This window comes from Kitasatospora sp. NPDC002551 (assembly GCF_040296005.1).
Classification (GTDB): Bacteria; Actinomycetota; Actinomycetes; order Streptomycetales; family Streptomycetaceae; genus Kitasatospora.
This window is the reverse complement of sequence record NZ_JBEOWI010000011.1, coordinates 55,814-140,284: the sequence shown is the minus strand read 5'-3', so window position 1 is coordinate 140,284 and position 84,471 is coordinate 55,814. Positions and strand designations below refer to the sequence as shown.

Below are 84,471 nucleotides of genomic sequence, written 5' to 3'. Positions count from 1 at the left end.
TCGTGTGCCGGTGGCGGCTCTTGACTTTCCGGCCGGGGGCGCTCTGCTGGCGCTGCGCGGGGGGCTTGTTCCGGGGCCCCCCCGCCCCCCCCCCCCACGGCAGGGGAAAGGCCTCAGGAAGGGGCTTGGTAGGAGGGGGCGCGTTGTCCGGGCCGGACAACGCGCTCTGTCTGGCCGTCCGCGCCCGCACCGAGGCCGGCCCGCCGACACCTGGTTCGGCTACTCCCTCCAGAAACACCACGTCCACCTCTCCCAGGCGTTCACCCTCCCTGGGACAGACCCGCGAGGCGTGCGCCGAGCAGGAAGCCGCCCTCGCCCTCACCCACTCGGCCTCCGTGATGACCCGCGCCCTGCTGGCCATGGACACCGCGATCTGCCTCAACACCGATGGCGACCCGACCGCCGCGGCCACCATGGCCGTCGACGTCTGGGAACACCTGCCGAAGGCGTACCGCGACGGGCTGGTGCGCACCCGGGCCGAAGGCCTCCGCCACGCTCTGTCCGGCCCGGCCCACGCCCGGCTCGGCGAAGCCCTGGCCGGCTGACGGCCAGCTGATCCCAAAACCGCCGAGCGGGCAGTGGCGCTGGACTTCCCGGCGGAGCTGGACGTGCACAACGGGGGCGCCTACGGTGTCGGCCATGACCGAACCCGGCCCCGGCGCCTGGCCCCCGGCCCCGATCAGGACCGAGCGGCTGGTGCTTCGTGCGTCCGAGGCCCGGGACCGTGCGGCGTTCATCGAGCTGTTCGCCTCGCCGGAGGTGGGTGCGTACACCGGTGGCGCCCGACCGCGTGACGAGCTTGAGTGCATGGTGCCCGCGGTGCCGGGGCGGCGTCCCGGCTTCTTCGTGATCGAGCTCGACGGGGCGATGATCGGCACCGTCGAGCTCAACCGGCGGGCGGTGGAGCACCGGAGCCAGGTCCGTCCGGACACCGGGGAGGCCGAACTCGGCTATCTGTTCCTACCGGAGGCGTGGGGGTTCGGGTACGCCGCCGAGGCGTGCGAGGCGGTGCTCGACTGGTACGCCGACGCGCTTCCCGGCGAGCCGGTGGTGCTCACCACCCAGACCGCCAACGACCGCTCGATGCGCCTCGCCGCGAAGCTGGGGTTCGCCGAGGTCGCGCGGTTCGAGGAGTGGGGCGCCGACCAATGGTGCGGCGTGCGGCCCCCCAAGGGGCTGCACGACTATCTCGCCCGTCGCTGCGAGGAGGTCGCCAAGGTGGGCTTCACCTGCCGCGACGGGCGGGAGTTCCTCGGCTGGATCGCGGAGGTCGCCGGGGACCGCGTCCTGCTGACCTGGGCCCCCGGCCCCCTCGACGACCGCGACCCCGACGACGAGTGGCTCCCCCTCACCGCCCTCCGCCCGGAAACCGCCGCCCACTACGACACCGTTTCTTCCGGCTGGATCCCTTACCCGGGCCGACTTCCTGCGCCGAGGTGGGGGTAGCGCCGGGGTCGTGGTGCGCAAGGGAGCCGGGCTCTCGGGAGCCCGGCTCGCTGGGGCGGGGGTCCGGCCGCCTTCGTCATGTGTGACGAAGGCGGCCGAGGGAGGTGTTCAGCGCAGGTGGTCGACGGCGCCGGACTTGGCGCCGTCGAGGAGGGAGGCGATCTCGGTGCGGGTGTAGACGAGTGGGGTCTGTGTGGGGTTCTTGGAGTCGCGGATGGCGACGTACTGGCCGATCACGCCGAACTCCACGCAGTTGCCGCCGCCGCTGAACGGGGACTTCGCCCAGGAGACGCCGGAGAAGTCGAGTTCGGCGGGATCGGGCTTGTTGATCACTTTCGCGTCTCCTTGAGCAGCTCGTGCAGGTGGGCATGGGTCTCAGGCGGCCCGCGGGCTCGGGGAAGCTCATGATGACGAAGGGGCCGTCCAGGCCGGGGTGAAGACCAGCGCTGAATGGGAGGACTTGCATGGTGATGTTGGTCCGCGCGCCCATGTCCAGCAGGTGTTGCAGTTGGCCGCGCAGAAGCTCGGGTGTTTCTGCGAGCCGACGAATGGCTGCTTCGTCGATGACGGCCCAGAGCTTGACGGCCTGCTCCCCCGCGAGCAGGTCGCGGCGCATCATTCTCACCTTGACCAGCTCTTCGATCTGAGGCAGCTCCAGATCGAAACGCATGACGGTCAGGACGTGGCGGGCGTACTCCTCGGGTGGGCAGGTCGTTGGCATCGGGGTTCGGGTGGCCAAGGCGGGGGCGGTGGTGATTCGGGTCAGTGATTCGCACCCGGGGTTCTTCGGTGGGCGAGTGTCGCGGGAGCCCGGGGAGCATGGGCGGGGGCTCGTCATGGTGCGGCGGTTGGCGCGGTGCTGGTGGTGGGAGCCGTTGCCGGAGGGGAAGGTGGTCTGTGCCCTGGTGGAGCTGGGCGGGGGAGGATGTGGGGGTGACGAGGATGAGTGATGGGCGGTATGCGCCGGCGGGGTCGTTGATCGGGATGGTGCAGCGGGGGCGGGGGTTGGGGGCCCGGATGGCTGTGGAGGATCCGGTGGGGGTGGCGGAGGTCGTCCATGGGTGTGTGCGGTGGGACTGGCGGTGGGACGGGCTGGATGAGCGGGGGGTGTATCTCGCGCGGCTGGTGAGGGATCTGGGGTTGCCGCTCGGGCCGGTGGTGGAGGGGTTGGCCGGGAGCCAGGAGCGGTGCGAGCGGGCGGCGCGGGTGTTGGGGTTGCTGGCGCTGAGCGGGTCGGGGGAGGCGCGGGAGGCGCTGCGGAGGTACGTGGGCGAGGGGGAGCACTGGCGGGATGTGCTGGAGGAGATGGCGCGTGGATGGCCGGTGGAGTGGTGGGAGGACCTGGGGGAGACCGCGCGGGCGCGGTTGAAGGGGGACGAGACGGATCTCTGGGGGGAGCCGTGGGTTCGGTGGGGAATGGGGACGAGGCCCCCGGAGGACGGGCCCGGGCCGGCGGATCCGCTGGTGGCGGAGACGAACGCGCGGTTGTTGGAGTTGCTGGCGGATCCGGGGGAGAGGCGGCAGTGGGGGGACGCGGTGCGGTTGTTGGCCGGGCGGGAGCCGGAGCCCGGGTTGCTGCCGTTGGTGCCGTCGTTGGGGTCGGCGGACGGGGAGCGTCCGATGCCGTTGCTGCCGCGTGCGGTGCGGCGGCTGGGGCCGGTGGCGGTTCCGGCCGCGCGGGAGTGGGCCGGGTCCGGGACGGGCTGGTTGGCGGAGCTGGGGTGCCGGGTGTTGACCGAGCACGGGGAGGTGGCGGACATCCCCGTCCTGGTGGCCGATCTGGAGCGGGACTGGGTGGAGAAGCGGTGGTGCGGGCCGGTGCACACGGCGCGGGGGTTGGCGCGGTTCGGCGTGGAGGCGCGGCAGGCGGTGTCGTTGCTGCGGCGGTTCTGGTTGTGGACTCCGCACTCGTACGAGCGGGCGGGGTATCTGGAGGCGTTGGCGGCGATCGAGCCGGCGGGGTTGGACGGGATCCATGTGGAGTGTCTGTGGGACTGTGAGGAGGCGGCCCGGTTGCTGGGGGTGAGGAAGGCGAAGGACGGGGTGGAGGTCAGGGAGAGGTTGGCGTACCTCAGGGACGACGAGATGGAGACGGCGGAGGTCAGGGCCGCCGCCGGGGAGCGGCTGGCGGCCCTGACCGGGCAGGGCTAGAGGCCCGGGATGCGGTTGTTGCGGTAGAGGTCGACGAAGAGCTGGTGGTCGGCGCGGGCCCGGGCGCCGTAGGTGTGGGCGAAGTCGACCAGCATCTCGGTGAAGCCCTTCGAGTCGCGGGCGATGGCCTCGTGGATGGCGTGCTCGGTGGAGAACGGGACCAGGGTGTGGCCGCTGGAGGACTCGTCGGCGGCCGCGTGCATGGTCGCCGTGGCGCGGCCCAGGTACTCGGTGACCGTGAGCAGGTCGGGCAGCTCGTTGAGGTCGCGCCAGTCGAGGTCGGTCGCGTACGGGGACACCTCCGCCACCAGCTGGCCGCGGCCGCGCAGGGTGGTGTGGCCGAGCCACGGGTCGCTGTGGGCCTGGAGGGCGCGCTGGGAGATCACCGTGCGGTGGCCCTCGTGCTCGAAGTAGCCGGCGATCGCCGGGTCGGTGACGTGACGCGAGACGGCCGGGGTCTGGCCCTGCTTCATATAGATGATCACATCGTTCTCGAGGGCGTCGGTGTGGCCTTCGAGGAGCAGGTTGTAGGAGGGGAGACCGGCGGAGCCGATGCCGATGCCCCGGCGGCCGACCACGTCCTTGACCCGCAGGGCGGCCGGGCGCACGAGGGAGGACGGCGGCAGGGTGGCGAGGTAGGCCTCGAAGGCGGCGAGGACCTCCGCCTTGGTGGGCTCGTCCAGCTCGATCGCGCCGCCCCCGAGGCGGAAGCGGCGGTCGTAGCCCTCGATCACGGTGTCGCCGTCGAGCAGGGAGACCCGGGTCTGCAGCCGGGCCTGCCGGAGGGTGGCCAGGATCGGGCCGCCGGTGGTGTCCAGGGTGTACGGGTCGGCGTCGCCGGTGGTGACGTGGGCCGAGATCCGGTGGCGGTAGGCGTCGGCGAAGGAGGTGACCAGCTCGGTGATGGTCGCGTCGGAGAGCGCCTTGGCGTAGCCGATCAGCGCGAGCGAGGCGGCCAGGCGCTGGACGTCCCAGGTGAAGGCGCCGACGTAGGCCTCGTCGAAGTCGTTGACGTTGAAGACGAGCCGGCCCTCGGCGTTGAGGTAGGTGCCGAAGTTCTCCGCGTGCAGGTCGCCGTGGATCCAGACCCGGCTGGTGCGCTCGTCGAGGAAGGGCTCGCCGAAGGAGGAGAAGGGCGCGGTGGTGAGGTCCGCGTAGTAGAGGGCGGCGGTGCCCCGGTAGAACGCGAAGGCCGAGGCGGCCATCTTGCGGAACTTCACCCGGAAGGCCGCCGGGTCCTGGGCGAGCAGGTCGCCGAAGGCCGTGTCGAAGACTCCGAGTATGGCCTCGGCGCGGTCCGTGGCGGGGAGCGTCTGGTGGGACATCGTGGCGGTTCCCTTGCGGTGGGTGAGTGCGGGCGGTCGAGGGGCCGGGGGCTAGAGTAGGGAGCGTGAACGCGTGAGTGACGGTCCGGGTCGGGTTGGCGACTCGGACCTCATTCATTTTCCGGCGCATCCGCCGTGACCTGCGCGTTCACCGGCCCACCTGCCAGCACGAGCCTACGGAGGCCCCGCCTTGAGCGATCAGCCGTTCGCGCATCTGCACGTTCACACCGAGTACTCGATGCTGGACGGTGCCGCCCGGCTGAAGCAGATGTTCAAGGAGGTCGAGCGGCTGGGCCAGACCCACGTCGCGATGACCGACCACGGCAACATGTACGGCGCGGCCGAGTTCCACAAGCAGGCCACGGCCGCCGGCATCACCCCCGTGATCGGCATCGAGGCGTACGTCGCCCCGGAGTCCCGTTCGAACACCAAGCGCATCCTGTGGGGCCAGCCGCACCAGAAGAAGGACGACGTCTCGGCGTCCGGTGCCTACACCCACAAGACCATCTGGGCCCGGAACAAGGAGGGCCTGCACAACCTCTTCAAGCTGACCTCGCGCTCGTACTCCGAGGGCTGGCTGGTCAAGTGGCCCCGGATGGACAAGGAGCTGATCTCCGAGCTGTCCGGCGGCCTGATGGCCACCACCGGCTGCCCCTCCGGTGAGCTGCAGACCCGGCTGCGCCTCGGCCAGTTCGACGAGGCGCTGCGGTCGGCCGCCGAGTACCAGGAGATCTTCGGCAAGGAGAACTACTTCCTGGAGCTGATGGACCACGGCCTCGACATCGAGAAGCGGGTCCGCGACGGGCTGATCGAGATCGGCAGGAAGCTCGGCATCCCGCCGGTCGTCACCAACGACTCGCACTACACCACCGAGGCCGACGCCGGCGCCCACGACCTGCTGCTCTGCGTGCAGACCGGCAAGAACCTCTCCGACCCGGACCGCTTCCGGTTCGACGGCACCGGTTACTACATCAAGTCGGCCGCCGAGATGTACGCGCTCGACCAGTCGGACGCCTGGCAGGAGGGCTGCCGCAACAGCCAGCTGCTGGTGGCCTCCCGGGTCGACACCGAGGGCATGTTCCAGTTCCGCAACCTCATGCCGCGCTTCCCGATCCCGGAGGGCTTCGAGTCCGAGGCGGACTTCTTCAAGTCCAAGGTCTGGGAGGGCATGGACTGGCGCTTCCCGCACGGGTACGACGAGGAGCACAAGAAGCTCGCCGAGTACGAGATGGACACCATCATCCAGATGGGGTTCCCGGCGTACTTCCTCGTGGTCGCCGACTTCATCATGTGGGCGAAGAGCCAGGGCATCGCGGTGGGCCCGGGCCGCGGTTCGGCGGCCGGCTCGCTGGTCGCGTACGCCATGGGCATCACCGACCTCGACCCGATCCCGCACGGCCTGATCTTCGAGCGCTTCCTCAACCCCGAGCGCGTCTCCATGCCCGATGTCGACATCGACTTCGACGAGCGCCGGCGCGGTGACGTGATCCGGTACGTGACGGAGAAGTGGGGATCCGACAAGGTCGCCATGATCGTCACCTACGGCACCATCAAGGCGAAGGCCGCCATCAAGGACTCCTCGCGCGTCCTCGGCTATCCCTACGCGATGGGCGACCGGATCACCAAGGCGATGCCGCCGGACGTCATGGGCAAGGGCATCCCGCTGTCCGGCATCACCGACAGCAGCCACCCGCGCTACAGCGAGGCCGGCGAGATCCGCGGGCTGTACGAGACCGACCCCGACGTGCGCAAGGTGATCGACACCGCGCGCGGCATCGAGGGCCTGATCCGCCAGCCCGGCGTGCACGCGGCCGGCGTCATCATGTCCGCCGAGCCGCTGACCGACCACATCCCGGTCTGGACCCGGCACACCGACGGCGTCACCATCACGCAGTTCGACTACCCCACCTGTGAGGGCCTCGGCCTTCTCAAGATGGACTTCCTCGGCCTGCGCAACCTGACGATCATGGACGACGCCGTCAAGGCGATCGAGAAGAACAAGGGCATCAAGATCAACCTTCTTGAGCTGCCCCTGGACGACAAGCCGACCTACGAACTGCTGGCGCGCGGCGACACGCTCGGCGTCTTCCAGCTCGACGGCGGCCCGATGCGCTCGCTGCTGCGGCTTATGAAGCCCGACAACTTCGAGGACATCTCCGCCGTACTGGCGCTCTACCGGCCCGGCCCGATGGGCGTCAACTCGCACACCAACTACGCGCTGCGCAAGAACGGGCAGCAGGAGATCACCCCGATCCACCCGGAGCTGGAGAAGCCCCTGGAGGAGGTGCTCCGGCCCACCTACGGCCTGATCGTCTACCAGGAGCAGGTGCAGAAGGCCGCGCAGATCCTGGCCGGCTACTCGCTCGGCCAGGCCGACCTGCTGCGCCGCGCCATGGGCAAGAAGAAGAAGGAGATCCTGGAGGCCGAGTTCGTCCCGTTCCAGAAGGGCTGCCGGGAGCGCGGCTACTCGGACGCGGCGATCCAGGCGGTGTGGGACGTCCTCGTCCCCTTCTCCGGCTACGCGTTCAACAAGGCGCACACGGCGGGCTACGGGCTCGTCTCGTACTGGACGGCGTACCTCAAGGCCAACTACCCGGCCGAGTACATGTCCGGCCTGCTGACCTCGGTGAAGGACGACAAGGACAAGTCGGCCGTCTACCTCAACGAGTGCCGCAAGATGGGCATCAACGTCCTGCCGCCGGACGTCAACGAGTCGGACGCGGACTTCACCCCGCACGGTGACACCACCGTCCGGTTCGGCCTGACCGCCATCCGCAACGTCGGCGGACCGGTCGTCGAGTCGATGATCCGGACCAGGAAGACCAAGGGGAAGTTCTCCTCCTTCCCGGACTTCCTGGAGAAGGTGGAGTCGGTGGTCTGCAACAAGCGGACCGTCGAATCGCTGATCAAGGCCGGTTCCTTCGACTCGCTCGGGCACACCCGCAAGGGCCTGACCGCGCAGTTCGAGCCGATGATCGACAACGTCGTCGGGATCAAGCGCAAGGAGGCCGAGGGCCAGTTCGACCTGTTCGGCGGCGACCCGGCGAGCGACGAGCCGAGCTTCGGGCTGGACGTGGTCTTCTCCGAGGAGGAGTGGGAGAAGTCCTTCCTGCTCACCCAGGAGCGGGAGATGCTCGGCCTGTACGTCTCCTCGCACCCGCTGCACGGCATCGAGCACGTGCTCGCCGACAAGGCGGACTGCGCGGTGGCGGACCTCGCCGAGCGGCCGGACGGGACGATCGTCACCATCGGCGGCATCATCTCGGGCCTCCAGCGGAAGATGACCAAGCAGGGCAACGCCTGGGCGATCGCGACCGTCGAGGACCTCGCCGGCTCGATCGACTGCATGTTCTTCCCGGCCAGCTACCAGCTGGTCTCCTCGCAGCTGGTCGAGGACGCGGTGGTGTTCGTCCGCGGCAAGCTGGACAAGCGCGAGGACGTGCCGCGGCTGATGGGCATGGAGCTGTCCGCCCCGGACCTGTCGAACGCCCACGCCGAGGCGCCGATCATCATCAGCATCCCGAGCGGCAAGGTGACGCCCCCGCTGGTGGCGCGGCTCGGCGAGGTGCTGAGCAGCCACCGGGGGACGACCGAGGTGCGGGTGCGGCTGGAGGAGCGGAACAAGACGACCGTGCTGCGGCTGGACCGGCACCGGGTGAAGTCGGATCCGGCGTTGTTCGGCGACCTGAAGCAGCTGCTCGGCCCGAGCTGCCTGGCGGGCAACGGGGCGGCGTAGCGCGATCGGCCGCCCGTACCCGGTCACCGGTACGGGCGGCCGTCGGCTACGCGGAGTTGCGCAGCGGGGCCGGGACGGCGGTGTGCAGGGCGGAGACGAAGGCGGAGATCGCGGGGTGGGCGCCGGCGCCCGCGCGGAACGCGGTGCGGGTGCGGCGGTACATCGGCAGCCGGGTGAGCACCACCCCGGGCGGGAGCGGGTCGATGCCGAGGTGCGGGACCAGCGCGACCCCCTGACCGGCCGCGACCAGCGCGAGCACGGTGACGAAGTCGTCGATCTGGTGGCGGATCCGGGGCGCGAAGCCCGCGCTCTCGCAGGCCCGGACGGCCATGCTGTGGCACAGGGTGCCCGGCGGGGCGAGGATCCACGGCTCGGCGCGCTGGTCGGCGACGGTGCCGGTGGCGCGGGCCGCCAGGTACATCGGCTCGGTGAAGATCGGCCGGGTCAGCGCCAGGCCGGGCTCCGGGTCGGCGGGCACCAGGTCGTACTCGTGCACCAGCGCCACGTCCAGCTCGCCCGCGCGCAGCGCCGCCGCCACCGCGGCCGGGTCGACCTCGGTGACCATCGGCTCCAGCCCCGGGTGCCAGCCGGCCAGCTCGGCGAGGACGGCGGGGATGATCGCGCGGGCCGCCGACGGGTAGGTGCCGATCCGCAGCGGGCCGGCCAGCCCCTCGCGGGCGTGGGCGAGTTCGGCGTCGGCCTGTTCCAGCCGCTCCAGCACGGCCTCGGCGTGCCGGACCAGGTTGCGCCCGGCCGGGGTGAGGGTGACCCGGCGGCCGGTGCGCTCCAGCAGCGGGACGCCGGCCTCCTTCTCCAGGACGGACAGCTGCTGGGAGACCGCCGAAGGGCTGAAGCTGAGGGCCTCGGCGACGGCGGCGATGGTGCCGAGGTGGGCGAGTTCGCGCAGCAGGCGCAGGCGTCGGACGTCGAGCATCGGCTCAGCTTACGAGAAGCTTCGGAAACGTGAACTGGACCTGGGGGATCGGCGGGCCCGAGGATCGTGGGCATGGAACTCAAGGGCATTCTCGTCCCGCTGGTCACCCCGTTCGCGGCCGACGGCTCGGTGGCGCTGGACGCGCTGGAGAAGCTGGCCGGCTCGGTGCTGGACGACGGTGCGGCGGGGCTGGTCGCGCTCGGCACCACCGGGGAGCCGGCCGCGCTGAGCGCGGACGAGCGGCGCGCGGTCACCGAGGTCTGCGCGGCGGTCTGCGCGGCGCGGGGCGTGCCGCTGCTGGTCGGCGCGGGCGGGCCGGGCACGGCCGCGGCCGCCGAGGAGCTGGCCGCGCTGGCCGGGCGGGTGCCGGGGGCGGCGGGCGCGCTGGTCACCGTGCCGTCCTTCGTGCGGCCGGGCGAGGCCGGGACGGTCGCGCACTTCCGGGCGCTGGCCGAGGCCAGTTCGGTGCCGCTGGTGATCTACCACATCCCGTACCGGACCGGGCAGCCGCTGTCGGGCGCCGCGCTGCTGGAGCTGGCCGCGCTGCCGAACGTGGTGGGCGTCAAGTACGCGACCGGCGGGGTGGACCAGGCGGCGGCGGAGCTGCTGGCGGCCGCGCCGGCCGGGTTCTCGGTGCTGGGCGGGGACGACGCCGTCCTGGCGCCGCTGCTGGCGCTGGGCGCGGACGGCGGCATCCTGGCCTCCGCGCACCTGGCCACCGCGCGCTTCGTGGAGCTGGCCGCGGCCTGGCGGGACGGGGACGTGGAGCGCGCCCGGTCGCTGGGGCACCGGCTGACCGCGCTGGCGGTGGCGGCCTTCGCCGCGCCGAACCCGGCGGTGGTCAAGGGTGTGCTGCACGCGCGGGGGCGGATCCCGACGCCGGACGTCCGGCTGCCGCTGCTGCCGGCCGGACCGGCCGAGGTCGGGCGGGCGCTGGAACTGGCAAATGGTCTGGACCACTGAGGACCACAGGATGGAATGCCGGGCCGTCCGGTGCCGGTGACAAGGCATGATGGGCGGAGTGCGGCTGTGAGCGGCAAGATCAAGAGGAGTAGTCGGATGAAGATCGGCATTGTCGGGGCCACCGGCCAGGTGGGCGGCGTGGTCCGCGAGATCCTGGCCCAGCGCAACCTTCCGGTGGAGCAGCTGCGGCTGTTCGCCTCGGCCCGTTCGGCCGGGCGCACGCTGCCCTGGCAGGGCACCGAGATCACCGTCGAGGACGCGGCCACGGCCGACTACGCCGGCCTGGACATCGTGATCTTCTCGGCCGGCGGCGCCACCTCCAAGGCGCTCGCCCCCAAGGCCGCCGCCGCCGGCGCCGTCGTCATCGACAACTCCTCCGCCTGGCGCCGCGACCCCGAGGTCCCGCTGGTCGTCTCCGAGGTCAACCCCGGGGCGATCGCCGACCGCCCCAAGGGCATCATCGCCAACCCGAACTGCACCACGATGGCCGCCATGCCGGTGCTGCGCCCGCTGCACGAGGAGGCCGGTCTGGCCGCCCTCGTCGTCTCCACCTACCAGGCCGTCTCCGGCAGCGGCGTGGCCGGCGTGGCCGAGCTGCGGGACCAGGCGGCCAAGGTCGTCGACGGCGCCGCCGCGCTCGCCCACGACGGCTCGGCGGTCGACTTCCCCGAGCCCAAGGTCTACCAGCGCCCGATCGCCTTCAACGTCGTCCCGCTGGCCGGCTCGATCGTCGAGGACGGCTCCAACGAGACCGACGAGGAGCAGAAGCTCCGCCACGAGAGCCGCAAGATCCTCGGCATCCCCGGGCTCAAGGTGGCCGGCACCTGCGTGCGCGTCCCGGTCTTCTCCGGCCACTCGCTGCAGATCAACGCCCGCTTCGAGCGCCCGATCAGCCCCGAGCGCGCGGTCGAGCTGCTCACCGGCGCCCCCGGCGTCGAGCTGAGCGACATCCCCACCCCGCTCCAGGCCGCCGGCCAGGACCCGAGCTACGTCGGCCGCATCCGCGTCGACGAGACGGTGGAGAACGGCCTGTCGCTGTTCGTCTCCAACGACAACCTGCGCAAGGGCGCCGCGCTCAACGCGGTGCAGCTCGCCGAGCTGGTCGCCGCCGAGCTCAAGGGCTGAACCGCCGCACGCCCCGCGAGGGCCCCCGTCCCCGATCCCCGGTACCCGGAATCGGACGGGGGCCCTCGTCGTGCTGGGGGAACAGTGGCGACGGCCGGGGTTCGGCGGGCGGATCCGGGGGAAAAAGCTGACCCAACGATCGGGCGGCTGCGGGCACCCCCTCACCCCACCCGCCCGGGCGCCGGGCGTACGCGCCCACCCCGGCACCGTCGGTCCCGGCGGAGCCCCACCCCGAGGGCGAGCGGAAAGAGGTGCGCGATGGACCGCTGTGTCGTCCTGGTGGACGCCGGATACCTGCTGGGCGCCGCCGCCAGCCTGCTCGCCGGTGACCCGTCCCGCTCCAAGGTCACCGTCGACCACACCGCGCTGATCGCCGCCCTGCGCGAGCGCGCCGAGGCCGAGACCGGCCTGCCGCTGCTGCGGATCTACTGGTTCGACGCCGCGCCCGAACGCCGCCCGATGCCCGAGCACCGGCGGCTGCGCGTCCTGCCCCGGGTCACCGTGCGGCTCGGCGCGCTCACCCGGGCCGAGGGCCGCTGGGTGCAGAAGGGCGTCGACGCCGCGATGCACGCCGAGCTCTCCGAACTCGCCCGCAACCGGGCCTGCGCCGACGTGGTGCTGATCACCGGCGACGGCGACCTGCTGCCCGGCATGATGTCCGCCAAGGAGCACGGCGTCGTCGTCCACCTCTGGGCGCTGCAGGCCGCCGACGGCGACTTCAACCAGTCCGAGGACCTCGTCGGCGAGGCCGATGAGCGGCGGGTGCTGGACCGCGAGTGGATCGAGGGGTCCTTCAGCCTGCGCGACACCTCCAGCGTCTTCCCCGGCCCCGGTGCCCGGCACGACATCGCCAAGATCCTCGCCGCGCCGCCCGCCGCGCCCCCCGGCGCCCTGCCGGGCCCGCTGCCCGCGGCCCAGGTGCCCGGCCGCCCGGCCGCCGAGGAACCCGCCGTGGCCGTCGCCGCCGTGGCGGCCCCCGCCGTCAACGGGCGCCCCCAGCCGGCCGCCGCCGGGCTCAAGGTGGTGCCCACCCCCAAGGACCTCGCCGGGCGCAGCGCCGACCGGCAGGCCGCCGTCGCCTCCCAGCCGCAGACCGGCCCGGTGCTGCGCTGGTCCTCCGACCGGGGCTGGATCGACCGGCCGGTCGCCGAACCCGCCGTCACGGCCGGGGACGGCCTGCCCACCCTCGCCCAGCTCACCACCGCCGAACAGCGCTGGGCCGACCGCGAGGAGGACATCACCTCCATCGGCGGCGACGCCCACGAGGTGGGGCAGGTCTTCGCCCGCCGCTGGACCAGCCGGATCGGCGACGCCGAACGGCTCGCCGTCCTGTGGCCCGGCTACCCGCGCATCCCGCACCGGGTGGACGGCGAGCTGCTGCGCTACGCCGCGCGCTTCGGGCTGCTCGCGCACAAGGACGACCAGATCGACGAGCACGACCGGTACGCGATCCGGGCGGGCTTCTGGAAGGAGCTCGCCGCCCGCGTCCCCGGCGGTGACCTGCTGGTCGACGACTAGAAGCCCTCTCCCGGGGGCGGGGCGGGGCCCCGTTGTCCGGTTCGCCCGTCGCACCGCGTAGAGTCGTCGGTCGTGAGTGAGACGGCCGGGCGGGCACCCCAGGAGACCTCGCCGTGCTGTGCCGTACGCGACCTTGTACGGACGTACCGCGCCGGGCGCGGAGCCTCCGCCACCGAGATCCGGGCCAACGACGGCATCAGCCTGACCGTCCGGCAGGGCGAGATCTTCGGCCTGCTCGGGCCCAACGGCGCGGGCAAGTCCACCCTGGTCCGCCAGCTCACCGGCCTGCTGCGGCCCGACTCCGGCAGCATCGAGATCCTCGGCCACGACGTGGTCCGCCACCCCGAACGGGCCGCCCGGCTGCTGGGCTACCTCGGCCAGGAGTCCACCGCGCTGGACGAGCTGACCGTCGCGCTGGCCGCCGAGACCACCGGACGGCTGCGCGGCCTGGGCCGGGCCCAGGCCCGCGCCGCCGCCGACGAGGTGATCACCGAACTCGCCCTGGAGCCGCTCGCCCACCGGCCGCTCGCCAAGCTCTCCGGCGGCCAGCGCCGGCTCGCCTGCTTCGCCGCCGCCCTGGTCGGCGACCGGCCGCTGCTGGTCCTCGACGAGCCCACCACCGGCATGGACCCGGTCGCCCGGCGCGCCGTCTGGTCGGCGGTCGAACGCCGCCGGGCCGAGCGCTCCGCCACCGTCCTGCTGGTCACCCACAACGTGATCGAGGCGGAGACCGTGCTGGACCGGGTCGCCGTGGTCGACGAGGGCCGGGTGATCGCCTGCGACACCCCCGGCGGCCTCAAGGCGCTGGTCGACGGCGACGTCCGGCTGGACCTGGTCTGGCGGGACGAGGCGCCGCTGGCGGTGCCCGCGGTGGCGGCGCTCGCCGAACGGGCCGAGCGCACCGGCCGCCGCTGGACCGTGCGCACCACCCCCGAGCAGGCCCGCGAACTGGTCGCCGCCGTCACCACCGGCCCGGCCTTCGCGGCCCTGGACGACTTCACCCTGGCCACCCCGAGCCTTGAGGACGCGTACCTCAAGCTGGGCGGCCGCCACGGAGGACTGGCCAAGTGACGCTGCTCTCGGCACCGCCGCGGACCACCCCGGACGCGGCCGGCGGGCCCGCCCCGCTGGCCCCGGCCGCCCGGCTGCTGCCCGCCCTCGCGGCGGTCTACCGGGCGCAGCTGGCCCGGGCCCGGGTGGCGCGGATCCCGCTGCTGTTCGTGGCGACCTTCCAGTCGCTCGGCATCCTGGTGATGATGCGGGGCGTCGTCGAGCCCGGGCAGACCTCGGCCGCCCGGTACGTGGTGTCCGGCTCCAGCGTGCTGGTGGTCGCCTTCGTGGCGCTCAACCTGCTCGCCCAGTACTTCGGCCGGCTGCGGGCCAGCGGCGGGCTGGACCACTACGCGACCCTGCCGGTGCCGGCCGCCTCGGTGGTGCTCGGCGCGGCGGCCGCGTTCGCCTCGTTCACCCTGCCGGGGACGCTGGTCACGGCGGCGGTCGGCGCGGTGATGTTCGGGCTGCCGCTCGGGCAGCTGTGGGTGCTGCTCGCGGTGGTGCCGCTGGCCGGCGCGGCGCTCTCCGGGCTCGGCGCGGCCTGCGGGCTGCTGGCGCCCAAGCAGGAGATCGCCACCATGCTCGGGCAGCTGGGCATGTCGGCGGCGCTGCTGCTCGGCGTGCTGCCGGTGGACCACCTGCCGCAGCCGGTGCTGTGGCTGCGCGACCTGCTGCCCTCCACCTACGCGGTGGAGGCCTTCGCCCGGACCTTCCACCCCTCGCCGGACTGGGCGGCGGTGGTCGGGGACCTCGCGGTGTGCGCCGGGGTGGGCGTGGTGTCGCTGGCCGTCGCCACCTGGGCGTACCGGCGGGCGACCCGACGGTAGGGCCCGACTCCTGGATTCCGCGGCCCGGCATGGCGCGGCCCCGGAGAGGAGCCGCGGGACAGGCCCTGACGGCGGGGGGACGGTCATCCGGTCGGTGGGCGGCCGGGCCGCGGGGGCGGTGACCGTGAAACGATGGGGGGTGTGACCGTACCGAACACACCTCCGGACCCCGCGCGCGCCGACGGCACCGATGCCGTGGCGGACGCCGTGCCCGCGGACGCCGTGCCCGCCCCGTACGCCGCGCCCGGTCCGCACGCCGCGCGTGATCCGTACGCACCGCCGGCCGGGCCGGACCTGGTGACCGGGAAGGCGGGGCCGGCCCAGTCGCCGGCGCAGCGGCTGATGCCCGAGCTGAGGGTCGGGGCGGCCACCCTGCTGGCCTGCCTGGTGCTGGGCGTCGTGATGGGCGGGCTGTGGGCCTGGCTGGCGCCCAAGGTGCCGCTGGTGGTGGACGGCAACAAGATCCTCTACGGCGACCCGGAGGGGGAGCAGCGGGCCGGGGCCGACAGCGTCTTCGTGCTGATCGGCCTGGGCATGGGCATCCTGACGGCGCTCGGGGCGTTCCTGGTCACCCGCAAGCGGGGCGGCGGGATCGCGGTGGCGGTCGGACTGGCCGTCGGCGGACTGCTGGCGTCGGCCGGGGCGTGGGGGCTCGGGCGGTGGCTCGGGCCGAGCCGCGATTTGATCGGCGAGGCGCGGCGGGTCGGCAACGGCGGACACTTCCAGGCGGACATCGACCTCGGGGCGTACGGCGCGGTGCTGGCCTGGCCGATGGCGGCGATGGTGGTGCTGCTGGCGCTGTCGGCGGCGTTCGGGAAGCGGGAGGAGGACCCGCCGCCGTACTGGGTGCCGGGGCCGCCGGCCGTGGACGCGGGTGCGGGCGCCGTCCCGGGCACGGGAGCGGGTACGGCCACGGGCGTCCCGGCGGAGGACCGGCGGGACGCCTGAGGATCCGGGGCCGGTGCGCTGCGCACCGGCCCCGCGGCGTGTCCGGGCCCGGTCAGCGGGCGATCGGGGCGGTGCTGGCGCTGGTGAGGCCGACCAGGTGGGCGGGGGAGAGCTCGACCTCCAGACCCCGGCGGCCGGCCGAGACGTAGACCGTGGGGTGGTCGAGGGCGCTGGCGTCCACGACGGTGCGCAGCGGGCGCCGCTGACCGAGCGGGGAGATGCCGCCGCGGACGTAGCCGCTGCTGCGCTCGGCGGCCGCCGGGTCGGCCATCGCGGCGCGCTTGCCGCCGACCGCCGCCGCCAGGGCCTTGAGGTCGAGCTGGCCGACGACCGGGACCACGCCGACGGTGAGGACGCCGTCGACGTCGGCGACCAGGGTCTTGAAGACCCGCTCGGCCGGGACGCCGAGCGCCTCGGCGGCCTCGGCGCCGTAGGAGGCGGCGGCCGGGTCGTGCTCGTAGGAGTGGACGGTGAACGGCACGGCGGCGGTCTCCAGGGCGACCGTCGCGGGCGTGCCCTGGCCGCCCTTCTTCGGCTTCTTGGCCACGGGGGCTCCCGCAATCGGTGGGCTCGGTGGGTGGGCTCGGTGGGTGGGCTCGGTCAGTTGGGGCTGAAGGACTGGCGGGTGAGGTGGACGGCGGGCAGCGAGGGCAGCCAGCCGAGCACCGCCGTCTCGCGGCGCAGCAGGTCGAGCTCGGTGCGCAGCCGCTGGGCGTTGTCGGGGCAGGCGAGCAGCTGCTGCTTGAGCGGCACCTCCAGGACGGCGGCCGCGGCGACCAGGTAGGACAGCACCTGCGGGTCCTCGGGCAGCTCCTGGCGGCCGACGGTGCTGGCCTCGCGGGCGCCGGCGAGGCGGCGCTGGTAGGTGCGGAAGACCCGCTCGACCTCGGCGGCCAGCGCGCCGGAGCCCTCGCCGGTGCGCTCCTCGATGGGTTCGAGCTCGCCGGTGAGGTACGGCCCGCCGACGTCGACGGAGCGGAGCCAGAACCGGGTGGTGCCGGTGACCAGCAGCTCGTACCGGCCGTCCGGCTGCGGCTGGACGGAGGTGACGTCGGCGACGCAGCCGACGTGGTGCAGCGCCTCCAGCGGGTCGCCGGTCGCGGTGCCCAGGCCGTCCAGCGGCCCGGCCGGGCCGTCCTCGGGACGGACCGGGGCGGTCTCGCGGCCGTCCTTGATGGCGAGCACGCCGAAGCGGCGCGGCTGGTCCTCGGGTTGTTCCAGCAGGTCGGCGACGAGACGGCGGTAGCGCTCCTCGAAGACGTTCAGGGGCATCACCAGTCCCGGGTAGAGGACCGTGTTCAGCGGGAAGAGCGGAAGCCGTTCTGTCACGGCGGACAGCGTAGTTCCCTTGACCCGCCGGGCGTCCACGGCCCTGGACCCGGCTGCCCGCGGCCCGGTCGTCCGAGGCCCGGTCACCGGCGCCCGGGTCGTCCCGCGCCCGGGTCGTCGCGCGCCCCGGTCGTCGCGCGCCCCGGCTATCCGCGCTGGAGCATCCGGCTGGCGCCGGCGGCGACCGTGGTGGCCAGCACCCAGCCGACGACGACCAGGCCGGAGGAGATCCACTGGGCGGTGCCGCCCGGGTTCCAGCCCTTCTGGCCGAGGTCGACGACGGGCAGCAGCTGGCCCAGCGCGTACAGCACCGGGTTCCAGTGCGGGCGTTCGTCGGCCTTCAGCGGCTGCGGCGCGTGGGTGGCGAAGTAGAGGCTGCCCAGGGCCCAGGCGAGCAGCATCCAGAGCGCGGCCCGGCCGGGCCGGAAGCCGTAGCCGACGGTGACGTCCTGGACCCGGCCCCAGATCCGGGCCGGCAGCGGCAGGGTCTGCCGGCGGCGGCGCTGCTTGGCGTAGAGCACCTCGCGGGCGTCGTCGTCGGCGCCGTCGCGGCGCAGGGCGGCGGCCAGTTGCTCGTAGGACTCGGGCTGGAACTCCACGGAGGAACGTTCCAGCCAGCCGATCCGATCGTGGACGGGGAACGGCACGGCCGGGCGCAGGCACTCGTAGGTGAACCCGGTCAGGCCGACCGCGCCCTCCCGGGGCCAGGAGCCGGGCGCGTCGACGAGGTTGCCGACCCGGGCCCGGGACAGCGAGACGGCGCCGCCGCCCGGGAAGCGGCAGGTGAAGCGCAGCTCCGGGGTCTGGATCCGGCGCAGGGTCACCTCGTCGCCGTCGGTCAGGTGGAACTCGGCGTCGGAGAGCAGACAGGCGTTCTCGAAGCGGCCGTCGGAGAGCCGGACCTGGCCGAAGGCGCGGAACGGCGTGCTCGGCGCGTCCGGCGGCGGGACCTCGCCGTACCCGGAGCCGTAGTAGGTCTGCGACCCGTACCAGCCGCCGTCGGCCGAGCCGCTCAGGTACAGGGTGTGGCCGACGGTGACCCGTACGGCGTTCAGGGCGTTGCGGTTGCCGGGCACGGCGCGCAGCTGGGCGCCGCGCAGCGAGAGCCGCCCGCCGATCCGGGCGGTGCGCAGGCTGACCTCGCCCTCGGCCTCCAGCCGGTCGGCCTCGCAGTCCTGGCTGACCGCGATGCCGTCGGCGGACAGCGCCCGGCCGAACCGGTCGCCGCCCAGCACGGCCTGGTTGATCAGCAGGTCGGTGCCGATCCGGGCGTCGGTGAGCCGCACGCCCTGGCGTATCCGGCAGCGGGCCAGGTGGAGGTCCCCCGAGGTGGCCAGCCGGGAGGCCTCCAGGCGGGGGATCAGGCAGTTGATGAAGCGCAGCGTGCCGGCCTCGGCCTCGGAGATCAGGATCTTCTGGTCGAAGCGGCAGTCGTGCAGCTCGACGTAGTGGCCGATGGTGCCGCCGGCGAGGTCCAGCGGGCCGGTGACCAGGGCGCCGGTCAGCTTGAGCGAGGCGACCCGGCCGGGGACGGGGGCGGGCCCGTCCAGCAGCAGCCGGGCGAGCACCCGGGCGCGGACCGTGCGCCCGGGGCCCCAGACGGCCTCGCCGAACGGGTCGTCCTCGGCGGCCTCGCCGCTGCGCAGGTCGTGGATCCGGCCGAGCCGGAACGCCTGCCAGAGTGCCTGCTCGGCCGCCGTCCAGTCCTCCGGTGCCCGATCCGTCATGCTTCCCCCCGAATCCCACGGCCTCCCCCGGGCCGTCTCGCCCTTCGTATCACGGACTGAAATGCGGGACCGTCGGTTCCGGCCACTCCTTACACTGGGTGGCGTGATCTCTCGAATCGATCTGCGCGGCTCGCTCGACGACCCGCGCGACCTGCTGCCCCGTGCCGACTTCGACGTCGCGGCCGCCCTGGAGACGGTGCGCCCGATCGCCGAGGACGTGCATCATCGCGGCGTCGCGGCGCTGATCGAGATCACCGAACGCTTCGACGGCGTGCGGCTGGAGTCCACCCGCGTCCCGGCCGAGCAGCTCGCCGAGGCCCTGGAGGAGCTGGACCCTAAGGTGCGCGCCGCACTGGAGGAGTCGATCCGCCGCGCCCGCCTGGTGCACGGCGACCAGCGCCGAGAGGGGCACACCACCCAGGTGGTGCCGGGCGGCACGGTGACCCAGCGCTGGGTGCCGGTGGACCGGGTCGGGCTGTACGTGCCGGGCGGACTGGCCGTCTACCCGTCCTCCGTTGTGATGAACGTGGTGCCGGCCCAGGAGGCGGGCGTGCGCGGCATCGCGGTGACCTCCCCGCCGCAGAAGGCCTTCGGCGGCCGGGTGCACCCGACCATCCTGGCGGCCTGCGCGCTGCTCGGCGTCACCGAGGTGTACGCGGTCGGCGGCGCCCAGGCGGTCGCCATGTTCGCGCTCGGCACCGAGGAGTGCGAGCCGGTCAACATGGTCACCGGCCCCGGCAACATCTACGTGGCCGCCGCCAAGCGCTACTTCGCCGGGCGGATCGGCATCGACTCCGAGGCCGGCCCGACCGAGATCGCCGTCCTCGCCGACGACAGCGCCGACCCGGTGGACGTCGCCGCCGACCTGATCAGCCAGGCCGAGCACGGCCCGACCTCGGGCTCGGTGCTGGTCACCGACTCGGTGGCGCTCGCCGACGCGGTCGAGGCCGAGCTGAAGGCCCAGGTCGCCCGCACCCGGCACGGCGAGCGGGTGGCCGAGGCGCTCGGCGGCCGGCAGTCCGGCGTCATCCTGGTCGACGACCTGGAGCAGGGCCTGGCCGTGGTCAACGCCTACGCGGCCGAGCACCTGGAGATCCAGACCCGGGACCCGCGCGCCGTGGCCGCCCGGGTGCGCAACGCCGGCGCGATCTTCCTCGGCCGGTTCACCCCGGTCTCGCTCGGCGACTACGCCGCCGGCTCCAACCACGTGCTGCCCACCGGCGGCTGCGCCTGCCACTCCTCGGGCCTGTCCGTGCAGACCTTCCTGCGCGGCGTGCAGGTCGTCGAGTACGACCGCGAGGCGCTGGCCGGCATCGCCGCGCACGTCGTCAACCTGGCGAACGCCGAGGACCTGCCCGGTCACGGCGACGCGATCAAGGCCCGATTCGGATGGAGTGTGCCGGGCGCGTGACGAAGATCGACGACCTTCCCGTCCGGGACGAGCTGCGCGGCCAGTCGCCCTACGGCGCCCCGCAGCTCGACGTCCCGGTCCAGCTGAACACCAACGAGAACCCCTACCCGCTCCCCGAGGAGCTGGTGGCCCGGATCGCCGAGCGGGTCGCCGAGGCCGCCCGCAACCTCAACCGCTACCCCGACCGGGACGCGGTCGAGCTGCGCGAGGGCCTGGCGGCGTACCTCACCCGCACCACCGGCCACGCCGTCGCCCGGGAGAACGTCTGGGCCGCCAACGGCTCCAACGAGGTGCTCCAGCAGCTGCTGCAGACCTTCGGCGGCCCCGGGCGCACCGCGCTCGGCTTCGAGCCCTCGTACTCGATGCACGCGCTGATCTCCCGCGGCACCGGCACCGGCTGGATCTCCGGCCCGCGCAACGCCGACTTCACCGTCGACCTGGACGCCGCCCTCGCGGCGATCGCCGAGCACCGCCCGCACGTGGTGTTCGTCTGCTCGCCGAACAACCCGACCGGCACGGCCGTCGAGGCCGACACCGTGCTGCGGCTCTACGAGGCCGCGCAGGCCGCCCGGCCCAGCCTGGTGGTGGTCGACGAGGCGTACGTCGAGTTCTCGCACCGCGCCTCGCTGCTGTCGCTGATCGAGGGCCGCCCCAACCTGGTGGTCTCGCGCACCATGTCGAAGGCCTTCGGCGCGGCCGGGCTGCGCCTGGGCTACCTGGCCGCCGACCCGGCGGTGGTGGACGCGGTGCAGCTGGTCCGCCTGCCGTACCACCTGTCGGCCGTCACCCAGGCCACCGCGCTGGCCTGCCTGGAGCACACCGACACCCTGCTCGGCTACGTCGGCCGGCTCAAGGCCGAGCGCGACCGGCTGGTCGACGCGCTGCGCGGACTCGGTCTCGAGGTGACCGACTCGGACGCCAACTTCGTCCAGTTCGGCCGCTTCGCCGACACCCACGCCGTCTGGCGGGCCATCCTCGACCACGGCGTCCTGGTCCGTGACAACGGCGTTCCGGGATGGCTGCGCGTCACCGCCGGCACCCCCGCCGAGAACGACGCCTTCCTGGAGGCCGTCGCCACCGCCCTCCCGTCGCCCACCCCCGCCCTTGAACGTGCGCGCTCCGCGCGCGCGGCCAGTCAGGAGCTGTAACCGCTGATGACCCGCATCGGACGCGTCGAGCGCACCACCAAGGAGACCTCCGTCCTGGTCGAGATAGACCTGGACGGCACCGGCAGGACCGACATCTCCACGGGCGTCGGCTTCTACGACCACATGCTCGACCAGCTCGGGCGCCACGGCCTCTTCGACCTCACCGTGAAGACCGACGGCGACCTGCACATCGACACCCACCACACCATCGAGGACACCGCCCTCGCGCTCGGCGCCGCCTTCAAGCAGGCACTGGGCGACAAGGTCGGCATCTACCGGTTCGGCAACTGCACCGTGCCGCTGGACGAGTCGCTCGCCCAGGTGACCGTCGACCTCTCCGGCCGCCCCTACCTGGTGCACAGCGAGCCGGACGGCATGGCGCCGATGATCGGCAGCTACGACACCACCATGACCCGGCACATCCTGGAGTCCTTCGTGGCCCAGGCCCAGATCGCCCTGCACGTCCACGTGCCGTACGGTCGCAACGCGCACCACATCGTGGAGTGCCAGTTCAAGGCGCTGGCCCGGGCCCTGCGCTATGCCGCCGAGCGCGACCCGCGCGCGGCCGGCATCCTCCCGTCGACCAAGGGTGCGCTGTGAGCAACTCCACGATGATCCTCCTCTTTGTCGGGCTGTTCCTGGCCGGCGGTGTCATCTCGTTCTGGAAGCAGAAGCAGTCCAAGGGCGTCATCCTCGTGCTCGCGCTGGGCTCGGTGATGTGCCTCGCCTCGGGCCTCATGCGCCTGTAACCGTCGAGCCAACGAGAGACTGGACACCTGAACATGGGCAAGAACGTCGTGGTGCTCGACTACGGCTCGGGCAACCTCCGCTCGGCGCAGCGCGCCCTGGAGCGGACCGGGGCGAACGTCACCGTCACCTCCGACTACCAGACCGCGATGGACGCCGACGGCCTGCTTGTGCCCGGCGTCGGCGCCTTCGAGGCCTGCATGCGCGGCCTGAGGTCGGTCCGCGGGGACTGGATCATCGGGCGCCGGCTGGCCGGCGGCCGGCCGGTCATGGGCATCTGCGTCGGCATGCAGATCCTCTTCGAGAGGGGCGTCGAGCACGGCGTGGAGACCGCCGGCTGCGACGAGTGGCCGGGCACGGTGGAGCCCCTGGAGGCGCCGGTCGTGCCGCACATGGGCTGGAACACCGTGGACGCCCCCGAGGACAGCCGGATGTTCGCCGGCCTGGACGCGGACACCCGCTTCTACTTCGTCCACTCCTACGGGGTGCGCAGCTGGGAGCTGGAGGCGCACAGCGCGCGGATCAACCCGCCGCTGGTCACCTGGGCCACTCACGGGCAGCCGTTCGTCGCGGCCGTCGAGAACGGCCCGCTGTGGGCCACCCAGTTCCACCCCGAGAAGTCCGGCGACGCCGGCGCCGCCCTGCTGACCAACTGGGTCAGCACTCTCTGACGACCCCTGACGACGGAAGTTGTGACACCATGAGCCGCCTCGAACTGCTGCCCGCCGTCGACGTCCGGGACGGCCAGGCCGTGCGCCTGGTCAAGGGCGCCTCCGGCACCGAGACCTCCTTCGGCGAGCCGCTCGCCGCCGCCCTCGCCTGGCAGAAGGCCGGCGCCGAGTGGCTGCACCTGGTCGACCTCGACGCCGCCTTCGGCACCGGCTCCAACCGGGACCTGGTGCGCGAGGTCACCGGCACCCTGGACATCAAGGTCGAGCTGTCCGGCGGCATCCGCGACGACGCCTCGCTGGCCGCCGCCCTGGCCACCGGCTGCACCCGGGTCAACCTCGGCACCGCCGCCCTGGAGAGCCCCGAGTGGGTCGCCAAGGTCATCGCCGAGCACGGGGACAGGATCGCCGTCGGTCTGGACGTGGTCGGCACCACCCTGCGCGGCCGCGGCTGGACCAGCGACGGCGGCCAGCTCTTCGACGTGCTGGCCCGCCTGGACGCCGAGGGCTGCGCCCGCTACGTGGTCACCGACGTCAACCGGGACGGCACCCTGACCGGCCCCAACCTGCAGCTGCTGCGCGACGTGTGCGCCGCCACCGACAAGCCGGTGGTCGCCTCCGGCGGCGTCTCCTCGCTGGACGACCTGCGGGCGATCGCCGGTCTGGTCGGCGAGGGAGTCGAGGGCGCGATCGTCGGCAAGGCACTCTACGAGCAGAAGTTCACCCTCGGAGAGGCGCTGGAGGCGGTTTCGGGATGACGGAACGTCGGATCGTACGCGGCCGGGTCGGCGGGTTCTCCGTCTGGGAGGACGTCCTCGGCGCGTCGCAGGCGGTCGCCGCCGGGGACCACGTCCACGTCGCCGGGGCCAGGCCCCTGGTGGAGGGCGTGCTGCACGGCGAGGGCGACCCCTACGAGCAGGCGGGGGCCGCCTTCCGCAACGGGCTGGAGGCCCTGGCCGCGTACGGTCTGACGGCGGACGACGTGGTCCGCACCCGGATGTACCTCACCCACTCCCGTGACATCGACGCGGCGGGCCGTGCCCACCAGGAGGCCTTCGGCGCGGTGCGCCCGGCGGCCGCCGTCGTGGTGGTGCAGAGCCTGGTCGACTCGCGGATGCTCGTCGAGGTCGAACTCGACGCCCACCGCGCCGGACTCGCCGCGACCCTCGAAGCTCTGGAAGGCAATCAGCCGTGACCCTCGCCGTACGTGTCATTCCCTGCCTGGACGTCGACGCCGGCCGTGTGGTCAAGGGCGTCAACTTCCAGAACCTGCGCGATGCCGGGGACCCGGTCGAGATGGCCAAGCTCTACGACGCCGAGGGCGCCGACGAGCTGACCTTCCTCGACATCACCGCCTCCTCCGGCGACCGCGAGACCACCTACGACGTGGTCCGCCGCACCGCCGAGCAGGTGTTCATCCCGCTCACCGTCGGCGGCGGCATCCGCGCCGTCGAGGACGTCGACAAGCTGCTGCGGGCCGGCGCCGACAAGGTCGGCGTCAACACCGCCGCCATCGCCCGCCCCGAGCTGGTCCGGGAGATCGCCCGGCGGTTCGGCCGCCAGGTGCTGGTGCTCTCGGTGGACGCCCGCCGCTGCCCGGAGGGCACCGAGACCGCCTCCGGCTTCGAGGTCACCACGCACGGCGGCCGCCAGGGCACCGGGCTGGACGCCGTCGAGTGGGCCGGGCGCGCCGCCGAGCTGGGCGCGGGCGAGATCCTGCTCAACTCGATGGACGCCGACGGCACCAAGGACGGCTACGACCTGGAGCTGATCCGGGCCGTCCGCAAGACCGTGTCGGTGCCGGTGATCGCCTCCGGCGGCGCCGGGAAGCTCGCCGACTTCGCCCCGGCGGTGGAGGCGGGCGCGGACGCGGTGCTGGCCGCCAGCGTCTTCCACTTCGGTGACCTGCGGATCGGCGAGGTCAAGGACGCGCTGCGGCAGGCCGGGCACCCGGTCCGCTGAGGTCGTCCGGCCCGTCGGCCAGTGCCAGCAGGCCGGGCAGCGAGAGCACGGTGGTGCTGCGCCGGCCGAGCCGGATCAGGCCCAGGCTGGCCAGTTCGTGCAGGGCGTGGTGGACCCGGCGCTCGCCGGCGCCGGTCAGCGCGGCCAGCTCCGCCTGGGTGAGCCGCGGGCGGACGGTGATGCCGGCGCCGCGCGGGCCGGGGACGCCGTAGCGCCGGGCCAGCTCGGCGAGCTGGCGGGCGAGCCGGCGCTGCACCGGCTCGGAGGCGAGGCCGACCAGCCGTCGGGTGGTGGTCCGGCCGCGGTGCACCAGGCAGCGGCTCAGCGCGATGCCGGCCGGTGCGTGGGCGCCCAGCCAGTGCAGCCAGTCGGGCTGGGAGATCCGGCGCAGGGCGACCGGTCCGGCCGCGGTCACCGTCGCCGAGCGGGGGCGGCCGTCCAGGGCGGCGGCCTCGCCGACCACGTCCCCGTAGGCGCGCACGTCCAGCAGGGCGGTCGCGCCCGCGCCGTCCTCCACGGTGGCCTTGGCGAAGCCGGCCAGCAGGAGCAGGACGAAGCCGCCGAGGTCCCGGTCGAGGATCAGCGTCTCGCCGTGGCCGTGCGCGCGCCGGGTGCCCAGCCGCAGCACGGCCCGCTCGGCGGCGAGCGCGGCGGGCGAGCCGTCGCGGTGCAGCTCGGCCAGCAGGGTGCCCTCGGGCCAGCCCCCGCTCGCTCCGTGCACGGCGTCCACCCCCTGCGCTGCGCTCGTTCGGGAGGCTAACGCAGGGGGTGCGGGCGCGGAAGGGGTCAGGACTCCTTCGGCGGCTCGCCCTTGATCAGGGCGAACGGGGCGCCGAACGGGTCGGCCAGCCAGGCGATCCGGCCGACGTCCGGGACGTTCTCCGGGCCCATCAGCACGGTGGCGCCGGCGCCGGTGGCCCGGGCGAGCACGCCGTCCACGTCGGAGGCGCCGAAGTACGGGGTCCAGCTGGGCGGCTGGGCGTCGCCCATCACCGGGGCGATGCCGCCGAAGGAGGTCTCCCGCAGGTCGCCCTCGGCCGGGGAGATCACCTTGTACGTCATGCCGGGCGCCGGGAAGTCCTCGGAGCGCCAGCCGAAGACCCTCTGGTAGAAGGCGAAGCCCGCGTCCACCGCGCCGGTGTGCAGCTCGACCCAGATCAGCGCGCCGTCCTCGGAGACGACGTCCAGCCCGGCCACCGTGCCGGGCTGCCAGACGGCGAACTGCGCGCCCTGCGGGTCGGTCAGCTGGGCCATCCGCCCGGCGTCCATCACGTCGAAGGCGGGGACCCGGACGGTGCCGCCGGACTGCTCGACGGCCTTGGCGGTGGCCCCGGCGTCGGGCGCGTGGAAGTACGTCGTCCAGGCGGACTGCGCGCCCTCCTCGGTGAGCGGGCCGACGGCCGCGGCCGTCCTGCCGTTCAGCTGGAGGAAGCCGTAGCCGCCGGCCTCCGGGCCGGCGGACCGGAAGGTCCAGCCGAAGACCGTGCCGTAGAAGCCGGCGGTGGCGGCCGGGTCCGGGCTGCCGAGGTCGATCCAGCAGGGGGAGCCGGCGGGGAAGGCGGTGGTGAGCATGGTGGAGCGTCCCTTCGGGGGAGAGGGAGCCGGTGTACGACGGGGACGGGCCCGGGCGGTGGCCCGCCCGGACCGCGCCCCCTGCGAGTCTGCACCCCACCACGGACATCCGCAGCCGGGGCGTTCTACGGAACCGGCAGGACGTGGCGCAGGGCCTCGACGGCTTCCCGGGGACCGTCCACCGTCAGCTCGGCGCGGGCGCCGCGGCCGAAGGCGAAGAGCAGCAGCTCGCCCGGCTCGCCGGTGATCCGCACGGTCGGCAGGCCGGCCGGGCCGACGGTCAGGCTCCGGCCGTCCGGGCGGCTCAGCTCCAGGCGCACCGGGGAGCGGCGCCCCGCCTCCAGCCGGGCGATCAGCGGCAGCCGGCGCCAGAGCGCCTCGGTCCGGCCGGGCGGCACCGGCCGCGGTGCGGGGCCGTCACCGGCCCGGGCGACGTCCTCGGCGTGCACGTAGTACTCGACGGTGTTGGCCGCCTCGTCCGCGCCGGGCAGCGAGAACAGCGAGAGCACCGGCGGGCCGGAGCGGAACAGCCGGACCAGCTCCTCGTAGGGCCGGTCGGCGTACGACTCCTGCACCCGGTGGGTCCAGCCGGCCAACGGGCCGATCCGGATGCCCGCGGCGGCGTCCGGCCGCCGCTCGCGGATCACCAGGTGGGCGGCGAGGTCCCGGGTGGACCACCCGGCGCAGAGGGTGGGCGCGTCCGGCCCGGCGGCGGCCAGCAGTTCGGCCAGGCGGTGGCGTTCGGCGAGCGCGTGGTTCGACATGCGCCCAGCCTAGGCGCCCCGCACTGACGGCGGCTCAGCGCAGCCGGCCGGTGAGCTTGGTGGAGCCGGGCCGGTTGCTCGCCGTCAGGATGCAGGTGTAGTCGCGCCAGCCCTGCTGGTAGAAGGTGAAGTTCGGGCCCACCGGGTAGCCGTAGTACGGCCCGCCGCCGTCCTGCCGGGCCTCGGCGGCGGCCTGCGCCTCCTTGCAGCCCTCCCGCATCGTGTTGGCGATCTGGTAGTCGCCGGTCAGCCCCTCCGGCAGCAGCTGGTCGGCGATCGCCTCGCCGTCGTGCTTGTCCTCGCAGGGACGGGCCTCCGGTTTGGTGACCGTCTTGTTCAGCTGCGGGTGGTCCAGGCAGGTGCCGACGGTGAAGAAGCTGTACGGGACCACCTTGGTCGGCGTGGGGGTCGGCGTCGGCGTGGGCGTCGGCGTCGGAGTCGGGGTGGGGGTCGGCGTGGCCGTGGTGGTGGAGGGCGGCGGCGGCTTGGGCGCCGGGTCGTCCTCGGGCCAGAGCAGCACCGTCGCCACCACCGCGAGCAGGAGCGCCAGCACCGCCGCGACGGCGATCAGCAGGCCCCGGGACGGCCGGGCGTCGGAGGTGCCCCCCGGGCGGGGGAGGTCGTCGTCGCCCGGCGGCTCGGCGGGGCCGGCGGCGCGCTGCTCGGAGGTCATGGGCACGAGAATGGCGCAGAGCGGGGCCCTCCGGCAGGCGGTTTGCACAACTCGTTCGATCGGATGGTCTGCCCGGCCCCCGCCGCACCCGCCCCCGCGTCCGCCCGCCGCGTCCGCCCGCCGCCGCCCACGGGGACGGCCGCGATCCGGACGGCGGCCCGTCCGGGCGGACCGGGCTGACACAATGGGCCCCATGCCCACCTCACCCGCCGCCCCCGGTTCCACCGCACTGGCCCCCGAGATCGCCGCCCGGCTCAAGCGCACCGCGGACGGCCTGCTGCCGGCCGTCGCGCAGCAGTACGACACCGGCGAGGTGCTGATGCTGGGCTGGATGGACGACGAGGCGCTGCACCGCACCCTCACCACCGGCCGCTGCACCTACTGGAGCCGCAGCCGCCGCGAGTACTGGGTGAAGGGCGGCACCTCGGGCCACGTCCAGGCGGTCAAGTCGGTCGCGCTGGACTGCGACGGCGACACCCTGCTGGTGAAGGTCGACCAGACCGGCGCGGCCTGCCACACCGGCGACCGCACCTGCTTCGACGCCGACGTGCTCCCGCTCGGCTGACCGCTCCCTGCTAGCCCCTTCCGCCCCCTTCCGCCCCTCCGTCGTAAGGTGCCGCTCGTCATGGACCTGGAAGCCTTCCGCAAGCTCGCCGTCGACACCCGGGTCATCCCGGTCACCCGCAGGCTCCTCGCGGACGGCCTCACCCCGATCGGCCTCTACCGCAGCCTCGCCGACGAGCGCCCCGGCACCTTCCTGCTGGAGTCCGCCGAGCAGGGCCGCAGCTGGTCGCGCTACTCCTTCGTCGGCGTCCGCAGCGCCGCCACCCTGACCGCCGGACCGGACGGCGGCGCCCGCTGGCTCGGTACCCCGCCGGTCGGCATCCCGACCACCGGCGACCCGCTGGAGGTGCTGCGCGCCGCGCTGCGGGCCCTGCACACCCCGCGCCACGCCGACGACGGCCTGCCCCCGCTCACCGGTGGCCTGGTCGGCTACCTCGGCTACGACGTGGTGCGCCGGCTGGAGAAGCTGCCCGACCTCAACCCGGACGACCTGAAGCTGCCCGAGCTGACCCTGCTGCTCGCCACCGACCTCGCGGTGCTCGACCACGCCGACGGCACCGTGCTGCTGATCGCCAACGCGGTCAACCACAACGACCTGGCCAGTGGCGTGGACGAGGCCTACGCGGACGCCGTCGCCCGGCTCGACGCGATGGAGGCCGACCTGCTCAAGCCGGTCGACCCGGGCCTGGCCACCTTCACCCCGAGCGGCCCCGGCGAGGTCCGCTCGCCGTTCGGCGGGGAGCCGTACCGGGCCGCGGTGGAGGAGATCAAGGAGCGGATCCGGGCCGGCGAGGCCTTCCAGGTGGTGCCCTCGCAGCGCTTCGAGGCGCCCTGCCCGGCCTCCGCGCTGGACGTCTACCGCGTCCTGCGCACCACCAACCCCAGCCCGTACATGTACCTGTTCCGCTTCCCCGGCCCGGACGGCGGCGCCGAGGGCGGCTTCGACGTGGTCGGCTCCAGCCCGGAGGCGCTGGTCAAGGTCACCGACGGCGCGGCGATGCTGCACCCGATCGCCGGCACCCGGCACCGCGGCGCGACCCCGCACGAGGACGCCGAGCTGGCCGCCGAGCTGCTCGCCGACCCCAAGGAGCGGGCCGAGCACCTGATGCTGGTCGACCTCGGGCGCAACGACCTCGGGCGGGTCTGCGAGCCGGGCAGCGTCGAGGTCGTCGACTTCATGCAGATCGAGCGCTACAGCCACGTCATGCACATCGTCTCCACGGTGACCGGCCGGGTCGCCGAGGGGCGGACCGCCTTCGACGTGCTGACCGCGTGCTTCCCGGCCGGCACCCTGTCCGGCGCGCCCAAGCCGCGGGCGATGCGGATCATCGAGGAGCTGGAGCCCACCCGCCGCGGCCTGTACGGCGGCTGCGTCGGCTACCTGGACTTCGCCGGCGACTCCGACACCGCGATCGCCATCCGCACGGCGGTGCTGCGCGACGGCACCGCCTACGTCCAGGCCGGCGCCGGTGTGGTGGCCGACTCCGACCCGCACGGCGAGGACACCGAATGCCGCAACAAGGCCGCCGCCGTCCTGCGCGCGGTCGCCACCGCGAATACGCTGCGTAGGCCGTAGAACGCCGGCCCCCGCGCGGGTCGCGGGGGCCGCCGCAGCGGAAGGGACAGCAGGATGCCGGAGGTGCAGCGGCGGATCGTGACCGCCGCCAGGGAGCAGCTCGTGCGGCAGCCGGGCGGCCACGGCGGCGTCCTCGCCGACGTGCGGCTGGAGGGGCAGCCGGCCGCGCTGGTGCTGCTCGCCCCGGGCGCGGTGCCCGACCCCGCCGGGCACTACCGGGCCGGGGACGCGCTGGTGGTGCTGGACGTGCTTCCGGCGCCCGAACCGGTCGACCGCCACCGCTTCCACGCGGCCGCGGGCGTCCCGCTGTACGTCGTGGTGGATCCGGGGGAGGGCGTCTGCACGGTGCACAGCCGTCCGCTGCGCGGCGCCGGGTACCGGGAGGCGGAGCGGGTGCCCTTCGGGAACGATCTCTTCCTGCCGCTGGGGGAGCGGACGCTGGTGCTGGAGACGGGCGATTTCCCCACCGAGCCGCCCACCCCGGGTGCGGCGGCGGGGTGAGGGCGGGGGACACTGGTGGGGTGAGCGCTGAAGCCCCTACCGACGCCGTGTCCGCCGACCCCGCCGCCGCACCCGCGCCCGCCGCGCGGGCCGGGCGGCGCACGTTCGCGGTGATGCTGCTGCTCACCGTGCTGGGCGCGGTGCTGGTGCTGACCGCCGCCGGCCGGGTCTGGGCGGAGGGGATGGCGGGCACCCTGGAGGTCTCCGTCACCGGCGGGAAGATCTCCGAACTGCCCGCCGGACTGGCGCTGGTGGCGATGGCGGCGGCGGTCGCGGTGTTCGCGGTGCGCGGCGCCGGCCGGCTCGCCGTCGGGGTGCTGACCGTGCTGGCCGGGCTGGGCGCGGCCGCCGCCGCCGCGACGGGCGCCGGGGACACCGCGGCGCTGGACGCCGAGGCGGCCCGCAAGCTCGCGCTGACCGGGTCGGCCGCGACCGGCGTCGGGCACACCGCCTGGCCGTGGGTGGCGCTCGCGGGCGGGCTGCTGCTGGCCCTGGCCGGGCTGCTGACCGTCCTCCACGGGCGCGGCTGGCCGGCGATGGGCAGCCGCTACGAGGCACCGACCGGCAAGGCGCCGGCGAAGCGGCGGGCCGCCGCGCAGAGCCCGGCCGACCTGTGGAAGGCGCTGGACCGGGGCGAGGACCCGACGGCGGGCTGACCGGCCGGGCGGGCGCGTGCCGCACTGTGACGCGATAGACCCGCCACCCCCTTTGGGGGCCCGGTGTGTGGCCCGGCACAATGGGACACGTCAATGGGACACGTCAAGCGTAGGAGCACCATCCGATGGCAGCAGCAGCACACGGCCACACCCCCGCCGCCTGGACCGGCGTGACCATCTCGTTCATCGGCTTCGGCGTCGCGGGTGTCGCGATGATCCTGCCGTCGGTGCTCCTCACCTGGGTGGGCCTGGCGGTCGTCCTGCTCGGCGGCGTGGTCGGCAAGGCCATGTCGATGGCGGGCATGGGCAAGCAGCCCAGCACCATGGTGTACACCCCCGAGGAGCAGGCCGCGCTGGCCGCCGCCGCTGCCTGACCGACCGGTACTTCGCGTGAACGGCGGCCCACGGGCCGCCGTTTCGCTTCTCCCGCGCGGCCGCCGGGACGGGCACAATCATGGGCGTGAACGCCGCCCCCGCCTCCACCGCCTCCGCCCGGCCCTCCGCGCCGCGCCGGCTGGTGCCGCCGCTGTCCGCGGCGGCCGCCGTGGCCCTCCCCGCCGGGTACGTCGCCGCGGTGGACCCGAACGTCCCCGGCCACTACCCCGACTGCCCCTTCCTGGCGGCCACCGGCTGGTGGTGCCCCGGCTGCGGCGGGCTGCGCTGCGTGCACGCGCTGACCCACGGGGACCTCAGCGGGGCGCTGCACGACAACGCGGTGGCGGTGCTGCTGTTCGCCGTGCTGGGGGTGCTCTGGGCCCGCTGGCTCTGGGCGGCGCTGCGCGGCCGGCCCGGCCCCCGGCTGGCGCTCGGGGCGCGCCGCTGGGTGCTGGTGGGGCTGCTCGTCCTCGTCTTCACGGTGGTCCGCAACCTGCCGGTCGGCGCCGGTCTGGCCCCGCCACCGGTCTGATCGTCGGCGTGGCGGGGGTGTGAAGCCGCAGCTCGCGGCGGGTCCGGGGGGTCCGTACGGTGAGACGCGCGCCGGGCGGATGCGCTGTGCGCTCCCCCTTGCCGATACCATCGAAGGGCCGGAGGCCTGGTGGCCGCCGGCTCCTCGCTAGCAGAATCAGGACTAGCAGACATGATGGGGGCGCCCGAGTGAGTGTGCTCGACTCGATCGTCGAAGGGGTCCGCGAGGACCTCGCCGAGCGGCAGGCCCGGGTCTCGCTGGACGAGCTCAAGGAGCTCGCCGCCAAGGCCCCGGACGCCAAGGACGGCGTGGCGGCCCTGCGCGGCGACGGTGTCCGGGTGATCTGCGAGGTCAAGCGCTCCAGCCCGTCCAAGGGCGCGCTGGCCACGATCGCGGACCCGGCGTCGCTGGCGGTCGACTACGCGGCCGGCGGTGCCGCCGCGATCAGTGTGCTGACCGAACAGCGCCGCTTCGGCGGGTCGCTGGCGGACCTGGACGCCGTCCGGGCCGCGGTGGACACCCCGCTGCTCCGCAAGGACTTCATCGTCACCGCCTACCAGCTGTGGGAGGCCCGCGCGCACGGCGCCGACCTCGCGCTGCTGATCGTCGCGGCCCTCGACCAGCCGGCCCTGGTGTCGCTGATCGAGCGGGCCGAGTCGATCGGCCTCACCCCGCTGGTCGAGGTGCACGACGAGGAGGAGATCAAGCGCGCGGTGGACGCCGGCGCGCGGATCATCGGCGTCAACGCCCGCAACCTCAAGACCCTTGAGGTGGACCGCAACACCTTCGGCAACGTCGTCCACGCCATTCCGGACGGCATCGTCAAGGTCGCGGAGTCCGGGGTGCGCGGCCCGCTGGACGTGATCTCCTACGCCAACCTGGGCGCGGACGCGGTGCTGGTCGGCGAAGCGCTGGTCACCGGCAAGGACCCGCGGGCCGCGGTGGCCGACCTGGTCGCCGCCGGTGCCCACCCGGCGATCCGGCACAAGGACTGATCCCGCCGCCATGAAGATCGCCACCCGTCTCGCCCCCGGCTGCCGCCCGCGCGGCTGCCGCGCGCCCGCACGCCGGGTGCTGGGGCGGCGGGTGCGGTACGTCATCGGCTGCGAGCCCGGGCAGGTGCCGGGGCGGCGATGGCGCGCGACGTCCGGCTGACCGCAGCCGACAGACGTCACCGTCAACCGTCGTCATCTTCCCGAGGGACTTCACCATGTCCGAACGGTCCGACAAGGACTACCTGCCCGGCGCCGAGGTGCCGGACGCGCGCGGCTACTTCGGCGCGTACGGCGGCCGCTTCATCCCGGAGGCGCTGGTCGCCGCCGTGGAGCAGGTCGCCGAGGAGTACGAGAAGGCCAAGGCCGACCCGGCCTTCGCCGCCGAGCTCGACGCGCTGCTCAAGGACTACACCGGCCGGCCCAGCCCGCTGACCGACGTGCGGCGGTTCTCCGCCGAGGCGGGCGGCGCCCGCATCCTGCTCAAGCGCGAGGACCTCAACCACACCGGCTCGCACAAGATCAACAACGTGCTCGGCCAGGCGCTGCTCACCAGGCGGATGGGCAAGACCCGGATCATCGCCGAGACCGGCGCCGGGCAGCACGGCGTGGCCACCGCCACCGCCTGCGCCCTGTTCGGCTTCGACTGCACCATCTACATGGGCGAGGTCGACACCCGGCGCCAGGCGCTGAACGTCGCCCGGATGCGGATGCTCGGCGCCGAGGTGGTGGCCGTGAAGTCCGGCAGCCGCACGCTCAAGGACGCCATCAACGAGGCGTTCCGCGACTGGGTCGCCAACGTCGACTCCACCCACTACCTGTTCGGCACCGTGGCCGGCCCGCACCCCTTCCCGATGATGGTCCGCGACTTCCACCGGGTCATCGGCGTCGAGGCGCGCGAGCAGGTGCTGGAGCGCACCGGGCGGCTGCCCGACGCCGTCGTCGCCTGCGTCGGCGGCGGCTCCAACGCGATGGGCATCTTCCACGAGTTCATCCCGGACGCCGGGGTGCGCCTGATCGGCTGCGAGGCGGCCGGCGAGGGCGCCGAGACCCCGCGGCACGCGGCCACCCTCACCAAGGGCGACCCGGGCGTGCTGCACGGCTCGCGCACCTACGTCCTGCAGGACGAGGACGGCCAGACCATCGAGTCGCACTCCATCTCGGCCGGCCTGGACTACCCGGGCGTCGGCCCGGAGCACGCCTGGCTGAAGGACACCGGCCGGGCCGAGTACCGCCCGGTCACCGACGACGCCGCCATGCAGGCGCTGCGGCTGCTGTCCCGCACCGAGGGCATCATCCCGGCCATCGAGAGCGCCCACGCGCTGGCCGGCGCCCTGGAGCTGGGCCGCGAGCTCGGGCCCGAGGCCACCATCCTGGTCTCGCTCTCCGGGCGCGGCGACAAGGACATGCACACCGCCGCCGAGTACTTCGGCCTCTACGACGAGCCGGGCGCCGGCTCCGCCCACGGGGGTAAGTGACCATGGCTTCGAAGCTCAGTGGCATCCTGGCCGCCGCCAAGGCGGAGGGCCGCGCCGCGCTGATCGGCTACCTGCCGGCCGGCTTCCCGTCGGTGGACGGCGGCGTGCGGGCGGTCGACGCGCTGATCGAGGGCGGCTGCGACATCGTCGAGATCGGCCTGCCGCACTCCGACCCGGTGCTGGACGGTCCGACCATCCAGACCGCGGACGACATCGCGCTGCGGGCCGGCGTGCGGATCAAGGACGTGCTGCGCACCGTCCAGGAGGCCGCCGCCGCCCACCCCGCCGCGGCGGTGCTGGTGATGACCTACTGGAACCCGGTGGACCGCTACGGCGTCGCGCGGTTCGCCGCCGACCTGGCCGCGGCCGGCGGGGCGGGCTGCATCCTGCCGGACCTGCCGGTGGAGGAGTCCGAGGAGTGGCGCAAGGCGGCCGGGGAGCACGGTCTGGACACCGTGTTCGTGGTCGCGCCGAGCAGCAAGGACAAGCGGCTGGCCGAGGTCACGGCGGCCGGCAGCGGCTTCGTGTACGCGGCCGCGGTGATGGGCGTGACCGGCAGCCGGGCGCAGGTCGGCGAGCTGGCCGAGGACCTGGTCGCCCGGACCAGGGCCACCACCGAGCTGCCGGTCTGCGTCGGCCTCGGGGTGTCGACCCGTGAGCAGGCCGCCCAGGTGGCCGCCTTCGCGGACGGTGTGATCGTCGGCTCGGCCTTCGTGCAGCGGATCCTGGACGCCGACGGGGACGAGCAGGCCGCGCTGGCGGCGGTGCGCTCGCTGGCCGGCGAGCTGGCGCAGGGCGTCCGCGGGCGGTAGCCCCGCCGCGGCGCGGGAGGTCCGACGGCCCGCCACCCCCTCCCGGGGTGGCGGGCCGTCGTCGTCACCGGGTCCGTCCGGTCAGCCCGTCGACCCGAACGGGTGAACAGTGCGGGGCAGGCGTACCAGCGGTGGTTGACCGGCGTTGACTGGAGGGACGAGTGCACCCAGCACGTGCCCGAGGGCCCAGCGAGCGGAAGGGGTCGGCCGATGCCCGGTCTTCAGCGAGCCGTCCTGCTGCGGGCGGCCGCGGCCGCGCTGGCGCTCGGCGCGGCGCTCGGGGCGCAGGGCGCGGTCGTCCCGGCGCTGGCCAAGCGGGGGGTGGAGCGGGCGGAGCGGGACGCGTACGTGTGCGCGGAGGCGGTCCGGATGGAGGCGGTGGCGCGGGCCACCCGCTCGGGCGCGGCGGGCCGGGCGGAGCTCGCGGGGCCCGCTGGGGGCGACGCCGACCGCCGTGACCTCGACCGTCACGACCTGGGATGGCCGCCCGGCTGCGATCCGGCCACTCGTTAGGGTGAAAACGCCTCGGGTCGGATTAACTTTCACTCTTTCGGAGTGACTCCGGAAACCGGAGAAACCCGGCGCTCCCGGGAGCGGTTCATAGGGGCGTGACGGTGTTTCCCGAGGGGGTTGTCCGGACGGCCGGGCCGGCGACCGAGTGGATCGGCACGGCCGCCCGGCTGGCTCTGGCCGTGGTCTGGGCCTGGGCCGGGCTGGCGAAGATCGCCGACCCGGCGGAGGCCGCCCAGGCGGTGCGCGCCTACGAGATCCTGCCCGAGTCCCTGGTCAAACCGGTGGGCCACGGCCTGCCCTTCCTGGAACTGGCGCTCGCCCTGCTGCTGGTGACCGGCCTGGGCGTGCGCCTGGTCGCGGGCGTCTCGGCGGTGCTGCTGCTCGCCTTCGTCGGCGGGATCGCCTCCGCCTGGGCGCGCGGCATCTCGATCGACTGCGGGTGCTTCGGCGGCGGCGGGGCGGTCGACGCCTCGCAGACCGAGTACCTGCAGGAGATCCTGCGCGACACCGGGTTCCTGCTGCTGGCCGGCTGGCTGCTCTGGCGGCCCCGCACGAAGTTCTCGGTGGACGGCCTGCTGGCGAGCTGAGCGCACCCCGCCGCCTCGTCCCGACCCACCGCACCCCCACCCCCGAACCTGGAATTCCAAGGCTGATGAGCGAGAAGAACCGAGAAGGCAAGCGCACCGCCCGTGAGCGGATGCTGGCGGAACGGGCTGACGAGGAGGCCCGCGGCCGGCGGAACAAGAAGCTGATCGTCGGCGGCGTGGCGCTCGCGGTGATCGCCGCCGCCGTGGTCACCGGCGTGGTGGTGCAGGACCAGCGGTCCACGCCGGAGACCCCCTCCGCCGCCCCGGCCGGCACGATCGGGGACAAGAACCTGATCGTCCCGGTGGGTTCGGACAACGCGCCGTCCGTCCTCACCGTCTACGAGGACCCGCGCTGCCCCGCCTGCGGCATCTTCGAGCGGGAGTTCTCGCCCACCATCAGCCAGCTGGAGGACGCGGGCAAGATCTCCACCAACTACCACATCGTCTCGTTCATCGACCGGGCGGTGCCGGGCAAGGGCTCCAAGTACGCCGCCAACGCGCTGGGCTGCGCCCAGGACGCCGGGCGCTTCCGCGACTACCACGACGTGCTCTACCGCAACCAGCCGGACGAGACCAACGACGCCTTCGGGAACAAGGCGGTGCTGATCAACCTCGCCAGGCAGGTCGACGGGCTGGTCACCCCGGCCTTCGAGGACTGCGTCAACGACCTGAAGTTCGCCGACTGGGTGTCGGCGGTGCAGCAGGACTTCGACAAGTCCGGCTTCAAGTCCACGCCGACGGTGCTGCTCAACGGGCAGCCGATCTACCCGAAGTACAACAACGAGGAGATCACCCCGGCCAACCTGGTGAAGTGGGTGGACGCCGCCAACCAGGGCAAGCCGCTGGGCACTCCGGGCAGCCACGGGCAGTCGCCGGCGCCCACCAGCACCGCCTCGGAGAGCAACAACCCCTCGCCCAGCGCCGGCTGAGCGGGCGCGTACGCTGCGGGGTGGCCGCCGCCCCTCCCCGTCCGGAGGGAGCGGCGCCGTGTCGTGCCCCGGCCCGCGCGCCGATCTGTGCCCGACTGTGACCCGCCGGGGTGTCCTGGACGGGCCGCCGACCCTGTAGCGTCGGAGCTGCCATGGATATCGCCTACATTCCCAGCCCGTCGCGGGGGGTCCTGAACCTCGGACCGATCCCGCTGCGCGCCTACGCCTTCTGCATCATCCTCGGTGTCGTCGTGGCCGTCTGGCTCGGCAGCAAGCGCTGGGTCGCCCGGGGCGGTGGCCGACACACCGTCGGTGACATCGCCGTCTGGGCCGTGCCGTTCGGCCTGGTCGGCGGCCGGCTGTACCACGTGATCACCGACCACCAGCTGTACTTCGGCGAGGGGAAGAACCCCTGGAACGCCTTCAAGATCTGGGAGGGCGGCCTCGGCATCTGGGGCGCGATCGCGCTGGGCGCGGTCGGCGCCTGGATCGGCGCCCGCCGGCGCGGTGTCCCGCTGCCCGCCTACGCGGACGCGATCGCCCCCGGCATCGTGCTCGCCCAGGCGATCGGCCGCTGGGGCAACTGGTTCAACCAGGAGCTGTACGGGCGGGAGACCACCCTGCCGTGGGGCCTGGAGATCACCAGGACGCTGCCCGGCGGTGAGGTGGTCACCACGATCCACCACCCGACCTTCCTCTACGAGTCGCTCTGGTGCGTGGGCGTCGCGGCGCTGGTGATCTGGGCGGACAAGCGGTTCACCCTGGGCCACGGCCGGGCCTTCGCGCTGTACGTGGCCGGGTACACCGCCGGCCGGTTCTGGACCGAGTGGCTGCGGGTGGACGAGGCGCACCACATCCTGGGCCTGCGGCTGAACGACTGGGTGGCGATCTTCGTCTTCCTCGCCGCCGTGGCGTACCTCGTGATCGTCGGCAGGACGCGGCCCGGCCGGGAGGACCCGGCGACCATCGATCCGGCGGCGAACGCGGAGGCCGAGCGGGCCGCCGGGGCGCCGGCCGACAGGACGGGCGACGGGCCGGCCGACAAGACGGCCGACAAGGCGGGCGGCAAGGCGGCCGACGAGCCCGGCGACCTGCCGACGGCGGGGCCGGAGGGGAAGTCCGGCGGCAAGCCCGCGGACGGCCTCGCCGAGAAGCTCGACAAGCTGGAGAAGGGCGCCAGGCACCCGGCCTGACCTGCGCCGACCCCGGTCCCCGGCCGCCCCCCGCACCCCGTGCGGAGGGCGGCCGCCGCCATGTTCGGACAGCCTTACTTTGCTGGAAATGCCCAGCTCAAGGGGGCTACGGTCGATCAGTAAGACGATCGGACCAACGGGATGGAGGGGGATCGGCCGTGACTGCGACCGCCCTGGAACACGAGAGCGGGCACCAGCCCCGGATACCCGCGGCCGGGCACCACCGGGACGTCAACGGCGGCTGGCTGCGGCCGGCGGTGTTCGGGGCGATGGACGGCCTGGTCTCCAACTTCGCGCTGATGACCGGTGTCGTCGGCGGCGCGGTCTCCACCAGCACCGTGGTGCTCACCGGCCTGGCCGGCCTGGCGGCCGGCGCCTGTTCCATGGCGGCGGGCGAGTACACCTCGGTGGCCTCCCAGCGGGAGCTGGTGCAGGCCGAGATCGAGGCGGAGCGGCTGGAGCTGCGCCGCAACCCGCACGGCGAGCTGGCCGAGCTGGCCCAGCTGTACGTCGAGCGGGGGGTGGACCCCGCACTGGCCCACGAGGTGGCCCGGCAGCTGTCCGCCGACCCCGAGCAGACCCTGGAGATCCACGCCCGGGAGGAGCTGGGCGTCGACCCCAACGACCTGCCCTCACCGTGGGTGGCGGCCGGATCCTCGTTCGTCTGCTTCGCGGTGGGCGCGCTGCTGCCGCTGCTGCCGTACCTGCTGGGCGCGACCTCGCTGCTGCCGGCGCTGCTGCTCTCGGCGGCCGGACTGTTCGCCTGCGGCGCGGTGGTGGCCCGGGTGACGGCGCGCAGCTGGTGGTTCAGCGGTCTGCGGCAGCTGGCGCTGGGCGGGGTGGCGGCCGGGGTGACCTACCTGCTGGGCGCGCTGATCGGCGGGCAGGTCGGCTGACGGGTCGGCTGACGGGACGGCGGGCGGGTCGGTGGCCGGGCCCGGCGGGCGGGCCGATCGGGCACTGTGCAGTTGCATGGATATGCGGCCGAGCGGGTGAGCTTGCACACATGCCGGCCCGGCCGCGCCTGGCCTTGTCTCGCGATGTGGGCTCAATGGCCGAGGAATCGCATCCGCGGATCGATTTCCGAGATGGAATCACAGGCGGCTTTGATCGACTTCTGTGATCGCGGGATTTCGCCCCTGTTTCGGCCCGCGCGCCGCCGGGCACAATCGTCGGGACGTGCGCTGTGGCGCGTCCCCTCACCACCCGCGTGACCTGCGGATCCGTCCGCGATGTGGACGCAATTTTCCGCTTCCCGGGATCCCCGGCATCATGTAACGTGCGTGCCTCAATCGCATCAGGGCCAACGTCGTCCCTACTGCACCAGTTTCGAAAGACGACGACGGGAGAGCCGATGCTGTCTGCATCCATGCACTCCGCCAACGAGCCCCAGGCCGGCGCCGCCCGCCCGCCGTACGCGCTCGTTCCGGATGCGCGACCTGCTGCTCAGGGCCTGTACGACCCGCGAAACGAGCACGACGCCTGTGGCGTCGGATTCGTCGCCACGCTGACCGGCATCGCCGACCACACCGTCGTCGAGCAGGCGCTGACCGTCCTGCGCAACCTGGAGCACCGCGGCGCCACCGGCGCCGAGCCGGACTCCGGTGACGGCGCGGGCATCCTCACCCAGATCCCGGACGCCTTCCTGCGCGCCAAGGCCGGCTTCGACCTCCCGGCGGCCGGCGACTACGCCGTCGGCATCGCCTTCCTGCCGGACGCCGACGACGAGGACGCCGCCGCCGTCGCCCGGATCGAGGCGATCGCGGACGAGGAGGGCCTGACCGTCCTCGGCTGGCGCGACGTCCCGGTCACCCCCGACCTGCTGGGCGCCACCGCCCGCGGCGTCATGCCGCGCTTCCGCCAGCTCTTCCTGGCCGGCGAGGGCAAGGCCGGCATCGAGCTGGACCGGATCGCCTTCGTGGTCCGCAAGCGCTCCGAGCGCGAGGCCGGGGTCTACTTCCCCTCGCTGTCCGCGCGCACCATCGTCTACAAGGGCATGCTGACCACCGGCCAGCTGGAGCCCTTCTTCCCCGACCTGTCGGACCGGCTCTACGCCTCCGCGCTCGGCCTGGTGCACTCGCGGTTCTCCACCAACACCTTCCCGAGCTGGCCGCTCGCCCACCCGTACCGGTTCGTCGCGCACAACGGCGAGATCAACACGGTCAAGGGCAACCGGAACTGGATGACCGCCCGGGAGTCCCAGCTCGCCACCGACCTCATCCCCGCCAACAGGAACGGGCAGGGTCTGAGCCGGATCTTCCCGGTCTGCACCCCGGACCACTCCGACTCGGCCTCCTTCGACGAGGTCCTGGAGCTGCTCCACCTCGGCGGCCGCTCGCTGCCGCACGCCGTGCTGATGATGATCCCGGAGGCGTGGGAGAACCACGCGACCATGGACCCGGCCCGCCGCGCGTTCTACCGGTACCACTCCAACCTGATGGAGCCCTGGGACGGCCCGGCCTGCGTCACCTTCACCGACGGCAACCAGATCGGCGCCGTGCTGGACCGCAACGGCCTGCGCCCCGCCCGCTACTGGGTCACCGAGGACGGCCTGGTCGTCCTCTCCTCCGAGGTCGGCGTGCTCGACATCGAGCAGACCCGGGTGGTCAAGAAGGGCCGGCTGCGGCCCGGCCGGATGTTCCTGGTCGACACCTCCGAGCACCGCATCGTCGAGGACGAGGAGATCAAGTCGGCGCTGGCCGCCGAGCACCCCTACGAGGAGTGGGTCGAGGCCGGGCAGATCCAGCTCGCCAAGCTCCCCGAGCGCGAGCACATCGCGCACACCCACGCCTCGGTCACCCGCCGCCAGCAGACCTTCGGCTACACCGAGGAGGAGCTGCGGGTCATCCTGGCGCCGATGGCCAGGACCGGCGCCGAGGCGCTCGGCTCGATGGGCACCGACTCGCCGATCGCCGCGCTGAGCGAGAAGCCGCGCCTGCTGTTCGACTACTTCGTGCAGCTCTTCGCGCAGGTCACCAACCCGCCGCTGGACGCCATCCGCGAGGAGCTGGTCACCTCGCTGCTGTCCAACCTCGGCCCCGAGGGCAACCTGCTGGCCGCCGAGGCCGCGGCCTGCCGCTCCGTCGGCATCACCTTCCCGGTGATCGACAACGACGAGCTGGCCAAGCTGGTGCACATCAACGCGGACGGCGACCAGCCCGGCCTCAAGGCCGTCACGCTGTCCGGCCTGTACCGGGTCGCCGGCGGCGGTGAGGCACTGGCCGCCCGGCTCGCCGCGATCGCCGCCGAGGCCGACGCGGCGATCGCCGACGGCGCCCGGATCATCGTGCTCTCCGACCGGCACTCGGACGCCGAGCACGCCCCGATCCCCTCGCTGCTGCTCACCTCGGCGGTCCACCACCACCTCATCCGCACCAAGCAGCGCACCCGGGTGTCGCTCCTGGTCGAGGCGGGCGACGTCCGCGAGGTGCACCACGTCGCGCTGCTGATCGGCTACGGCGCCGGCGCGGTCAACCCGTACCTGGCCATGGAGTCGGTCGAGGACCTGGTCGGGCAGGGCACCTTCCTGACCGGGATCGAGCCCGAGAAGGCGATCAAGAACCTGATCAAGGCGCTCGGCAAGGGCGTGCTCAAGGTGATGTCCAAGATGGGCATCTCCACCGTCGCCTCCTACCGCGGCGCGCAGGTCTTCGAGGCGATCGGCCTCTCCCACGAGCTGGTGGAGGCCTACTTCGCCGGCACCACCACCAAGCTCGGCGGCATCGGCCTGGACGAGATCGCCCGCGAGACGGCGGCCCGGCACGCCAAGGCGTACCCGGCCTCCGGCATCCCGGCCGCGCACCGCGCGCTGGAGATCGGCGGCGAGTACCAGTGGCGCCGCGAGGGCGAGCCGCACCTGTTCGACCCGGACACCGTCTTCCGGCTGCAGCACTCCACCCGCAACCGCCGGTACGACATCTTCAAGCAGTACACGGACCGGGTGAACGAGCAGTCCGAGCGGCTGATGACGCTGCGCGGCCTGTTCAAGCTCGACGCGCTCGGCCGCACCCCGGTGCCGGTCGAGGAGGTCGAGCCGGTCTCCGAGATCGTCAGGCGCTTCTCCACCGGCGCCATGTCCTACGGCTCGATCTCCCGCGAGGCGCACGAGACCCTGGCCGTCGCGATGAACCGCCTCGGCGGCAAGTCCAACACCGGCGAGGGCGGCGAGGACCCGGACCGCCTCTACGACCCGGAGCGCCGCTCGGCGATCAAGCAGGTCGCCTCCGGCCGGTTCGGCGTCACCTCCGAGTACCTGGTCAACGCCGACGACATCCAGATCAAGATGGCCCAGGGCGCCAAGCCCGGCGAGGGCGGCCAGCTGCCCGGCCACAAGGTGTACCCGTGGGTCGCCAAGACCCGGCACTCCACCCCGGGTGTCGGCCTGATCTCGCCGCCGCCGCACCACGACATCTACTCGATCGAGGACCTGGCGCAGCTGATCCACGACCTCAAGAACGCCAACCCCGAGGCCCGCATCCACGTGAAGCTGGTCTCCGAGGTCGGCGTCGGCACGGTCGCGGCCGGCGTCTCCAAGGCGCACGCGGACGTGGTGCTGGTCTCCGGCCACGACGGCGGCACCGGCGCCTCGCCGCTCACCTCGCTCAAGCACGCGGGCGGCCCCTGGGAGCTCGGGCTCGCCGAGACCCAGCAGACCCTGCTGCTCAACGGCCTGCGCGACCGGATCGTGGTGCAGACCGACGGCCAGCTGAAGACCGGCCGCGACGTCGTGATCGCCGCCCTGCTGGGCGCCGAGGAGTTCGGCTTCGCCACCGCCCCGCTGGTGGTCTCCGGCTGCATCATGATGCGGGTCTGCCACCTGGACACCTGCCCGGTCGGCGTCGCCACCCAGAACCCGGTGCTGCGCGAGCGCTTCTCCGGCAAGCCGGAGTTCGTGGTCAACTTCTTCGAGTTCATCGCCGAGGAGGTCCGCGAGATCCTGGCCTCGCTGGGCTTCCGCTCGATCGAGGAGGCCGTCGGCCACGCCGAGCACATCGACGCCGAGGCCGCCGTCGACCACTGGAAGGCCGCCGGGCTCGACCTGGCCCCGCTGTTCCACGTGCCCGAGCTGCCCGAGGGCGCGGCCCTGCACCGCACCACCACGCAGGACCACGCGCTGGACAAGGCCCTGGACAACCAGCTGATCGACCTGGCCCAGGACGCCCTGGAGAACGGCGACGCCGTCCGCATCCAGCTGCCGATCCGCAACGTCAACCGGACCGTCGGCACCATGCTCGGCCACCACGTGACCAAGCGGTACCGCGGCGAGGGCCTGCCGGAGGGGACCATCGACGTCACCTTCACCGGCTCGGCCGGCCAGTCCTTCGGCGCCTTCGTGCCGCGCGGCATCACGCTGCGCCTGGAGGGCGACGCCAACGACTACGTCGGCAAGGGCCTGTCCGGCGGCGTCATCGTCGTCCGCCCGGCCCGCGACGCGGCGGCGATCGGCGCCGACGCGCAGAACCACGTCATCGCCGGCAACACCATCGGCTACGGTGCCACCGGCGGCCGGATCCACCTGCGCGGCAAGGCCGGCGAGCGGTTCGCGGTCCGCAACTCGGGCGCCACCCTGGTCGTCGAGGGCGTGGGCGACCACGGTCTGGAGTACATGACCGGCGGGCGGGTCGTCGTCCTCGGCGAGACCGGGCGCAACCTGGCGGCCGGCATGTCCGGCGGCATCGCCTACGTGCTGGACCTGCGCCCGGCGAACGTCAACAGCGGCATGGTGGGCATCGAGGCCCCCGGCGCCGAGGACCGCGACTGGCTGCGCGAGACCGTGCAGCAGCACTACGAGGAGACCGGCTCCACCGTCGCGGCCGAGCTCCTGGCGGACTGGGGCAGCGGGGTCTCCCGCTTCTCGAAGATCATGCCGACCGACTACAAGGCCGTGCTCGCCGCCAAGGACGCCGCCGAGCGCGATGGCCTCTCCGAGGCCGAGACCACTCGCAAGATGATGGAGGCGGCACATGGCTGACCCCAAGGGCTTCCTGACCACGCCCAAGCAGCTGGCCGAGCGGCGTCCGGTGGACGTGCGCCTGCGCGACTGGAACGAGGTCTACGCCGAGCGCAGCCTGCTGCCGATCATCACCAAGCAGGCCGGCCGCTGCATGGACTGCGGCATCCCGTTCTGCCACAACGGCTGCCCGCTCGGGAACCTCATCCCGGAGTGGAACGACCTCGCCTACCGGGACGACTGGAACGGCGCGATCGAGCGGCTGCACGCGACCAACAACTTCCCGGAGTTCACCGGGCGGCTGTGCCCGGCGCCCTGCGAGTCGGCCTGTGTGCTCGGCATCAACCAGGACGCGGTGACCATCAAGAACGTCGAGGTCACCATCATCGACAAGGCCTGGGACCGCGGCGGGGTCATCCCGCAGGTGCCGGAGCGGCTGTCCGGCAAGACGGTCGCCGTGATCGGCTCCGGGCCGGCCGGCCTGGCCGCCGCCCAGCAGCTCACCCGGGCCGGGCACACCGTGGTGGTGTACGAGCGGGCCGACCGGATCGGCGGCCTGCTGCGGTACGGCATCCCCGAGTTCAAGATGGAGAAGCGCCACATCAACCGCCGCATCGAGCAGATGCGGGCGGAGGGCACCCGGTTCCGCACCGGCGTGCACGTCGGCGAGGACATCACCGGGCAGCAGCTGCGCGAGCGCTTCGACGCGGTGGTCGTCGCGGCCGGTGCCACCACCGCCCGCGACCTGCCGGTGCCCGGGCGCGAGCTCAAGGGCGTCCACCAGGCCATGGAGTACCTGCCGCTGGCCAACAAGGTGCAGGAGGGCGACTTCGTGGAGTCGCCGATCAGCGCCAAGGGCAAGCACGTCGTGGTGATCGGCGGCGGCGACACCGGCGCGGACTGCGTCGGCACCGCGCACCGGCAGGGGGCGGCCTCCGTCACCCAGCTGGAGATCATGCCGCGGCCCGGCGAGGACCGGCCGGCCCACCAGCCGTGGCCGACCATGCCGATGACCTACAAGGTCACCTCGGCCCACGAGGAGGGCGGCGAGCGGATCTACTCCGTCTCCACCACCCACTTCAGCGGCGACGAGGACGGCAACGTCCAGCAGCTGCACCTGGTCGAAGTGGAATTCAGGGACGGGAAGTTCGAGCAGGTGCCGGGCAGCGAGCGGGCCATCCCGGCGCAGCTGGTCACCCTGGCGATGGGCTTCACCGGGACGGACGTGAAGAACGGCCTGGTGGAGCAGCTGGGCGCGGACCTCGACGCACGCGGTAATGTGGCCCGCGACGGCCGCTTCGCCACCAACGTCGATGGCGTCTACGTCTGCGGTGACGCCGGACGGGGCCAGTCCCTGATCGTCTGGGCCATCGCGGAGGGCCGCTCGGCCGCCGCGGCGGTCGACAAGTACCTGGGCGGCAAGACCCCGCTGCCCGCTCCGATCCGGCCGACGGACCGCCCCCTGGTGGTCTGATCCGGTCCAGGTGGCCCGGCGCCGCATCGCCGGGCCGACCGAGCCGCACCCCGTCAGCGTCGCCGGGCCACCGCGGTCCATGGCGCCTGCCCACATCCCCGACCAGTTTGGGGGCAGGCGCCTTTCGCGTTTCCCGGGGGCGGCCGGGTCCGTCAGTCGGCGGGGAAGAGGACGGGGTGGCCGGCGAGGTTGAGGACCACCCGGTTCCCCGGGGGGCCGGTGAGCCGGAACCGGGCCTCCCGCCCGGCGCCGTTCGGTTCGCAGTCGGTCGGCCGGCCGTCGGTGCGGCCGATCAGCACCAGGACGTCGGCGGTCCCGTACACCGCGCCCGGCAGCGGACCGGCGCAGTTCCCGGGGTACAGCAGGGCCCACAGCTCCTGTTCGTCGGTACCGCGACCGGCGTACCAGAGGTCCGTGACGCCTTCGGGGAGGTCCTTGTCCTCGACGGTGCGGGGGCCGGGGGGCTCCTGCGACTCCACGGCCGCGACCGCGTAGGGCTCGTCGAGCCCGGCGAACACGAACTCCCAGACCGGGACCGTCGCCGTCCCGCGGCTGGTGCTCTGGGGCCGGGTCGCGGGCCGGACGGCGGTGACGGTGAGCACGGTGTCGCAGGGCTCCCTGGTGCAGGGGCTGTCGCGGTAGCGGACGAGTTGCTCGTAGGCGGCGCGCGGGTCGGTCAGCGGCAGGGCCTGGGAGGTCCCGTCCGGGAAGGAGACCGTCCCCGGGCCGGAGAACGGGGGGAAGTCGGCCTCCAGGTCGATCCGGTCGCCGAGGAAGGCCGCGAACGCGCCGTCGTTCCCGGTGAAGTCCCGCGGCAGCCAGCTCTGTCCGTTCAGCCGGGCGTAGTAGCCGGTGTGCCAGATCCGGTCGGACTCGGAGCCGGGCCAGGCCCGTGCCACCTGGCGGGCCCGCTCCAGGGCCCCGGCGGGGACCGGGGGGCCGCCGCGCCCCGCACGGGCGGGGACCGGGGCGGCGGGCCCGGGGGAGGAGTCACCGGGGACGGTGAGGACGGCGAGCGCGGCGAGCAGGACCACGGCGGCGGGAAGTCGTCTCAGCACACGGTGGGGGACGCCCGGGGGCCCGCGCGAGTTGCGACAACTGCGCCGGATTCTGGCTGAGTTGCATCGCCCCCGGGCGGCTTCGGGGCGCCCGGCGGGGGGTTGGGGATGTCCATGGCGACGGCGGGGGACTAGAGTGCGTTCGGGGAGCTACGAGTCGGCTACCGCGCGTATCCGGACGGTGGTCGTCCGGGCGGTCACGGCGGGAGCCGGCGGCTCCACCGAGGGTGTTCCGAGGACTGTTGTTTGTCGGTCCCTGATGGAAGACTGCGGCCGGAGGCCGGGGGGCTGCGCGAGGTGCGGAGGGTGAGGCGATGGGTGCGACGCAGGCGGGTGGCGGTGCCACGGTGCGGCGTCTGCTGCTGGGGTCGCAGCTGCGAAGGCTCCGGGAGGCCAGGGGTGTCAGCCGGGAGGAGGCCGGCTACTCGATCCGGGCCTCCGAGTCGAAGATCAGCCGGATGGAGCTCGGCCGGGTCGGCTTCAAGGAGCGCGACGTCGCCGACCTGCTGACGCTGTACGGGGTCGACGCCGAGCAGGAGCGGGCCTCGGTGCTGGGGCTGGTGCGGGCGGCCAACGCGACGTCCTGGTGGCACGGGTACGGGGACGTCCTGCCGGGCTGGTTCCAGAACTACCTGGGACTGGAGGAGGCCGCCACCGAGATCCGCAGCTACGAGGTGCAGTTCGTCCACGGGCTGCTGCAGACCGCCGACTACGCCCGGGCCGTGATCACCCACGGCGGGCACGTCACCGAGCCGGCCGAGATCGAGCGCCGGGTGGAGGTGCGGCTCAAGCGCCAGGAGGTGCTGACCGCCGCGCGGGCGCCGCGGCTGGTCGCGGTGCTGGACGAGGCCGTGCTGCGCCGGCCCTGGGGCGGGCCGGAGCTGATGCGGGCGCAGGTCGACCGGCTGCTGGAGCTGACCGAGCTGCCGAACGTGGAGCTGCAGGTGATGCCGCTGGGCTTCGGCGGGCTGCGCGCCGAGGGCGGGGCCTTCTCGGTGCTGGCCTTCGACGAGCAGGAGCTGCCGGACATCGTGTACCTGGAGCAGTTCACCACCGCCCTGTACCTGGACAAGCCGGCGGAGGTCGCCGAATACGCCGGCGCGATGGACGGTCTGGTGGCGGACAGCCTCTCCCCCGAGCGGACACGAGAACTTCTTCGCTCCGTACGCCAAGAACTCTGACGGATAAGTACGATGAGGCCCGATCAGATCTGATCGCGAACGACCGCGAACGGTGTTCGTGCGTTCCCGTAGGCATGAGAGGGATCAGATGTCGTACCTTTCCGAGTTGGCGCTGCAGTACATCGACGGTGAGTGGCGCGAGGGCAGCGGCTCCTGGGACATCGTCGATGTCGACCCCTTCACCGGTGACAAGCTCGCCGCCATCACCGTCGCCACCGTCGAGGAGGTCGACCAGGCCTACCGGGCGGCGGCGCAGGCGCAGCAGGAGTGGGCGGCCACCAACCCCTACACCCGCCGGCTGGTCTTCGAGCGCGCGCTGCGGATCCTGGAGGACCGCGAGCAGGAGATCACCCGCGACATCATGGCCGAGCTCGGCGGCACCGCCGTCAAGGCCTGGTTCGAGCTCTCGCTCACCAAGGACATGCTGCGCGAGGCGATGCAGCTGTCGCTGCGCGCCGAGGGCCGGCTGCTGCCCTCCCCGGTGGACGGCAAGGAGAACCGGCTCTACCGGCTGCCGGTGGGCGTCGTCGGCGTGATCAGCCCGTTCAACTTCCCGCTGTTCCTGTCGATGAAGGCGGTCGCCCCGGCGCTGGCGCTCGGCAACGGCGTGGTGCTCAAGCCGCACCAGGAGACCCCGGTGGTCGGCGGCACCCTGATCGCCAAGATCTTCGAGGAGGCGGGCCTGCCGGCCGGTCTGCTGAACGTCGTGGTCACCGACATCGCCGAGATCGGCGACGCGTTCATCGAGCACCCGATCCCCAAGGTGATCTCCTTCACCGGCTCCGACAAGGTCGGCCGGCACGTCGCCACCGTGGCCGCCTCGCACTTCAAGCGGACCGTGCTGGAGCTGGGCGGCAACAGCGCGCTGATCGTGCTGGACGACGCCGACGTCGACTACGCGGTGGACGCGGCCGTCTTCAGCCGCTTCGTGCACCAGGGCCAGGTCTGCATGGCCGCCAACCGGGTCCTGGTCGACCGCGCGGTGGCCGAGGAGTTCACCCGCAAGTTCGTCGCCAAGGTCGCGGGCCTGAAGGTCGGCGACCCCCGGGACCCGGCCACCCACATCGGCCCGCTGATCAACCCCGTCCAGGCCGACGGCCTCACCGCGCAGGTCGACCAGGCGATCGCCGCCGGCGCCACGGCGCTGCTGCGCGGCACCACCACCGGCAGCCTGATGGAGCCCGTGGTGCTCGGCGACCTGCCGGCCGACGCGCCGATCCTGCGGCGCGAGCTGTTCGGGCCGGTCGTGCTCCTGGTGCCGTTCGACGGCGAGGACGAGGCGGTGCGGATCGCCAACGACACCCCGTTCGGGCTCAGCGGCGCCGTGCACACCGCCGACGTGGAGCGCGGCGTGCGGGTCGCCCGGCGGATCGAGACCGGCATGATCCACGTCAACGACGGGACCATCGCGGACGAGCCGGTGGTGCCGTTCGGCGGCGAGAAGAGCTCGGGCGTGGGCCGGCTGAACGGCGAGTCCACGGTCGACGCGTTCACCACGGTGAAGTGGATCTCGATCCAGCACGGGCGCAGCCGCTTCCCGTTCTGACCGCTCCGCGGACCGCTCGGGCACCCGGCCGTTCCCCTTCGTGCCGGAGGGGACGGCCGGGTTCCGGTTGCCGGCGGGGGCTGCCCTATGCTGCGCCTGTCGGATCGTAGGGGGACTGTGTTCGACCGTGTTTGACCGGAACGGATCGAAGGGGTGGCAGGGGTGACCGGGTTTCAGGACATCGGCCGGGAGTGGCTCGTCGGCGACGGGGGCGACGAGGTACGGCCGCCCGCCGACCTGCGCCCCGAGATGCCGCACCCCGCCCGGATGTACGACTACTACATCGGCGGCAAGGACAACTTCCCGGCCGACCGCGAGGCCGCGGAGCGGGTGCTCGCGATCAGCCCGATGGTGCGGCTCAGCGCGCTGGCCAACCGGGCCTTCCTCGGCCGCGCGGTGCGCCACCTCGCGGGCGAGGGCATCCGGCGGTTCGTCGACATCGGCACCGGCATCCCCAGCGCCGGGAACACCCACGAGGTCGCCCAGCGGGTGCGGCCGGACGCGCGGGTGGTCTACCTCGACAACGACCCGATCGTGCTGGTGCACGGCCGCGCCCTGCTGAGCGGCACCACCCCGGAGAGCACCTCGGTGGTCCAGGCCGACCTGCGCGACCCGGCCGCGATCCTGGCCACCCCCGAGGTCCGGCGGGCGCTGGACTCCGGCGAGCCGGTGGCGCTGCTGCTCGTCGCCGTCCTGCACTTCATCGACGAGCAGGACGATCCGTACGGCATCGTGCGCACCCTGGTGGACGCCCTGCCGTCCGGCAGCCGCCTCGTCCTGTCGCACGGCACCCTCGACTTCACCCCGACCGCCGACGCCGGCCGCGGCCCCGCCGTCTACCGCAACGCCTCCGCCCAGCTGACCATGCGCAGCCGCGAGCAGGTGCTGCGCTTCTTCGACGGCCTCCACCTCATGGCCCCCGGCCTGGTCACCGCCCCTCTCTGGCGCCCCGACACCCCCGAGCAGCCGACCGACTCCCAGATCGGCATCTGGGCCGCCGTCGCCGAGAAGTCCTAGCCGGCGGCGGGGTGGCGGAGCAGGCCGGCGGTCGCGAGCTCGAAGGAGAACGGGGCCGGAACGGGCACGCCGTCCCCGGACTTCCCGGTCCAGTGCCGGTGGTAGGTGCCGCCGTCCGGTCGTCACCGGAGACCTCGATCTTCCAGCCCGACGGCGGGGTCGGGCTCTGCGCGTAGGCCAGAAGTCGGGTGTTCCGTCCGGGAGCGTGGGAGCCGGTCATGAGGCCATCCTCTCGCCGGCGGGCCCGTGTTCCAGGTAGTTCGTGGTCCGAATTGTCCTGTTAGGCTGGGTGGGTGGACAAGAGCGAGGGTGACGGGATCGGAGTGGTGGGGGCGCTCGTGCGGGCGGCGTTCCTGGTGGACGCGGTGTATGCCGAGGCGGCGCGGGAGCAGGGGCTGACTCCGCAGCAGGGGCAGCTGCTGTGCGTGCTGATGGGGCGGCCGTACGTGATGGGGGAGCTCGGCGGGGTGCTGCGGCTGGCCAAGTCGAGCCTGACCGGGCTGGTGGACCGCAGTGAGCGCAACGGGCTGGTGCGGCGGGAGAGTTGCGAGGCGGACGCGCGGGCGGTGCGGGTCGTGCTGACGGAGGAGGGGGCCGTGCTGGCGGAGCGCTTCCACACCGAGACCTGCCGGCGGATCGACGGGCTGCCGTCCGGGCTCTCGGTGACGGAGCGGGAGGTGCTGGCCGGGCTGCTCGGGCGGGTGGTGCTGGACAACGAGACGCCGCCGGTCTTCGGCGAGCCGGGCTGATTCCCGCGGGCAGGGGTTGCAGTTCGCAGCGCGAACTAATATGTTCGTAGCGCGAACTGCAGCTCTTTTCTGCTTTGGGGGCAAGAGAACATGAGTCGTACCGTTGTCGTGGTCGGTGGGGGCTACGGAGGATCCGCGGTCGCCAAGGCGCTGGACGCCGAGGCCGACGTCGTCCTCGTCGACCCGCGCGACGCCTTCGTCAACGCCGCCGGATCGCTGCGGGCCCTGGCCCGGCCCGACTGGGCGGACAACATCTTCTTCCCGTACGAGACCCTGCTCGCCCGCGGCGCGGTGGTCCGCGACCGGGTGGTCTCGGCCGACCCGGGCGGCGTCACCCTCGCCTCCGGGCGGCGCGTGGACGCCGACTACCTGGTCCTCGCCACCGGTTCCGGCTACGCCTACCCCGCCAAGCCGGTCGCCGACTCCCGGGCCGAGGCGCTGGACCACCTGCGCGCCACCCACAAGGAACTCGCCGGCGCCGACCGGGTGCTGATCACCGGCGCCGGGCCGGTCGGGCTGGAACTGGCCGGGGAGATCAAGGACGTCTGGCCGCGGAAGCAGGTGACCGTGGTGGACCCGGTCGACCGGCTGCTGCCCGCCCTGCTGCCCGAGCTGCGCGAGGAACTGCACCGCCAGCTGGACGCCCTGGGCGTCACCCTGCGGCTCGGTGCCCGCCTGGCCGCCGACCCCGCCGTCGAGCCGGGCCGGGCCGCCACTTTCACCGTCGCGCTGGACAGCGGCGAGGAGCTCACCGCCGACCTCTGGTTCCGCGCCCACGGCGTGCGGATCAACAGCGACTACCTCGCCGACGGCCGGCTCGTCGAGCGCACCGCCCGGGGGCAGGTCCGGGTCACCGACACGCTCGCCCTGGACGCCCACCCGCACGTCTACGCGGTCGGCGACCTCACCGCCATCGAGGAGCCCAAGATGGCCGGCATCGCGCTCCAGCACGCCGAGGTGGTCGCCAAGAACATCGCCGCCCAGCTGCGCGGCGAGCCGGCCGGGGAGCGCTACGCGCCCCCGGCCGCCCCCTTCATGCTGGTGCCGCTCGGTCCGCGCGGTGGCGTCGGCCAACTGCCAGGCCCCGACGGCCCGGTGATGGCGTCGACGGAGGCCGTCGTGGAGTACAAGGGGACCGACCTGTTCACCGGCCGGTTCGCCGAACTCTTCGGCACGGCCTGAGCATCCGGAACGGAGGAGGGGCAACGATGGGCACCGAGCACCAGGGCGTCGTCTTCGGATTCGGCGCGCCGGGCGACCTCGCCGACACCGGACGGCTGCTGAGCGTCGTCCGGCAGGCCGACCGCGACGGGCTGGACCACTTCTCGCTGTCGGACCACCCCTACCTCGGCGGGCGGGTGGACGCCTACGCCGCGCTCGGCTTCCTGCTCGGGCGCACCGAGCGGATCAGCGGCTTCGCCAACGTCACCAACCTGCCCAGCCGGCCCGCGCCGCTGCTGGCCCGGGCGGTCACCTCGCTGTCCGCGCTCTCCGGCGGGCGGGTGGTGCTGGGCATGGGCGCCGGCGGACTCTGGGACCGGATCGCCGACCTGGGCGTCGAACGGCTCACCCCCGGCGAGGCGGTGGAGGCCTTCGAGGAGGCGATCGTCCTGGTCAAGCGGCTCTCCGGCGGCGGCGAGCCGGTCACCCACGAGGGCCGGCACTACCGGGTCCGGGGCATCGAGCCCGCGCCGGTGGCCGCGCCGCCGGTGTGGACGGGCTCCAACGGCCGCAGGTCCCTGGCCGTCACCGGCCGGGTCGCCGACGGCTGGATCCCCGGCCACGCGGCGGACTGGCTCAGCGAGCGCTACCGCACCTCGCGGCCGGTCGTCGACGAGGCGGCCGCCGCCGCCGGGCGCGACCCGCGCGAGATCCGCACCGTCTACAACCTCCCGGGCCGGATCACCGACCGCCCGCTCGCCGCGACCCGCGACGAGCGGCGGACCTGGCTCGGCGGCTCGGTGGACCAGTGGGTCGCCGAACTGACCGGCGCGGTGCTGGAGCACGGCGCGTCCGGCTTCACCCTGTTCGCCGCCGACCACGGCTCGCCGGACCCGCTCGCCCTCGGCCGCTGGGCGAACGAGATCGCCCCGGCCGTCCGCGAGGCGGTCGCGAAGGGGTAGCGGCGGGGATCGGCCGGGAGCGGCGGGGGAGCACGGCCGCCGGGGGCGGGGCCTCAGGCGGCCCGGGTCTCCCGGCGGTAGCCGCCCGGCGCCAGGCCGAATTCCCGCTTGAACGCCTTCGCGAAGGCGTACTCCGAGCCGTAGCCGGTCTTCGCCGCGACGGCGGTCAGCGGGGCCTGCGACTCGCGCAGCAGCCGGGCCGCCGTCGTCATCCGCCAGCGGGTCAGATAGGCCATCGGCGGCTCGCCGACCAGGGCGGTGAAGCGGCGGGCGAACGCCGCCCGGGAGAGTCCGGCCCGGGCGGCGAGCGACTCCACCGTCCACGCCGTGGACGGCGACTCGTGGATCGCGGTCAGCGCCGGGGCCACCGCCGAGTCGCCGAGCGCCGCCGCCCAGCCCGCCGCGGTGGCGGGCGGCTGCTCCTCGAACCACGCCCGCAGGATGTATAGCAGCAGCGAGTCGATCAGCGCCGGGACGATGCCCGCCGAACCGATCCGGGGGTTCTCCAGCTCGGCGCCCAGCAGCTGGACGGCCGCGCTCAGCTCCGGGTGCCGGCCGTGCCGGGTCTGCAGGTGGACGATCTCCGGCAGCTGCCGCACCAGCGGGTGCGGGCGGGCCTGGTCGAGGTGGTAGTTGCCGCACAGCAGGCTGGTGCGCGGCCCGTCCCCGCCGACGGAGACGGTGCCGATCGGCAGGCCCGGCCGGAACTGCGAGGGCTGCTCGGGGACGGCCGGGGTGTGCGGGTGGTCGGCGAGGATGTGGCCGCGGCCGTCGCGCAGGAACACCACGTCGCCCGGGCTGAGCGCGACCGGCGCGGCCCCCTCCTCCAGCGGCACCAGCCAGCACGTCCCGTACAGCACCACGTGGAACCCGGCGCCGGCGACCCGGGGCAGCCGCAGCCCCCACGGTGCCCGCCCCTCGGTGCGCACCGAGGCCGGCTGCCCCGTGCGCATCGAACCCAGTGCCTCGGTCAGGATGTCCACGTGCGCTCCCCGTCCGCCGTCCGCCGCCTGCCGTCCCCGTGAACCCTACGGCTCAGGCGACGGTCAGGACGATCTTGCCCTGGGTGCGGCCGGTGGCGATCAGCTCGTGCGCCTTGCCGGCCTCCTCCAGCGGGAAGGTCTCGGCGATGTGCGGACGGATCCGGCCCTCGTCGACCAGCCGGGCGATCGCCTCCAGCGAGGCGTAGTCCGGCTCCACCGAGATGCCCGCGAACCGGCGCCCGGCGCCCTCGACCTCGGCGGCCAGCGCGGTGTTCCAGTGCTCCATGATCGAGACCAGCACGCCGCCCTCGGGCAGCACCTCCAGCGAGGCGGTGCCCTGCGAGGACGAGTCGAACACCACGTCCACCCGGCCGGCCCGCGCCAGGAAGCCCTCCTCGCGGTGGTCGAGCACCTCGTCGGCGCCCAGCGAGCGCACGAAGTCGTGCTTCGGACCGCTCGCCAGCGCGACCACGTGCGCGCCGCGGGCCTTGGCGATCTGCACGGCGAGGTGGCCGACGCCGCCCGCCGCCCGGTGGATCAGCACCCGCTGCCCCTCGGCCAGTTGCGCCGCGTCCACCAGGCCCTGCCAGGCGGTCAGCGCGGCCAGCGGCAGCGCGGCGGCCTGCACGTGGTCCAGCGCGGCGGGCTTGCGGGCCACCTGGCGGGAGGGCACCGCGACGTACTCGGCGTAGCCGGTGGCGGCGCGCGGGAAGAACGGCATGCCGAACACCTCGTCGCCGACCCGGAACCGGGCGCCCGGCCCGGCCTCCTCGACCACGCCGGAGATGTCCCAGCCGACCCCGAACGGCGGCTCGCCGAGCAGCGGGTAGACACCCGAACGGACCGCCGCGTCCACCGGGTTGACGCCGCTGGCGTGGACGCGGACCAGGACCTCGCCGCCGCGCGGGGCGGGCCGCTCGGCCTCGACGACCTCCAGGACCTCGGGGCCGCCGAAGGTCTGCTGGACGACTGCGCGCATGGAACTGCTCCTTCTCGGAACGGGGGATTCTCGGTGACGTGATCAACGGTAGGCAGGCCCGGCGCGCGGCTGAATATCCCGCTGTCTCGGGAAGATGTCCCAGCGTCTCGCCGGCCGGTCGCCCCGGCGGGGGAGCGGTCCGGGTGGACCCTCCCACGGGGGGAGGGTCCACCATGGGCCCGTGCGAGACCAGGACGACTTCCTCACCATCGGGCGCTTCGCCCGCCTCTGCCGGCTGAGCGTCAAACAGCTCCGCCACTACGACGACAGCGGACTGCTGCCCCCGGCCCGGGTCGACCCCGCCACCGGCTACCGCTACTACGCCCCCGCCCAGGCCCGCGACGCGCTCACCGTCGCCCTGCTGCGCGAACTCGACGTACCGCTCGCGGTGATCGCCGCGACCCTGGCGGCCGGCGAGCCGGAGCGGGCCCGGCTGCTGCGCGCCGAACGCGACCGGGTGGCCGAGCGGATCAGCCGCGACCGGGCCCGCCTGGAGCTGCTGGAACGCCTCGCGGACGGCGGCGGGCTGCCCGGGTACGAGATCACCCTCGGCCGGGAGCCGCGGCGGCGGCTCGCCGTGGTGCGGGCGGTGGCCGGGCCGGGCGAGCTGGCGGAGCGGACCGGCGCGTGCGTCGGCCGGCTGCTGGCGGGGCTGGACGGCACGCCGTGGCGGCCGCCGCTGTGGGGGCTGTTCCCGCTGGACCTCGGGGAGGGCATGCGGATCGCGGTCGGCGCGGAGACGGCCGGGGCGGCCGGCGCCGGCGAGGTGGCCGCGGTGGCCGGCCTGGAGTGGGAGGTGCTGCCCGGCGGGCCGGTGGTGGAGACGGTCCACCACGGCCCGTACGCCCAACTGCCGCTCGCCTACAACGCCTTGATGGCCGCCGTGCACGAGCGCGGGCTGCGGCCGCTGGCGCCGGTGCGCGAGGCGTACCTGGTCGGACCGGGGGAGGCCCCGGCGGAGGAGTGGACGACCCGGCTGGTCGTCCGGGTCGAGGAGACGGCGGAGGTCGGGGCGTGAACACGCAGCCACTGGGCGGCATGCACTGCGAGACGACGGCGCTCGGCGTGCTGCTGCGCCACGAGGGCGTCGAGCTGTCCGAGCCGATGCTGTTCGGGCTCGGTGCCGGACTCTCGTTCGTCTACTGGGACGGCAAGGGCCTGGACTTCCCGTTCCTCGGCGGCCGGGTCAAGCCCTTCGAGCTGACCCGCACCCTGGCCGCCCGGCTCGGGCTGGAGCTGGACGTCCGGGAGACCGGCTCCGCCCGCCGGGCCTGGCGGAACGTGGCCGCCGAACTGGACGCCGGGCGCCCGGTCGGGCTCCAACTGGACAGCTACCACCTGGAGTACTTCACCTCCCGGGTGCACTTCGGCGGGCACATGGTCGCGATCTGCGGCTACGACGCCCTCCGGGCGCACCTGGTGGACACCGCGCAGCAGGGCGGGGCGGTCACCACCAGCCTCGCCTCGCTCGCCGCGGCGCGCGCCGAACGCGGCCCGATGACCGCCCGCAACCGCTCCTTCACGCTCACCCGGCGCGCCGAACTCCCGGACGTGCGGGGGCTGGTGGCGCCGGCCATGGCCGAGTGCGCGAAGGCCTTCCTGCACCCGCCGATCGCCAACCTCGGCCACCGGGGGATCGGGAAGGCCGCCGCCCTGGTGCCGGGCTGGCTGACCCGCGCCGAACATCCCGAGCGCCAACTCCCGCAGGCCGCCCGGATGATGGAACTCGCCGGCACCGGCGGCGCGCTGTTCCGCAACCTCTACCGGGACTTCCTCGGCGAGTGCGCCGACCTGCTCGACGACCCCCGGGTCCGCACCGCCCGCGACCACTACGCCGAGGCCGCGGCCGGCTGGACCGAGGTGGCCGAACTCGTCGCCGTCGCGGGGGAGTCGGGTGATGCGGAGCCCCTGCTCCGGGCCGGCCGGCTGCTGGACGACCTGGCCCGGCTGGAACGCGCGGCGATGGAGCAGCTGGCCGGTTCGCGGTAGCGGGCCCCTCCAGGGGCCAGGCGGCGACGGTCCGCATGCGCCCGGCCCAGAGCGTGCGCGGGAAGCGGAACAGCCCCGGGGCGCGGGCCCCGGAGCTGCTCCGGTGGTGCTGCGGCGGTCGGTCGGTCGGGTCAGAAGACCGGCTGGCCGGCGCGGACCAGGCGCCACGACTCGGTGAAGAAGTCGGCCGGGTCGATGACGCCCTTCTCCTTCACCCAGGCGATCATCGCGTTGCGGATCTCGTCCGAGTTGGCCCACACCATGGTGGCGGCCGCGACGTGCGGGAAGTTGCCGCCGCCGTTGGCGCGGTAGTTGTTGACCGCGAGGACGAACCGGGCGTTCGGGTCGATCGGCTTGCCCTCGAAGGAGAGGTTGACGATCCGCGAGCCGACCGGCTGGGCGATGTCGATGTCGTACGAGACGCCGTACACCGCGTCGTAGTTGTAGTCCGGGGTGTTCTGCGCGTTGGTCAGGGTGGCCCTGTCGACCGCCGCGCCCGGGGCGAGCTGGGCGTAGTACTTCGCCGAGAACTCCAGGTAGTCCTTGATCTGGGCGCCCGTCAGGACGCGGGCCTCCAGGGTGTTCTCGTAGATGTACAGCCCGGCCGCGTCGCGCAGCTTGACCTGGCCGGACGGGATCTTCGCGGTGCGGTTGAACGGCGCGGCCTGGGCGAGCACCGGCAGCCCGGCGTACTGGCCGCCGGCCAGCGCGGCGCGGACCACGTCGGCCTGCACCCTGCCGATCAGGTCGATGATCGGGGTGTCCCGGAACGGCGCCTCGGCGATGGACAGCTCGATCTTGGCGGTGCCGATGACCTGGTTGACGTAGTCGACGACCTTCTTGTGCTGCTCGGTCATCAGGTCGACGATCTCCGGGTCCTCCGGGACGGTGTTGGAGTTCAGCACCCGGGAGGAGAGCGAGACGACCTTCCACGCGCCCTTGTCGAACTCGACCTCGAAGTCGAAGCAGGTCAGGCGCTGGCCCCAGCACAGCGGCTCGGAGAGCACGACGGTCCTGCCGGTCTCCTTGTTGGCGACCAGGCGCTGCGGGATCTCCTTGTGGGCGTGGCCCACCAGGACGGCGTCGATGCCGGGCACCTGCTCGGCCAGCGCCACCGAGGCGTTCTCCGGCCAGGGCAGCTGGTCGCCGTAGGAGGTGGCCTCGTCCGTGCCGGAGTGGCAGGCCACCACGACGACGTCCGCGCCGGCCGCCTTGACCTTCGGCACCCAGGTCTTCGCGGTCTCGACGATGCCGGGGAAGGTCATCCTGCCGGCCACGTTGGCCTTGTCCCAGATCGCGATGCCCGGGTTGGTCAGGCCGACGATGCCGACCTTCAGGGCCGGGCCGTTGCCCAGCTTCAGCTTGCGGATCACGTACGGCGGGAAGGCCGGCTTGTCGTTGCGGGCGTTCAGCGCGTTGGCGCCCAGCAGCGGGAAGTCCAGCTGCTCCTCGTAGGCGCGCAGGGTGTCGATGCCGTAGTTGAACTCGTGGTTGCCGAGCGCGGCGGCGGTGTACTCCATGGTGTTCATGGCGAGCGCCATCGGGTGCTCGGGCGCGGTGTCGGCCTCGGTGGCGATCGGCTCGACCCGGGCGTAGTAGTACGTCAGCTGGGTGCCCTGGATGGTGTCGCCGGCGTCGATGAGCAGGCAGCGGTCCCAGCCCTTCTCCTCGCGCACCTGCTTGGCGAGCGTGGAGATCTTGGCGAGGCCGACCTCGTTGTGCGCCTTGTCGGCGTAGACCGCGTCGGTGAAGTAGTCCCAGTTGAGCACCCGGCCGTGCAGGTCGGTGGTGCCCATCACGGTGAAGGCCTGGCGCTTGGTCCGGCCCTTGGCGCGGGCCTCGTCCGGTCCGGCCGCCGCGGCGGGGGTGGCGGCGGCGAGGGCGGCGCTGCTCGCGAGGGCGGCGCCGGCGGCGGTGGCGGCGGACCGGGTGACGAAGTCACGGCGGTTCAGGGGCATGGGACGACTCTCCAGGTGGGGCTACGGAAGGGACCTCGGTGACGCGCGTAGAAGTACGCGCGTAGAAGTGTGCCGTGCGCCCACGTCGATGGATAGCCCCCGGATCTGTCCAACGGGTGAGATCTTGGCGACTCGCTCATGACGCGGGCGGGCAGGTGCTGTACCCCTCGCACCCTGCCCGCCCGGTGTCCTGGTGACTGCTTAGATGTACCCCTCGCGGACCGCGTGGGCCACCGCGTGCGCCCGGTTGCGCAACTGCAGGCGGGTGGTCAGACCGTGCAGCACGTTCTTGACGGTCCGTTCCGAGTACGACAGCCGGGCCGCGATCTCCCCGGTGTCCCACCCCTCCGCGACCAGCCGCAGCACGTCCGACTCCCGCTCCGACAGGCCCGCCGGAGCCTGCCCCGGCATCCCCTGCACGGACCGCTGCAGACGGCCCACCTGGGCGATCAGCCGCCCCTGAAGGTCCGCCGGCAGGTCGCCGTCGCCGCGGGCCGCGGCCAGCACCGCCCGGCCCAGCCGCTCCGGCGTCGCCTCCCGGCGCCACAGGATCGCGGCCACGCCGCACTCGACGGCCTCCATCAGCTCGGTCTCGCGCAGCCGCTCGACCACCAGCACCACCCGCTGCCCGGCGCCGCGCACCAGCCGGCGCAGTGCCGCCGTCGCGGCCGCGTCGGCGGACTCGGCGACCAGCACGGTGACCGTGCCCGGCGTGGCCGCACCCGTCGGGTCCACCACCGCGACCCCGGGGAAGCGGCGCAGCTGCGCCTCCGCGCCCGCCCGGGAGAGCGGATCGGCGGCCTGGACGGCGACCGGCACCGTCGAGGTGCGGGCCGCCGAGGCGCCCGCCGGCCGGGTCGCCCCCGCCGCGGCGCGCGCCGCGACGGCCGGCGCCTGGGGGTGCGTGGCCGCGACCGCGGCCGCGCCCGGCGCCTGACCGGCCACGGCGACCGCACGGGACGCCACCGGGCGCTGCGGCGGAACGGTGCGCGTGGCGGATACCGAAGCCCGTACCGCCGTGCCGCGGCGGTCGTACTCGGTGTGCAGAACAGTCAAATCTGGCCCCCTCCTGGGAGAAGCCGGCCCGGCCACCCGGCGGACCCCGAACCCCGGGGCATCACGCCCCGTCCGGGAGCAGGCCGTTTCGACGGCGATCCGGGAGCGCTGCCCATGCCCCGGAAACTGCCTCCATGTTTCCCGCCGGGGCAGCCTCCCGGCCATCGTGGTCCACCACGAGATCGGGCCCGCCGGGCAGTCCCCGCCGACCGGCGGGGGCAACGCATCGGGGCCCCCAGGTGGTCATAGGGGTCGCGGACCTGCCCGTGCGGCGGCCTCACGGCGCCCGGACGGGCCGTTCCGCGCGATCACACCGGTCCCCCGGGGACCGTCGCGTCACGGCGAGAACCGGACTCACCGGTAACGCGTGGTTAGCACGTCAAGCCGATTTCCCGGTACAACGGCGGATACTGCCCCTTCGGACACCGCCCGGCGGCCGGGAAGGGCAGAAGGGGACAGAGGGGAAACCGGGGATGCGCACCACCACGTCCACCCACCTCGCGGAACGCGAACCACAGCTGCGGCAGATCGCCGACCGGGCCGACGCCGCCCGCGGCGGCACCGGCCACGTGCTGCTGATCACCGGCGCCACCGGCACCGGCCGCACCGCGCTGCTCGCCGAGGCCGTCCGCCGCGCCGCCGCCGACGGCACCACCGTGCTGCGCGCCCGCTGCTCCGCCGAGGAGACCGCCACCCCCTGGGCGGCCGCCCGCCAGCTCTTCGACACCGGCCCCACCCCCGCCGGCCCCTACGGCCCCGCCTCCTGGAGCACCCCGCCGGCCGCGACCCCCGCCCCGGACGGCGCCGCCGCCCCCGACAGCGCCGAGGCCACCCTCTGGTCCCTGCTCCGCCTGCACGGCACCCACCACCCGCTGCTGCTCGCCGTCGACGACATCCACCTCGCCGACGAGGCCTCCCGCCGCTGGCTGCGCCAGGTCGCCCGCCGCATCGACCGGCTGCCCGCCCTGCTGATCGCCACCGAACACCGGCAGGCCACCCTCGACACCCCGCGCGACCGCTTCGCCCGCGACCTGACGCCCGACCTCGCCACCACCCTGCGGCTCGCCCCGCTCGGCACCCCCGCCGCCGTCCGGATCGCCCGCCACCGGCTCGGGCCCGACGCGCCCCTCGGACTGGCGGCCGACTGCGCCCGCGCCAGTGGCGGCAACCCGCTGCTGCTCACCGCGCTGCTCGCCGACCTCACGGCGGAGGCGGCGAACCGGGCGGCGGGGACGGACGCGGACGGTCCGCAGGAGGACGCGGTGGACGCGGGCGGCGGTGGCGCCCTGCCCGCCGCCCTGCCCGAGCAGTGCGGCACCCTGCCCGGCGGCGGCGGCGGCGCCTTCGCCGAAGCCGTCGACGCCTGGCTGCGGGGCGCCGGCGAACAGGCCGTCACCGCCGCCCGCGTCCTCGCCCGGATGCGCGAACACCCCGCCGCCGACACCGCCCCCGCCCCCGGGACCCCGCCCCTCGACCCGCTCCCGCTGCTCGCCGAACTCACCGCCGCCGACCCCGGCCGCCTCGCCGGCTGGCTCGCCCACCTCACCCTCCACCACCACCTCGACACCCCCGGCCCGGGCACCTGGCCCCGCTTCGCCCACCCCCTGCTCGCCGACGCCGTCCTCACCGGCCACGCCCCCGGCCACCGCGCCGAGGTCCACCTCGCCGCCGCCGAACACCTCCACCGCACCGGCGCTCCCGACCGGACGGTCGCCGGCCACCTCCTGCACACCCCCGCCCCCACCCCCCGCTGGGCCGCCGACACCCTGCGCCGCGCCGCCCGCCAGGCCGCCGAGGCCGATCACCCCGCCGACGCCGTGGCCCTGCTGCGCCGCGTCCTCGCCGAACCCCTGAGCGACCGCCAGCGCGGCCTGCTGCTCACCGAACTCGGCAGCCTCGAAGTCACCCTCGGCCCCGCCGAACGCACCGTCGGCCTGCGCCACCTCGCCGAAGCCGTCCACCTCCAGCACACCGACGAAGGCGTCTTCCGCGCCGCCAACACCCTCGGCGCGGTGCTCGCCACCCGGGGCGACACCCCCGCCGCCCTCGAACTCATGGACGAGCTAGCCCACCGCTTCGTCGACCAGGAGGACGTCCTGCACGCCGTCCAGGCCGCCACCGCCCAGATCGCCGCCCACGACGGCCGCAGCTGGCTCCAGGTCGTCGAAGGCGTCCAGCGCCTCGCCGCCCGCACCCCGCACCGCCTCGCCCCGCCCGCCTTCGCCCTGCTCACCGAGTTCGACGCCACCAGTGGCCTGCTCTCCGCCACCGAGGTCGCCGAACGCATCGGCGAACTCGACGCCTCACCCGTCGACCCGCTCTGCCGCTCCTACCTCCTGGTCTCCCTCGCCACCCTCTCCCAGTGGGCCGACCTCCTCGACCAGGCCGACGAGATCACCGCCCGCGGCTTCGCGGGCTACCGCGGCGGCCCCCTCGATCCCGGCTACCAGTGCCTGCTCAGCGTCCGCGCCGAGACCAGGATCATGCGCGGCGAGTACCAGGCCCTGCTCGACGACTACGCCCTCACCGCCCCCGGCCCCGCCGCCGCGCCGGCCCCGTCCGCCGGGCCGTCCGCCGCACCCCCCGCCCCGGTGCTCCTGCGCGCCACCCCCTGGGGACCGCCCGGACTGCCCCGGCTGCCCGCCCTGGTCGCCCCCGGCCACCGCGGCGGCGCCACCGCCCCCACCTGGCGCGCCGGCGCCGCGCCCGCGCCCGCCCCCGCCACCGACGACACCGCCCCCGGCCGCTACGCCGAACTCCTCGGCCAGCAGAACGCCCACCTCGTCGCCCAGAGCGTCATCGCCCTCGTCGAGACCGGCCGGCTCTGGCAGGCCCACGGCCTCGCCCGCGCCGTCGCCGCCGATCGCGCCCAGGACTCCTGGGAGTGGAACGAGTACCTCTACGCCCGGGGCCTGCTCCGGCTCGCCTCCGGCGAACCCGCCGAAGCCCTCGCCGACCTCCTCGAATGCGGCCGCCGCCAGGGCGAGCGCCAGGTCCGCAGCCCCATCGTCACCCCCTGGCGCTCCGCCGCCGCCGAATGCCACCTGCAGCTCGGCGAACCCGGCCCCGCCGTCGCCCTCGCCGAGGAGGAACTCCGGCTCGCCCGGATCTGGGGCTCCCCCCGCACCGTCGGCCGCGCCCTGCGGGCCCTGGCCGCCGCCACCGGCGGACGCCACGGCCTCGACCTCGCCGCCGAAGCCGTCCACCTGCTGCGCACCGCCGAGATCGACACCGAACTCATCCCGGCCCTCATCACCTACGGCCGCCTGCTCGCCGACGGCGGCCGCCGCGGCGCCGCCCGCCGCGCCCTGCGCGAGGCCGCCGGCCGCGCCGAACGCCTCGGTGCCGTCCGCCACCGCGCCGCCGCCCTGGAATCCCTGCGGGCCTCCGGCGCCCGCATCGGCCGCGCCGACCACGCCGGCGCCGAGGCACTCACCGACAGCGAGCTGCGCATCTGCCGCCTCGCCGCGGCCGGGCACTCCAACGCCGAGATCGCCGCCATGCTGCACCTGGCCGTGCGCACCGTCGAGACCCACCTCACCAACAGCTTCCGCAAGCTGGGGGTGCGCCGCCGCCTCGAACTGCCCGGCGTCCTGGAGGCCTGACCGGCGGCACGACGCAGCGGCCGGTCCCCGGTCACCCGGGCCGGCCGCCGCGTCCGGCGCGCTGCCGCGGCGATCAGGTCGCCGGGACCATGGCCGCCATCTCGTCCACCGCCCGGGCCAGTTCGGCCACCGGGTCCGCCCCGTCCGACACCCAGGGCTGCCAGGTCAGCGCCCGCAGGTAGCCGTCCACCGCCAACGGCAGCCGGCGCTGGACGATCGGCTCCGTGGTCGGCCCCGGCCCGGCGGTGCGCAGCCGCACCAGCAGCCCCGGCACGTTCGCCGCCGGCGGCAGCGCCGCCGAACCGACGAACGCCGCCAGCTCCTCCAGCTGCGGCCAGGGCCGCGGCGCCGGCGGGGCGGCCGCGGACGGCGGGCCCGCCGGGCCGCTCTGCTGCCCGGTGCCGCCCTGGGTGCTGCCGGTCGTCGGCGGGTCGTCCGGATCCCGGGTCTCTCCGGTACCCCCGGTACCCCCGGTACCCCCGGGCCGCCCGGATTCGACGGCCCACCACAGCAACGTCACCGCCCCGTACAGGGCGGCCACGATCCCCGGCCACAGGGCCCCGCCCCGGCCCGCGAAGTGCAGCACCAGCCCACCCGAACCGGCCGTGCACGCCGCGATGTTGCGGGCGGATCCCAGGTACCTCAGGACCCGCCCGCCCCACGTGCCGCCACCGTTACTGGTAGCCACGGATCTCCTCGAACGCCCCGTCCAGCGAACCCGTCCCGTCGAACAGCTTGCCGCCCGTCAGATCCGCGATCCCCTGCAACTGCGTCTTCGCCGCGTCGCCGAACAGGATCGGGAACACCCGCACCGACCTCAGCGCCGGCGAGAGACCGGCCCGGAAGGTCTTGAAGTCCTGGTCCGACACCCCCTCGTTGCTCAGCCCGTCCGTCATCACCACGATCGACGTGAACCGGTCGTCCTTCGCCGCGGCCTGCTGCCGCTCGATCACCCGGTACGCCTCCTCCAGCGACGAGTACACCGCGGTGCCGCCCTCCGCCGACAGCGCCTGCACGTCCGCGTTGATCGACGCCAGCTCCTGCTGCGCCGCCGCCCCGGCCGGCACGGTGTGCGTCTTCGTGGACTTGACCTTGGAGGCGAAGGAGATCAGCGTGACCTCCTCGCGGTCGCGGAACCGCCGCACCCCCCGGGAGTCCTCCGCCCCGGTCAGCCGGCCCATCGCCGACTTCAGCTGGGCCAGCCGCTGCCCCGCCATCGAGCCCGAGGTGTCCAGCACGTAGACCGTCCGCGACGGCCGCCGCAGCTCGTTCTGGTACGAGGCCAGCAGATGGGTCGCCACCGCCAGGCTGCCCGGGAAGGGCAGCTCCCGGCGCCGGTCCGTCGGCACGCCCGCCGCCGGAGCCACCCCGGCCGCCACCGGGTGGCGCAGCGTCTGCTCGGAGATCCGCTTCTGGACGTCCTCCTTCAGCAGGTACTCGGTCAGCCTGCGGAACGATTCCTGCTCCCGCGGCTGCGCGGAACTCAACAGGGTCAACGGGTAGTTGGCCGTCACCACGCCGTCCGTCGGGCGCACCACGGTGAGCCGCTGCTCCGGCGGCAGCGTCTTGTTCATCGTCAGCAGCACCGACTCGTAGTTCACCAGCGCCCCGACCGAGCCCTGCTCGGCCTGGGTGTACGCCTGGGTCAGCCAGCCCGACGACCCGGAGGTCAGCTTCTGTCCGGCGAAGAACTGCTTCAGCTGCGGCGTCGCCTTGGCGACGTCCTCGTCGGTCAGCGCCGAGTTCGCGGCGGAGAGCGCCGAGGCCACCCCCACCAGTCCGGAGAAGCCCGAGTTCGACCGGGACGGGTCCGCCATGCCGTAGTTCAGCTTCCCGGCGGCCGCCGCCTCGGCCAGGTTCCCCCAGGTCACCGCGGAACCGTCACCCCACGACAGCTCGCCCAGGACCGAGGAGCGGATCCCGATCGCCAGCGGCGAGGTCATGACCGGGCTCTCCGACAGCAGCTTCGGCCGGCTCCGCTCGTCCAGCCGCAGGTACTGGTTCGACGGGAACCAGAGCGCGTCGTACTTGCCGTCCGCCGCGTTGCCGGAGACCGCCTCCGCGCCGTCCAGTGATCCCGTCCAGGAGAACTGGACGGTCACGCCGGTCTCCTTCTGGGCCTGCTCCAGGATCGGCGCCATGTCCTGCAGCTCGCTGCCGGCCAGCACCCGCAGCACCCCCGCCTGGGCGGTCGGCGCCGGCGGGGCGGTCGGGTCGGGCTTCGGCGCGGGGGAGGACGTGCACGCCGCCACCAGCGCCGCCAGGGCCGCCAGCGCGGCGGCCAGTCCCCGGGCCCCGCCCCGGTGCTTCACCATCATCGCGGTCTTTCCTGTCGTCATGTTCCCGCCGCTCACGGCTTCGTCGCGTAGTCGGTCAGCTTCTTCAGCACGTCGTACACCGGGATGCTGGCGTGGTTGATCCCCGCCTGGTCCAGGTTGGGCGCGAGGTGGAACGAGTCGTCCTGGGTCCTGAACTGGGTGCCGAAGGCCTTGGTGTCCCCCTGGATGCGGAAGCCGTGCTTGGTCGCGGCCTCCCGCAGCTTGGTGTTGTTCTGCAGCAGCGTCGCCAGCTTCCGCCCGTCCTCGTTGAGTCCGACCAGGGTGTGGGCCGAGAAGATCGTGGTGTCCGGGTAGAGCACCACCATGTCGCCGAGCGTGTTCTGCTGGCGCACCAGTTCGGCGGCCTCCGACTCGTACACGAGGGACAGCGGTCGTCCGACCCCCGAGGTGAAGTCCTTGAACAGCAGGTCGGTGGACTGCTTCTTCTCGCCCTGCTTGGAGATCGCCGTGTACAACAGGTCCTTGACCTTCTCCACCTCCGCGTCGCTCGACACCGGACCGCCGTTCTCCAGGGAGGAGAGCAACGCCAGGTACATCGCGCCGGAGGAGGAGTCCTTCGGGTCGGTGGTGGCCATCAGCACGTTCCCGCGCAGTTCGGCCTTCGGCTTGCCGCCGAGGAGTTGCTCCCACGTCTTGTTGGTGCGCAGCGCGTCCCGGTAGGCGTCCATCCTGAGGGTCCACACGTGGGTGGTGGGGTCCTCGGCCGCCATTCCGCTGTCCTTCAGCGCCTGGGCGGTCGCCTGATGGGCCACGACCACCAGCGGCGAGTAGAACGGTGCCGAGACCACCTCGGTGATGCCCTTGTTCTGGCGGATCTTGTCGGCCGGCGCCTGGCTGGCGGGGAAGGCGAAGGCCTGCCCGTCGAGCTTGTCGACCATCTGCCAGGAGCCGACGGGCAGGGTCTTCACGATGAGCCCCTGGGCCGCCAGTTCGGCCTTGACGTCCTCGTCCTGGAAGAAGTCCTGCTTCTCCGAGCCGATGAGACCCGTGATGGTGACGGTCTTCGTGGTCTTCTTGTCGTCGTGGGACGTCGGCCGTAGCAGGGCGAACGCCACCCCACCGAGCAGCACCAGTGCCGCCAGCACCCCGAACGCACGCTTCATACCGGACGCTTCCCCCTCGTCGGAACGACTTCCGCGCCCCGGCATCGCACCGGGGTGACGAGCGTCCCGCCGTGCCGCGTGCGGGGGCGGAAGTGACGGTGAACCAGAGGTGAACACACCTTCACGGGTTCGCATCGGGGAACGGGTGCGGACGAGCCCGGGGGAACCAATCGCACGTCGGTCCGACGTTGTGTCAGAGTGTTCAACTCTCCTTATGGCAACGGCCATCCCGTTGTTTGGACCCGCATCGTCGTTACGCGCCGGTAATGCCTACTCTCAGCACTATGCGCCGAGCAAAAATCGTCTGTACCCTCGGGCCCGCCACCGACGGCTACGACCAGATCAAGGCCCTGGTCGACGCCGGGATGGACATCGCCCGATTCAATCTGAGCCACGGCTCCCACGCCGAGCACGAGGAGCGCTACCGCCGGGTCCGCAAGGCAGCGGACGAGACCGGCCGCAGCGTCGGCGTGCTCGTCGACCTTCAAGGCCCGAAGATCCGCCTCGGCACCTTCGCCGAGGGCCCGGTACTTCTCGAACGCGGCGACGAGTTCACCATCTCCACCGACAACGGCGTCGACGGAGACCAGAACGGCTGCGGCACCACCTACCCCGGACTCGCCGGGGACGTCACCGTCGGCGAGCGGATCCTCGTCGACGACGGCCGGGTCACCCTGGAGGTCGCCGAGGTGGCCGGACCGCGGGTCCGCTGCGTCGTCGTCGAGGGCGGCCTGGTCTCCGACCACAAGGGCCTCAACCTCCCCGGGGTCGCCGTCTCGGTGCCCGCGCTCAGCGAGAAGGACATCGCCGACCTGCGCTGGGCCCTGCGGGTCGGGGCCGACCTGGTCGCGCTCTCCTTCGTCCGCAGCGGGCGGGACGTCGAGGACGTCCACCGGGTGATGGACGAGGAGGGGCGCCGGGTCCCGGTCATCGCCAAGGTCGAGAAGCCGCAGGCCGTGCAGAACCTCGACTCCGTCGTCGACCGCTTCGACGGCGTCATGGTGGCCCGCGGCGACCTCGGGGTGGAGATGCCGCTGGAGGAGGTGCCGATGGTCCAGAAGCGGGCGATCGCGCTCGCCCGGCGGAACGCCAAGCCGGTCATCGTGGCGACCCAGATGCTCGACTCGATGATCAACTCCTCGCGCCCCACCCGCGCCGAGGCCTCCGACGTCGCCAACGCCGTCCTCGACGGCACCGACGCGGTGATGCTCTCGGGCGAGACCTCGGTCGGGAAGTACCCGTCCGAGACGGTCCGCACCATGGGCCGCATCATCGAGGCCGCCGAGCAGGACATCCTCGCGGCCGGCCTGCCCACGCTCGCCGCGGGCGGCAAGCCCCGCACCCAGGGCGGCGCCGTCGCCCGGGCGGCCGCGGAGATCGGCGACTTCCTGCACGCCAAGTACCTGATCGCCTTCACCCAGTCCGGCGACACCGCCCGCCGGCTGACCCGCTACCGCTCGCCGATCCCCGTGCTGGCCTTCACCTACGAACCGGCCGTCCGCAGCCAACTCGCCCTCACCTGGGGTGTGGAGACCTTCCTCGGCCCGTTCGCGCCCACCACCGACGAGATGGTCGAGCAGGTCGACGCCGCCCTGCTCTCCCTCGGCCGCTGCCGGAAGGGCGACATCGTCGTCATCACCGCCGGCTCCCCGCCCGGCCTCGCCGGCTCCACCAACCTGGTCCGCGTCCACCACGTCGGAACCCTGGACGACTGACCCCGTTCCAGCGGCGCGGCGCCTCCTCGGGGCCGCGCCGCTGTCAGTGCTTGGGCCCGATGTGGGGTACTCGTAGCGCTTTGTGACACCGCCGACGGTGCGGGTCGTCCAGTTGGTGATCCGGCAGCCGTCGGAGTGGATCAGGCCACGCAGGAAGTCCCGGGGATGGGCATCGACGATCTCCTGCTGCCATGGTGTCAGGGCTATGGTGCGCTCGTGCTTCCTGCCTGGGCCGTGCTGGGGGAAGTAGCAGGTCAAGTGGTTCGAATAGACCTTGACATCGCGACAGCCGGTGCGGCGGACCCGGCAGGGGGTGTTGTTGGGGAGGACCTGGCGCATGGCCTGCTCGACGGAGTCGATGATGCCCGGCCACTTCTCGTCGCACGTGACCTGAAGGCTCTGGGTCCTGCGGTACTCGTTGGGCAGCAGGATGTGGCCGTCGCCGAGGTAGAGGCCGAGGAGGTAGGCGTAGGCGGGACGGTTCAGCCGGTCGCCGTAGCAGTGCGGGCAGGCGGAGCGCTTTCGGCCGGGGAGCCTGTTGTGCCTGGCGAGATCGTGGTGCTTCCAGGCCCCGATGGTGCCCGAGGGCACGCCGAGGCGGCGGGCGACGTCGCGGTTGCGGACGCCTTGGCGGAGGAGGTGGACGGCTTCTTCGCGCGTGGATCGAACGGCCATACGGGCGATCTTCGAACCCGGGCGCCGAACGGGCGGGCGAATGGAATGGTTTCGACTCGAACGAATGAAGATCGCCAACTATTAGGCTACCCTAAGCGGCTTTCGAATCGAAGGAAAAGTACCCCGGGTGGGATTCGAACCCACGCTGGATGGTGTTTGAGACCATTGCCTCTAACCTCTGGGCTACCGGGGCATCCACAGATTCGAAGGTTGCCCCCGACCCTGCTTGAACTCAAACATACCGTGTCTGGGTACCCTCGTGCATGCAGTACCCCGCCGGAACGAGGAGCCCCGTGAGCACCGCCGACGAGCAGGCCGAGCCGCTTGAGACCGATTCGCCCCAGATCACCCGGATTGTGATCGCCGAGGACGAGGCGCTGATCCGCCTCGATCTGAAGGAGATGCTGGAGGAGGAGGGGTACACCGTCGTCGGGGAGGCCGGGGACGGGGCCACGGCGGTCCGGCTGGTGCAGGAGCTGAAGCCGGACTTGGCGATCCTGGACGTGAAGATGCCGGTGCTGGACGGGCTGTCCGCCGCCGAGCAGATCCATGAGCAGCACCTGGCGCCGGTGCTGATGCTGACCGCGTTCTCGCAGCGGGAGCTGGTGGACCGGGCGCGCGACGCCGGGGCGATGGCGTACATCGTCAAGCCGTTCTCCAAGAGCGACCTGGTGCCCGCGATCGAGATGGCGGTGTCCCGGTACACGGAGATGCGGACGCTGGAGGAGGAGATCGCGGATCTCACCCAGCGGCTGGAGACCCGCAAGCTGGTGGACCGCGCGAAGAGCGTGCTGCAGACCAAGTTCGGGCTGAACGAGCCGGCCGCCTTCCGGTGGATCCAGAAGACCTCGATGGACCGCCGGATGACGATGGCGGCGGTGGCCGAGGCGGTCATCGAGGAGGGCGCCGCTCAGGACCGCAAGAAGGCCGAGGAGGCCGCGGGCGGCGCGGAGTAGCGAAGTGGCGGAAGGGCCCGGCACGGGTGTGCCGGGCCCTTCGCCGTGCCGGTGTCAGTCCTCGCCGAGGTAGGCCTTGCGCACCGACTCGTCGTGCAGGAGGTCGGCGCCGGTGCCCTGGAGGACGATGCTGCCGGTCTCCATGACGTAGCCGCGGTCGGAGAGGGAGAGCGCGGCCTGGGCGTTCTGCTCGACCAGCAGGATGGTGGTGCCTTCGGCCTTGAGCTCGACGATGGTCGCCATGATCTTCTGCATCATCAGCGGCGAGAGGCCCATCGAGGGCTCGTCGAGCATGAGCAGCTTGGGCCGGGACATCAGGGCCCGCCCCATGGCGAGCATCTGCTGCTCGCCGCCGGAGAGGGTGCCGGCGGCCTGCCTGCGGCGTTCGCCGAGGATGGGGAAGAGGCCGTAGGCCCGTTCGACGTCCTGGGCGATGCCGTGCGCGTCGTCGCGCAGGAAGGCGCCGAGGAGGAGGTTCTCCTCGATGGTCATGCGCGGGAAGATGTGCCGGCCCTCGGGGGAGTGGGCGAGGCCGAGGGCGACGATCTTGTGGGCGGGGACGGCGGTGAGCTCCTGCCCGTCGAAGGTGATGCGGCCGGCGGTGGGCTTGAGCAGGCCGGACAGGGTGCGCAGGGTGGTGGTCTTGCCGGCGCCGTTGGTGCCGATCAGGGTGGTGACCTCGCCCTGGTTGACGGTGAAGCTGATGCCCTTGACGGCCTCGATCTTGCCGTAGGCGACGCGGAGGTCCTGGACCTCGAGGAGTGCGGTCACTGGTCGGTCTCCGTAACGGGGGCGGTGCCTTCGAGCGGGGCGCCGAGGTAGGCGGTGATGACGCGCTCGTCGCTCTGGACGGTCTCGCGGTCGCCCTCGACGATCTTCTGGCCCTGGACGAGTACGGCGGTGCGGTCGCAGAGGTTGAAGATGAACCGCATGTCGTGCTCGATGACGAGGACGGAGACGCCCCGGTCGCGGATGGCGAAGACGAGTTCCTCGGCGGCGCGGGTCTCCTGCGGGTTCATGCCGGCGGTGGGCTCGTCGAGGAGCAGCAGACCGGGGTCGGAGGCGAGGGCGCGGGCGATCTCCAGCTTGCGCTGCTCGCCGTAGGGGAGGTTGCGGGCGAGGTGGTCGGCCTTGCCGGCGAGACCGGTGAACTCCAGGAGTTCCATGGCCTTCTCGCGGCTCTCGGCCTCGGAGCGGCGGTAGCCGGGGCCGCGCAGGACGGCGGAGAGCAGGCCCTGGTGCATCCGGCTGTGGCGGCCGACCTGGACGTTCTCCAGGACGGTCATGTTGGCGAAGAGCCGGATGTTCTGGAAGGTGCGGGCGATGCCGGCCTGGGTGACGAGGTGGGGCTTGGGCGGCAGGACGGTGCCCCGGTAGGTGACGGTGCCCTCGGTGGGGACGTAGAGGCCGGTGAGGCAGTTGAAGAAGGTGGTCTTGCCGGCGCCGTTGGGGCCGATGAGGCCGATGATCTCGCCGCGGCCGACGGTGAGCGAGACGCCGTTGACGGCGGTGAGGCCGCCGAAGCGCATGGTGACGCCGGAGACGTCGAGCAGGGGCGCGTCGGGGTCCGGGGCGGCCTCGGCGGGTGCGGGGGCGTTGCTGGTGGTCATCTGGGGTCACGCCCCTGCCTTGGAGAGGGCGACGCCGTCGCCGGTGGGTTGCGCGGGGATGGCGGCGGCCTCGTGGAACTCCAGCTGCCGGCGCCGGTTGGGGATGAGGCCCTCGGGGCGCACCCGCATGAGGACGATGAGGGCGATGCCGAAGGCGAGCAGCTGGTAGTCGGCGAGGAACTCCAGCTTCTTCGGGATGAGGAAGAGCAGGGTGGCGCCGGCCAGCGGGCCGCTGATGGTGCCCATGCCGCCGAGGATGACGGCGGCGAGCAGGAAGGCGGAGTTGGGCGGCAGGGCCTCGGCGAAGGTGTACTGGTCGGGGGTGACGGTGTAGCTGACGTGGGCCTGGACGGTGCCGGCGAGGCCGGCGAGGCAGGCGCCGAGGGCGAAGGCGAGGAGCTTGAGGCGGAAGCCGTTGATGCCCATGGCCTCGGCGGCGGTCTCGTCCTCGCGGATGGCGACCCAGGCGCGGCCGATGCGGGAGTTGCCGACGCGCGCGAAGACCAGCACGACGAAGGCGGTGACCAGCAGCATCAGCAGGTAGTAGTTGGAGAACCGGCCGAGTTCGACGCCGAAGACGGTGGTGGGCTTGCCGAGGTCCCAGCCGAGGATCTCGAGGTCGGGGATCCGGGGGATGCCGTTGGAGCCGTTGGTGACCTTGGGGCCGGTGGTGCCGTTGAGGTTGAGCATGGTGATGCGGAAGATCTCGCCGAAGCCGAGGGTCACGATGGCGAGGTAGTCGCCGCGCAGTCGCAGGGTCGGGGCGCCGATGACGACGCCGAAGACCATGGAGACGACGGCGCCGGTGAGGACGGCGGCCCAGAACGGGAACTGGACGTGGATCGGCGAGGCGGGGGAGCCGGAGACCAGGGCGGCGCTGTAGGCGCCGACGCCGAGGAAGGCGACGTAGCCGAGGTCGAGGAGGCCGGCGAGGCCGACGACGATGTTGAGGCCGAGGGCGACGGTGGCGAAGATCAGGATGTTGGTGGCGACCGAGGTGTACTGGTCGCTGGTCTGGGTGAACGGGAAGCTGGCGGCGGCGGCGAAGGCCGCGCCGGTGGTGACCGCCTGGTACTTGACGGTCAGGGCGCGCAGCCGGGCGATCAGGCCGGAGCGGGTGAGCGCGGCGATCGTGGCGGCGGCGAGCAGCAGGTAGCCGGTGAAGAGTTCGCCGTACTCGGTGTCGATGCCGAAGGTGACGGCGAACAGGCCGATGGCGAAGGCGACGACGATGAGTCCGACCTCGACCCAGGAGGGCAGCTCGCGGGGGGCGGGCTGCGGGCGCTGGACGGTGCCGAGCCGCAGCCAGGTGTTGGCGAGGTGGCCGAGCTGGACGAGCAGCACGGCGCCGGTGGCGATGGCGAGGCCGCCGGCGAGGGCGGTGAGGACGGGGGCGACCGGCTTGTCCTCGGGGACCGCGTGGGTGGCGAACCAGACGACGGGGGCGATCGGGACGAGGAGGAACAGCCGCCGGTCGAGGACGCGCAGCGGGACGGCGGTGCGCCGGTCCAGCGGCAGGCCGAGGGCGCCCGCGACGGCGAGCAGGGAGCCGGCGGCGAGGACCCAGCCGCCGGGTTCGAGGTTGGCGAGGCCGCCGAGGTCGACCGTGATGGACAGGACCGAGAACCAGCCGACGGCGAGGGCGCCGGCGGCGGCGAACAGGACGGCGTTGTGGCTGCGGCGGGGGGCGGCCCAGCGCAGGCCGGGGACGCCCTGGGTGGCGAGCAGCAGCAGCAGGGTGAGCAGGCCGGCGGTGAGGGCGAGCCACTGGAGGCCGGCCGGGGAGCCGTAGTAGGTGAGGTCGCCGGGGTAGTCGGCGGTCCAGGTCCAGGACATCAGGGCGGAGGCGGCGGTGGCGACCGCGCCGAGGCCGGTGAGCAGGGCGGCGGTGCGGCCGGGGAGGGCGATGACCGGGGTGGTTTCGGTGCTGGTGGTGGTCATGGTGCTCACGCCCTGTCCGCGACGCGCTCGCCGAGCAGGCCCTGGGGCCGGACGAGCAGGACGACGATGAGGAGTACGAAGGCCCAGACGTCCTTCCAGGCGCCGCCTCCGAAGAGGTGCATGCCGGGCAGGTGCTGGATGTAGCCCGTGGCGAGGGCTTCGGCGAGGCCGAGGGTGATGCCGCCGAGCATGGCGCCGTAGATGTTGCCGATGCCGCCGAGGACGGCCGCGGTGAAGGCCTTGAGGCCGAGCAGGAAGCCCATCCGGAAGTCGACCTGGCCGCTGCGCAGGCCGTAGGCGACGGCGGCGACGGCGGCGAAGGCGGCGCCGATGGCGAAGGCCATGACGATGATCCGGTCGGTGTCGATGCCCATGAGCTTGGCGGTGTCGGGGTCCTGGCTGGTGGCCTGCATGGCGCGGCCGGAGCGGGTGCGGGTGACGAACCAGCCGAGGGCGATCATGCAGACGGGGGCGGCGGCGATCAGGAAGAGGTCGCTGCGCTGGATGGCGACGGAGCCGATCTCGAAGGGGTCGCCGGGGATCTTCGGGAACACCCTGGCCTTCTTGGCGTCCGGGTAGAAGGAGAAGACCAGCTGCTGGAGGAGGATGGACAGGCCGATCGCGGTGATCAGCGGGGCGAGCCGTGGGGCCGTGCGCAGGGGCCGGTAGGCGAAGCGCTCGGCGGCGACGGCGGTCAGGGTGGAGACCAGGATGCCGGCGAGCAGCATCAACGGTAGGGCCAGCCACAGGGTGGTGCCGCCGGGGAGGGCGAGGTAGGCGGTCAGGGCGCCGAAGCCGCCGACCATGACGATCTCGCCGTGGGCGAAGTTGATGAGCTGGACGATGCCGTAGACCATCGTGTAGCCGATCGCGACGAGCCCGTAGAGGGCGCCGAGGATCAGGCCGTTGGCCAGCTGCTGCGGTAGGTCGTGCACCGCTGGGCCTCCGTTGTGCGTGTGGGGTGTCCGCGTGGGTGTGGTGGATGTGGGTGCGCGCGGGGGCACTCGTGGCGCCCCCGCGCGGGGTGGTTCCGGTGTGCTGCGGCGAGCCTGACGTCAGGTCAGGATCCGTGTCGGGCTCAGCCGTTGAAGGTGCCGGACTTCTCCACGGTCCACTTGCCGTCCTTGACGGTGTAGACGGTGAGCTGCTTGTTGGTGGTGTCGCCGAACTCGTCGAAGGAGACCTTGCCGGTGACGCCCTCGAAGGTGACCTTCTGGACGGCCTCGACGACCTTGGCGCGCGGGCTGTCGGGGAGCTTGCCGTTGTTGGCGGCGACGACGGCCTTGACGCCCTGGATGATGGCCCAGGCGCTGTCGTAGGAGTAGCCGCCGTAGGTCTCGTAGGCGTCCTTGTAGCCGGCGGCCTTGTAGTCGGCGATGAACTTGGCCGCGGTGGGGAGCTGCTCGACGGGCAGGCCGACGGCGGTGGCGAAGTCGCCCTGGCTCTTGGGGTTGAGCTTGATGAAGTCGCCGCTCTGGATGCCGTCGCCGCCCATCAGCGGAACGCTGACGCCGGCGTCCTTGAGCTGCAGCGAGAGCGGGCCGGCGGCGGGGTACTCGCCGCCGTAGTAGACCGCCTCGGCGCCGGAGGACTTGACCTTGGTGACGACGGCGGCGAAGTCGCGGTCGTCGGGGTTGACGTGCTCCTCGCCGACGATCTGGCCGCCGTTCTTGAGGAACTGGGCCTTGAAGGTGGCGGCGAGGCCGGCTCCGTAGGTCTTCTGGTCGTCGATGATGAAGATCTTGGTCTTCTTGGCGTCCTTGACCAGGAAGTCGGCGGCGAAGGGGCCCTGGACGGCGTCGGTGGTGGCGGTGCGGAAGTAGGTCTGGAAGGGGCGGGACTTCTCGCCGCTGGCCCACTTCTCGCCCTGGCTGAGGGCGACGCCGGTGTTGGCGGGGGAGATCTGGACGAGCTTGGCGTCGTTGAAGATCTGCTGCATCGACTGCGCGACGCTGGAGTTGAGCGGGCCGACGACGCCGAGGACGTCCTTGTCGCCGACCAGCTGGGTGGCGTTCTGCTGGCCGGGCGCGGGCTTGCCGGTGTCGTCGAGGGCCTTGATCTGGAACTTGACGCCGGGGACCTCGTTCTTCTCGTTGGCCTGCTTGATCGCGAGCTCGACGGAGTTGCGGATGCCCTGGCCGAGGGCGGAGAGGTCGCCGGTGAGCGGGGCGTCGACGCCGATGGTGACGGTCGTGGAGCCGCCGCCCGTGCCGCTGTCCCCGGACTTCTTGTCGTCGCGGGAGCCGCACGCGGTGAGGCTGAGGGCGCCGATGACGGCAATGCTCACGACAACTGCTGAACGATGACGCACGAGGGTCCCCTTCGGTTCAGGAGGGCGCCGCGCCTGAACGGCGGGAGCCTGGATGCGCGGTGGGCTTGGCCCATTCCGGTGGCGCGGTGACTGGCCGTGACTCTAGATGTCGGTCGGCGGCTCGGGCAGTGGTGTAGCGAGGCTGTGATTCTCTTGTTATGAGCACACAGAGAAGGCGTCTCAGCATGTGGTCGTTCCGGTCCGATCGATCCGCTGGTACCGGGGGTTCCGTTCCCAACTCGCCCTATGTAAGGCGTAGAAGGGCAGGTTACTCCTGGCCTCACCGATAATCGGACGAAAGTGTCCAGGGTGTTGGCGTCGGGCATAAGCGTCCGGATATCGGACGACACCCGACCCGGCGGGCTGCATTCGGCTGGTTCGGCCCTCCGGAACTGTCTGTTGCTCGGATGTCCTACTTGTTACGCAGTGTTACAGCGCTGAGAATGCCCGGGTCTCACCCGGACATGGCACCGCCCCCTTGTCCAGACCAACGACTGCCCAGGGCAGTCGAAGGTCAAACAAGGGGGCGGGCAAGGGATTTGACGAAGAATCGGCTCAGAGGTCGCGCAGCATGCAGGTGAGGCGGCAGCTGGTGACCCGCTTGCCGGTGTCGTCGGTGATCGCGATCTCGTAGGTGGCGGCCGTGCGCCCCTTGAAGACCGCGGTCGCCACGCCGGTGACCAGACCGGAGGTGGCCGAGCGGTGGTGGGTGGCGTTCAGGTCCACGCCCACCGCGTACCGGCCCGGGCCGGCGTGCAGCATCGCGCCCACCGAGCCCAGCGTCTCGGCCAGCGCCGCCGAGGCGCCGCCGTGCAGCAGGCCGTACGGCTGCTGGTTGCCCTCCACCGGCATGGTGCCGACCACCCGGTCGCCGGAGGCCTCGACGATCCGGATGCCCAGCTTCTCGCCGAGCCGCCCGCCGGAGAAGGTGGCCAGGTCCACGCCGAGCTTGGCGAAGTGCTCCAGCATCTCCGGCGGGACGTCGAGGAGGGGGGCCTGGGCGGCCGGGGCCGCGTCGGGGACGGTGATGGCTGCGTCGGGGGCCGGGTCGGTCATCGGGGAGCTCCTGCCGCTCGGGGGTCACGTCGTCGTGCTGCCTGTGATCGTACGACCGTCCTACTCGGCGGTAGAGACGGTGACGGGGGAGTCGGGCGTGGCGCCCGGGGCGCGAGCGCACCCGAGGGGCGCCCGCCCCGGGCGTGCCCCTTTTGTCGGCGGCGGGCCCTAGGATCGGTGGCCGGTAGTGGAATCGGCAGGAACGGACGTTGACGTGGCTACGCAGAGTACGGACAAGGGCGCGGCGGGTGGCGGCGGGGCCGGGCCGCGGCCCCGCCTGATGCTGCTCGACGGGCATTCCATGGCCTACCGGGCGTTCTACGCGCTGCCCGTGGAGAACTTCAACACCTCCACCGGCCAGCCCACCAACGCGGTGTACGGCTTCGCCTCGATGCTCGCCAACACCGTCCGGGACGAGGCGCCCACCCACCTCGCGGTCGCCTTCGACGTCTCCCGCCAGACCTTCCGCTCGGTCGAGTTCCCCGACTACAAGGCCAACCGGGCCAAGACCCCGGACGAGTTCCGCAGCCAGGTCGACCTGATCGGCGAGCTGCTGGACGCCATGAACGTGCCGCGGCTGAAGGTCGAGGGCTTCGAGGCCGACGACATCATCGCCACCCTGGCCACCGCCGCCGAGGCGGCCGGTTTCGACGTCGACATCGTCACCGGCGACCGCGACTCCCTCCAGCTGGTCACCGAGCACGTCACCGTGCTCTACCCGACCAAGGGCGTCTCCGAGCTCACCCGCTACACCCCGGAGAAGGTCGCCGAGAAGTACGGCGTCACCCCCCGCCAGTACCCGGACCTCGCCGCGCTGCGCGGCGACCCGTCGGACAACCTGCCGGGCATCCCCGGCGTCGGCGAGAAGACCGCCGCCAAGTGGGTCAACCAGTTCGGCTCCTTCGAGGAGCTGGTCACCCGCGCCGACGAGGTCAAGGGCAAGATCGGCGAGAAGCTGCGCGAGCACCTCGACTCGGTCAAGCGCAACCGCGTCCTCACCGAGCTGGTCCGCGACGTCGAACTCCCGCTCGGCGTCGACGACCTGGCCCGCGCGCCGTTCGACAAGCCGGCCGTCGGCGCGCTCATGGAGTCGCTGGAGTTCCGCAACGCCAACTTCCGCGACCGGGTCTACGGCATCGACCCGGCCGCCGCCGGGCCCGAGGCCGCCGAGCTCGCCCCCGGCGTCGAGGTCGACGGCGAACTGCTCACCGACCCCGGCACCCTCGCCGCCTGGCTGAAGCAGCACGCCACCGGCAAGTCCCCGGTCGCGCTGGCCGCCGTCTACCGGTGGGCGCTCGGCAGCGGCGAGGTCACCGAGGTCGCGCTCGCCGCCGGAGAGACGGCCGCCTGGTTCGACCCGGCGCTGCTCGCCGAGGAGGACGAGCGCGCCTTCGCCGCCTGGCTGGCCGACCCGGCCGCGCCCAAGGCCCTGCACATCGCCAAGCAGGTCATGCGCGCCTTCGCCGAGCGCGGCTGGACCATCGAGGGCGTCGTCGCCGACACCGCCCTCGCCGCCTACCTGGAGAAGCCCGGCCGGCGCACCTTCACCCTGGAGGTGCTCGCCGAGGAGTACCTGGCCCGCTCGCTCGCCCCGGCGCCCGCCGCCGAGTCCGGCCAGCTCGCCTTCGACGCCCCGGAGGAGGACCCGGCCGCGCACGCCCAGGCCCTGATGCTCCAGGCCCGCGCCGTGCTCGACCTCGCCGCGCTCTTCGACACCCGCCTCGTCGAGGTCGGCGCCGTCGAGCTGCTGCGCGACATGGAGCTGCCGATCGCCGCCCTGCTCGCCCGGATGGAGCGCACCGGCATCGCCGCCGACCGCGACTGGCTCACCGGCCTGGAGGCGCAGTTCGCCGCCGAGATCCAGCGCGTGGTCGAGGAGGCGCACGCCGCGGCCGGCCACGAGTTCAACCTCGGCTCGCCCAAGCAGCTCCAGGAGATCCTCTTCGGCGAGCTCGCCCTGCCGAAGACCAAGAAGATCAAGACCGGCTACACCACCGACGCCGACGCCCTCACCTGGCTCGCCACCCAGACCGACAACGAGCTGCCGGTCATCCTGCTGCGCCACCGCGACCAGGCCAAGCTGCGCACCACCGTCGAGGGCCTGCTCAAGACCGTCTCCCCGGCCGGGCGCATCCACACCACCTTCAACCAGATGGTCGCCGCCACGGGCCGGCTCTCCTCGCAGGACCCGAACCTGCAGAACATCCCGGTGCGCACCGAGGAGGGCCGGATGATCCGCCGCGCCTTCGTCGTCGGCGAGGGCTACGAGTCGCTGCTCACCGCCGACTACTCGCAGATCGAGCTGCGGATCATGGCCCACCTCTCCGAGGACGCGGCGCTGATCGAGGCGTTCGCCAGCGGCGAGGACCTCCACACCACCGTCGCCTCCCAGGTCTTCGAGGTGCCCGGCAGCGCCGTCGACGCCGAGATGCGCCGCAAGATCAAGGCGATGTCCTACGGCCTGGCCTACGGCCTGTCCGCCTACGGGCTCTCCCAGCAGCTGGGCATCAAGCCCGCCGAGGCCCAGGGCCTGATGGACACCTACTTCGAGCGGTTCGGCGGCGTGCGCGACTACCTGCACCGGGTCGTCGAGGAGGCCCGCGCCACCGGCTACACCGAGACCCTGCTCGGCCGCCGCCGCTACCTGCCGGACCTCAACAGCGACAACCGACAGCGCCGCGAGATGGCCGAGCGGATGGCCCTCAACGCCCCGATCCAGGGCTCGGCCGCCGACATCGTCAAGATCGCCATGCTCCGGGTCGACGAGGCGCTGCGCGCCGCCGGGCTGACGTCCCGGATGCTGCTCCAGGTGCACGACGAGATCGTGCTGGAGCTGGCGCCGGGCGAGCGCGAGCAGGTCGAGGCGATCGTGCGCGAGCAGATGGCGGGTGCCTACCCGCTGCGCGCCCCGCTCGACGTCTCGGTCGGCGTGGGCGGCAACTGGGAGGCCGCCGCGCACTGACGGTGCGTCAGCAGACCCCGGGTGCGGCCTGGTCGAGGCTGCGCCCGGGGCCTTTCCGGCGGCGGTGGGCGGTCCTACCCTGGCGGGTATGCCTGCCGATGAGGTGCTCCGCCGCGGCCGTGACGGCACCACCGTCGACCTCGTGTTCGAGCCGGGCGGAGGCTCCTGGCCCGCCGCCGCGCTCCTGGTGCTGCGCATGCTCGCCGTCGTGTTCGCCGTGGGCGCCGTCTTCCTCCCCGTCGGCATGCTGCTCGTGGAGGTCGCGGTGATCGTCGGCGCCACCTTCGTGGGTGCGGTGACCGTCTGCGCGGTGCTGTGGGTGTCCGCCGCGCTGGTGCTGTGGCCGTTCGTCGCGGCCGCCGAGCTGCGGTCGGTCCGCCGGGTGCAGTTCGCCCCGGCCCGGGCGCCGACCGAACTGCGCTTCGTCCGGGGTGTCCGCGCCGATGCCTGGGCTCCGATCTCCGGCCTGCGGCGCGTCCAGCTGGACGAGAGCGTGGAGGAGCCCTACGAGGGCGACCCCGCGCCGGCCGCCCGTACCCTCACCATCACGGTGGTGACCTCGACCGGCGGCGACGGCCCGCGCCGGGCGCCGGACGGCACCGACGTCGACGCGCTCCAGCGCTCCCTGAAGGACCTGCTCGGTCCGGCCGGCGTCCCCGTCCTGCGCCGCACCGAACGACGCGTCCGCCGCAAGCCCCCGACCCCCTCCGGCGGCCGGGTCTACGGCGGCTCGGGCTCGGCCAATTCCGGCGGGGGCTTCTCCGGCGGCGGGTGAGCCGGGAGCCGGGGCGGGGGTCCCCGTCGGCCTGTGTGGCGCCAAGGGTTGATACCGGGTCAGGGAACCTCTTCACTTGTCATGGCGCCGTCGTTTCTTGATCGCGGCGCCGGTCCGCACCAACGCTCCGACGCCTCACCCGACGAGCCTGGAGATCCCTCATGTCCCAGTCCCGCCTGCGACGCGCCGTCGTCGCGCTCACGGCCCTGCCCCTGCTCGCGCTCGGCGCGGGCCAGGCGCTCGCCGTCCCGGCCACCCCTCCGGCCGCCCCGGCGCCCCCGGCGGCCGCGTCCCAGGTCACCGCGATCGAGGACGGCATCGCCCGCACCCTCGCCACCTCCCTCACCGACCCCGCCCTGCGCGAGCGGCTGCGCACGGCGACCGCCGCCGCCCCCGGCGGCGCCGAACTCGCGCCGCTGGCCGCCGGCGCCCCGGGCCTCGCCGCCGCCACCGCCCGGGCGGACCGCGGCATCGCCGCCGCCAAGGGCCTCGGCGCCGGTCTCGGCCCGCTGCTGCGCGTCCAACTGGCCGACCCCTCGATGCGTGCCGCCCTCGACGCGGGCACCGCACCGCTGGTCGCCGTCGCCGCCACCGACGACCACGCCCGCACCGTCCGCGCCTACGACACCGCCGGCCGGGCCCTCGGCCTCGACACCGGCACCCTGCCCACCCGCCCCGTCTACCTGGTCGACATCGACACGGCCAAGGCGCTGACCGCCGGAATCGAGCTGCTCCAGCGGGAGTTCGCCGCCCAGGGCCTCGGCTCCGGCGCGCAGGCCGCGTCCGGCTGGTGGGGCACCAAGATCACCTCCGTCGAGGTGAACGACGACGAGGAGCCCTGGTTCAAGGGCGCCGCCGAGATGTTCAGCCTGGTCACCGGCTTCGGCCTGGACGGCAAGGTCCGGGTCGACTCCGTCGCCATGCCGTACCTCCAGTACGACGGCACGGTGTACTACCCGAACCAGATCCTGGTGAACTGGTCGAACTACAAGTACAACCTGGCCGACGTCGTCCTGATGGAGGACGACGGTGACACCAACTACCTCGCCCTCGCCAAGGCCGTCGCGGCCGTCCTGCTCACCATCGCCGACCAGGGCGCCTACATCCCGCTGGTCAACGCCGTCCTGGACGCGCTGCCCGCGTCCTGGTGGGTCGACGACCCGGACTACGTCGACTCCTGGTACACCCTGGCCCGCACCAGCACCGGCCGCCTCAACGGCGCCCGCGGCAACGGCTGGATGACCGTCGAACCGTACTGGGTCAGCCAGCTCTGACCGTCCCCGTCGCCACCGGGCCGGCGCCGCGCGTCCGCGCGCTGCGCCGGCCCGCAGTTGATCAACCCGTGTCACGGAGTCAATTTCGTACTACCGTGGACCTGATGACCACGGAATCCAGGACGACCGACCAGCCCACCTCCCCGGCCGGGGCGCCCACGCTCCAGGCCCGCAACTCCGCCGCCTTCTGGACCGCGACCGGCGAATCCCGGGGCCACGAGGTGATCCGGCGCCGTGGATTCATCGCCGTCGACGGCGACCAGCGTGCGGGCCTGCGGATCCTGATCCGGGAGCCCGACCTCGACCCGGCCGAAGTGACCGAGGTGGGCGAGCTGGTCCGCCGCGCCTTGGGTCCGGTGCTCGTTGAGGACCCCTTTAGCTCGACGGACCTGAGCCACCTGGGCATGCGCACCTGGCAGATGCCGATCATGCTGCGCCTGCCCGGACCCGTCGACGCCCCGGCACTGGACGTGACCCGGGTGCGGCGGCCCGAGGACCTCCAGGCGGCCGAGCGGATCGTGATCGAGGGCTTCGAACTGGACGGCTTCGAGCCCCACCGCGCCGGTGAGCTCTTCCCGACGACGCTGATCGAACAGCCGGGCGTGGACGTGTTCACCGCCTCGGTCGACGGCGTGCCCGCGGGCGCCGGCGTGAGCGTCGTGGCCGACGGCGTCGCCAGCCACTACTGGATCGCCGCCTCGACCGCCTTCCGCTCCCGCGGCGTCGGCCGCGCCGTCATGCTCGGCGCCCTCGCCCACGTCGCGGACCTCCCGGCCACCCTCACCGCCTCGAAGCTGGGCAGGCCCCTGTACGAGTCCCTGGGGTACAGGGTCGCGTCCCCCTCGACCTGGTGCGCCTCCGCGTAGGAAGTCGGCGGGGCCGACTTCCTGTGCGCGCGCCTGGACCGTACCCGTGACGGAGGTGGTGGATCATGCCCAGACGTGACTACGAGGACGACCCCGACGCCCCCGAGGCCAACTCCCTGGTCCCGGCCGCGTCCGTGGTCGTGGTCGACGACGCGGGCCGGGTGCTTCTCCAGCGGCGTACCGACAACGGCATGTGGGCGCTGCCCGGCGGCAGGATGGACATCGGCGAGTCGCTCGCCGGCTGCGGGGTGTGCGAGACGCGAGGAGACCGGCATCGACATCGAGATCACCGGGATCGTCGGCACCTACACCGACCCCCGGCACGTGTTCGCCTACGACGACGGCGAGGTCCGCCAGGAGTTCTCGATCTGCCTCCTCGGCCGCCCACTCGGCGGGGACCTGCGGGTGTCCGACGAGTCCCACGAGGTGGCGTGGTTCACCCCGACCGAGACGGATGGACTGCCGATGGTGTCGATCATCCGCAA

Annotated in this window: 73 protein-coding genes, 1 tRNA gene and 4 pseudogenes (1 of these 78 running past the window's edge); 51 read left to right on the top strand and 27 right to left on the bottom strand. The window is 73.3% G+C overall.

The genetic code is table 11. The features are described 5' to 3' along the window. The first annotated feature begins 143 nt into the window (after positions 1–143). Both ABT093_RS13530 and ABT093_RS13525 read left to right on the top strand, forming a co-directional pair. The gene (locus ABT093_RS13530; protein ID WP_350563701.1) at positions 144–545 is read left to right on the top strand and encodes a hypothetical protein; all 402 of its coding nucleotides are present in this window, start codon (positions 144–146) and stop codon (positions 543–545) included. 94 nt (positions 546–639) lie between these two features. Then, positions 640–1,170: pseudogene (locus tag ABT093_RS13525) on the top strand (GNAT family N-acetyltransferase); the annotation flags it as partial. A gap of 384 nt (positions 1,171–1,554) precedes the next feature. Here ABT093_RS13525 and ABT093_RS13520 read toward each other — a convergent pair. Together ABT093_RS13520 and ABT093_RS13515 are read right to left on the bottom strand one after the other, a co-directional pair. Continuing rightward, positions 1,555–1,779 carry a DUF397 domain-containing protein gene (locus ABT093_RS13520; protein ID WP_350563699.1) on the bottom strand — a complete coding sequence of 75 codons (225 nt, stop codon included), beginning with the start codon at positions 1,777–1,779 and terminating at the stop codon, positions 1,555–1,557. Positions 1,780–1,882: 103 nt separating this feature from the next. After that, a pseudogene (locus ABT093_RS13515) lies at positions 1,883–2,116 on the bottom strand (Scr1 family TA system antitoxin-like transcriptional regulator); the annotation flags it as partial. A gap of 347 nt (positions 2,117–2,463) precedes the next feature. Here ABT093_RS13515 and ABT093_RS13510 point away from each other — a divergent pair. After that, positions 2,464–3,597 carry a hypothetical protein gene (locus ABT093_RS13510; RefSeq protein WP_350563697.1) on the top strand — a complete coding sequence of 378 codons (1,134 nt, stop codon included), beginning with the start codon at positions 2,464–2,466 and terminating at the stop codon, positions 3,595–3,597. Here ABT093_RS13510 and ABT093_RS13505 read toward each other — a convergent pair. Further along, positions 3,594–4,922 carry a DUF2252 domain-containing protein gene (locus ABT093_RS13505; protein ID WP_350563695.1) on the bottom strand — a complete coding sequence of 443 codons (1,329 nt, stop codon included), beginning with the start codon at positions 4,920–4,922 and terminating at the stop codon, positions 3,594–3,596. The two genes, ABT093_RS13510 and ABT093_RS13505, sit on opposite strands and share 4 nt — an antisense overlap. A gap of 190 nt (positions 4,923–5,112) precedes the next feature. Here ABT093_RS13505 and dnaE point away from each other — a divergent pair, with 190 nt between their 5' ends. Continuing rightward, positions 5,113–8,658, top strand: a complete 3,546-nt coding sequence (gene dnaE, locus ABT093_RS13500) for a DNA polymerase III subunit alpha (RefSeq protein ID WP_350563693.1) — start codon at positions 5,113–5,115, stop codon at positions 8,656–8,658. 46 nt (positions 8,659–8,704) lie between these two features. Here the strand turns inward: dnaE and ABT093_RS13495 are convergent, their stop codons facing one another. Continuing rightward, positions 8,705–9,592 (bottom strand): LysR family transcriptional regulator, encoded by an 888-nt coding sequence (locus ABT093_RS13495; RefSeq protein WP_350563691.1) that lies wholly within the window; start codon positions 9,590–9,592, stop codon positions 8,705–8,707. Positions 9,593–9,664: 72 nt separating this feature from the next. On the opposite strand from ABT093_RS13495, the gene ABT093_RS13490 reads away from it, so the two are divergent. The 6 genes from ABT093_RS13490 (at position 9,665) to ABT093_RS13465 (ending at position 16,026) form a co-directional block, all read left to right on the top strand. Beyond that, positions 9,665–10,555, top strand: coding sequence for a dihydrodipicolinate synthase family protein (locus ABT093_RS13490; RefSeq protein ID WP_350563689.1), 891 nt, complete (start codon positions 9,665–9,667; stop codon positions 10,553–10,555). Between the two features lie 96 nt (positions 10,556–10,651). Then, entirely contained in the window at positions 10,652–11,680 is a 1,029-nt protein-coding gene (locus tag ABT093_RS13485) for an aspartate-semialdehyde dehydrogenase (protein WP_350563687.1), read from the top strand. Between the two features lie 258 nt (positions 11,681–11,938). Beyond that, the gene (locus ABT093_RS13480) at positions 11,939–13,198 is read left to right on the top strand and encodes an NYN domain-containing protein (RefSeq protein WP_350563685.1); all 1,260 of its coding nucleotides are present in this window, start codon (positions 11,939–11,941) and stop codon (positions 13,196–13,198) included. A gap of 72 nt (positions 13,199–13,270) precedes the next feature. Beyond that, complete coding sequence (locus tag ABT093_RS13475; RefSeq protein WP_350563683.1) at positions 13,271–14,269, top strand: ABC transporter ATP-binding protein; 999 nt, start codon at positions 13,271–13,273, stop codon at positions 14,267–14,269. Beyond that, complete coding sequence (locus ABT093_RS13470; protein ID WP_350563681.1) at positions 14,266–15,078, top strand: ABC transporter permease; 813 nt, start codon at positions 14,266–14,268, stop codon at positions 15,076–15,078. Before ABT093_RS13475 ends, ABT093_RS13470 begins: the two co-directional genes overlap by 4 nt. Positions 15,079–15,219: 141 nt before the next feature. Next, the gene (locus ABT093_RS13465; protein ID WP_350563679.1) at positions 15,220–16,026 is read left to right on the top strand and encodes an ABC transporter permease; all 807 of its coding nucleotides are present in this window, start codon (positions 15,220–15,222) and stop codon (positions 16,024–16,026) included. 52 nt (positions 16,027–16,078) lie between these two features. Here ABT093_RS13465 and ybaK read toward each other — a convergent pair whose 3' ends face one another. The 3 genes from ybaK to ABT093_RS13450 all read right to left on the bottom strand — a co-directional run bounded on the left by ybaK (position 16,079) and on the right by ABT093_RS13450 (position 19,082). After that, entirely contained in the window at positions 16,079–16,573 is a 495-nt protein-coding gene (gene ybaK / locus ABT093_RS13460) for a Cys-tRNA(Pro) deacylase (RefSeq protein WP_350563677.1), read from the bottom strand. A gap of 53 nt (positions 16,574–16,626) precedes the next feature. After that, positions 16,627–17,355: an LON peptidase substrate-binding domain-containing protein gene (locus ABT093_RS13455; protein WP_350563675.1), complete on the bottom strand. Its 729-nt coding sequence runs from the start codon at positions 17,353–17,355 to the stop codon at positions 16,627–16,629. Between the two features lie 146 nt (positions 17,356–17,501). Further along, complete coding sequence (locus tag ABT093_RS13450) at positions 17,502–19,082, bottom strand: oxidoreductase (RefSeq protein WP_350563673.1); 1,581 nt, start codon at positions 19,080–19,082, stop codon at positions 17,502–17,504. Between the two features lie 103 nt (positions 19,083–19,185). Here ABT093_RS13450 and hisD point away from each other — a divergent pair, with 103 nt between their 5' ends. Genes hisD through hisF form a run of 8 tightly spaced genes read left to right on the top strand, consistent with a single transcriptional unit; the run spans position 19,186 to position 25,018 of the window. Then, positions 19,186–20,493 carry a histidinol dehydrogenase gene (gene hisD / locus ABT093_RS13445; RefSeq protein WP_350563671.1) on the top strand — a complete coding sequence of 436 codons (1,308 nt, stop codon included), beginning with the start codon at positions 19,186–19,188 and terminating at the stop codon, positions 20,491–20,493. Continuing rightward, positions 20,490–21,641, top strand: a complete 1,152-nt coding sequence (locus ABT093_RS13440) for a histidinol-phosphate transaminase (protein WP_350563669.1) — start codon at positions 20,490–20,492, stop codon at positions 21,639–21,641. Before hisD ends, ABT093_RS13440 begins: the two co-directional genes overlap by 4 nt. Before the next feature lie 6 nt (positions 21,642–21,647). After that, positions 21,648–22,241 carry an imidazoleglycerol-phosphate dehydratase HisB gene (gene hisB, locus ABT093_RS13435; protein WP_350563667.1) on the top strand — a complete coding sequence of 198 codons (594 nt, stop codon included), beginning with the start codon at positions 21,648–21,650 and terminating at the stop codon, positions 22,239–22,241. Between the two features lie 11 nt (positions 22,242–22,252). Beyond that, on the top strand, positions 22,253–22,390 hold the full coding sequence (locus ABT093_RS13430; protein ID WP_502884219.1) for a CG2302 family histidine operon protein: 138 nt from the start codon (positions 22,253–22,255) through the stop codon (positions 22,388–22,390). 33 nt (positions 22,391–22,423) lie between these two features. Further along, positions 22,424–23,059, top strand: a complete 636-nt coding sequence (gene hisH / locus ABT093_RS13425) for an imidazole glycerol phosphate synthase subunit HisH (protein WP_350563662.1) — start codon at positions 22,424–22,426, stop codon at positions 23,057–23,059. A gap of 29 nt (positions 23,060–23,088) precedes the next feature. Continuing rightward, complete coding sequence (gene priA / locus ABT093_RS13420; RefSeq protein ID WP_350563660.1) at positions 23,089–23,814, top strand: bifunctional 1-(5-phosphoribosyl)-5-((5-phosphoribosylamino)methylideneamino)imidazole-4-carboxamide isomerase/phosphoribosylanthranilate isomerase PriA; 726 nt, start codon at positions 23,089–23,091, stop codon at positions 23,812–23,814. Next, entirely contained in the window at positions 23,811–24,251 is a 441-nt protein-coding gene (locus tag ABT093_RS13415) for a Rid family hydrolase (RefSeq protein ID WP_350563657.1), read from the top strand. The genes priA and ABT093_RS13415 overlap by 4 nt, the downstream gene beginning before the upstream one ends. Further along, entirely contained in the window at positions 24,248–25,018 is a 771-nt protein-coding gene (gene hisF / locus ABT093_RS13410; RefSeq protein WP_350563655.1) for an imidazole glycerol phosphate synthase subunit HisF, read from the top strand. Before ABT093_RS13415 ends, hisF begins: the two co-directional genes overlap by 4 nt. Here the strand turns inward: hisF and ABT093_RS13405 are convergent. The 4 genes from ABT093_RS13405 to ABT093_RS13390 all read right to left on the bottom strand — a co-directional run bounded on the left by ABT093_RS13405 (position 24,978) and on the right by ABT093_RS13390 (position 28,027). Continuing rightward, entirely contained in the window at positions 24,978–25,739 is a 762-nt protein-coding gene (locus ABT093_RS13405; protein WP_350563653.1) for a Crp/Fnr family transcriptional regulator, read from the bottom strand. The genes hisF and ABT093_RS13405 overlap by 41 nt on opposite strands. Before the next feature lie 65 nt (positions 25,740–25,804). After that, positions 25,805–26,590, bottom strand: coding sequence for a VOC family protein (locus tag ABT093_RS13400; protein WP_350563650.1), 786 nt, complete (start codon positions 26,588–26,590; stop codon positions 25,805–25,807). Positions 26,591–26,715: 125 nt separating this feature from the next. Further along, positions 26,716–27,354 (bottom strand): TIGR03085 family metal-binding protein, encoded by a 639-nt coding sequence (locus ABT093_RS13395; RefSeq protein ID WP_350563648.1) that lies wholly within the window; start codon positions 27,352–27,354, stop codon positions 26,716–26,718. A 34-nt stretch (positions 27,355–27,388) separates the two neighbouring features. After that, positions 27,389–28,027 (bottom strand): hypothetical protein, encoded by a 639-nt coding sequence (locus ABT093_RS13390; protein ID WP_350563646.1) that lies wholly within the window; start codon positions 28,025–28,027, stop codon positions 27,389–27,391. A 193-nt stretch (positions 28,028–28,220) separates the two neighbouring features. On the opposite strand from ABT093_RS13390, the gene hisI reads away from it, so the two are divergent. The 17 genes from hisI (at position 28,221) to ABT093_RS13305 (ending at position 46,159) form a co-directional block, all read left to right on the top strand. After that, a complete protein-coding gene (gene hisI, locus ABT093_RS13385; protein WP_350563644.1) occupies positions 28,221–28,592 on the top strand; it encodes a phosphoribosyl-AMP cyclohydrolase in 372 nt (123 codons plus the stop codon). Between the two features lie 60 nt (positions 28,593–28,652). After that, positions 28,653–30,167 carry an anthranilate synthase component I gene (locus ABT093_RS13380; protein WP_350563642.1) on the top strand — a complete coding sequence of 505 codons (1,515 nt, stop codon included), beginning with the start codon at positions 28,653–28,655 and terminating at the stop codon, positions 30,165–30,167. A 54-nt stretch (positions 30,168–30,221) separates the two neighbouring features. Then, a complete protein-coding gene (locus tag ABT093_RS13375; RefSeq protein ID WP_350563640.1) occupies positions 30,222–30,668 on the top strand; it encodes a PDDEXK family nuclease in 447 nt (148 codons plus the stop codon). A 20-nt stretch (positions 30,669–30,688) separates the two neighbouring features. Next, a complete protein-coding gene (locus tag ABT093_RS13370; protein ID WP_350563638.1) occupies positions 30,689–31,324 on the top strand; it encodes a TIGR02234 family membrane protein in 636 nt (211 codons plus the stop codon). Between the two features lie 125 nt (positions 31,325–31,449). Next, entirely contained in the window at positions 31,450–31,698 is a 249-nt protein-coding gene (locus ABT093_RS13365) for an HGxxPAAW family protein (RefSeq protein ID WP_350563636.1), read from the top strand. Between the two features lie 80 nt (positions 31,699–31,778). Further along, positions 31,779–32,231 carry a DUF2752 domain-containing protein gene (locus ABT093_RS13360; RefSeq protein WP_350563634.1) on the top strand — a complete coding sequence of 151 codons (453 nt, stop codon included), beginning with the start codon at positions 31,779–31,781 and terminating at the stop codon, positions 32,229–32,231. Positions 32,232–32,419: 188 nt separating this feature from the next. After that, positions 32,420–33,226, top strand: a complete 807-nt coding sequence (gene trpC / locus ABT093_RS13355; protein WP_350563632.1) for an indole-3-glycerol phosphate synthase TrpC — start codon at positions 32,420–32,422, stop codon at positions 33,224–33,226. A gap of 10 nt (positions 33,227–33,236) precedes the next feature. Further along, on the top strand, positions 33,237–33,386 hold the full coding sequence (gene trpM, locus ABT093_RS13350; RefSeq protein WP_350543990.1) for a tryptophan biosynthesis modulator TrpM: 150 nt from the start codon (positions 33,237–33,239) through the stop codon (positions 33,384–33,386). Positions 33,387–33,441: 55 nt separating this feature from the next. Next, positions 33,442–34,701 carry a tryptophan synthase subunit beta gene (trpB, locus tag ABT093_RS13345; protein WP_350563630.1) on the top strand — a complete coding sequence of 420 codons (1,260 nt, stop codon included), beginning with the start codon at positions 33,442–33,444 and terminating at the stop codon, positions 34,699–34,701. A gap of 2 nt (positions 34,702–34,703) precedes the next feature. Beyond that, on the top strand, positions 34,704–35,513 hold the full coding sequence (gene trpA / locus ABT093_RS13340) for a tryptophan synthase subunit alpha (protein ID WP_350563628.1): 810 nt from the start codon (positions 34,704–34,706) through the stop codon (positions 35,511–35,513). Positions 35,514–35,723: 210 nt separating this feature from the next. Then, positions 35,724–36,026: a hypothetical protein gene (locus ABT093_RS13335; protein WP_350563626.1), complete on the top strand. Its 303-nt coding sequence runs from the start codon at positions 35,724–35,726 to the stop codon at positions 36,024–36,026. A 95-nt stretch (positions 36,027–36,121) separates the two neighbouring features. Continuing rightward, a complete protein-coding gene (locus ABT093_RS13330; RefSeq protein WP_350563624.1) occupies positions 36,122–36,613 on the top strand; it encodes a MauE/DoxX family redox-associated membrane protein in 492 nt (163 codons plus the stop codon). 65 nt (positions 36,614–36,678) lie between these two features. Then, the gene (locus tag ABT093_RS13325) at positions 36,679–37,542 is read left to right on the top strand and encodes a DsbA family protein (protein WP_350563622.1); all 864 of its coding nucleotides are present in this window, start codon (positions 36,679–36,681) and stop codon (positions 37,540–37,542) included. A gap of 152 nt (positions 37,543–37,694) precedes the next feature. After that, positions 37,695–38,735 (top strand): prolipoprotein diacylglyceryl transferase, encoded by a 1,041-nt coding sequence (gene lgt, locus ABT093_RS13320; protein ID WP_350563620.1) that lies wholly within the window; start codon positions 37,695–37,697, stop codon positions 38,733–38,735. Between the two features lie 173 nt (positions 38,736–38,908). Beyond that, positions 38,909–39,631, top strand: coding sequence for a VIT1/CCC1 transporter family protein (locus tag ABT093_RS13315; protein ID WP_350563775.1), 723 nt, complete (start codon positions 38,909–38,911; stop codon positions 39,629–39,631). A gap of 473 nt (positions 39,632–40,104) precedes the next feature. Further along, positions 40,105–44,706, top strand: a complete 4,602-nt coding sequence (gene gltB, locus ABT093_RS13310; RefSeq protein ID WP_350563773.1) for a glutamate synthase large subunit — start codon at positions 40,105–40,107, stop codon at positions 44,704–44,706. Beyond that, positions 44,699–46,159, top strand: a complete 1,461-nt coding sequence (locus tag ABT093_RS13305; RefSeq protein WP_350563618.1) for a glutamate synthase subunit beta — start codon at positions 44,699–44,701, stop codon at positions 46,157–46,159. The genes gltB and ABT093_RS13305 overlap by 8 nt, the downstream gene beginning before the upstream one ends. A gap of 152 nt (positions 46,160–46,311) precedes the next feature. On the opposite strand, the gene ABT093_RS13300 is transcribed toward ABT093_RS13305, so the two are convergent. Then, a complete protein-coding gene (locus ABT093_RS13300) occupies positions 46,312–47,217 on the bottom strand; it encodes a hypothetical protein (RefSeq protein WP_350563616.1) in 906 nt (301 codons plus the stop codon). Positions 47,218–47,531: 314 nt separating this feature from the next. Here ABT093_RS13300 and ABT093_RS13295 point away from each other — a divergent pair, with 314 nt between their 5' ends. The 6 genes from ABT093_RS13295 to ABT093_RS13270 all read left to right on the top strand — a co-directional run bounded on the left by ABT093_RS13295 (position 47,532) and on the right by ABT093_RS13270 (position 53,833). Then, positions 47,532–48,398: a Sco1979 family transcriptional regulator gene (locus ABT093_RS13295; RefSeq protein ID WP_350563614.1), complete on the top strand. Its 867-nt coding sequence runs from the start codon at positions 47,532–47,534 to the stop codon at positions 48,396–48,398. 88 nt (positions 48,399–48,486) lie between these two features. After that, a complete protein-coding gene (locus ABT093_RS13290) occupies positions 48,487–49,944 on the top strand; it encodes an aldehyde dehydrogenase family protein (protein ID WP_350563611.1) in 1,458 nt (485 codons plus the stop codon). A 162-nt stretch (positions 49,945–50,106) separates the two neighbouring features. Further along, positions 50,107–50,961 carry an SAM-dependent methyltransferase gene (locus tag ABT093_RS13285; RefSeq protein WP_350563609.1) on the top strand — a complete coding sequence of 285 codons (855 nt, stop codon included), beginning with the start codon at positions 50,107–50,109 and terminating at the stop codon, positions 50,959–50,961. Positions 50,962–51,278: 317 nt separating this feature from the next. Beyond that, the gene (locus ABT093_RS13280) at positions 51,279–51,710 is read left to right on the top strand and encodes a MarR family winged helix-turn-helix transcriptional regulator (protein WP_350563770.1); all 432 of its coding nucleotides are present in this window, start codon (positions 51,279–51,281) and stop codon (positions 51,708–51,710) included. 90 nt (positions 51,711–51,800) lie between these two features. Beyond that, the gene (locus tag ABT093_RS13275; protein WP_350563607.1) at positions 51,801–52,892 is read left to right on the top strand and encodes an NAD(P)/FAD-dependent oxidoreductase; all 1,092 of its coding nucleotides are present in this window, start codon (positions 51,801–51,803) and stop codon (positions 52,890–52,892) included. Positions 52,893–52,918: 26 nt separating this feature from the next. Then, positions 52,919–53,833, top strand: coding sequence for an LLM class flavin-dependent oxidoreductase (locus ABT093_RS13270; protein WP_350563605.1), 915 nt, complete (start codon positions 52,919–52,921; stop codon positions 53,831–53,833). A 53-nt stretch (positions 53,834–53,886) separates the two neighbouring features. On the opposite strand, the gene ABT093_RS13265 is transcribed toward ABT093_RS13270, so the two are convergent. Continuing rightward, complete coding sequence (locus tag ABT093_RS13265; protein ID WP_350563603.1) at positions 53,887–54,816, bottom strand: AraC family transcriptional regulator; 930 nt, start codon at positions 54,814–54,816, stop codon at positions 53,887–53,889. A 52-nt stretch (positions 54,817–54,868) separates the two neighbouring features. Further along, positions 54,869–55,795 (bottom strand): NADP-dependent oxidoreductase, encoded by a 927-nt coding sequence (locus ABT093_RS13260; protein ID WP_350563601.1) that lies wholly within the window; start codon positions 55,793–55,795, stop codon positions 54,869–54,871. A gap of 181 nt (positions 55,796–55,976) precedes the next feature. On the opposite strand from ABT093_RS13260, the gene ABT093_RS13255 reads away from it, so the two are divergent. Further along, a complete protein-coding gene (locus tag ABT093_RS13255; protein ID WP_350563599.1) occupies positions 55,977–56,813 on the top strand; it encodes a MerR family transcriptional regulator in 837 nt (278 codons plus the stop codon). A gap of 20 nt (positions 56,814–56,833) precedes the next feature. Next, positions 56,834–57,784 (top strand): BtrH N-terminal domain-containing protein, encoded by a 951-nt coding sequence (locus ABT093_RS13250; protein WP_350563768.1) that lies wholly within the window; start codon positions 56,834–56,836, stop codon positions 57,782–57,784. Positions 57,785–57,915: 131 nt separating this feature from the next. On the opposite strand, the gene ABT093_RS13245 is transcribed toward ABT093_RS13250, so the two are convergent. Further along, positions 57,916–59,742 (bottom strand): bifunctional metallophosphatase/5'-nucleotidase, encoded by a 1,827-nt coding sequence (locus tag ABT093_RS13245; protein ID WP_350563597.1) that lies wholly within the window; start codon positions 59,740–59,742, stop codon positions 57,916–57,918. Between the two features lie 201 nt (positions 59,743–59,943). Continuing rightward, positions 59,944–60,561 carry a helix-turn-helix transcriptional regulator gene (locus ABT093_RS13240; RefSeq protein ID WP_350563766.1) on the bottom strand — a complete coding sequence of 206 codons (618 nt, stop codon included), beginning with the start codon at positions 60,559–60,561 and terminating at the stop codon, positions 59,944–59,946. A 710-nt stretch (positions 60,562–61,271) separates the two neighbouring features. Between ABT093_RS13240 and ABT093_RS13235 the strand changes: the two genes are divergently transcribed. Continuing rightward, positions 61,272–64,403 carry a helix-turn-helix transcriptional regulator gene (locus ABT093_RS13235; protein ID WP_350563595.1) on the top strand — a complete coding sequence of 1,044 codons (3,132 nt, stop codon included), beginning with the start codon at positions 61,272–61,274 and terminating at the stop codon, positions 64,401–64,403. Between the two features lie 73 nt (positions 64,404–64,476). On the opposite strand, the gene ABT093_RS13230 is transcribed toward ABT093_RS13235, so the two are convergent. From ABT093_RS13230 to ABT093_RS13220, 3 genes are read right to left on the bottom strand one after another with little or no spacing between them, the layout of a single operon-like run. Beyond that, positions 64,477–65,091 carry a hypothetical protein gene (locus tag ABT093_RS13230; RefSeq protein ID WP_350563593.1) on the bottom strand — a complete coding sequence of 205 codons (615 nt, stop codon included), beginning with the start codon at positions 65,089–65,091 and terminating at the stop codon, positions 64,477–64,479. Continuing rightward, on the bottom strand, positions 65,078–66,742 hold the full coding sequence (locus tag ABT093_RS13225) for a substrate-binding domain-containing protein (protein ID WP_350563591.1): 1,665 nt from the start codon (positions 66,740–66,742) through the stop codon (positions 65,078–65,080). The genes ABT093_RS13230 and ABT093_RS13225 overlap by 14 nt, the downstream gene beginning before the upstream one ends. An 11-nt stretch (positions 66,743–66,753) precedes the next feature. After that, a complete protein-coding gene (locus ABT093_RS13220) occupies positions 66,754–67,845 on the bottom strand; it encodes a hypothetical protein (protein WP_350563589.1) in 1,092 nt (363 codons plus the stop codon). 284 nt (positions 67,846–68,129) lie between these two features. On the opposite strand from ABT093_RS13220, the gene pyk reads away from it, so the two are divergent. Continuing rightward, positions 68,130–69,560: a pyruvate kinase gene (gene pyk / locus ABT093_RS13215; RefSeq protein WP_350563587.1), complete on the top strand. Its 1,431-nt coding sequence runs from the start codon at positions 68,130–68,132 to the stop codon at positions 69,558–69,560. A gap of 63 nt (positions 69,561–69,623) precedes the next feature. Here the strand turns inward: pyk and ABT093_RS13210 are convergent. After that, positions 69,624–70,235: pseudogene (locus tag ABT093_RS13210) on the bottom strand (helix-turn-helix domain-containing protein); the annotation flags it as partial. 119 nt (positions 70,236–70,354) lie between these two features. Then, a tRNA-Leu gene (locus ABT093_RS13205) sits at positions 70,355–70,428 on the bottom strand. A 100-nt stretch (positions 70,429–70,528) separates the two neighbouring features. Between ABT093_RS13205 and ABT093_RS13200 the strand changes: the two genes are divergently transcribed. Beyond that, a complete protein-coding gene (locus tag ABT093_RS13200) occupies positions 70,529–71,191 on the top strand; it encodes an ANTAR domain-containing response regulator (RefSeq protein ID WP_350543927.1) in 663 nt (220 codons plus the stop codon). Positions 71,192–71,245: 54 nt separating this feature from the next. On the opposite strand, the gene ABT093_RS13195 is transcribed toward ABT093_RS13200, so the two are convergent. From ABT093_RS13195 to ABT093_RS13170, 6 genes are all read right to left on the bottom strand, one after another. Next, on the bottom strand, positions 71,246–71,962 hold the full coding sequence (locus tag ABT093_RS13195) for an ABC transporter ATP-binding protein (RefSeq protein ID WP_350563585.1): 717 nt from the start codon (positions 71,960–71,962) through the stop codon (positions 71,246–71,248). Next, complete coding sequence (locus ABT093_RS13190) at positions 71,959–72,801, bottom strand: ABC transporter ATP-binding protein (RefSeq protein WP_350563582.1); 843 nt, start codon at positions 72,799–72,801, stop codon at positions 71,959–71,961. The genes ABT093_RS13195 and ABT093_RS13190 overlap by 4 nt, the downstream gene beginning before the upstream one ends. 6 nt (positions 72,802–72,807) lie before the next feature. Then, on the bottom strand, positions 72,808–74,742 hold the full coding sequence (locus ABT093_RS13185; RefSeq protein WP_350563764.1) for a branched-chain amino acid ABC transporter permease: 1,935 nt from the start codon (positions 74,740–74,742) through the stop codon (positions 72,808–72,810). Positions 74,743–74,747: 5 nt separating this feature from the next. After that, positions 74,748–75,677, bottom strand: a complete 930-nt coding sequence (locus ABT093_RS13180; RefSeq protein WP_350563580.1) for a branched-chain amino acid ABC transporter permease — start codon at positions 75,675–75,677, stop codon at positions 74,748–74,750. A 143-nt stretch (positions 75,678–75,820) separates the two neighbouring features. Further along, on the bottom strand, positions 75,821–77,053 hold the full coding sequence (locus ABT093_RS13175) for a branched-chain amino acid ABC transporter substrate-binding protein (protein ID WP_350563578.1): 1,233 nt from the start codon (positions 77,051–77,053) through the stop codon (positions 75,821–75,823). A 555-nt stretch (positions 77,054–77,608) separates the two neighbouring features. Then, the gene (locus ABT093_RS13170) at positions 77,609–78,022 is read right to left on the bottom strand and encodes a PaaI family thioesterase (protein WP_350563762.1); all 414 of its coding nucleotides are present in this window, start codon (positions 78,020–78,022) and stop codon (positions 77,609–77,611) included. Between the two features lie 367 nt (positions 78,023–78,389). Here ABT093_RS13170 and polA point away from each other — a divergent pair, with 367 nt between their 5' ends. From polA to ABT093_RS13145, 5 genes and pseudogenes are all read left to right on the top strand, one after another. Further along, positions 78,390–81,071 (top strand): DNA polymerase I, encoded by a 2,682-nt coding sequence (polA, locus tag ABT093_RS13165; protein WP_350563760.1) that lies wholly within the window; start codon positions 78,390–78,392, stop codon positions 81,069–81,071. A gap of 88 nt (positions 81,072–81,159) precedes the next feature. Further along, positions 81,160–81,846 (top strand): hypothetical protein, encoded by a 687-nt coding sequence (locus ABT093_RS13160; protein ID WP_350563576.1) that lies wholly within the window; start codon positions 81,160–81,162, stop codon positions 81,844–81,846. 161 nt (positions 81,847–82,007) lie between these two features. Then, entirely contained in the window at positions 82,008–83,120 is a 1,113-nt protein-coding gene (locus tag ABT093_RS13155) for a DUF3103 family protein (protein ID WP_350563574.1), read from the top strand. A gap of 104 nt (positions 83,121–83,224) precedes the next feature. After that, positions 83,225–83,986 (top strand): GNAT family N-acetyltransferase, encoded by a 762-nt coding sequence (locus ABT093_RS13150; RefSeq protein WP_350563572.1) that lies wholly within the window; start codon positions 83,225–83,227, stop codon positions 83,984–83,986. 65 nt (positions 83,987–84,051) lie between these two features. Next, positions 84,052–84,471 (top strand): annotated as a pseudogene (locus tag ABT093_RS13145) (NUDIX domain-containing protein); it runs 46 nt beyond the window's last position.

Excerpts from the sequence above, each read along its gene's own strand:
- ABT093_RS13510 (WP_350563697.1), top strand. The coding sequence starts at position 2,464 with ATGGCTGTGGAGGATCCGGTGGGGGTGGCGGAGGTCGTCCATGGGTGT.
- ABT093_RS13505 (WP_350563695.1), bottom strand. The coding sequence starts at position 4,922 with ATGTCCCACCAGACGCTCCCCGCCACGGACCGCGCCGAGGCCATACTC.
- ABT093_RS13495 (WP_350563691.1), bottom strand. The coding sequence starts at position 9,592 with ATGCTCGACGTCCGACGCCTGCGCCTGCTGCGCGAACTCGCCCACCTC.
- ABT093_RS13490 (WP_350563689.1), top strand. The coding sequence starts at position 9,665 with ATGGAACTCAAGGGCATTCTCGTCCCGCTGGTCACCCCGTTCGCGGCC.
- ABT093_RS13485 (WP_350563687.1), top strand. The coding sequence starts at position 10,652 with ATGAAGATCGGCATTGTCGGGGCCACCGGCCAGGTGGGCGGCGTGGTC.
- ABT093_RS13480 (WP_350563685.1), top strand. The coding sequence starts at position 11,939 with ATGGACCGCTGTGTCGTCCTGGTGGACGCCGGATACCTGCTGGGCGCC.
- ABT093_RS13450 (WP_350563673.1), bottom strand. The coding sequence starts at position 19,082 with ATGACGGATCGGGCACCGGAGGACTGGACGGCGGCCGAGCAGGCACTC.
- hisB (WP_350563667.1), top strand. The coding sequence starts at position 21,648 with ATGACCCGCATCGGACGCGTCGAGCGCACCACCAAGGAGACCTCCGTC.
- ABT093_RS13430 (WP_502884219.1), top strand. The coding sequence starts at position 22,253 with ATGATCCTCCTCTTTGTCGGGCTGTTCCTGGCCGGCGGTGTCATCTCG.
- hisH (WP_350563662.1), top strand. The coding sequence starts at position 22,424 with ATGGGCAAGAACGTCGTGGTGCTCGACTACGGCTCGGGCAACCTCCGC.
- priA (WP_350563660.1), top strand. The coding sequence starts at position 23,089 with ATGAGCCGCCTCGAACTGCTGCCCGCCGTCGACGTCCGGGACGGCCAG.
- ABT093_RS13415 (WP_350563657.1), top strand. The coding sequence starts at position 23,811 with ATGACGGAACGTCGGATCGTACGCGGCCGGGTCGGCGGGTTCTCCGTC.
- ABT093_RS13400 (WP_350563650.1), bottom strand. The coding sequence starts at position 26,590 with ATGCTCACCACCGCCTTCCCCGCCGGCTCCCCCTGCTGGATCGACCTC.
- ABT093_RS13395 (WP_350563648.1), bottom strand. The coding sequence starts at position 27,354 with ATGTCGAACCACGCGCTCGCCGAACGCCACCGCCTGGCCGAACTGCTG.
- ABT093_RS13390 (WP_350563646.1), bottom strand. The coding sequence starts at position 28,027 with ATGACCTCCGAGCAGCGCGCCGCCGGCCCCGCCGAGCCGCCGGGCGAC.
- hisI (WP_350563644.1), top strand. The coding sequence starts at position 28,221 with ATGCCCACCTCACCCGCCGCCCCCGGTTCCACCGCACTGGCCCCCGAG.
- ABT093_RS13380 (WP_350563642.1), top strand. The coding sequence starts at position 28,653 with ATGGACCTGGAAGCCTTCCGCAAGCTCGCCGTCGACACCCGGGTCATC.
- ABT093_RS13375 (WP_350563640.1), top strand. The coding sequence starts at position 30,222 with ATGCCGGAGGTGCAGCGGCGGATCGTGACCGCCGCCAGGGAGCAGCTC.
- ABT093_RS13365 (WP_350563636.1), top strand. The coding sequence starts at position 31,450 with ATGGCAGCAGCAGCACACGGCCACACCCCCGCCGCCTGGACCGGCGTG.
- ABT093_RS13360 (WP_350563634.1), top strand. The coding sequence starts at position 31,779 with ATGGGCGTGAACGCCGCCCCCGCCTCCACCGCCTCCGCCCGGCCCTCC.
- trpM (WP_350543990.1), top strand. The coding sequence starts at position 33,237 with ATGAAGATCGCCACCCGTCTCGCCCCCGGCTGCCGCCCGCGCGGCTGC.
- trpB (WP_350563630.1), top strand. The coding sequence starts at position 33,442 with ATGTCCGAACGGTCCGACAAGGACTACCTGCCCGGCGCCGAGGTGCCG.
- trpA (WP_350563628.1), top strand. The coding sequence starts at position 34,704 with ATGGCTTCGAAGCTCAGTGGCATCCTGGCCGCCGCCAAGGCGGAGGGC.
- ABT093_RS13335 (WP_350563626.1), top strand. The coding sequence starts at position 35,724 with ATGCCCGGTCTTCAGCGAGCCGTCCTGCTGCGGGCGGCCGCGGCCGCG.
- ABT093_RS13325 (WP_350563622.1), top strand. The coding sequence starts at position 36,679 with ATGAGCGAGAAGAACCGAGAAGGCAAGCGCACCGCCCGTGAGCGGATG.
- lgt (WP_350563620.1), top strand. The coding sequence starts at position 37,695 with ATGGATATCGCCTACATTCCCAGCCCGTCGCGGGGGGTCCTGAACCTC.
- gltB (WP_350563773.1), top strand. The coding sequence starts at position 40,105 with ATGCACTCCGCCAACGAGCCCCAGGCCGGCGCCGCCCGCCCGCCGTAC.
- ABT093_RS13305 (WP_350563618.1), top strand. The coding sequence starts at position 44,699 with ATGGCTGACCCCAAGGGCTTCCTGACCACGCCCAAGCAGCTGGCCGAG.
- ABT093_RS13295 (WP_350563614.1), top strand. The coding sequence starts at position 47,532 with ATGGGTGCGACGCAGGCGGGTGGCGGTGCCACGGTGCGGCGTCTGCTG.
- ABT093_RS13290 (WP_350563611.1), top strand. The coding sequence starts at position 48,487 with ATGTCGTACCTTTCCGAGTTGGCGCTGCAGTACATCGACGGTGAGTGG.
- ABT093_RS13275 (WP_350563607.1), top strand. The coding sequence starts at position 51,801 with ATGAGTCGTACCGTTGTCGTGGTCGGTGGGGGCTACGGAGGATCCGCG.
- ABT093_RS13270 (WP_350563605.1), top strand. The coding sequence starts at position 52,919 with ATGGGCACCGAGCACCAGGGCGTCGTCTTCGGATTCGGCGCGCCGGGC.
- ABT093_RS13260 (WP_350563601.1), bottom strand. The coding sequence starts at position 55,795 with ATGCGCGCAGTCGTCCAGCAGACCTTCGGCGGCCCCGAGGTCCTGGAG.
- ABT093_RS13250 (WP_350563768.1), top strand. The coding sequence starts at position 56,834 with ATGCACTGCGAGACGACGGCGCTCGGCGTGCTGCTGCGCCACGAGGGC.
- ABT093_RS13245 (WP_350563597.1), bottom strand. The coding sequence starts at position 59,742 with ATGCCCCTGAACCGCCGTGACTTCGTCACCCGGTCCGCCGCCACCGCC.
- ABT093_RS13235 (WP_350563595.1), top strand. The coding sequence starts at position 61,272 with ATGCGCACCACCACGTCCACCCACCTCGCGGAACGCGAACCACAGCTG.
- ABT093_RS13225 (WP_350563591.1), bottom strand. The coding sequence starts at position 66,742 with ATGACGACAGGAAAGACCGCGATGATGGTGAAGCACCGGGGCGGGGCC.
- ABT093_RS13220 (WP_350563589.1), bottom strand. The coding sequence starts at position 67,845 with ATGAAGCGTGCGTTCGGGGTGCTGGCGGCACTGGTGCTGCTCGGTGGG.
- pyk (WP_350563587.1), top strand. The coding sequence starts at position 68,130 with ATGCGCCGAGCAAAAATCGTCTGTACCCTCGGGCCCGCCACCGACGGC.
- ABT093_RS13190 (WP_350563582.1), bottom strand. The coding sequence starts at position 72,801 with ATGACCACCAGCAACGCCCCCGCACCCGCCGAGGCCGCCCCGGACCCC.
- ABT093_RS13185 (WP_350563764.1), bottom strand. The coding sequence starts at position 74,742 with ATGACCACCACCAGCACCGAAACCACCCCGGTCATCGCCCTCCCCGGC.
- ABT093_RS13170 (WP_350563762.1), bottom strand. The coding sequence starts at position 78,022 with ATGCTGGAGCACTTCGCCAAGCTCGGCGTGGACCTGGCCACCTTCTCC.
- polA (WP_350563760.1), top strand. The coding sequence starts at position 78,390 with ATGCTGCTCGACGGGCATTCCATGGCCTACCGGGCGTTCTACGCGCTG.
- ABT093_RS13160 (WP_350563576.1), top strand. The coding sequence starts at position 81,160 with ATGCCTGCCGATGAGGTGCTCCGCCGCGGCCGTGACGGCACCACCGTC.
- ABT093_RS13155 (WP_350563574.1), top strand. The coding sequence starts at position 82,008 with ATGTCCCAGTCCCGCCTGCGACGCGCCGTCGTCGCGCTCACGGCCCTG.
- ABT093_RS13150 (WP_350563572.1), top strand. The coding sequence starts at position 83,225 with ATGACCACGGAATCCAGGACGACCGACCAGCCCACCTCCCCGGCCGGG.